The following is a 115,343-nucleotide window of genomic DNA, read 5'->3' as shown; positions in this document are numbered from 1 at the left end:
GCCTCACGGTCCATCAGGGCGGTAAGCCAGGTACCCAGGCAGTCCACCAGGACGGGACACCGCGTCTGGCTCAAAGCGGTTGCGATGTCGGCTGTTTCCCATGTCGCCCAGGTCGGCGAGCGACGCGCCTGATGCCGCGCGACCCGGGAATCCCAGTCGGGATCGTTACCATCTGCGGGGCGGCCAGGGGCAATGTAGACGACTTCCGCGGCATCAGCCAACAGAGCCTCGGCATGGGTGGACTTCCCGGAGCGGGCGCCGCCAGTGACCAGTATCCGCACCGCGTCATCGTATGCCGGCCGCGGCGATGTCAGCTCGTCGCATCGTGGGTTCTCGCCGGGTCGGTGCCGGCTTCCCGCATCACTTGGCGGCATGTCGGCACTGGCGAGTCGGGATCGCGGTCCAAAGATCCTGGGCGTCGGACCGCCGTGGCGCACGTCGCTGCGCGGGAAGGTGGGTTCGTGCATCGAGACGAGTCCTTAGCGATTCATCGCGAAGTAGTCAGGCAGCTCGGCCAGGACCTCTGCCCGCGGAGCGAAGATCTCCAGCAGCAGCTTGTCCGGCCCCTGTGCCATCAGGTAGTCCGCCAACGGGTCGGAGCGAATCTCGGTGACCGATGCGCCTATGTCCTGCAGTCTTTTTCGCGCTGTCTCGAGGTCGTCCGACTGTATCCCGAGATGATGGACGGTGCCCTGACCGGGGTGTTTGGGCGCCTGATCGTAGAGATGCACATGTCCGCTGCCGAGCTGGAGCAGCACATTGCGGGCTCCCGCGAAGTCCACGTCACGGATGACGTCAGCCCCCAACCCGCGTACCAGGAAATCCAATGTGGCGTCGATGTCGGAGCACATGAGGTGTGCGTGATGAAGCGACAGCATGACTTTGGCGCGTCCGCTTAGGCGTCGAGGACGAAGATCGGCTTGTGCCCAGGCCGCCCGGAGGTGAGGATGTCGGGGATCTCGTGCCATTCGTAGATTCCGCTGGTGACCAGTTCGGGGTGCAGCACCCCCGCGGCGACCGCATCCAGCGTGGGGGTCATGCTCGCCCGGGCGTGGCCCTTGCCGTTATGGAAGTGGACTCCGCGCATGTAGAGCTGCAGCATCGGCAATGCCACGTCCTGGAAGTAGATGCCCACGCTGTTGACGTATCCCTCCGGAACCACCGACCGCAGCGCCTTGCGGAGCTTCTTCGGGTCGCAGGAAGCGTCCACCGCCAGATCGAAGTTCTTCTCCGGCTTGCCGCCGATGTCGGCGACTTCGGCGCCGAGCTTCTCGGCAACCGCCATCCGCACCGGGTCGTCGTCGTAGTACACCGTGCGGGCTCCCGCACAGTGCACGGCTGCGTCGACACAGTACAACCCGATCGACCCGGTGCCGCCGAAGATCGCTACCTGTGGGTCGGTGATCTGAGAAACGGTGGGCACCACCGTTTCCCAGCCGAGGGCCAGGTTGTCGCCGATAGAGGCGAGGTGGACCGGATCGACGTTGCCAGGTAGGCGCGCCAGGTTGAAGTCGGCAAATGGCACCCGGATCAGCTCGGAGAAGCTGCCACCCCACGCCCCGTTGACCGGCAGTCCGTACTGTGCGTCGCCGTAACGCAAGCACCGGGCCGGATGGCCCTTGCCGCATTGGTCGCACGTTCCACACGCGATGTGCCAGGCCACGCCGACGGTATCGCCGACAGCGAAGCCGGCGCAATCAGAACCGACCTCGACAACCGTGCCGACGCATTCGTGGCCGAGCGCGAACGGTGCCGCACAAGTGAACGGGGTCTTGTCGGCGATGACGTGATGGTCCAGGTCGCAGGTGGTCGCCGCGAGTGGTCGGACCAGCGCATCGGTCGAATCGACGACGGTCGGGGCATCCATCTCGTCGAAACGCAACTTGCCGGGTTCGACGAAGGTCAGGCTTTTCATGGCTTCTCCTTTGGTGCAACACACGTTTGGGCATGAAGTGGGTGCCGACATTGACGACAGAGGTCAATCCCGCCCTCGCCGGAACCTGTGCCATGGCGGCATTGGTGCGGGCCGTCGACATCCTGGTGATGAGGTTGCCGCGCGGCGACCGACATCCCTCGTCCTCCTTATAACGATCGTCATAGCCTGACGTCGACGCTAGGCTATAACGGTTGTCATAGCAAGGGAGGGTGTCGTGGCCGAAGATCGAACTGGGCGTGAGCGCATGGTCGCCGGCGCCGCGGATATGATCAGCCGCCGTGGGCTCAACGCGACGAGCGTGCGCGAACTGGCCAAGCACACTGACGCCCCGCTGGGCTCGACCTACCACTATTTCCCCGGTGGTAAGTACGATCTGGCGACCGAAGCGGTGCGGTGGGCCGACGACCTCGCCGTGAGCGTGTTGGCCGAGGCACTCGCGGCCGGTCCGCGGGCCGGGTTGTCGGCGTTTCTGGCGCTATGGCGAAAAGTTGTCCTAGACAGTAATTTTCATGCGGGGTGCCCGGTACTGGCGGTATCGGTGGAAGACCTGCCTGACGAACACGACGCGCCCCGCGACGCCGCCGCGGCAGCGTTTCGGCACTGGACCTCGTTGTTGGCCGATTCTCTATGCGACGCCGGAGCGCCACGACCGGATGCCGAGCAAGTCGCCACACTGATCGTCGCCGCCGTCGAAGGCACCGTGGCGATATGCCGCGCCCAACGCAGCATCGCCCCCCTCGACCACGTCACCGCTCAACTCACCCAGGTGATCGAGAACATGCTGCCCGAACCGCCGCCGGCAACCCGTACTGCTGGTGCGCGAGGTGTGAAGAAGGCTCCTCGGCAATGACACGGCAGCATCACCGGACGACACGCAAAGTGCAAGGCTCGCTGCAGGTGCGTTGGCCAACGGCGAAAGGGTTTGGTAGACCGGTTGATTCGGCTAAGTGACTGCGGCCAGAAGCGTCACTGTGACAAATTTCCGAGACTAGCGGGGGAGAGAGAGGGAGGGGGATCCGAGTGAACGTTGAAGCGCGGGTGCCAGGCAAGATCGGACGGGGCCGCGCGGGTGCGGGCGGGGTAATAGGCCACCGCACGTACATGCAATCCTGTCGCCATGGATGACATGCAGGAAACCCCGGTCGACGCGGATTGGCGCAACCTGAATCTGGCGAATTGGGAGTCGCGCGTGCCGCTGCACACCGGGCCCGACGGGTACGACCTTGCCAGCTTCGACGATCCCGGATACTTGTCTCCAGAAGTGCGCTACGACCTGCCGCGCCTCGGTCGGCTCAATGGGCTCGACGTCGCTCACCTGCAGTGTCATATCGGCACCGACACGGTATCGCTGTCCCGGCTGGGTTCACGATCGACGGCAGGTCTGGATTTTTCCCCCGCCGCGCTGCGAGCCGCTCGGGGACTGGCGACGCGCGCTGGGGCTAATGTCGAATTCGTCGAGGGCGATGTCTACGATGCGGCGCAAGCATTGGGCGCTGGTCGTTTCGACCTTGTCTACACCGGTATTGGGGCGCTGTGCTGGATCCCCAGCATCAGCCGTTGGGCCGGTGTGGTCGCAAGCCTGCTTCGGCCGGGCGGGCGCCTATTCATGCGGGAAGGCCATCCGGTGTTGTGGTCGCTGAGCGATCCACGGCCCGACGGGCTTTTCGTCGTTGAATACCCGTACTTTGAAACAGAGGGCATACCGTTCATCGAACATGACACCTATGCCGGGACCGGGGCTGTCACCTCACCGCGCATCATCCATTTCAACCACGGGCTCGGCGAGATTTTCACTGCTCTCACCGATGTCGGGCTTGTCGTCACTGCGCTTCAGGAGCATCGCGAAGTCCCATGGAATCCGTTGGGGGATGCGATGATGCCTAGTCCGGACTTCGCCGGCGAGTTCATCCTGGCCAATGGTCGAGACCGGATTCCGATGACCTACACCATGCAAGCAGTCAAGCGTTAAACCACCGTAGTTTCGCGTCGTCAGCGGGCCACCTCAGCGTCCGCCGAGGTGGCGGGTGCTGTTCCCGCCGTGCCCTCGTCGACCGGCCGCCAGGATCTCGAAACCGGGCGTTTGGCAAGACTTGCCACCGAAATCTCCTTGATCGCGACGCCATCGACGCGGGACCTGCGCCCCGCCGCCCGATGATCAATTCGTCACAGTGACGTAATGTCGGCGGCGTGGCCCCGGGGAAAGGGGTAGGTAGCTGGGCGCCGCCCCGGTGGGTCCGACCAGTCCAGTCCACCACGGGTCCGGCGACCTTCGGGTACGGCCCAAGGAATTTCGTCTGCCGAGACATCGTCCGTGGCGCTGGGGCAATCGTCGGGCGTGAGAAGCCGGGCAGGCGCACCTTTCGCCTACGCCAACTCGCTCGCATTGGTTAAGTACCGATAAGCGACATTATGTCAGGTAATCATACGTTTTGAATGTCCCTCGCTCGCTTTGCATCATCAGCGGTTGCTGCTCCCAAACGGCAGGAACACGGGTTTGGGCGCGACGGCGCACCTGCCCGGCGAAGTTTGGCAGTAAGGTTGTCAACGACGCACGGTAAGACCCAACCCGAAGTCCGAGCGGTTGGTCTTCTTCACCTTGGCAAGAATCCGGGACGCCCACGCCTCAACCAGCCGGCCTTGCCAACCCTTGGCTTTTATTGCGTCGGCATGGATCGATATCCCCTCGAGCACTTCGATAATTTTCCAGCCTTTTGTGGTCTTGGCGCGCGGTCTCGACCAAGAGAGGCGGATGTTCCCTGTTACGGCGTCGCACAAATAGGCACAGACAGCCTGTTCGATCTCGAGACCGAAGCCATCGGTTTTGCTCATCGCGAGGTGGCGTCTAGCAAAATCGACCGAGAAAAGACGAAACCCCGACACAAGGTCGCGCAGTTTCAGGCCGCCCAGTCGGCAGGCAAGCGTGCTAGCCAGCAGCAGTTCTGCCCGGTAGGGGTCCGAACGAAATGTTTTGGCGTAGCTTGGATACCTATCTCCCACCAGCAAGACCGGGCCGGTCGCCCGATTGGGGTCGATACGACGGTACGCGTCGACGAGTAGCCAGGCGTCGGACGGACGCTGATCAAGGTCGCAATCACATTGCACGATGTAGTGGATGCCCTCTTTGTCCACCAGTTCCCGCAAACCAACACGGATGGCTTCGGTCTTGCCGACATTGCGCTCCAGTCTGACAAGCTGATCGCACCCGGGGATATCCGCCGCCGTAAAGGTCAGCCCGCTTCCGTCGTCTACCACCACCACATGGCCGACGACTCGGCTGAGTTGGAGAGTCGTCTCGCTTAGGCGCTGAATCAGTTGGTCGTCGGTGCCCCCCGATGAACCCCAGGAGAACGGGACGAGGGCTGAGCCGGCACGATCCGGAGTTCTGCGGGGTTCGTTGTTCCTTTTCTCCGGCGCGGAGAAGACGCCCATCGTCGCTTCCTTTCCTCTAATATTCTGTATTCGTGCTGGTGTGGCAGCGCGAAGTGAGGCTAGGCCGCGTTGGCCATGACCTAGTTACTACCGAGTTCCGTGCCCATCGTCTCTCGGCGAAGCTAGCACCCAATGCGGCGTTTGCGGCGGGACTTCGACACAATGCGATCGAATGCGACGGGTCGCGGTCACCACGATTGGTACCGGCATGATGTTTGTTTTGCCGCCGGCATAAAACATCACCCCGGTCATGAAGCTGCGCGTTGACGACACGTGTAGGTGTTGTGAGCTGACGCGGCTGATCGATGCCGGTGGGTGGGATCGGAAACACTAGGAATTGGTTAGGCCGGTCCGGACGCTCCGGATTTTCCGAATATCCGCCCGCCGTTCCCCCCGATACCGCCCACTGCGCCACCGCCACCGGCCCCACCGTTGCCGCCGTCCCCGATCCACGTGGCGTCGCCGCCGTTTCCGCCGGTGCCGCCGGCGCCATCGGCGCCATGGTTGCCATCGACGCTCTTGCCGGGGCCGCCGGCCCCGCCGGTGCCGCCGGTGCCGCCGGCCCCGCCGGCCCCGCCGTTGCCGATCATCCCGCCCGCCCCACCTGTTGCGCCTGCGCCTCCGGCCCCGCCGTCCCCACCGTCGCCGCCGGTGCCGCCAGCTACTGTGCTGGTGCCGCCACCGCCGCCCGCGCCACCGTTGCCCGAGGCCCCGCCGGCTCCGCCGTTGCCGTACACCCGCCCGCCGGCACCACCACCTCCGCCGAATCCGCCAGCGCCGCCAGCCCCACCAGCTCCACCGTCGCCGTCACCTGTGCTGGAAGCGCCGCTGCCTCCCGCGCCGCCGTTGCCGGCGGCCCCGCCGTTGCCGCCGTTGCCGTACAGCCACCCGGCGGCACCACCACCTCCGCCGAGCCCGCCAGCGCCGCCAGCCCCACCGGCCCCACCGTCGTCAATGCCGAAGCTCGTGGCGCCGTTGCCTCCCGCGCCGCCGTTGCCGGCGGCACCGCCGGCACCGCCGCTACCGAACACCCACCCGCCGGCACCGCCGGTGCCTCCGACGCCTCCGAACCCGCCGACCCCGCCGACGCCTCCGTCGCCTTTGTTGCCGAAGCTGCGGCCGCCATCGCCGCCGGTTCCGCCGTTGCCGGCCGCTCCGCCGGTTCCGCCGTCGCCGTAGAGCAACCCGCAGGCACCACCGCCACCACCAAAGCCGCCGGTGCCGCCGGCCCCGCCGGCCCCGCCGTCGCCAGTCGCGTTGTTACCGGTGCCGCCGATGCCGCCGGTGCCACCGCCGCTGCCGTTGCCGGCCGCACCGCCGTTGCCGCCGTTGCCGAGCACCCACCCGCCGGCACCGCCACCTCCACCGAAGCCGCCGGCGCCGCCGGCCCCACCGGCGCCGCCATTGCGGTATGAGCTATTTCCGCCGATGCCACCGCTACCGCCGTTGCCGGCCGCTCCGCCGGTTCCACCGTCGCCGGACAGCCACCCACCGGCACCACCCCAGCCACCAACGCCACCTGTACCGCCGGTGCCACCGGCGCCTCCGTCGTTGCCGAGGCCTAAAGTGTCGCCGCCGTTGCCGCCGCTCCCCCCGTTGCCCGCGGTCCCGCCGCTCCCGCCGTTGCCGGACAGCAAGCCGCCGCCACCACCACCGCCACCGACACCGCCTGCCCCGCCGCTACCGCCGGCACCGGGGCCTTCTCCGGTGCCGCCGGTGCCTCCCATCCCGCCGTCGCCTGCGGCCCCGCCGGTGCCCCCGTTGCCGAACAGCCAGCCACCGCCGCCGCCACCACCGACCCCGCCTGCACCTCCTGTCCCGCCGGCCGCGCCGACATCACCAGCGTTGGTGCCGGCACCGCCGGTGCCGCCCGTTCCGCCGTTGCCGGCGGCCCCGCCGGCCCCGCCGGCCCCGAATAGCCACGCACCGGCACCTCCGTTACCCCCCGCGCCGCCGACTCCGCCTTCTCCGCCGGGACGGGCGGTCTCACCGGCACCGGAGGTGTTGCCGCCGGAACCACCGTCGCCCCCGTTGCCAGCGGCCCCGCCGGCTCCACCGGTCCCGATCAGCCCGGTGCCCCCGCCGGCAGCACCGGCCCCGCCGGCGCCGCCGGCCCCACCCACAGCGCCGGCCGCGGTAGCCGCGCCGCCGTGGCCGCCGGTCCCGCCGTTCCCGCCGGCGCCACCCTGGCCGTACAACCAACCCCCGCTTCCCCCTACTCCACCGGCCCCGCCGGCCCCGCCGAGCCCGCTGGCGGCACCCGGCGCCCCGGACCCACCATGGCCGCCGGCCCCGCCGGAACCGATCAGCCCGGCCGGTCCCCCGGCCCCGCCAGCAGCTCCGTTGGCGCCTGCGGTGGCGCCTGCCCCGCCGGCGCCACCCGTCCCGCCGTTGCCATACAGCCACCCGCCGTTACCGCCGGCACCGCCGACAAGACCGAGACCGACCCCGCTGCCACCGGCCCCACCATTGCCGACCAACCCGGCATCACCACCGGCCGCACCGGGACCACCGTTACCGCCATTGCCGTACAACAACCCGCCGGGCCCGCCAGCTTGACCGGGGACTGTCCCATCTGCCCCGTCGCCGATCAACGGGCGCCCCAATAACCCTTGGGTGGAGGCGTTGACTGTGTCCATCAAATTTTTCTGTGCATTGGCGACTTCGGCGGTAACGTACATGCCCGCACCGGAGGCCAAGGCGTCCAAAAACTGGGTATGAAAGCCCGAGATCTGCGCGGCGAGCGCTTGATAGGCCCGTGCATGTTCGCCGAACAACGCCGCGATCGCCGCCGATACCTCATCGGCGCCCGCTGCCATCATCACCGTCGTCGACCCCGCCGCGGCCGCGTTGGCCGCACCGATGGCCGACCCTAGATGCGCCAATTCTGACGCCGCGGCGGCGACCAGTTCCGGCGACACACTCACAAACGACATCGCGGCACCTCCCCGTGTCTAGTACGCCGCCAAACCGGCCGGTCGCATCGCACCCAATTAGGCACGCCTAGGCGCAGCGAAGCACTGTCAAAATCGCCGGACTCGTACAAAACACCATGCAAAACGCACTGGCGTCGGCAGATGGCCTGGTCTTATTCGAAAACCGGTGTGCGCGAGCGCTTCTCGACCCCGGTGCACACGTGATTACGCGGTGCTCTTCGGTGGGCGCTCACCTGACAACTCATGGAAGGTCCTCTTATCGAGATGCTATCCCTCAGTCGACGCCGACGGTATCGGCTGTCAATTGGTCTGTCCGACAGGTGGATCGTGCCTCCACGCTCAAAGTGTCCCCGATTGCTCCAAAGTGGATGCGAGCCTCACCTATTGCGGCGGGATATGACCACGGGAACGCATGTGTGGCAGCGGATTTGTTGCCGGCTCAGCGAGCAACCGCGCGGAGCGCAACGCTCGCTAGTGTCCGTCTAGTAATGATTTGAGCCGATCGCCGTAGGTACTGAGCGGCTTGGCGTTCAGCATTTCCTGATGTTTGCAGTCGATCGAGTGTTCGATGATGTTGCCGGTCACATACGGTCGCCAGCTGTGCCACAAGGATGGGCTGTCAGCAATTTGAGATGTCGTCTCGGTTTGGGTGGCGGGAAGCATATTCTGCGTCGCGGAGAATATGACGATGTCACCGTCATAGACATCGGGTGTGTGTTCCAAAGCGAATAAAATGTTCGTCTGGAGGCTCTGAAAGATAAAGTGCAGGACATCGCCGGTCACGGCGAATTCGGCCAACGCTGACTCATCGCTTGGTTTTTGTGCTACCAACTTCTCTGCCTGCTCGTAGCTCAGCGGGGCTGATTGTTCGGGAATATCGATATCAAACAAAAAACGCAAGGCATTTGCCCTGATTTGACCTTCCAAAATCGAGTTGTCGCTTGGAATGTCGCCGCTGCTGATAGCCCTCGGAAAGGAATCCAGGAGGATCAGGTGTTGGACAACGCATCCGCGCCGAGTAAGCTCAATGGCGACCTGGTGGGCTATGACCCCGCCAGCGGACCAGCCGAGAAGACTGTAGGGTCCGGTGGGATGAATCGCTTGCAGTCGATCGGCATAGTTCTTAGCCATGTCGCGAGTTGAAACTGGCTCAATTTCACCAATTTGCCGCACTTGTTGGATACCGATAATCGGGCAATTCAGATACCTACCCAGCGCCCGATATGGCCAGCTAATTCCCACACCCGGATGAATGCAGAACAAGGGTTCCCCATGGCCCTGCGCTAAAAACTCAACGGGAACCAATTCTTCTGTTGGACAGGCTGGATTGTCCAACTGTTCACTCAAGCTGCTAACAGAGGGCGCGCCGAACAAGGCGCGAACAGGAAGGTGCGCATCAAACGCTTTGTTTATCTCGGCGACGACGCGTATCGCCAGCAATGAGTCTCCGCCCACATCGAAAAACGATTCGTCTACTCCCACCCGTTCCACGCCTAGTACCTGGGCGTAGATGCGGGCGACGATCTCCTCGGTGCGGGTGCCGGGGAGTCGCCCACCGGCGTCGTGGTAGTCCGGTGCTGGAAGGGCACGGATGTCGAGTTTGCCGTTGACTGTCAACGGCAGCGTCTCCAACGTCACGACCACGGTCGGGACCATGTACGGCGGTAGCCGGTCGGCCAGCGCGGCGCGGGCCTTCGCCGGATCGGCGGTTCCGATTACATAGCCCACGAGACGTTTGACACCAGCACGGTCCTCACGAGCGATCACCACCGCCTGCTCGACCCCATCGAGTGCAGCCAGGGCCGCACGCACCTCGCCGAGCTCGATGCGAAAACCACGCACCTTGACTTGCTCGTCCCCGCGTCCCAAATAATCCAGCTGTCCATCGGGACGCCAGCGCACCAGGTCTCCGGTGCGATACATCCGGGACCCAGCCGGCCCGAATGGGCAGGCCACAAACCGCGATGCGGTCAAACCCGCCCGGCCCAAATACCCGACTCCAACGCCCGTGCCGGCCACGTACAACTCACCGACTACACCGGCCGGGACCCGGCGCAACCACTGATCCAGGACAAACAAGGCAGCCCCCGGCACTGGCGAACCAATCGGCGGCGGACCCGAACCAGGCTGCAATGGCGCGGATATCGTTGCATACACCGTCGTTTCGGTGGGGCCGTAGCCGTTCACCATCACCCGCCCCGGCGCCCAGCGGTCCACCACCTCGGCCGGGCACGGTTCGGCGGCGACCACCAATGCTGCCGACTCTAGCCACTCGGGAGCGAGCACCCCTACCGCCGACGGAGTCTGACTCAGAACAGTGACCTGTTCAGCAACCAACAACGCGCGGAAGTCTTCCGGCGAGCGAGTCACCGATTCGGGCACGATCACCAGTCGGCCGCCGTGCAGCAGCGCACCCCAGATCTCCCACACGGAGTAGTCGAAGGCATAGGAATGAGACTGGGTCCACACTTGTGCCGCCGAAAGGTCAAACCCGACGTCCAATGAGTCGAACAGCTCGGTGACACTCCGCTGGGCCACCGCGACCCCCTTAGGCGCACCGGTGGTGCCTGAGGTGTAGATGATGTGGCCGATGTCGTCAGGGGCAGGTGCCGGCAATGCGGTACGGGGCTGGGCAGCAACTGCCGGGTCATTGACATCGAGGACCCGCACGGCGAGCCCGTCGAGTCGATCAGCCAGATCGGCGGTGGTGATCACTGTGACCGGGGCCGCATCGGCGAGCATGAACTGGATCCGCGCTGCCGGCAACGCCGGGTCGATCGGAAGGTAGGCCGCCGCGCTCTTGAGCACGGCCAAGATCGCCACGATCGCTTCGGCTGAACGTGACAACAGCAGCGCCACACACTTTCCCGGACCTGCACCGCGTTCGCATAACGAATGCGCCAACCGGTTGGCCGCCTCATCAAGCTCACGATAGGTCATGGACCGGCCATCGCAGGTCAGGGCCACCGCGTCTGGCGTTCGCTCCACCTGCGCAGCGAACACCACCGGAATCGATGTCGGGGTTGGTGGTTGGGTCAAAACCGCGCGGTTGCCGAACGCGTCCAAACGCGCGTGCTCACTCTCATCGAGCAGATCTATCGAGGACAACGACCGAGTCGCATTGGCGCTCAACGCCACCAAGGCCCGCCGCATCCGTGCGGACAGGTCTGCGACGTCCAAATCCGTGGTTGCTGTGACAGCTGCGCTAGCATCTAGCGTCAGCGTCAGCCGGCCGTCGGTCAGGTTGGCCATGATGGTGATCGGGAAGTGCGTCCTTGGGGCAAGCCCAACCGCGGGGCGGAGATTCAGTTCCTGGGAGCCAGGTTCTTCGCTGCCCAACCCGATGATCGGGAAGTTCTCGAATGAGATCATGGTGTCGAACAGGTCGCCGACTCCTGCCAGCTGACGCAGCCGCGCGCTACTGAAATAGCAGTGCTCACGCAGCCGTGCCGAATCTCGCTGTACGATCGAACATTGCTCAGCTACAGTCGCTTTCGGGTTAAGTCGGACTCTCAATGGCACCGTGTTGATAAACAGGCCGACCATCGACTCGACGCCGGACAGGTCGGCGGGCCGGCCCGATACCGTGACCCCGAAGACGACGTCATCGCGGCCGGTCAGCGATGACAACACCAGCGCCCACCCGACCTGCGCGAGTGTGTTCACGGTAACGCCGCAACTTCGGGCGACGTCGACCAGGCGAGTGGTCGCGTCCTTGTCTAAACTCAATGCCGAGTGCTTGGGTTGATCGCTCGGGCACGCACCTGTGCTGCCGCTCAACGCCCTCACCAACAGGGTTGGTGCAATCGGACCGGCGAGGTGTTCCCGCCAAAGCTGTTCGCCTGGCGCCGGGTCGCGTCGAGCCAGCCAGCCAATGTAGTCACGGTAGGGCCGTGCAGGACCCAGTGAGTCGACATTGCCGCCTAGCAGATACAGAGTGAACAGCTCCCTGACCAAGATCGGTACTGACCACCCGTCGATCACGATGTGGTGGATAGTGATGAGGAGTCGCCAATGGGCGTCCGGCAATTCGATGAGCAGGAAACGGATAGCGGGGCCCTGTTCGAGGTTGAATCCGCCGCGGCGTTCCTCGTCCTCCAGTACGGTGACCATCTCCTGCGTGGCGGTGACGTGCCGCCATGGCAGATCGAAGTCAGATGGCACCACCTGTACTGGGTTGGGCAGGCCGTGGCTGACAAATCGGGCCCGTAGGTTCGGGTAGCGGTTCAGCATCGCTAGCGCGCAGGTACGCAACAGGTCGGGATCCAGTGGCCCACACACGTCGATCGTCAGGCCGAGCAGGTACGGGTCGCTGGACCCACCGCCGTTGAGCATCGCAAACGCAAACAGACCCTGCTGAAGCGGGCTGAGCATCATCACGTCGTCGATGCCTGCCGCATGATGACGCTCTCGTAGAGCGGCCAGGTCGGAGGGCGACAGTCCAGATGTGCTCATCGGCGGGTGCCGCACGTCGGTTTCGGCAAGAGCGATAGCGCTTGTGCTTTCCCCCCTTTCGGTGTCCTCGCGAATGGTGTCGTCTAATGCGGCGGCCAGTTGCATGACGGAGGGGTGCTCGAAGACCATCTGGGGGGTAAGTGGCAGACCTTCTTCACGCACTCGGGCGGCCAGTTGTAACGTGCCGACACTGTCGCCACCGAGGGCCAAGAACACATCGGTCCGCCCGACCTGGGTGACGCCAAGAAGCTGCTCGATGGCGATTGCCAGGGTTCGTTCGGTATCGGTACGGACCGGATCGAACGACGCCCTGCCGCCCGCCTTCGGTCTATGCTCTCGAACAACAGCCGAATCCCCCACCCATGCTTCGACATTGAGGGCCGGGTTGAGCCATAGCCTCTTCCGCTGGAATGCGTAGGTAGGTAAATCAACTCGTCGTGCACCCCAGCTCGCGTGTGCGGCAGTCCAGTCGATCGGCGTACCGGCGACATACAACCTGGCCAGCCCGGTCACGAACGAGATGACTTCGTCGGTGTCGGGTCGCAGCAGCGGTGCGATTGTCACCGCTCCGGTGCCGCCTTGGGCGTCCGGCACAGCATCGGGTGCGACCCTATCTGGAATCACGGTGGTGAGTTCACGGGTCGGACCAAACTCCAGAAAGTTGGCGATGCCCTCTTTGGCGCGTGCGCGACGGATCGCATCGTCAAGACGAGCCGGCCCCTGCGACTGCCTGATCCAATACTCTTGGGAGCGAAACAGAGACGGATCAACCACATCGCCCGATTGGCCCGCGATGATTGCCATCGTCGGGACTCGGAAAGTCAGCCGATGACAAATCGCTGAAAGCTCCGTCGAGGGCCTGGCGTGGCTTGCAACGAGCATGCAGGCATCCGCCAGCGACCAGACGCCAGCAAGGTATGTAGCGGTGATGACGTCAGCAGTGGAGTTCGCAAGTATGAGATCCGGCCGAAACCCCCACGATTCCGCGAGCCGAAATTGCGCAACCTGGACGGCAAACAACGCAGGCTTGGCATATGCGGATTGGTCCAGCAACCTGGCAGTGTCTGATTCGCCATCGGCGAATATCACGTCATGCAGCGGGACTTCCATCTGTTCATCAAAGATGGAACACACCTCATCAAATGCATTGGCGTACATTCGAAAACTCGAGTACAGCTGGCTTCCCACACCTGTGAGTCGCGCGCCTTCGCCCGGAAACACTGCCGCAGTTCTCGCGGACACGTTGGCCAGTCCACGTAGGATCGCCGATGACGCCTCGCCCGCTGCCAGCGATCGCAGGCCGTCGAGCAGCTCATCGCGACCACGGCCTACTACAACTGCTCGATGGTCGAACTGTGTTCGGGAACTGGCAAGCGAATACGCGATGTCGACTGGACGAAAGTCACCATTCTGCTTGAGTTGCGCTAACATGCGTGCGGCCTGCATCGGCAGCGCCTCAGCGGATTTCGCGGTCACCACCCATGACACGATCGGTTCCAGACTTTCGCCTGGGGCGTCAGCTATGTCATCCATCGCAGTAGGCGACCGGGGAGCTTCTTCGACGATCAAGTGCGCGTTGGTGCCACTCATGCTGAATGCTGACACTCCCGCCAGACGCGCACCGTCCTTCTGCGGCCACGGGTGGGGCTCAGTAGCTAGCAGAACGCCTGTCGTTGACCAATTGGCATACTGAGCAGGTTCGTCCGCGTGCAGAGTCGGCGGAATGATTCCATGGCGCATGGCCTCGACGATCTTGATGACCCCGGCGACACCGGCCGCTGCCGAAGTGTGGCCGATGTTCGATTTGACGGACCCCAGCCACAACGGACGACCCTGTTGCCGGTTTCGGCCGTATGTCGCCGCCAGGGCATCTGCTTCGATCAGGTCACCGAGCATCGTCCCCGTGCCATGTCCCTCGACCACGTCCACCGCTGCCGCATCCAGGCGGGCATTGGCTAACGCCTGCTTGATAACCCGCTGCTGAGCTAAACCGTTCGGTGCTGTAAGGCCGTTGGTGGCCCCGTCCTGATTGACTGCAGAACCCCGCACCAGCGCCAGCACGGGATGCCGGTTCTTGCGCGCATCCGATAGCCGTTCCAACAGCAGCATCCCAACACCCTCGCCCCATCCTATGCCGTCCGCTGCTGCCGCGAATGACTTGCACCGCCCGTCAGGAGCAAGTCCAAGGCCTCCCCCGAATCCGGCAAAGGCTAGTGGTGTTGACATTGCTGTCACGCCTCCGGCCAGTGCCAACGAGCATTCCCCCATCCGCAGCGATTTCACGGCTTCATGTATCGCCACGGATGAAGATGAACACCCGGTGTCGATGACCATGGCCGGTCCCTCGAAGCCGAAGAAATACGAGATCCGGCGAACGGCCATGCTCAGCGATTGGCCGGTCATCAGGAAGGGACGAACTCCATGCGGGTCTTCAGTCAGGATCTCCACGTTCGAGTGAGAGTTGGGCGGCATGCCGACAAAAACCCCGGTGCCGCTTGCGCGAATAGTCGACGGATCAATACCGGCTCGCTCCAACACTTCCCAAGTCGATTCGAGCAGCAATCGGTGCTGCGGGTCCATGGCCAAAGCCTCTGCATGGCCGATCCCGAAGAAGTCTGCATCGAACTCGGTGACGTGGGATACGAAGCCGCCGAACCGCACGTACGATTTCCAGGCGAGGTCGGCATCACAGTCGGGCGAACCGTTGATTTCCCAACCGCGGTCGGTCGGCCACTCCGATATCAGATCGCGACCTTCGACCACGGCAGACCACAAGTCCTCAGGCGAGTCCAACCCGCCGGGATAACTACACGCCATACCGACGATGGCTACCGGCTCATGCGTTTTCGCCTTGACGTCCCGCAATCGCCGACGCGTCTCCTCTAACTCCACCACGACGCGCTTGAGGTAGTCGTGGAGTTCTTCCTGACTCGCCACCGCAGATCCTCCGCTTATAGATTCCGACAACGATCAACGAACGACGACACTTGACGAAGCCAGGTCCGAAGCGCGCCAAACGATCCAAGGCTTGGCCCGCGGTCCAGATTGCCCGCCGTGTCCCTCGCGTCGGCTCCGTGTCAGCATTATTGCCTATCCTGGACGTTCGAGAGGGCCATTCTCGCTGCTGGGCCAGTTGTCCTAGGGAGCCACCCGGCCCGGCCGGTCGGCCGTAGCCACCTAGACACTGTGACGCGAAAGCGATTGTAAACATTCACATCTGCGATTTGGACCCCCCGCCGCACACCAAGGGGATGGCGTGTGCTGGCGCCAGCTATCGATAATGCACCCTCGACCGCCACGGGCACAAAGTACACCTTGCGCGACGATGCTGAGGCCGCAACGCGATTGGGTCACGACCGCTCGCCGATACGCTGCGGCACGTCAACTGGGGCTAGGGCGGGTCTGAGGAACCGGCAGAGCCCGCTGACTGAGCCCATCGCCGCGAACCGCGATCGAAATGAACGGTATTGAAGTCGTAGTTCCAACCGAACAGACCACCACATCACATGTATGAAAGTTCCGGGCTCTAGCATCCTCACAACACCCATCTAAATGCCGGCGGTCACAGAATTCTTGTGTCACCGGCAACTGCAACTGTGTATGCTCTCATCAAACGACATCCTCCCGGGGCCGAAAGCTCGGCACGCACTATCCACGTTCGTAATTTGGATCCCAGTGCTGCCTCGGGATGGAGTCATGACAACGTGATAGCACGCCACCTCGAATAACACAATACCAAGATTGGTAGTGCGAAACTCGTTAAGGAGAGTTGTAGTGTGAAAACGTCAACACTATTCAAACGAACGGAACAGCGAGCGGGCGACGATTATATCGTTGTGATCGGCGCGGGTGTCATGGGCACATGTATTACCACGATGGCACTGGGCCATGGTGCACCTGTGCTATTGATTGACACGGACATGAATAAGATTGACCGATCTTGCACTGAGATACGGACGCAGCTTCGGCATGGTCGTCTATTGTCAAAGTTCCCGCCTGGCGTGGCCGCCGGGCAGTTAGCTGTTGGTAACAAGATCGAACTGGCTGGGCGCGCTGTTGCAGTGGTAGAGGCGATAACAGAGAACCGCAAACTTAAACAGATGGTGCTTCAAGAGGTGCAGGCTCAGGTCGAGCCTACCACCCCGCTTATTACCAATACTTCGGGAATTCCCATCGATGAGCTGGCCACCTCCTTGCGGCGCCCCGAGGACCTCGTTGGGGCGCATTTCATGAATCCCGCCTATCTGATCGGTATGGTCGAAGTCATACGCGGGCCGCGTACGGCTGAAGTCACTTTGGACGCAGTTGGCAACCTGCTGAAAAGTCTCAATCGGCAAATGATAGTTGTCCGGGACAGCCCGGGATTTGTAACCAGTCGACTGCTGCATCCGATGATTAATGACGCGGCTCGACTAGTTGAAGAGGGGGTCGCCACCGTCGAAACAGTTGATTCGTTGATGGTGGGCTGCCTGGGCCATGCAGTTGGTCCGCTTCGCACGGCGGACCTTATCGGCATCGACAACCTAATCGACTCACTCGATGCCTTGCATGAACGGACCGCAGAAGAACGTTATAAACCATGTAGCTTGCTATTGGACAAAAAGGCAAATGGACATCTAGGGCGTAAGACTGATCAGGGATTCTACAAGTACAGTGCAGGTGTGATGTGAACGCAGAGAACTACTTACAAACGAATTCATCAGAGGACCACGTTACCAATGAGTTGGTTGCATTGCTAAGCAAGCGCTTGAAGACCACCGTCCAGCCCGAACAAGAGCTGTTCACCGAAGGTCTGATCAACTCCATGTTCGCGCTGGAACTGGTTGTCCAGATTGAAACGCAATTCGATATTGAGGTCGAAGGTCGAGACCTGGACATGGAGAACTTTCGGTCAGTCAATGCGATGGCCAGTCTGGTTAACCGGCTCATCGAAAAATGAAGATCTCAGAGGTGCTTGCCGAGGAGTGCAACTTCTTCGACGACCTCATCGGATGTCGAGCTTCGGAATGGGACGAGCAGGCAAGAATCCCGACTGAAGTCGTTCGCCGTGCAGCGGAATCTGGATTGCTTTGCCCACAGGTTCCAGTAGCTGTTGGAGGTCGCGGGTTCGACAGTTTGCATACTGGCGAACTGGCCGCACACGTGGGAAGCCGCTGTAGTTCGTTGCGCAGCGTGATGACGTCACAGGGGATGGCCGCGTGGGCTATTCAAAGGCTTGGTAACAAGAATCAACGTAACGTGTTTTTGCCCCAACTGAGCGGCGGTAAAGTAGCCGCAGTCGGTTTCACGGAGCCTAATGCTGGTAGCAACCTCTCCGGTATATCTACCAGCATTAGCTGCGACGGAGATGTCGCAACCGTCAATGGGCACAAGAAATGGGTCACCGGATCGGTATATGCAGACTTCATCGTTGTGTTCGGCCGTATCGGAGATGGGGCGGCGGCGATAATAGTGCCGACGTCCGCTCCCGGCGTGCGGCTAGAAGCGATCACCGATGGACTTGGCTGCCGCGCGGCCGGACACGCAGACATCTACTTGAATGACGTTCGACTTCCGGCCGAGAACATTCTGGGGCGCGAACCGCAGTCCCTTCCGCTGATCACAACGATCGCGCTGCAGTACGGGCGGATATCCGTTGCCTGGGGTTGCGTAGGAATACTGCGGGCTTGTCTCGACCAAGCCGCAGGACACGCGCGTGCACGCCGGCAATCCGAAAAAGCCCTGGTAGAGCATCAGTTGATCAAGCGCTATCTGGCGGAGATCTTCGTACTTGAGCAGACCGCGGCGCACCTATGCGAAGAGGCCAGCCGAGCATGGGATTCGGCAATGCCAGATCTAGCGATGAAGGTCGTCCTTGCCAAGCACGTAAGTTCCCAAAACGCCACAAAGGGAGCAGCGATGGCGGTACAGATACTCGCTTCGGCAGGCGCGCACAGTGGCGATTTGGTGGCGCGTGCCTATCGGGATTCGAAGCTCATGGAGATCATCGAGGGCAGCACTGAAATATCCCAGTTGATCCTGTCGGACTACGTAATGTCACTTTATTAATGAGGACTGGGAGGCGGTGCCATGGCTGAACACACGGGTTTCGTAAAGTGTCTCGTTTGGGATCTTGATAACACTCTTTGGAACGGCACATTGCTCGAGGGCGACAACGTATTGATCGCCGATGAAACCCGGCAAGTGATCGAGGTACTAGACTCGCGTGGGATAATTCAATCGATTGCAAGTAAGAACGACCGCGACTTGGCGTGGGCGCGCGTTTGCGAACTTGGAATTTCAGACTACTTTGTTTTCCCTCAGATAGCTTGGGCGCCGAAGTCGAGCTCGATCAAGCATATTGCGGAAAAGCTTAATTTTGCATTCAACGCGATTGCGTTTATTGACGACCTCGCAACGGAGCGCGCGGAGGTGAGTTATCACCTTCCGGACGTCCGCTGTTATCGGAATGACGATATCCTTACCTTGCCGACACTACCTGAATTTTCTCCAATCGTAACGGCCGATGCTAGCCGTCGCCGGAATATGTACAGAGCAGCGGAACAAAGAGAAGAATTCCGTAGCACGTTCGAAGACAATGATGAAGATTTCTTGCGTTCACTGAATCTCAGGCTGCGCATCGAGAGCGCGGCGGAGGAAGATATCCCTCGAGCGGAGGAGCTGACGCTGCGTACCAGCCAGATGAATGCGACCGGGGTTCATTATTCGGAGAAAACGCTGCGAAAGCTATGTGCTGAACCGGGCTACGAGCTGATGTTGGCAAGCCTGGACGACCGCTTCGGCTCCCACGGAATAATCGGTCTCATCCTGCTGGAGAAGAACTGTGCCTATTGGCACCTCAGGCTATTAGCGACTTCCTGTCGCGTTGTCATGTTTGGCGTGGGTGCGACCATACTGACATGGTTAATCAACCACGCTTCGAATGCGGGTGTCCATTTGGTTGCTGATTTTCGCAAGACCGACCGCAATCGAGTAATGGAAGTCACATACCGGTTCAATGGATTTGGAGACTCCGCTTGTGCTTGTTACAGTTCGCTGCCCCATCTGGAAGGGGTCAAACGGATGCACCTCGTGCCGGAGTCCCGAGCGTGGCCGACCACGATGCGTTTAGAGGCACCAGACCTGACAGCTACTTCTTCCGGGCGAGCGTAATGCCGTCCGCCATTGGCAACATAGACAAGTCGACCCGGTCATCGGTCAATAAGAATGAGTTGAGTTCTCTAATCGCGACCGTTTCAGGGCTGTTGTCTCCATTGTTGATGACCCGCCCGAACAGCAGAGTGTTGTCGATAATGATCAGCCCGCCCGGACGGGTCAGCAGCAGCGCGCTCTCGTAGTAAGTCCGATAGCTGGCCTTATCAGCATCAATAAAGACCATGTCGATCGAGCCCGGTCCCCGTTCCCTGAGCAGGTTTGCTAGCGTGTCAACAGCATCGCCAATTCTTAGGTCGATTCGATCATCGACGCCTGCTTGCTGCCAATATCTTCGTCCGGTCGCCGGCCAACGCCTAGTGATGTCACACGTTATGAGCTGGCCGTTTTGCGGCAGGGCTTGCGCCATGCAAAGTGTGCTGTAGCCAGTGAAGGTACCGACTTCAACTATGACTTGTGCATTGGTTATTTTCACCAAAAGCGCAAGAAATTGTCCCTCTTCCGCCATGATTTGCATCGCTTGCCCCATGGGATAGGTGGATGTTTCTTCACGAAGTTCCCGGAGAAGCTCGCATTCACGTAGCGACTCATTGCGAAGGTAGTCGAGGAGTGCGGACGAAAGGGCGGTTTGGTCGGCCATTTGTCTCCAATAGCTGTTCTCGTGTAATCAAGGACCGATTTCTACTGGCAGCGCTCATGTTTTGTCATGGGCCGCGGACCGCCAACGTCATTCGTCCTCATCTTCGGGTGTTTTTCCGAGCGCCATCGCGACTAGATCTTCGGGGCTTAAGACGTCGACAACGTCGAGAATATCTTGCCGATGAGCTGGCCGGTTCTCACCGCGAAGATCTTTCTGATCGATTCGTGGCCTCACGCTTTGAGTGGCTAGGCCAAGCAGCTGGTCTAGAAGACCCGTCTCCCGAAGGTCTTTGATGGGAATCGTTCGTAGCACGGACCACACCTCTTCGTCATCGGACGCCAAGGGCTTTCCATCCCCGGCATGACTCTTTCCGATGACTTGCTGGCGCAAATATCCTGCCAGTGTGGTTGGGGTGGGGTAGTCGAAGATCACGGCGGGTGAAAGGGTCAGTCCGGTAGTGGTTTTGAGGCGGTTGCGTAGTTCGACTGCGGTTAGGGAGTCAAATCCTAGGTCTTGAAACGCTCGTTCGGGTGTGATGTCTTGGGGGTTGGGATGGCCTAACACCGCGGCTATTTCTGCACACACCAACTCCACCAGTAGGCGGTGTTGCTCGTCAGGTGAAAGTCCGTCGAGGCGCTGCGTTAGCTTTGAAATCGATTGGGCTGCAGCGTCGGTGCTAGTGATGAGGCGTCGTCGGGGGTGGTTGAGTAGGTTGTCGAACAGTGGTGGTAGCCCTTGGCTGGTGGCCGGGTTGGCCAGTGCGGCCCGGTCTAGCTGGGCGGCCACCACCACGGGGTGGTCCAATACCAGTGCGGTATCGAAGAGTTCGACGGCCTGTTGGGCGGTCATCGCGGCCATCCCGGCGCGACCTATCGCGCCGGCTTGTTCCCATAGGCCCCACGCCAGCGATATAGCGGGCAGTCCGGTCGCGCGTCGGGAGGTGGCTAACGCATCCAGAAACGTGTTAGCTGCTGCATAGTTGGCTTGTCCTGGGTTACCCAGTATTCCAGCCATTGAGGAACACAGCACAAACATCGACAACCCTAGATCACGGGTTGCTTGATGCAGATTCCACGCCGCATCCACCTTGGCGGCTAACACGGTGTTCACCCGTTGCGGTGTCAATGAGGTAACCACTGCATCATCGAGAGCACCCGCGGCATGAATCACCCCAGTCAACGGCGGCCAGTGCTGATCTAACTGAGCCATCAACTGATCCAGCGCATCGGAATTAGCCACATCACAAGCCAACACCTCGACCCGGGTAGCCCCAGCCTCGTGCAACGATGCCACCAACCCGGCCGCCCCCGCCGCCGCATCCCCCGACCGACTGACCAACACCACATGACCCACCCCATAAGCAGTGATGACATGACTAGCCAACACCGCACCCACCATCCCAGTCCCCCCGGTCACCAACACTGTGCCCCCTGGATCCAACGCAGTTGACTTGCCGTGTCGATCAGCACTATCCACCGGGGTAAGTCGTGGGGCATAGGTTGTGTTGTCGCGGACTAGTAGTTGGGGTTCTGTGATGTTGATCAGGTTGACCCAGTCGGTGTTGGTGTGATCGGTGGTGGTGTCGGTATCGATCAACACGATCTGGCCGGGATGTTCGCTTTGTGCCGAGCGGATCAAACCCCATACTGCGGCCGCACCCAGATCAGTGATGTCTTCACCGGGCAGTCCCACCGCGCCGTGGGTCACTATCACCAACGTGGCTGTGGATGTGGCGGCTGTTGAGTTGAGCCACTGCTGTACTACGTCTAACGCGGTGTGGGTAGCGTGATACACCGATTCCACCACCGCGGTATCGGTTGACCGGTATTCCCAAATGACCACGTAGCGGCGGTTGTTATCGGTGGTGGTGGTGTCAAAGGTGTTCCAGGACAACACCACGGGTCGTTCAGCGGTTTCAGCGGTTTCAGCGGTGGTAATGGGTGTCCAGACCACGTCCAGTAGATCCTGACCGGACCCGCCTAGCGCGGTGTTGACCGCGGTGTTGAGTTGCTCGGTGCTGATCGGGCGAGTGATGAGCCCTTCCACGTTTAGTACCGCTAATCCACTGGTATCGGTGAGTTGCAGCGAGATCTCTTTATCGGGCCCGTCGCTATCTGGCAGGTTGAGGTGTGCTCGTATCCGTGAAGCGCCCGTGGCGTGCAGCGTTACTCCGGTCCAGCAAAACGGTAAAAAGATCTGGTCGGTGTCGGTGTCGGTGTTGGTGGTTAATGCTGCGGTGTGCAACACCGCATCCAGGAGCACGGGATGAATCCCGAACCCGTCCACGGTGATGCCGGTGTTGTCGGGGATGGTGATTTCGGCGAATATTTCCTGGTCGCGCCGCCACAACGCGGTCAATCCTCGAAACGCTGGCCCGTAGTCATAACCGCGTTGGGCCAGCCGCGGGTAGGCATCACCGATATCGACCGGCAGTGCGCCTGCGGGGGGCCACACCGATAAATCGGTATCGATTGTCGTGGTTAATGTTTGGGGTCCTACAGTGGCCTCGGCGTGCAGGATCCACTGGGCATGGGGTTGTTCACCGCGCGAATACACCGATACCCTGTGTCGGTCCACCTCCTCAGCGGCGCTGATCACCACCTGAATCTGCACTGCGGTTTCGGTAGGCAACACTAACGGTGCGGTCAGCACCAACTCGTCAATGACTGCAGCACCGACCTCATCAGCAGCACGGATAGCCAACTCCACAAATCCAGTACCCGGGAACAGCACCACCCCCGAGACGACATGATCGGTTAGCCAGGGCTGGGCTGACTGGGACAGTCGCCCGGTCAAAACCACGTCGCCGGTCTCAGGGTGGTGAATTACCGCACCCAACAAACCATGCCCGGCCCCACCTAGGCCCAGCCCGGCCGGATCAAAAGCCCCCACCAGGTTGGGGAGTAGCCAGTAACGGCGCCGCTCAAAGGCATAGGTGGGCAACTGCACCCGATGTCCACCGGCAAGCGCTAAGCGCCAGTTGATTGGTACCCCGGCGACAAAGGCCTGGCCCACCGACAACCAGAACCGATCCAACCCGCCCTCATCGCGACCCAAAGTGGGTACTACCACTGCGTCGTGGTACTGCTCATCGGCGAGGGTTTCTGCAATGGCGGCCAGTAGTACCGGGTGTGGACTGGCCTCGATGAATACTCGATATCCCCGCTGTGCAGCCCCGCGCACCGCTTGCTCGAGCTCTACGGTTTGGCGCAGGTTGGCAAACCAATACCGTGCATCGAGCTCGGCGGTATCTAGTGGCTGACCGGTTACGGTGGAGATCAACTCGATCTCGCCGGATCGCGGCGCGATGCCATCCAACGCCGCTATTAGCGACTCTTCGAGCGTGTCGACCTGCGGTGAGTGTGAGGCGTAATCGACTTCGATGTGACGTGCCCGCACCCCCGCGGCCTCAGCGGCTTGGACCAGTTGCGTGATCGCTTTGGGTTCACCGGAGATGACCACCGCGCTCACACCATTGACCGCGGCCACCGCGAGGTGATCTTCCAAGCCGGCCATCAACTGTTGGGCTCGGTCGACACCACAGGCCAGGGAGGCCATCGCGCCTGAGCCGGCTAAGGCCACCAACAACCGACTACGAGTGGCCACCACCGCCGCGGCATCCTCAAGTGACAATGCCCCGGCCACATAGGCCGCAGCGATCTCGCCCTGGGAATGGCCCATCACCGCATCCGGTGTGACTCCCACCGAGGCCCATAGCTGCGCAAGCGAAACCATCAACGCCCACAACACTGGCTGGATCACATCGACGCGATCTAGCTGGTGGAGAGCATCGCCGCCACGGATCACCTCCAACAACGACCAGTCCACCCACGGCGTTAACGCCCGCTCACAGCGGGCCATCGCATCGGCGAAAACCGGTGAAGAATCCAGCAATTGAACACCCATGCCTAGCCATTGCGAACCTTGGCCGGGGAAGACCATTACGGTTTTGGTGGTCGGTAGGGCTTGTCCTACAGCCAGATTGGTGACGGGTTGATCGTTGGCTAGCCCGGTCAATCCGGTCAGTAAGGTGTGCTGGTCTGCACCAAGGATCACAGCGCGATGATCAAACACCGACCGCTGTGTCAGTGACCAACCCACATCACGGGGGTGAAGCTGGGGGTTTGACGTCAAAAAGTCCAATAGCCGTTGAGCTTGACTGGTTAACGCTGCCGCTGATTTCGCCGAAAGTACCCACGCCAACACAGATGACCCGTCGGGCACAGAATCTTCGGCCGCCTCCGCAGATTCGGACTTGGCGGGCTCTTCTAAGATCACGTGTGCATTGGTGCCGCTAATCCCAAACGAGGACACCGCGGCTCGACGGGGACGAGCATCGACCTGCCAAGGGCGAGGCTCGGTCAACAACTGCACGTGACCGCTTGACCAATCCACATGCGGGGACGGTTGATCAATATGCAGGCTGGCCGGTAACACCCCATGACGCATCGCCAGGACCATTTTGATCACCCCGGCCACCCCGGCCGCGGCCTGAGTGTGCCCCATATTGGATTTAACCGATCCCAACCACAACGGACACTGCGGATCACGGTCCTGGCCGTAAGTCGCCAGGATTGCCTGGGCTTCAATGGGATCGCCCAACACCGTGCCAGTCCCATGCGCCTCCACCACATCCACCTCGGCCGCACTCAACCCGGCATTAGTCAACGCCGCCCGGATCACCCGCTGCTGAGAAGGACCATTAGGCGCAGTCAAGCCATTACTAGCGCCATCCTGATTGACCGCACTACCACGCACCACCGCCAACACCTCATGACCCAACCGGCGCGCATCCGATAGCCGCTCCACCACCACCACCCCAACACCCTCAGAAAAACCCGTCCCATCAGCACCCGAAGCAAACGCTTTGCACCGCCCATCCACCGATAGCCCCCGCTGCCGGGAAAACCCCACAAACACTGACGGGGTGGCCATCACCGTCACTCCACCGGCTAACGCCAAATCGCACTCCCCCGAACGCAATGACTGGATCGCCCAATGCAGCGCCACCAACGACGAGGAACACGCGGTATCCACCGACACCGCAGGACCTTCCAACCCCAACACATACGCCACCCGCCCCGAGGCCACACTCGGCAGCGAACCGGTCAACCCGTAGACCTCGACCTCGTCGGTTATGCCGCTCCGGAAGCCGTGGGCATAAGCAGAGCCGGCGAGCCCGGTGAACACCCCGGTGGATGAGCCTCGCAGAGTCATGGGGTCAATGCCGGCGTTTTCTAGGGCTTCCCAGGAGCATTCCAGTAGCAGTCGTTGCTGGGGATCCATCGCTATTGCCTCACCAGCAGTGATCCCGAAGAACCCGGCATCAAAACCGGCCACATCCGTTAAGAACCCGCCCAAGCGGGTGTAGGTCTTACCCTCCGCGTCTGGGTCAGGGTCAAACAACCCATCCACATCCCAGCCCCGATCGGTGGGGAACTGTGAGATTACATCGCGGCCGTTGGCCAGCATGTCCCATAGGCCCGCGGGTGAGTGGACCCCACCGGGGAACCGGCATCCCATCCCCACGATCGCTATCGGCTCGTCGTCGATACGCACCCGCGCCGGCGCTACCGGCGTGGCGATCGGCTCGGTTGCACCCAGTTGTTTTCCGAGGTACTCCGCTACCGCGGTTGGGGTGGGGTAGTCGAAGGTCAGGGTGGGTGAAAGGGTTAGTCCGGTAGTGGTTTTGAGGCGGTTGCGCAGTTCGACTGCGGTTAGGGAGTCAAATCCCTGGTCTTGAAACGCTCGTTCGGGTGTGATGTTTTGGGGGTCGGGGTGGCCTAACACCGCGGCTACTTGTGCACACACCAACTCCACCAACACCTGATGGCGTTCGGTAGTGGCTAGTCCATGTAGGCGCTGCGCTAAGGCGGAGCTAGCTGTGGTGGTGTCGTGGTGGATGAGCCGTCGTCGGGGGTGGTGGATCAGGTTGGTGAACAGTGGGGGTAGTTGTTGGTTGGACACCGGGTTGGCCAGTGCGCTTCGGTCTAGCCGTGCGGCCATGACCACGGGGTGGTCGGTTAGGAGTGCGGTGTCGAAGAGTTCGACGGCTTGGTGGGCGGTCATGGCGGTGATTCCGCCGCGACTGATTCGTGAGACCTCGTGTGCACCCAGATGAGCGCTCATGGTGCTGGTTTGTTCCCATAGTCCCCATGCCAGTGATAGTGCGGGGAGTCCGGTTGCTCGGCGTGAGGTGGCTAGTGCGTCGAGAAAGGTGTTGGCTGCTGCGTAGTTGGCTTGTCCTGGGTTGCCGAGTATTCCGGCCATTGAGGAACACAGCACAAACAGTGATAGTGCTGAATTACGGGTTGCTTGATGCAGATTCCATGCGGCGTCGACTTTGGCGGCTAACACTGTGTTGAGGCGTTGGGGGGTCAGTGAGGTGATCACTGCGTCATCGAGAGTGCCCGCGGCATGGATCACTCCGGTCAGTGGTGGCCAGTGCTGGTCTAGCTGAGTCATCAACTGAGTTAGCGCGTCGGGGTCGGCCACGTCACAGGCCAATACCTCGACCCGGGTGGCTCCGGCCTGGTGCAGTGATGCCACCAACGCGGTTGACCCCGGTGCACTATCTCCAGAGCGGCTGACCAACACCACATGACCCACCCCGTAGGCGCTAACGACATGGCGGGCCAACACCGCACCGACCATCCCGGTCCCCCCGGTGACCAACACCGTGCCTTGAGCCAGGGTGTCGGTCCACGTTGCGGGCATGGTCAACACCACCTTGCCGACATGACGCGCCTGGCTGACAAACCGGTAAGCCTCTGGCGCACAGCGCACATCCCAGCTACGCATCGGCAACAACTGCAGTGCCCCAGCCTCAAACAACTCGATCACCTCGACCAACATCTGGCGGATGCGCGCCGGGTGGACGTCGGGCAGATTAATCACGTGGTAGGTGACGCCGGGGTGTTCGGTGGCGATCAGTTGTGGATCACGGATATCGGTCTTGCCCATTTCGATAAACCGTCCCCCACTGGCTAGTAGGCGCAGTGAGGCATCGTTGAACTCCCCGGCCAGCGCGTTGAGCACCACGTCGACGCCGCGCCCGCCGGTGGTCTCCATGAACTTTTGCTCGAATTCCAGGGTGCGTGAATCACCGATGTGGTCATCATCAAACCCCATGGCGCGCAGCGTGTCCCACTTACCGCGGCTGGCGGTGACAAACACCTGCGCCCCCCAATGGCGGGCCAGCTGCACCGCGGCCATACCCACCCCGCCGGTACCGGCATGAATCAGCACCGACTCCCCCGGCTGCAGCGCAGCCAGATCGGCTAACCCGTACCAAGCCGTCAAGAACGCCGACGGCACCGTCGCGGCCTGGGCAAACGACCACTCCGACGGCATCGTGACCACCACCCGCTGATCGACGACCGCCAACGGACCCACCCCAGTGATCAACCCGAGCACCCGATCACCAACGGCTACATCGGTCACCTCGGGCCCAACCTCCACCACCACCCCGGCGCCCTCTGCACCCAGTCCACCAAGCACCGCGGCCGGATCGGACACCACCGCCAGGGCCACCAACACATCCCGGAAATTGACCCCGACCGCGCTGACCGCCACCCGTAGTTGGCCCGCCTGCAGCGGCGCCTGGGCCGGCGGGTACGGCCGTATCGTCAGATCCTGCAGTGTGCCGCTACCCCCGGCGGTCAGCGCCCAGCCTGACTCCCCCGCTGGCAACGCCAGCAGCGGAGAAACCGGGGTTAGTCGTGGGGCGTATGTGGTGTGGTTGCGGATGAGTAGTTGTGGTTCTGTGGTGTTGATTAGGTTGGCCCAGTCGGTGTTGGTGTGGTCGGTGGTGTCGGTGTCGATCAACACGATTTGGCCGGGGTGTTCGTTTTGGGCGGAGCGGATGAGGCCCCATAGTGCGGCTGCGGCGAGGTCGGTGGTGTCCTCGTCGGGTAGTCCCACTGCGTGGTGGGTCACTATTACCAGTGTGGTGGTGGGGTGGGATTGTGTTGAGTTAAGCCATTGTTGGACGGTGTTTAGTGCGGTGTGGGTGGCGTGGTAGACCGATTCCACTGGTGGTGTGGTGGTGGGTGGGTATTCCCAGATGACGATGTGGTGGTTGTCGGTGGTGGGGGTGGTGGTGTGGAAGGTGTTCCAGGACATCACCACGGGTTGTTCGGTGGTGTGAGTGATGGTGTCTTTTATGTTGATCGGCGTCCACGTCACGTCTAACAGCTCTCGATCGGACCCTATGTCGGCCGTCGCGTTCAACGCTGCGTTCAGCTGCTCAGCGCTAATCGGGCGGGTTGCCACCGCGCGGACCGTCAACACGGGCAATCCGGCCGCATCGGCGAGTTCGACCGACACCGCCTCACCCGGTTGGTCGCCATCTAGCAGGGTCAGGCGTGCCCGTACCCGCGAGGCACCCCCGGCATGCAGCGTCACTCCGCTCCAGGAGAACGGCAACAGCGTCTGATCGGGGTCGGTGTTGTTGGCAACGGCCGCGGCGTGCAGCACGGCATCGAGCACCGCGGGATGAATCCCGAATTCGTCGACCTCGACATCAACATCCTCGGGGACGGCGACCTCGGCAAATATTTCTTGGTCGCGCCGCCACACCGCGGTCAAACCTCGAAACGCCGGCCCGTAGTCATACCCTCGCTCCGCCAGCCTCGGGTAGGCATCGGTGACATCGAGGGCCACCGCATCCGTGGGAGGCCACACCGACAGATCCGCGCCAGCCGGTATCGCCTCCACCACTACCGTGGCCTCGGCGTGCAACACCCATTCGGCATCAGGTTGCTCGCTGCGCGAGTACACCGACACCGCGCGCCGGCCCAACTGGCCGGCGGCGCCTACCACTACCTGCACCTGCACTCCCCCACCGGCAGGAAGCAGCAAGGGTGCGGCCAACACTAATTCGTCGATGCCCGCGCAACCGACCTCGTCACCGGCGCGGATGACGAGCTCCACAAATCCGGTGCCCGGGAATAACACCACCCCCGACACGGCGTGATCGGCCAGCCACGGCTGGGCAGACTGCGACAACCGCCCGGTCAGAACGACTCCACCCGACTCGGCCTGGTGTATCACGGCGCCCAACAACGCATGGTGGGCCTTCGACTGTCCCAAACCGGCAGCGTCCCCGCTACCGGCCGCTGCCGTTGACAGCCAAAACCTATGCCGCTCAAAGGCATACGTGGGCAACTCAACCGGGTGGGCAGAAGGACCGGCAAACACAGACCGCCAATCGACGGCGAGACCGGCCAGGAAAGCCTGGCCCACCGATAGCCAGAAACGGCGCAGGTCACCGTCGTCACGACCGAGCGTCGGAATGACGGTCACGCCGCTGGAGGACGCCCCCGAGCCAGCGGCGGCACATTCTTCAATATCGGCCAGCAACACCGGATGCGGGCTGGCCTCAACGAACACGTCATAGCCGTTTGCCAGCAACCGGCTGACCGCCGGCTCGAATTGAACGGTGTCTCTGAGATTCCGATACCAGTAGTTGCTATCCAGGCGTGCCGTGTCGAGCAAGCCGCCAGTGACCGTCGAATAGAACTCGGTGTCAGTCGACCTCATCGGTTGCACGGCATCTAGCTCGCCGAGCAATTCATCCCTGGACTGCTCGACTACCGGCGAATGGCCGGAAACGCTCGAGGGAATCCGAAATGCTCGAATCCCAGCTGATTCACACTCGATGACAATCTTCCTGAGGTTCTTCATCTCGCCCGAAACAACAGTCGCTTGAGGGCTATTGAGTGCGGAAATTTCCACCGGCCAACGGTCCAAGCGCTTCATGACCTCAGTGGCGGGTAGGTGTATAACAGCCATCCCACCACTCGCGCCGGCCAACGGTGCCAATAGCCGGCTCCGGCACGCCACCACCGCCGCTCCATCCTCCAACGACAACGCGCCCGCGGCACACGCCGCGGCGATCTCGCCCTGCGAATGGCCGATGACCGCATCCGGCACCACTCCCACCGAACGCCACAACGCCGCCAGCGACACCATCAACGACCACAACGCTGGCTGCATCACATCAACCCGATCCAGCCCCGGCGCCCCCTCCACGCCACGCACCACATTCAGCAGCGACCACTCCACCCACGCGTCCAACGCCTCCGCGCATCGGGCCATCTCTTCGGCGAAAACGGGCGATGATTCGAGCAATTCGACGCCCATCCCCACCCATTGTGAGCCCTGGCCGGGAAACACCATCACTGTCTTGCCCACCTGCCGGGCCTGGCCTACTACCACACCGGTACTCGGCTGCCCGCCAGCTACGGCGGCTAATCCCGCTAACAACACGTCGCGATCCGCCCCCACCACCACCGCACGGTGCTCAAACACCGACCGCCCCGCCAACGAGCGGCCCACATCAACGGCCGCCAAGCCGTGATCAGCGTGCACAAAGTCCAGCAGCCGTCGCGCTTGCCCTGCTAACGCCGATTCCGATTTGGCCGACACCACCCACGGCACCACCGACAACCCGATATCTCTGAAGTTCGTTATTACGGTTTGGCTTTCCCCCAGCGACGGCTCCTCCAGGATGACGTGTGCGTTGGTGCCGCTGATTCCAAATGAGGACACGCCGGCTCGGCGTGGATGATTGTTGGTGTGCCAGGGGCGGGGTTCGGTCAGTAATTGCACGTGGCCGCTTGACCAGTCCACGTGTGGGGAGGGTTGGTCGATGTGCAGGCTGGCCGGTAGCGTCGTGTGGCGCATGGCTTGGATCATTTTGATCACTCCGGCGATCCCGGCTGCGGCTTGGGTGTGGCCCATGTTGGATTTGATTGATCCCAACCACAGTGGTCGTTGGGGGTCGCGGTCTTGGCCGTAAGTCGCCAGGATTGCTTGGGCTTCAATGGGATCGCCTAACACCGTGCCGGTGCCATGAGCTTCTAACGCATCTACCTCGGCTGGGGATAACCCGGCATTGGCTAACGCGGCCCGGATCACCCGCTGCTGAGAGGGGCCGTTAGGTGCAGTCAAGCCATTGCTAGCGCCGTCTTGATTGACCGCACTACCACGCACCACCGCTAACACTTCATGACCAAGACGGAGAGCGTCAGAAAGCCGTTCTACCACCAAGACCCCGACGCCCTCGGAAAACCCGGTCCCATCAGCTGCCCCGGCGAACGCTTTGCAGCGCCCATCCGGTGATATTGCCCGCTGGCGCGCAAATCCCACAAAGCCCGCCGGAGACGCCATCACCGCGACCCCACTGGCCAACGCCAAATCGCACTCCCCCGAACGCAACGACTGGATTGCCCAGTGCAGTGTCACCAATGACGACGAGCACGCCGTGTCCACCGATACCGCAGGACCTTCCAGACCCAAAACGTACGCGACCCGTCCCGATGCCACACTCAGGACTTGCCCGGTCACTCCGTAAATCTCCACCTCCTCGGGCGCCCCACTCCCGTAGCTTTGTGCGTAACCAGAGCCTGCGAGCCCAGTGAATACTCCGGTTGCTGACCCTCGCAGCGATACGGGGTCAATCCCTGCGCGTTCCAGGGCTTCCCAGGAGCACTCCAACAACAGCCTTTGTTGGGGATCCATCACCAACGCCTCGCGCGCAGTGATACCGAAGAACGCGGCGTCGAAATCACCAGCGTCATGTAAGAACCCGCCCCAGCGTGTGTACGTCTTACCCACCGCGTCCGGATCCGGGTCATACAACCCATCGACATCCCAGCCCCGATCAGCGGGGAACTCAGAGATCACATCGCGGCCGTTGGCCACCATCTCCCATAGGCCCGCGGGCGAGTCCACCCCACCCGGAAACCGACACCCCATCCCCACAATCGCCACCGGCTCGCCCAGACCCACCCGCGCCCGCGCCATCGACAAGTGCACAGGCGACGAACCTATGAGCTGTTCGCCCAGATATGTCGCCAACGCAAAGGGGGTGGGGTAATCGAAGACTAGTGTTGGTGAAAGATTAAGCCCAGTAACAGTTTTCAGACGATTACGTAGGTCAACTGCGCTTAGTGAGTTAAATCCCAAGTCCTGGAATGTGGTGTCAGGATTGATGGCGGCGGCGTCGTGCCCCAACACGACTCCGGCCTCGCTGCGCGCCAAATCGACAAGAATCTGTTTTTGTTCAGCTTCGGATAACCCTTGCAACCGCCTGCGCAGCTTCCTTAGTGCTGGACCTTGGCCTGGCGAGCGCATCCCAGCCACCAACCCTCGCAACATCGGCTGAAGTTGTCCGTCCGCGGCCTCCCGTCGCAATGCGGAAAGATCCAGTCGTGCCGCTACCACAGAGATTTGACTTGACGCGGCTATTTCGTCAAACCACTGCAGCCACAGCTTCGTTGATATCGGGGCCAGCCCGGTCCGGTCGAGACGGGCCAGCTCGACCCCACCGATGAACTCTCTGCTCTGAGCCCATATGCCCCACGCGATCGCTTGCCCGGCCAGTCCACGCGACCGCCGATAAGCGGCTAGGCCGTCGAGAAAGCAGTTGGCGGCCGCATAGTTACCTTGTCCTGCGCCTCCAAGGACACCGGCTTCCGATGAATACATGATGAAAACCGAGAGGTCGAGATTCTCGGTGGCTTCATGCAAATACCACGCAGAATCGGCCTTGGCGGCCAGCACCGTGTCGATCCGGTCCGCTGTCAACGATGGGACTAAGCCATTATCGAACACTGCGGCGGTATGTATGACGCCGGTCAATCCGGGAATGGAGGCCACCAACTCGTGCACAGCGGCTCGGTCGGACACGTCGCATGCCTCAGTCCGCACGTCGGCACCTAATTCCGACAGCTCGGCTTGCAGGTGAGCCGCACCGGGCGCATCTGGCCCACGCCGACTGACTAGTACCAGCCGTTGCACTCCCCGTTTGGTCACCAGGTGCCGGGCGAGCTCTGCGCCTAAACCTCCTGTGCCCCCGGTGATTAGAACCACATCAGGGAACGACGTCGAGCGATCCCGCTGGGCGTCGACTTGAATACGGGCCAGACGTGCGGCGTGCACGACCCCGCCCCGCACCACGACTTGCGGCTCTTGCGCTGCTACCACCGCCGTGACGTCGACGTCCGATTGGTCGGCATCGACGATGATCACGCGGCCGGGATCTTCTGACTGCGACGACCGCACCAAGCCCCACACCGCCGAACCAGCCGGATCCGAGACCGTCTCGTCAGGCAGGGCGACGGCGCCCCGGGTAACTATCAGCAATGTGCCTAAGCCAAATCGTTGTTGGCCCAGCCAGGTCTGCAAAACGCCCAGCACCTGATGCGTTAGCCGATGGGTTCGCTGGACCGTATCGGTGTCGCCGCTGGACGGGCCGCAGTCCAGGAGCACTACGTCTGCGATGAGAGGCTCGTGGTCAGAGGCGACGTCTCCCCACGAGGCAACCGAGAGCGGCGGTAGCTGATCCGGTGGCGTTAGCGGTGACCACACCACCTCCATCAACCCATCTGAGACCGCAGAACCACCAGCCTCAGCTAGCTGCTCCGCCGACGTCGGTCGAGTCTGCAACGATGCCACCGAGAACACGGGCCGTCCGTCCGGGTCGGCCGCCCATAACGAGACCCGGCCATCGCCGCGGGGAGCAATATGCACCCGCAAGGTCGACGCTCCCGCCGCCCACAGAGAAACCCCTTCCCACGAGAACGGCAACGGAGTTGTATCTGCGCCATCTGTCAGAGTCTTGGGCTGCAACGCAGCATCAAGGAGGGCCGGATGGATCTCGAAGTGACCAAGTTCTTTCGATACGTCCCGTGGCGCCGCAACCTCAGCGAATACTTCCTGACCTCGCTGCCAGAGTGCGGTCAAGCCTTGAAACGCTGGTCCGTACTCATAGCCGCGCTCCGCCAGCGTCTCGTACGCGCCAGCGCTATCGACCCGTTCAGCACCTATCGGTGGCCAGTGCCCAGCGATTTCGCTCGCGCTCGGGCTCGTATTCCGCGGCGCTACGACTCCTCGAGCGTGTAGGGTCCACGTCTGGTCCGAGTCGAGCTCGGCGCGCGAATAAATGCAAAAGTTCCGCTTTTCATCCTCACCCGCCGCGTTCAGCACCACCTCAATCTGTCGTGCCCCCTCAGGGGTTAGGACCAGCGGCGCCTCCATCGTGAGGTCCCACACCATCGGACATGCGACCTCATTACCGGCGCGAAGTGCTAGTTCGACATATCCGGTGCCGGGGAAGAGCACCACTCCTGCTACGGCGTAGTCGGTGAGCCAGGGGTGGGTTGTGTGGGATAGTCGCCCGGTCAGGATGACTTCGCCGGTTTCGGGGTGGTGGATTACCGCGCCTAAGAGGGGGTGTTGGGCTGCTCGCAGGCCCAGTCCGGTCGGGTCAGACGTGGTTGTTGTGTTGGGTTGTAGCCAGTAGCGGCGTCGTTGGAAGGCGTAGGTGGGCAAGGGTATTTGGTGTCCACTGGTGAGCAGGGAGCGCCAGTTGATTTCTACCCCGCTGGTGAAGGCTTGGCTTGCTGTGGTGAGCAGTGAGGTGAGTTCGGGGTGGTTTTTGGTTAGTCCGGTGGTGATTACCGGTTGTGTTGGTGTTGATGATTGTTCTATTGCCGTGGTTAGTCCGCTTGCTGGGCCGGTCTCTAGGAAGTGTGTTACTCCGTGGTTTTGTAGGTAGTGGATGCTTTGGCTGAAGCGGACGGGTTGGCGGATGTGCTCGACCCAGTATTGGGCTGAGGCGAACTGGGGTCCGGCTGGTTGTGCGGTGATGTTGGAAATCACGGGGATTTGTGGTGGGTTGATTGTGGTGTGGGTGGCTAGGCGTTCGAATTCGTCGAGTATCGGTTCCATCAACGGGGAGTGAAACGCGTGGGAGACGGCCAGTCGTCGTGTTCGGCGTCCTTGGGTTGTCATCTGTTCTGCGATGGCGTGTACTGCTGCTTGGTGGCCGGAAATGACGATCGAGTCGGGGGCATTGATTGCCGCGATCGCTACCCCGGTTGGGAGTAAGGGCTCGATCTCTTCGGTGGTGGCGTTGATTGCGATCATGGCTCCACCGGTGGGCAGGGTCTGCATCAATCGGCCTCGGGCAGCGACTAGCATCGCGGCGTCGTTGAGTGATAACACGCCGGCGGCGTAGGCGGCGCTGAACTCCCCCACCGAATGACCCATCACGAAATCGGCGGTTAGGCCCCAGTGTTGTAACACCGTAAACAGGGCTGTTTCCACCGCGAACAGTGCTGGTTGGGAAAATTCGGTGCTATCTAACAACCCCGTATCGGTCCCCCAGAGCACTTCACGTAACGGCAACCGTAAATGCGTGTCGAGGGCCTCAGTGATCTCATCGAAGGCCTGTGTGAACACCGGCAACTGGTCATAGAGCTGCGTGCCCATGCCTAGCCATTGTGAGCCTTGGCCGGGGAAGACCATTACGGTTTTGGTGGTCGGTAGGGCTTGTCCGACGGTCAGGTTGGTGGTGGGTTGGTTGTTGGCTAGTGCGGTTAATCCGGTCAGTAGGGTGTGCTGGTCTGTGCCCAGGATTACTGCGCGGTGGTCAAAGGTTGATCGTTGGGTCAGTGTCCAGCCCACGTCGTGGGGGTGGGGTTGGGGGTTGGTGGTCAAAAAGTTTACGAGTCGTTGGGCTTGGTGGGTTAGTGCTGCCGCTGATTTGGCGGATAGTACCCATGGCAGTAGCGCTGACTTGTTGGGTGTGGGTTGTTCTGTTGTGGGTGGGGTTTGGGTGGTGGTGGTGGGTTCTTCGAGGATGATGTGTGCGTTGGTGCCGCTGATTCCAAATGAGGACACGCCGGCTCGGCGTGGATGATTGTTGGTGTGCCAGGGGCGGGGTTCGGTCAGTAATTGCACGTGGCCGCTTGACCAGTCCACGTGTGGGGAGGGTTGGTCGATGTGCAGGCTGGCCGGTAGCGTCGTGTGGCGCATGGCTTGGATCATTTTGATCACTCCGGCGATCCCGGCTGCGGCTTGGGTGTGGCCCATGTTGGATTTGATTGATCCCAACCACAGTGGTCGTTGGGGGTCGCGGTCTTGGCCGTAAGTCGCCAGGATTGCTTGGGCTTCAATGGGATCGCCTAACACCGTGCCGGTGCCATGAGCTTCTAACGCATCTACCTCGGCTGGGGATAACCCGGCATTGGCTAACGCGGCCCGGATCACCCGCTGCTGAGAGGGGCCGTTAGGTGCAGTCAAGCCATTGCTAGCGCCGTCTTGATTGACCGCACTACCACGCACCACCGCTAACACTTCATGACCAAGACGGTGAGCATCCGATAACCGCTCCAGCACCACCATGCCGGCGCCTTCAGAAAAACCGGTCCCATCAGCACCCGCGGCAAAGGGTTTGCACCGCCCATCCACCGATAGCCCCCGCTGCCGGGAAAACCCCACAAACACTGACGGGGTGGCCATCACCGTCACTCCACCGGCCAACGCCAAATCGCACTCCCCCGAACGCAACGACTGGATCGCCCAATGTAGCGCCACCAACGACGAGGAACACGCGGTATCCACCGACACCGCAGGACCTTCCAACCCCAACACATACGCCACCCGCCCCGATGCCACACTCGACAGCGAACCGGTCAACATGTAGGCGCTTGCCTCGGTGGCCCCACTTCCGTAGACCTGTCCGATAGTTCCGGCGAACACCCCGGTGGATGAGCCTCGCAGAGTCATGGGGTCAATGCCGGTGTTTTCTAGGGCTTCCCAGGAGCATTCCAGTAGCAGTCGTTGTTGGGGATCCATTGCTAATGCTTCTCCGGGTGTGATCCCGAAGAACCCGGCGTCGAAATCGCCGGCGTCATGCAAGAATCCGCCGTAGCGGGTGTAGGTCTTACCCTCCGTGTCTGGGTCAGGGTCAAACAACCCCTCCACATCCCAGCCCCGATCAGTGGGGAACTCCGACACCACATCACGGGCGCCGGCCACCAGATTCCACAACCGTTCCGGCGAGTCTGCCCCACCCGGGAACCGGCACCCCATCCCCACGATCGCCACAGGTTCAGAGGACCGCGCGATTAGTGCACGATTCTGCTGTGTTAGGCGCTCGACCTGCTTTACAGCCCTATGAAGGGCTTCGGTGGCCTTGGCAAGTTGCGCGTCCATCGATTTTCCTATCAATTCTCGTATGTTGCGGTTACGTTCACGAGGTCATCAAGTGTCATGTCTGAACCGGTTGGTTCGTCGTCTTGCTGGGGTTGGTCCTGATCACCAACCATTCCAAGAAGGATCTCGAGGACCCCTTCTGCTCTTAATCGTCTGACCGGAATGGATGCAACGAGGCGCTGGATCTCGGCATCCCGCGCGTCCTCATCTGAGCGAGTGTTCGGACTGCTACTTCCAAAGTGTTGGCCAAGGTGGTCGGCTACCGCGGTTGGGGTGGGGTAGTCGAAGATTAGGGTGGGTGAAAGGGTTAGTCCGGTAGTGGTTTTGAGGCGGTTGCGCAGTTCGACTGCGGTTAGGGAGTCAAATCCTAGGTCTTGAAACGCTCGTTCGGGTGTGATGTTTTGGGGGTCGGGGTGGCCTAACACCGCCGCTATTTCTGCACACACCAACTCCACCAGTAGGCGGTGTTGCTCGTCAGGTGAAAGTCCGTCGAGGCGCTGCGTTAGCTTCGAAATCGATTGGGTTGCAGCGTCGGTGTTTGTGATGAGGCGTCGTCGGGGGTGGTGGATCAGGTTGGTGAACAGTGGGGGTAGTTGTTGGTTGGTCACCGGGTTGGCCAGTGCGCTTCGGTCTAGCCGTGCGGCCATGACCACGGGGTGGTCGGTTAGGAGTGCGGTGTCGAAGAGTTCGACGGCTTGGTGGGCGGTCATGGCGGTGATTCCGCCGCGGTTGATTCGTGAGACCTCGTGTCCGCTTAGATGGGCGGTCATGGTGCTGGTTTGTTCCCATAGTCCCCATGCCAGTGATAGTGCGGGGAGTCCGGTTGCTCGGCGTGAGGTGGCTAGTGCGTCGAGAAAGGTGTTGGCTGCTGCGTAGTTGGCTTGTCCTGGGTTGCCGAGTATTCCGGCCATTGAGGAACACAGCACAAACAGTGATAGTGCTGAATTACGGGTTGCTTGATGCAGATTCCATGCGGCGTCGACTTTGGCGGCTAACACTGTGTTGAGGCGTTGGGGGGTCAGTGAGGTGATCACTGCGTCATCGAGAGTGCCCGCGGCATGGATCACTCCGGTCAGTGGTGGCCAGTGCTGGTCTAGCTGAGTCATCAACTGAGTTAGCGCGTCGGGGTCGGCCACGTCACAGGCCAATACCTCGACCCGGGTGGCTCCGGCCTGGTGCAGTGATGCCACCAACGCGGTTGACCCCGGTGCACTATCTCCAGAGCGGCTGACCAACACCACATGACCCACCCCGTAGGCGCTAACGACATGGCGGGCCAACACCGCACCGACCATCCCGGTCCCCCCGGTGACCAACACCGTGCCTTGAGCCAGGGTGTCGGTCCACGTTGCGGGCATGGTCAACACCACCTTGCCGACATGACGCGCCTGGCTGACAAACCGGTAAGCCTCTGGCGCACAGCGCACATCCCAGCTACGCATCGGCAACAACTGCAGTGCCCCAGCCTCAAACAACTCGATCACCTCGACCAACATCTGGCGGATGCGCGCCGGGTGGACGTCGGGCAGATTCAGCACCCGATAGACCACGCCGGGGTGCTCGGTGGCGATCAGTTGTGGATCACGGATATCGGTCCTGCCCATTTCGATAAACCGTCCCCCACTGGCTAGTAGGCGCAGTGAGGCATCGTTGAACTCCCCGGCCAGCGCGTTGAGCACCACGTCGACGCCGCGCCCGCCGGTGGTCTCCATGAACTTTTGCTCGAATTCCAGGGTGCGTGAATCACCGATGTGGTCATCATCAAACCCCATGGCGCGCAGCGTGTCCCACTTACCGCGGCTGGCGGTGACAAACACCTGCGCCCCCCAATGGCGGGCCAGCTGCACCGCGGCCATACCCACCCCGCCGGTACCGGCATGAATCAGCACCGACTCCCCCGGCTGCAGCGCAGCCAGATCGGCTAACCCGTACCAAGCCGTCAAGAACGCCACGGGCACCGTCGCGGCCTGGGCAAACGACCACTCCGACGGCATCGTGACCACCACCCGCTGATCGACGACCGCCAACGGACCCACCCCAGTGATCAACCCGAGCACCCGATCACCAACGGCTACATCGGTCACCTCGGGCCCAACCTCCACCACCACCCCGGCACCCTCCCCACCCAGCGCCAGAGCCGGATCGGACACCACCGCCAGGGCCATCAACACATCCCGGAAATTGACCCCGACCGCGCTGACCGCCACCCGTAGTTGGCCCGCCTGCAGCGGCGCCTGGGCCGGCGGGTACGGCCGTATCGTCAGATCCTGCAGTGTGCCGCTACCCCCGGCGGTCAGCGCCCAGCCTGACTCCCCCGCTGGCAACGCCAGCAGCGGAGAAACCGGGGTTAGTCGTGGGGCGTATGTGGTGTGGTTGCGGATGAGTAGTTGTGGTTCTGTGGTGTTGATTAGGTTGGCCCAGTCGGTGTTGGTGTGGTCGGTGGTGTCGGTGTCGATCAACACGATTTGGCCGGGGTGTTCGTTTTGGGCGGAGCGGATGAGGCCCCATAGTGCGGCTGCGGCGAGGTCGGTGGTGTCCTCGTCGGGTAGTCCCACTGCGTGGTGGGTCACTATTACCAGTGTGGTGGTGGGGTGGGATTGTGTTGAGTTAAGCCATTGTTGGACGGTGTTTAGTGCGGTGTGGGTGGCGTGGTAGACCGATTCCACTGGTGGTGTGGTGGTGGTGGGTGGGTATTCCCAGATGACGATGTGGTGGTTGTCGGTGGTGGGGGTGGTGGTGTGGAAGGTGTTCCAGGACATCACCACGGGTTGTTCGGCATTGTCAGTGTTGTCAGCACTGTGGGTGGTGGTGATGGGTGTCCAGATTAGGTGTAGGAGGTCTTGAGCGGATCGGGCTGTTGGTGTGGTGGTGAGTTGTTCGGTGTTGATTGGGCGGGTGATGAGTTTGTCGACGGTGAGGACCGTTGTTCCGTTGGTGTCGCTGAGGTGTAGTGAGATCGTTTGATCGGGTTGGTTGTTTTTTGGCAGGTTCAGGTGTGCTCGGAGTTGGGATGCGCCTGTGGCGTGCAGTGTTACTCCGGTCCAGGAGAACGGTAAAAGGATGGGGCTGATACCGGCGTCGGCGTCGGCGTCGGTGTCGGTGTCGGTGTCGGTGTCGGTGTCGGTGGTGGTGGTGTCGGTGTCGGTGGTGGTGGTGGTGGTGAGTGCTGCGGTGTGTAGTACGGCGTCGAGGAGTGCGGGGTGGATCCCGTATCCGTGGGTGTCGATGTCGGTGTTGTCGGGGATGGTGATTTCGGCGAATATTTCTTGGTCGCGTTGCCAGAGTGCGCTGAGTCCTTGAAACGCTGGCCCGTAGTGGTAGCCGTGTTGGGCTAGTTGTGGGTAGGCGTCGTTGATGTTGATGGGTCGTGCGTTGGTGGGGGGCCATACCGATAGGTCGGTATGGGTTGTTGTGGTGGGTCTTTGGGGTCCTACGGTGGCTTGGGCGTGCAGGGTCCATGGGGTTTGGGGTTGTTCGGTGCGCGAATACACCGTTACCGTGTGTTGGCTGGTTTCGTCGGCGGTGTTGATGAGTACTTGGATCTGTGTTGCGGTGTCGGGGGGAAGTACTAACGGTGTGGTGAGTATTAATTCCTCGATGACGGTGGCGCCGACTTCGTCGGCGGCGCGGATGACCAGGTCGAGGAATCCGGTGCCGGGGAAGAGCACCACTCCTGCTACGGCGTGATCGGTGAGCCAGGGGTGGGTTGTGTGGGATAGTCGCCCGGTCAGGATGACTTCGTCGGTTTCGGGGTGGTGGATTACCGCGCCTAAGAGGGGGTGTTGGGCTGCTCGCAGGCCCAGTCCGGTCGGGTCAGACGTGGTTGTTGTGTTGGGTTGTAGCCAGTAGCGGCGTCGTTGGAAGGCGTAGGTGGGCAAGGGTATTTGGTGTCCACTGGTGAGCAGGGAGCGCCAGTTGATTTCTACCCCGCTGGTGAAGGCTTGGCTTGCTGATAGCCAGAACCGATCCAGTCCGCCCTCGTCTCGGCCTAGGGTGGGTAGTACTGCGGTGTCGTGGTGTTCTTTGTTGGTGAGGGTTTCTGCGATGGCGGCCAGTAGTACCGGGTGTGGGCTGGTTTCGATGAATACTCGATAACCCTGTTGTGCGGCTGTGTGTATGGCTTGTTCGAGTTGTACGGTTTGGCGCAGGTTGGCAAACCAATACCGGGCGTCGAGTTTGGTGGTGTCGAGTGGTTGGCCGGTTACGGTGGAGATCAGTTCGATCTGGCTAGATTGTGGTGTGATGCCATCTAGGGCGGCTATTAGCGGCTTTTTGAGTGTGTCGACCTGTGCTGAGTGTGAGGCGTAGTCGACTTCGATGTGACGGGCTCGTATTCCAGCGGTCTCGGCGGTTTGGATCAGTTGTGTGATGGCCTGGGGGTGACCGGAGATGACTACGGTGTTGGTGCCGTTGACCGCGGCGAGGGCGAGGTGATCTGTCGAGTCGGTCAACAATTGTTGTGCTTGGTCGGGGCCGCAGGCCAGGGAGGCCATCGCGCCTGTGCCGGCTAGGGTCATTAACAGTCGACTGCGAGTGGCGATTACCGCTGCGGCGTCTTCGAGTGAGAGTGCGCCGGCGATATAGGCTGCTGCGATTTCGCCTTGGGAATGGCCGATCACGGCATCGGGTGTGACTCCTACCGAGGCCCATAGCTGGGCCAGTGAGACCATCAGTGCCCATAACACGGGTTGGATCACATCGACGCGGTCTAGCTGGTGGGTATCATCGACGCCGCGGATGACGTCCAACAATGACCAGTCCACCCAGGGTGTTAACGCGTGTTCGCAGCGGGTCATCGCGTCGGCGAAAACTGGTGATGTTTCCAGTAATTGAACGCCCATGCCTAGCCATTGTGAGCCTTGGCCGGGGAAGACCATTACGGTTTTGGTGGTCGGTAGGGCTTGTCCGACGGTCAGGTTGGTGGTGGGTTGGTTGTTGGCTAGTGCGGTTAATCCGGTCAGTAGGGTGTGCTGGTCTGTGCCCAGGATTACTGCGCGGTGGTCAAAGGTTGATCGTTGGGTCAGTGTCCAGCCCACGTCGTGGGGGTGGGGTTGGGGGTTGGTGGTCAAAAAGTTTACGAGTCGTTGGGCTTGGTGGGTTAGTGCTGCCGCTGATTTGGCGGATAGTACCCATGGCAGTAGCGCTGACTTGTTGGGTGTGGGTTGTTCTGTTGTGGGTGGGGTTTGGGTGGTGGTGGTGGGTTCTTCGAGGATGATGTGTGCGTTGGTGCCGCTGATTCCAAATGAGGACACGCCGGCTCGGCGTGGATGATTGTTGGTGTGCCAGGGGCGGGGTTCGGTCAGTAATTGCACGTGGCCGCTTGACCAGTCCACGTGTGGGGAGGGTTGGTCGATGTGCAGGCTGGCCGGTAGCGTCGTGTGGCGCATGGCTTGGATCATTTTGATCACTCCGGCGATCCCGGCTGCGGCTTGGGTGTGGCCCATGTTGGATTTGATTGATCCCAACCACAGTGGTCGTTGGGGGTCGCGGTCTTGGCCGTAAGTCGCCAGGATTGCTTGGGCTTCAATGGGATCGCCTAACACCGTGCCGGTGCCATGAGCTTCTAACGCATCTACCTCGGCTGGGGATAACCCGGCATTGGCTAACGCGGCCCGGATCACCCGCTGCTGAGAGGGGCCGTTCGGTGCAGTCAAGCCATTGCTAGCGCCGTCTTGATTGACCGCACTACCACGCACCACCGCTAACACTTCATGACCAAGACGGTGAGCATCCGATAACCGCTCCACCACCACTACCCCGACGCCCTCACCCCAGCCGGTCCCATCAGCACCCGCGGCAAAGGGTTTGCAGCGCCCATCGGCGGCCATCACCCGCTGCCGGGCGAACCCGACAAAGCCTGCTGGGGTGGCCATTACCGTCACTCCACCGGCTAACGCTAAATCGCACTCCCCCGAACGCAACGACTGGATCGCCCAATGCAGCGCCACCAACGACGAGGAACACGCGGTATCCACCGACACCGCAGGACCTTCCAACCCCAACACATACGCCACCCGCCCCGAGGCCACACTCAAGGCCTGGCCGGTCACCCAATACCCTTCTGCCTCCTCGGTAACCGCGTTCCCATACCCCGGCTGCCCGACGATGCCGGTGAACACCCCGGTCGATGAGCCTCGCAGAGTCATGGGGTTAATGCCGGTGTTTTCTAGGGCTTCCCAGGAGCATTCCAGTAGTAGTCGTTGTTGGGGATCCATTGCTAATGCTTCTGCGGGTGTGATCCCGAAGAACCCGGCGTCGAAATCTCCGGCGTCATGTATGAATCCGCCGTAGCGGGTGTAGGTTTTGCCCACCTGGTCGGGGTCGGGGTCATAGAGGTGTTCGAGGTCCCAGCCCCGGTCGGTGGGGAACTGTGAGATTACATCGCGGCTGTTGGCCAGCATGTCCCATAGGCCCGTGGGTGAGTGGACTCCACCGGGGAATCGGCATCCCATGCCGACGATCGCTATTGGCTCGTCGATGCTGGGCTGTGTTCGTGTTGGCGTGGTGATCGGTTCGGTTAGCCCCGTTAGTTGTTGGTCGAGGTGGTCGGCTACCGCGGTTGGGGTGGGGTAGTCGAAGATTAGGGTGGGTGAAAGGGTTAGTCCGGTAGTGGTTTTGAGGCGGTTGCGTAGTTCGACTGCGGTTAGGGAGTCAAATCCTAGGTCTTGGAATGCTTGTTGGGGTGTGATGTTTTGGGGGTCGGGGTGGCCTAACACCGCGGCTATTTGTGCACACACCAACTCCACCAACACCTGATGGCGTTCGGTAGTGGTTAGTCCATGTAGGCGCTGCGTTAGCTTCGAAATCGATTGGTTTGCAGCGTCGGTGTTTGTGATGAGGCGTCGTCGGGGGTGGTGGATCAGGTTGGTGAACAGTGGGGGTAGTTGTTGGTTGGTCACCGGGTTGGCCAGTGCGCTTCGGTCTAGCCGTGCGGCCATGACCACGGGGTGGTCGGTTAGGAGTGCGGTGTCGAAGAGTTCGACGGCTTGGTGGGCGGTCATGGCGGTGATTCCGCCGCGGTTGATTCGTGAGACCTCGTGTCCGCTTAGATGGGCGGTCATGGTGCTGGTTTGTTCCCATAGTCCCCATGCCAGTGATAGTGCGGGGAGTCCGGTTGCTCGGCGTGAGGTGGCTAGTGCGTCGAGAAAGGTGTTGGCTGCTGCGTAGTTGGCTTGTCCTGGGTTGCCGAGTATTCCGGCCATTGAGGAACACAGCACAAACAGTGATAGTGCTGAATTACGGGTTGCTTGATGCAGATTCCATGCGGCGTCGACTTTGGCGGCTAACACTGTGTTGAGGCGTTGGGGGGTCAGTGAGGTGATCACTGCGTCATCGAGAGTGCCCGCGGCATGGATCACTCCGGTCAGTGGTGGCCAGTGCTGGTCTAGCTGAGTCATCAACTGAGTTAGCGCGTCGGGGTCGGCCACGTCACAGGCCAATACCTCGACCCGGGTGGCTCCGGCCTGGTGCAGTGATGCCACCAACGCGGTTGACCCCGGTGCACTATCTCCAGAGCGGCTGACCAACACCACATGACCCACCCCGTAGGCGCTAACGACATGGCGGGCCAACACCGCACCGACCATCCCGGTCCCCCCGGTGACCAACACCGTGCCTTGAGCCAGGGTGTCGGTCCACGTTGCGGGCATGGTCAACACCACCTTGCCGACATGACGCGCCTGGCTGACAAACCGGTAAGCCTCTGGCGCACAGCGCACATCCCAGCTACGCATCGGCAACAACTGCAGTGCCCCAGCCTCAAACAACTCGATCACCTCGACCAACATCTGGCGGATGCGCGCCAAGCCAGCCTCGGGCAGATCAAACGCCTGGTAGGTGACGCCGGGGTGTTCGGTGGCGATCAGTTGTGGATCACGGATATCGGTCTTGCCCATTTCGATAAACCGTCCCCCACTGGCTAGTAGGCGCAGTGAGGCATCGTTGAACTCCCCGGCCAGCGCGTTGAGCACCACGTCGACGCCGCGCCCGCCGGTGGTCTCCATGAACTTTTGCTCGAATTCCAGGGTGCGTGAATCACCGATGTGGTCATCATCAAACCCCATGGCGCGCAGCGTGTCCCACTTACCGCGGCTGGCGGTGACAAACACCTGCGCCCCCCAATGGCGGGCCAGCTGCACCGCGGCCATACCCACCCCGCCGGTACCGGCATGAATCAGCACCGACTCCCCCGGCTGCAGCGCAGCCAGATCGGCTAACCCGTACCAAGCCGTCAAGAACGCCACGGGCACCGTCGCGGCCTGGGCAAACGACCACTCCGACGGCATCGTGACCACCACCCGCTGATCGACGACCGCCAACGGACCCACCCCAGTGATCAACCCGAGCACCCGATCACCAACGGCTACATCGGTCACCTCGGGCCCAACCTCCACCACCACCCCGGCACCCTCCCCACCCAGCGCCAGAGCCGGATCGGACACCACCGCCAGGGCCATCAACACATCCCGGAAATTGACCCCGACCGCGCTGACCGCCACCCGTAGTTGGCCCGCCTGCAGCGGCGCCTGGGCCGGCGGGTACGGCCGTATCGTCAGATCCTGCAGTGTGCCGCTACCCCCGGCGGTCAGCGCCCAGCCTGACTCCCCCGCTGGCAACGCCAGCAGCGGAGAAACCGGGGTTAGTCGTGGGGCGTATGTGGTGTGGTTGCGGATGAGTAGTTGTGGTTCTGTGGTGTTGATTAGGTTGGCCCAGTCGGTGTTGGTGTGGTCGGTGGTGTCGGTGTCGATCAACACGATTTGGCCGGGGTGTTCGTTTTGGGCGGAGCGGATGAGGCCCCATAGTGCGGCTGCGGCGAGGTCGGTGGTGTCCTCGTCGGGTAGTCCCACTGCGTGGTGGGTCACTATTACCAGTGTGGTGGTGGGGTGGGATTGTGTTGAGTTAAGCCATTGTTGGACGGTGTTTAGTGCGGTGTGGGTGGCGTGGTAGACCGATTCCACTGGTGGTGTGGTGGTGGTGGGTGGGTATTCCCAGATGACGATGTGGTGGTTGTCGGTGGTGGGGGTGGTGGTGTGGAAGGTGTTCCAGGACATCACCACGGGTTGTTCGGCATTGTCAGTGTTGTCAGCACTGTGGGTGGTGGTGATGGGTGTCCAGATTAGGTGTAGGAGGTCTTGAGCGGATCGGGCTGTTGGTGTGGTGGTGAGTTGTTCGGTGTTGATTGGGCGGGTGATGAGTTTGTCGACGGTGAGGACCGTTGTTCCGTTGGTGTCGCTGAGGTGTAGTGAGATCGTTTGATCGGGTTGGTTGTTTTTTGGCAGGTTCAGGTGTGCTCGGAGTTGGGATGCGCCTGTGGCGTGCAGTGTTACTCCGGTCCAGGAGAACGGTAAAAGGATGGGGCTGATACCGGCGTCGGCGTCGGCGTCGGTGTCGGTGTCGGTGTCGGTGTCGGTGTCGGTGGTGGTGGTGTCGGTGTCGGTGGTGGTGGTGGTGGTGAGTGCTGCGGTGTGTAGTACGGCGTCGAGGAGTGCGGGGTGGATCCCGTATCCGTGGGTGTCGATGTCGGTGTTGTCGGGGATGGTGATTTCGGCGAATATTTCTTGGTCGCGTTGCCAGAGTGCGCTGAGTCCTTGAAACGCTGGCCCGTAGTGGTAGCCGTGTTGGGCTAGTTGTGGGTAGGCGTCGTTGATGTTGATGGGTCGTGCGTTGGTGGGGGGCCATACCGATAGGTCGGTATGGGTTGTTGTGGTGGGTCTTTGGGGTCCTACGGTGGCTTGGGCGTGCAGGGTCCATGGGGTTTGGGGTTGTTCGGTGCGCGAATACACCGTTACCGTGTGTTGGCTGGTTTCGTCGGCGGTGTTGATGAGTACTTGGATCTGTGTTGCGGTGTCGGGGGGAAGTACTAACGGTGTGGTGAGTATTAATTCCTCGATGACGGTGGCGCCGACTTCGTCGGCGGCGCGGATGACCAGGTCGAGGAATCCGGTGCCGGGGAAGAGCACCACTCCTGCTACGGCGTGATCGGTGAGCCAGGGGTGGGTTGTGTGGGATAGTCGCCCGGTCAGGATGACTTCGTCGGTTTCGGGGTGGTGGATTACCGCGCCTAAGAGGGGGTGTTGGGCTGCTCGCAGGCCCAGTCCGGTCGGGTCAGACGTGGTTGTTGTGTTGGGTTGTAGCCAGTAGCGGCGTCGTTGGAAGGCGTAGGTGGGCAAGGGTATTTGGTGTCCACTGGTGAGCAGGGAGCGCCAGTTGATTTCTACCCCGCTGGTGAAGGCTTGGCTTGCTGTGGTGAGCAGTGAGGTGAGTTCGGGGTGGTTTTTGGTTAGTCCGGTGGTGATTACCGGTTGTGTTGGTGTTGATGATTGTTCTATTGCCGTGGTTAGTCCGCTTGCTGGGCCGGTCTCTAGGAAGTGTGTTACTCCGTGGTTTTGTAGGTAGTGGATGCTTTGGCTGAAGCGGACGGGTTGGCGGATGTGCTCGACCCAGTATTGGGCTGAGGCGAACTGGGGTCCGGCTGGTTGTGCGGTGATGTTGGAAATCACGGGGATTTGTGGTGGGTTGATTGTGGTGTGGGTGGCTAGGCGTTCGAATTCGTCGAGTATCGGTTCCATCAACGGGGAGTGAAACGCGTGGGAGACGGCCAGTCGTCGTGTTCGGCGTCCTTGGGTTGTCATCTGTTCTGCGATGGCGTGTACTGCTGCTTGGTGGCCGGAAATGACGATCGAGTCGGGGGCATTGATTGCCGCGATCGCTACCCCGGTTGGGAGTAAGGGCTCGATCTCTTCGGTGGTGGCGTTGATTGCGATCATGGCTCCACCGGTGGGCAGGGTCTGCATCAATCGGCCTCGGGCAGCGACTAGCATCGCGGCGTCGTTGAGTGATAACACGCCGGCGGCGTAGGCGGCGCTGAACTCCCCCACCGAATGACCCATCACGAAATCGGCGGTTAGGCCCCAGTGTTGTAACACCGTAAACAGGGCTGTTTCCACCGCGAACAGTGCTGGTTGGGAAAATTCGGTGCTATCTAACAACCCCGTATCGGTCCCCCAGAGCACTTCACGTAACGGCAACCGTAAATGCGTGTCGAGGGCCTCAGTGATCTCATCGAAGGCCTGTGTGAACACCGGCAACTGGTCATAGAGCTGCGTGCCCATGCCTAGCCATTGTGAGCCTTGGCCGGGGAAGACCATTACGGTTTTGGTGGTCGGTAGGGCTTGTCCGACGGTCAGGTTGGTGGTGGGTTGGTTGTTGGCTAGTGCGGTTAATCCGGTCAGTAGGGTGTGCTGGTCTGTGCCCAGGATTACTGCGCGGTGGTCAAAGGTTGATCGTTGGGTCAGTGTCCAGCCCACGTCGTGGGGGTGGGGTTGGGGGTTGGTGGTCAAAAAGTTTACGAGTCGTTGGGCTTGGTGGGTTAGTGCTGCCGCTGATTTGGCGGATAGTACCCATGGCAGTAGCGCTGACTTGTTGGGTGTGGGTTGTTCTGTTGTGGGTGGGGTTTGGGTGGTGGTGGTGGGTTCTTCGAGGATGATGTGTGCGTTGGTGCCGCTGATTCCAAATGAGGACACGCCGGCTCGGCGTGGATGATTGTTGGTGTGCCAGGGGCGGGGTTCGGTCAGTAATTGCACGTGGCCGCTTGACCAGTCCACGTGTGGGGAGGGTTGGTCGATGTGCAGGCTGGCCGGTAGCGTCGTGTGGCGCATGGCTTGGATCATTTTGATCACTCCGGCGATCCCGGCTGCGGCTTGGGTGTGGCCCATGTTGGATTTGATTGATCCCAACCACAGTGGTCGTTGGGGGTCGCGGTCTTGGCCGTAAGTCGCCAGGATTGCTTGGGCTTCAATGGGATCGCCTAACACCGTGCCGGTGCCATGAGCTTCTAACGCATCTACCTCGGCTGGGGATAACCCGGCATTGGCTAACGCGGCCCGGATCACCCGCTGCTGAGAGGGGCCGTTAGGTGCAGTCAAGCCATTGCTAGCGCCGTCTTGATTGACCGCACTACCACGCACCACCGCTAACACTTCATGACCAAGACGGTGAGCATCCGATAACCGCTCCAGCACCACCATGCCAACACCCTCGGCAAGCCCTACGCCGTTAGCGGCGTCGGCGAAGGGTTTGCAGCGCCCATCGGCGGCTAGTCCGCGTTGCCGGGAAAACCCGACAAAGCCTGCTGGGGTGGCCATTACCGTCACTCCACCGGCCAACGCCATCGAACATTCGCCACCACGCAACGCTTTGCAGGCTTCATGTAGCGCCACCAACGACGAGGAACACGCGGTATCCACCGACAGCGCAGGGCCGACGAAACCGAATACATATGCGAGCCGGCCCGATAACACACTGCCTTCAGTGCTGGTCAGCCAGTAGTTTTCTACCGATTGGTCAAAGGCTTCATAGCGGGAGTTCATCGCGCCGACAAAAATTCCGGTTTGGCTGCCGTGCAACGAGTGTGGGTTAATGCCGGTGTTTTCTAGGGCTTCCCAGGAGCATTCCAGTAGTAGTCGTTGTTGGGGATCCATTGCTAATGCTTCTGCGGGTGTGATCCCGAAGAACCCGGCGTCGAAATCGCCGGCGTCATATACGAATCCGCCGTAGCGGGTGTAGGTTTTGCCCACCTGGTCGGGGTCAGGGTCAAACAACCCCTCCACATCCCAGCCCCGATCAGTGGGGAACTCCGACACCACATCACGGGCGCCGGCCACCAGATTCCACAACCGTTCCGGCGAGTCTGCCCCACCCGGGAACCGGCACCCCATCCCCACGATCGCCACAGGTTCAGAGGACCGCGACATCAAAGCGCGATTCTGCTGTTTCAGAAAGTCTATCTGTGCAAGGGCTTTTTGAAGGGCTTTCGTGGCCCTGACAAGTTGTGGGTCCATTTGTTGGGTCTGCCTTATCAATTGTCGTCGTCCAACGCCATGTTCACGAGGTCGTCAAGGCTCATGGATGAAACAGGAACTCGACCTTCTTCTTGCTGGAAGGGGACCTGATCACCAACCATTTGAAGAAGGACGTCGAGGACCCCTGCTTCTCGAAGTCGCTCGATAGGAATGGATGCAAGCAGGCGCTTCACCTTGTCGTCCTCATCATCGCTAGCTTGGCCGTTCTTGTGGCCGACGTCGCCAAAGTGTTGGCCGAGGTGGTCGGCTACCGCGGTTGGGGTGGGGTAGTCGAAGATTAGGGTGGGTGAAAGGGTTAGTCCGGTAGTGGTTTTGAGGCGGTTGCGTAGTTCGACTGCGGTTAGGGAGTCAAATCCTAGGTCTTGGAATGCTTGTTGGGGTGTGATGTTTTGGGGGTCGGGGTGGCCTAACACCGCGGCTATTTGTGCGCACACCAACTCCACCAACACCTGATGGCGTTCGGTAGTGGTTAGTCCATGTAGGCGCTGCGTTAGCTTCGAAATCGATTGGGTTGCAGCGTCGGTGTTTGTGATGAGGCGTCGTCGGGGGTGGTGGATCAGGTTGGTGAACAGTGGGGGTAGTTGTTGGTTGGTCACCGGGTTGGCCAGTGCGCTTCGGTCTAGCCGTGCGGCCATGACCACGGGGTGGTCGGTTAGGAGTGCGGTGTCGAAGAGTTCGACGGCTTGGTGGGCGGTCATGGCGGTGATTCCGCCGCGGTTGATTCGTGAGACCTCGTGTCCGCTTAGATGGGCGGTCATGGTGCTGGTTTGTTCCCATAGTCCCCATGCCAGTGATAGTGCGGGGAGTCCGGTTGCTCGGCGTGAGGTGGCTAGTGCGTCGAGAAAGGTGTTGGCTGCTGCGTAGTTGGCTTGTCCTGGGTTGCCGAGTATTCCGGCCATTGAGGAACACAGCACAAACAGTGATAGTGCTGAATTACGGGTTGCTTGATGCAGATTCCATGCGGCGTCGACTTTGGCGGCTAACACTGTGTTGAGGCGTTGGGGGGTCAGTGAGGTGATCACTGCGTCATCGAGAGTGCCCGCGGCATGGATCACTCCGGTCAGTGGTGGCCAGTGCTGGTCTAGCTGAGTCATCAACTGAGTTAGCGCGTCGGGGTCGGCCACGTCACAGGCCAATACCTCGACCCGGGTGGCTCCGGCCTGGTGCAGTGATGCCACCAACGCGGTTGACCCCGGTGCACTATCTCCAGAGCGGCTGACCAACACCACATGACCCACCCCGTACGTGGTGATGAGATGACGGGCTAACACCGTACCGACCATCCCGGTCCCCCCGGTGATCAAGACCGTGCCGGCTGGATCTAACGCGGTTGATGTGTTGGGTCTTTCGGTGCTTTGTACCGGGGTTAGTCGTGGGGCGTATGTGGTGTGGTTGCGGATGAGTAGTTGTGGTTCTGTGGTGTTGATTAGGTTGGCCCAGTCGGTGTTGGTGTGGTCGGTGGTGTCGGTGTCGATCAACACGATTTGGCCGGGGTGTTCGTTTTGGGCGGAGCGGATGAGGCCCCATAGTGCGGCTGCGGCGAGGTCGGTGGTGTCCTCGTCGGGTAGTCCCACTGCGTGGTGGGTCACTATTACCAGTGTGGTGGTGGGGTGGGATTGTGTTGAGTTAAGCCATTGTTGGACGGTGTTTAGTGCGGTGTGGGTGGCGTGGTAGACCGATTCCACTGGTGGTGTGGTGGTGGGTGGGTATTCCCAGATGACGATGTGGTGGTTGTCGGTGGTGGGGGTGGTGGTGTGGAAGGTGTTCCAGGACATCACCACGGGTTGTTCGGCATTGTCAGTGTTGTCAGCACTGTGGGTGGTGGTGATGGGTGTCCAGATTAGGTGTAGGAGGTCTTGAGCGGATCGGGCTGTTGGTGTGGTGGTGAGTTGTTCGGTGTTGATTGGGCGGGTGATGAGTTTGTCGACGGTGAGGACCGTTGTTCCGTTGGTGTCGCTGAGGTGTAGTGAGATCGTTTGATCGGGTTGGTTGTTTTTTGGCAGGTTCAGGTGTGCTCGGAGTTGGGATGCGCCTGTGGCGTGCAGTGTTACTCCGGTCCAGGAGAACGGTAAAAGGATGGGGCTGATACCGGTGTCGGTGTCGGTGGTGGTGGTGTCGGTGGTGGTGTCGGTGTCGGTGGTGGTGGTGGTGGTGTTGGTGGTGGTGGTGAGTGCTGCGGTGTGTAGTACGGCGTCGAGGAGTGCGGGGTGGATCCCGTATCCGTGGGTGTCGATGTCGGTGTTGTCGGGGATGGTGATTTCGGCGAATATTTCTTGGTCGCGTTGCCAGAGTGCGCTGAGTCCTTGAAACGCTGGCCCGTAGTGGTAGCCGTGTTGGGCTAGTTGTGGGTAGGCGTCGTTGATGTTGATGGGTCGTGCGTTGGTGGGGGGCCATACCGATAGGTCGGTATGGGTTGTTGTGGTGGGTCTTTGGGGTCCTACGGTGGCTTGGGCGTGCAGGGTCCATGGGGTTTGGGGTTGTTCGGTGCGCGAATACACCGTTACCGTGTGTTGGCTGGTTTCGTCGGCGGTGTTGATGAGTACTTGGATCTGTGTTGCGGTGTCGGGGGGAAGTACTAACGGTGTGGTGAGTATTAATTCCTCGATGACGGTGGCGCCGACTTCGTCGGCGGCGCGGATGACCAGGTCGAGGAATCCGGTGCCGGGGAAGAGCACCACTCCTGCTACGGCGTGATCGGTGAGCCAGGGGTGGGTTGTGTGGGATAGTCGCCCGGTCAGGATGACTTCGTCGGTTTCGGGGTGGTGGATTACCGCGCCTAAGAGGGGGTGTTGGGCTGCTCGCAGGCCCAGTCCGGTCGGGTCAGACGTGGTTGTTGTGTTGGGTTGTAGCCAGTAGCGGCGTCGTTGGAAGGCGTAGGTGGGCAAGGGTATTTGGTGTCCACTGGTGAGCAGGGAGCGCCAGTTGATTTCTACCCCGCTGGTGAAGGCTTGGCTTGCTGATAGCCAGAACCGATCCAGTCCGCCCTCGTCTCGGCCTAGGGTGGGTAGTACTGCGGTGTCGTGGTGTTCTTTGTTGGTGAGGGTTTCTGCGATGGCGGCCAGTAGTACCGGGTGTGGGCTGGTTTCGATGAATACTCGATAACCCTGTTGTGCGGCTGTGTGTATGGCTTGTTCGAGTTGTACGGTTTGGCGCAGGTTGGCAAACCAATACCGGGCGTCGAGTTTGGTGGTGTCGAGTGGTTGGCCGGTTACGGTGGAGATCAGTTCGATCTGGCTAGATTGTGGTGTGATGCCATCTAGGGCGGCTATTAGCGGCTTTTTGAGTGTGTCGACCTGTGCTGAGTGTGAGGCGTAGTCGACTTCGATGTGACGGGCTCGTATTCCAGCGGTCTCGGCGGTTTGGATCAGTTGTGTGATGGCCTGGGGGTGACCGGAGATGACTACGGTGTTGGTGCCGTTGACCGCGGCGAGGGCGAGGTGATCTGTCGAGTCGGTCAACAATTGTTGTGCTTGGTCGGGGCCGCAGGCCAGGGAGGCCATCGCGCCTGTGCCGGCTAGGGTCATTAACAGTCGACTGCGAGTGGCGATTACCGCTGCGGCGTCTTCGAGTGAGAGTGCGCCGGCGATATAGGCTGCTGCGATTTCGCCTTGGGAATGGCCGATCACGGCATCGGGTGTGACTCCTACCGAGGCCCATAGCTGGGCCAGTGAGACCATCAGTGCCCATAACACGGGTTGGATCACATCGACGCGGTCTAGCTGGTGGGTATCATCGACGCCGCGGATGACGTCCAACAATGACCAGTCCACCCAGGGTGTTAACGCGTGTTCGCAGCGGGTCATCGCGTCGGCGAAAACTGGTGATGTTTCCAGTAATTGAACGCCCATGCCTAGCCATTGTGAGCCTTGGCCGGGGAAGACCATTACGGTTTTGGTGGTCGGTAGGGCTTGTCCGACGGTCAGGTTGGTGGTGGGTTGGTTGTTGGCTAGTGCGGTTAATCCGGTCAGTAGGGTGTGCTGGTCTGTGCCCAGGATTACTGCGCGGTGGTCAAAGGTTGATCGTTGGGTCAGTGTCCAGCCCACGTCGTGGGGGTGGGGTTGGGGGTTGGTGGTCAAAAAGTTTACGAGTCGTTGGGCTTGGTGGGTTAGTGCTGCCGCTGATTTGGCGGATAGTACCCATGGCAGTAGCGCTGACTTGTTGGGTGTGGGTTGTTCTGTTGTGGGTGGGGTTTGGGTGGTGGTGGTGGGTTCTTCGAGGATGATGTGTGCGTTGGTGCCGCTGATTCCAAATGAGGACACGCCGGCTCGGCGTGGATGATTGTTGGTGTGCCAGGGGCGGGGTTCGGTCAGTAATTGCACGTGGCCGCTTGACCAGTCCACGTGTGGGGAGGGTTGGTCGATGTGCAGGCTGGCCGGTAGCGTCGTGTGGCGCATGGCTTGGATCATTTTGATCACTCCGGCGATCCCGGCTGCGGCTTGGGTGTGGCCCATGTTGGATTTGATTGATCCCAACCACAGTGGTCGTTGGGGGTCGCGGTCTTGGCCGTAAGTCGCCAGGATTGCTTGGGCTTCAATGGGATCGCCTAACACCGTGCCGGTGCCATGAGCTTCTAACGCATCTACCTCGGCTGGGGATAACCCGGCATTGGCTAACGCGGCCCGGATCACCCGCTGCTGAGAGGGGCCGTTCGGTGCAGTCAAGCCATTGCTAGCGCCGTCTTGATTGACCGCACTACCACGCACCACCGCTAACACTTCATGACCAAGACGGTGAGCATCCGATAACCGCTCCAGCACCACCATGCCAACACCCTCGGCAAGCCCTACGCCGTTAGCGGCGTCGGCGAAGGGTTTGCAGCGCCCATCGGCGGCTAGTCCGCGTTGCCGGGAAAACCCGACAAAGCCTGCTGGGGTGGCCATTACCGTCACTCCACCGGCCAACGCCATCGAACATTCGCCACCACGCAACGCTTTGCAGGCTTCATGTAGCGCCACCAACGACGAGGAACACGCGGTATCCACCGACAGCGCAGGGCCGACGAAACCGAATACATATGCGAGCCGGCCCGATAACACACTGCCTTCAGTGCTGGTCAGCCAGTAGTTTTCTACCGATTGGTCAAAGGCTTCATAGCGGGAGTTCATCGCGCCGACAAAAATTCCGGTTTGGCTGCCGTGCAACGAGTGTGGGTTAATGCCGGTGTTTTCTAGGGCTTCCCAGGAGCATTCCAGTAGTAGTCGTTGTTGGGGATCCATTGCTAATGCTTCTGCGGGTGTGATCCCGAAGAACCCGGCGTCGAAATCGCCGGCGTCATGTATGAATCCGCCGTAGCGGGTGTAGGTTTTGCCCACCTGGTCGGGGTCGGGGTCATAGAGGTGTTCGAGGTCCCAGCCCCGGTCGGTGGGGAACTGTGAGATTACATCGCGGCTGTTGGCCAGCATGTCCCATAGGCCCGTGGGTGAGTGGACTCCACCGGGGAATCGGCATCCCATGCCGACGATCGCTATTGGCTCGTCGATGCTGGGCTGTGTTCGTGTTGGCGTGGTGATCGGTTCGGTTAGCCCCGTTAGTTGTTGGTCGAGGTGGTCGGCTACCGCGGTTGGGGTGGGGTAGTCGAAGATTAGGGTGGGTGAAAGGGTTAGTCCGGTAGTGGTTTTGAGGCGGTTGCGTAGTTCGACTGCGGTTAGGGAGTCAAATCCTAGGTCTTGGAATGCTTGTTGGGGTGTGATGTTTTGGGGGTCGGGGTGGCCTAACACCGCGGCTATTTGTGCGCACACCAACTCCACCAACACCTGATGGCGTTCGGTAGTGGTTAGTCCATGTAGGCGCTGCGTTAGCTTCGAAATCGATTGGTTTGCAGCGTCGGTGTTTGTGATGAGGCGTCGTCGGGGGTGGTGGATCAGGTTGGTGAACAGTGGGGGTAGTTGTTGGTTGGTCACCGGGTTGGCCAGTGCGCTTCGGTCTAGCCGTGCGGCCATGACCACGGGGTGGTCGGTTAGGAGTGCGGTGTCGAAGAGTTCGACGGCTTGGTGGGCGGTCATGGCGGTGATTCCGCCGCGGTTGATTCGTGAGACCTCGTGTCCGCTTAGATGGGCGGTCATGGTGCTGGTTTGTTCCCATAGTCCCCATGCCAGTGATAGTGCGGGGAGTCCGGTTGCTCGGCGTGAGGTGGCTAGTGCGTCGAGAAAGGTGTTGGCTGCTGCGTAGTTGGCTTGTCCTGGGTTGCCGAGTATTCCGGCCATTGAGGAACACAGCACAAACAGTGATAGTGCTGAATTACGGGTTGCTTGATGCAGATTCCATGCGGCGTCGACTTTGGCGGCTAACACTGTGTTGAGGCGTTGGGGGGTCAGTGAGGTGATCACTGCGTCATCGAGAGTGCCCGCGGCATGGATCACTCCGGTCAGTGGTGGCCAGTGCTGGTCTAGCTGAGTCATCAACTGAGTTAGCGCGTCGGGGTCGGCCACGTCACAGGCCAATACCTCGACCCGGGTGGCTCCGGCCTGGTGCAGTGATGCCACCAACGCGGTTGACCCCGGTGCACTATCTCCAGAGCGGCTGACCAACACCACATGACCCACCCCGTACGTGGTGATGAGATGACGGGCTAACACCGTACCGACCATCCCGGTCCCCCCGGTGATCAAGACCGTGCCGGCTGGATCTAACGCGGTTGATGTGTTGGGTCTTTCGGTGCTTTGTACCGGGGTTAGTCGTGGGGCGTATGTGGTGTGGTTGCGGATGAGTAGTTGTGGTTCTGTGGTGTTGATTAGGTTGGCCCAGTCGGTGTTGGTGTGGTCGGTGGTGTCGGTGTCGATCAACACGATTTGGCCGGGGTGTTCGTTTTGGGCGGAGCGGATGAGGCCCCATAGTGCGGCTGCGGCGAGGTCGGTGGTGTCCTCGTCGGGTAGTCCCACTGCGTGGTGGGTCACTATTACCAGTGTGGTGGTGGGGTGGGATTGTGTTGAGTTAAGCCATTGTTGGACGGTGTTTAGTGCGGTGTGGGTGGCGTGGTAGACCGATTCCACTGGTGGTGTGGTGGTGGTGGGTGGGTATTCCCAGATGACGATGTGGTGGTTGTCGGTGGTGGGGGTGGTGGTGTGGAAGGTGTTCCAGGACATCACCACGGGTTGTTCGGCATTGTCAGTGTTGTCAGCACTGTGGGTGGTGGTGATGGGTGTCCAGATTAGGTGTAGGAGGTCTTGAGCGGATCGGGCTGTTGGTGTGGTGGTGAGTTGTTCGGTGTTGATTGGGCGGGTGATGAGTTTGTCGACGGTGAGGACCGTTGTTCCGTTGGTGTCGCTGAGGTGTAGTGAGATCGTTTGATCGGGTTGGTTGTTTTTTGGCAGGTTCAGGTGTGCTCGGAGTTGGGATGCGCCTGTGGCGTGCAGTGTTACTCCGGTCCAGGAGAACGGTAAAAGGATGGGGCTGATACCGGCGTCGGCGTCGGCGTCGGCGTCGGCGTCGGTGGTGGTGTCGGTGGTGGTGTCGGTGGTGGTGGTGGTGGTGTCGGTGGTGGTGTCGGTGGTGGTGGTGTTGGTGGTGGTGGTGGTGGTGGTGGTGGTGAGTGCTGCGGTGTGTAGTACGGCGTCGAGGAGTGCGGGGTGGATCCCGTATCCGTGGGTGTCGATGTCGGTGTTGTCGGGGATGGTGATTTCGGCGAATATTTCTTGGTCGCGTTGCCAGAGTGCGCTGAGTCCTTGAAACGCTGGCCCGTAGTGGTAGCCGTGTTGGGCTAGTTGTGGGTAGGCGTCGTTGATGTTGATGGGTCGTGCGTTGGTGGGGGGCCATACCGATAGGTCGGTATGGGTTGTTGTGGTGGGTCTTTGGGGTCCTACGGTGGCTTGGGCGTGCAGGGTCCATGGGGTTTGGGGTTGTTCGGTGCGCGAATACACCGTTACCGTGTGTTGGCTGGTTTCGTCGGCGGTGTTGATGAGTACTTGGATCTGTGTTGCGGTGTCGGGGGGAAGTACTAACGGTGTGGTGAGTATTAATTCCTCGATGACGGTGGCGCCGACTTCGTCGGCGGCGCGGATGACCAGGTCGAGGAATCCGGTGCCGGGGAAGAGCACCACTCCTGCTACGGCGTGATCGGTGAGCCAGGGGTGGGTTGTGTGGGATAGTCGCCCGGTCAGGATGACTTCGTCGGTTTCGGGGTGGTGGATTACCGCGCCTAAGAGGGGGTGTTGGGCTGCTCGCAGGCCCAGTCCGGTCGGGTCAGACGTGGTTGTTGTGTTGGGTTGTAGCCAGTAGCGGCGTCGTTGGAAGGCGTAGGTGGGCAAGGGTATTTGGTGTCCACTGGTGAGCAGGGAGCGCCAGTTGATTTCTACCCCGCTGGTGAAGGCTTGGCTTGCTGATAGCCAGAACCGATCCAGTCCGCCCTCGTCTCGGCCTAGGGTGGGTAGTACTGCGGTGTCGTGGTGTTCTTTGTTGGTGAGGGTTTCTGCGATGGCGGCCAGTAGTACCGGGTGTGGGCTGGTTTCGATGAATACTCGATAACCCTGTTGTGCGGCTGTGTGTATGGCTTGTTCGAGTTGTACGGTTTGGCGCAGGTTGGCAAACCAATACCGGGCGTCGAGTTTGGTGGTGTCGAGTGGTTGGCCGGTTACGGTGGAGATCAGTTCGATCTGGCTAGATTGTGGTGTGATGCCATCTAGGGCGGCTATTAGCGGCTTTTTGAGTGTGTCGACCTGTGCTGAGTGTGAGGCGTAGTCGACTTCGATGTGACGGGCTCGTATTCCAGCGGTCTCGGCGGTTTGGATCAGTTGTGTGATGGCCTGGGGGTGACCGGAGATGACTACGGTGTTGGTGCCGTTGACCGCGGCGAGGGCGAGGTGATCTGTCGAGTCGGTCAACAATTGTTGTGCTTGGTCGGGGCCGCAGGCCAGGGAGGCCATCGCGCCTGTGCCGGCTAGGGTCATTAACAGTCGACTGCGAGTGGCGATTACCGCTGCGGCGTCTTCGAGTGAGAGTGCGCCGGCGATATAGGCTGCTGCGATTTCGCCTTGGGAATGGCCGATCACGGCATCGGGTGTGACTCCTACCGAGGCCCATAGCTGGGCCAGTGAGACCATCAGTGCCCATAACACGGGTTGGATCACATCGACGCGGTCTAGCTGGTGGGTATCATCGACGCCGCGGATGACGTCCAACAATGACCAGTCCACCCAGGGTGTTAACGCGTGTTCGCAGCGGGTCATCGCGTCGGCGAAAACTGGTGATGTTTCCAGTAATTGAACGCCCATGCCTAGCCATTGTGAGCCTTGGCCGGGGAAGACCATTACGGTTTTGGTGGTCGGTAGGGCTTGTCCGACGGTCAGGTTGGTGGTGGGTTGGTTGTTGGCTAGTGCGGTTAATCCGGTCAGTAGGGTGTGCTGGTCTGTGCCCAGGATTACTGCGCGGTGGTCAAAGGTTGATCGTTGGGTCAGTGTCCAGCCCACGTCGTGGGGGTGGGGTTGGGGGTTGGTGGTCAAAAAGTTTACGAGTCGTTGGGCTTGGTGGGTTAGTGCTGCCGCTGATTTGGCGGATAGTACCCATGGCAGTAGCGCTGACTTGTTGGGTGTGGGTTGTTCTGTTGTGGGTGGGGTTTGGGTGGTGGTGGTGGGTTCTTCGAGGATGATGTGTGCGTTGGTGCCGCTGATTCCAAATGAGGACACGCCGGCTCGGCGTGGATGATTGTTGGTGTGCCAGGGGCGGGGTTCGGTCAGTAATTGCACGTGGCCGCTTGACCAGTCCACGTGTGGGGAGGGTTGGTCGATGTGCAGGCTGGCCGGTAGCGTCGTGTGGCGCATGGCTTGGATCATTTTGATCACTCCGGCGATCCCGGCTGCGGCTTGGGTGTGGCCCATGTTGGATTTGATTGATCCCAACCACAGTGGTCGTTGGGGGTCGCGGTCTTGGCCGTAAGTCGCCAGGATTGCTTGGGCTTCAATGGGATCGCCTAACACCGTGCCGGTGCCATGAGCTTCTAACGCATCTACCTCGGCTGGGGATAACCCGGCATTGGCTAACGCGGCCCGGATCACCCGCTGCTGAGAGGGGCCGTTCGGTGCAGTCAAGCCATTGCTAGCGCCGTCTTGATTGACCGCACTACCACGCACCACCGCTAACACTTCATGACCAAGACGGTGAGCATCCGATAACCGCTCCACCACCACTACCCCGACGCCCTCACCCCAGCCGGTCCCATCAGCACCCGCGGCAAAGGGTTTGCAGCGCCCATCGGCGGCCATCACCCGCTGCCGGGCGAACCCGACAAAGCCTGCTGGGGTGGCCATTACCGTCACTCCACCGGCTAACGCTAAATCGCACTCCCCCGAACGCAACGACTGGATCGCCCAATGCAGCGCCACCAACGACGAGGAACACGCGGTATCCACCGACACCGCAGGACCTTCCAACCCCAACACATACGCCACCCGCCCCGAGGCCACACTCAAGGCCTGGCCGGTCACCCAATACCCTTCTGCCTCCTCGGTAACCGCGTTCCCATACCCCGGCTGCCCGACGATGCCGGTGAACACCCCGGTCGATGAGCCTCGCAGAGTCATGGGGTTAATGCCGGTGTTTCTAGGGCTTCCCAGGAGCATTCCAGTAGTAGTCGTTGTTGGGGATCCATTGCTAATGCTTCTGCGGGTGTGATCCCGAAGAACCCGGCGTCGAAATCTCCGGCGTCATGTATGAATCCGCCGTAGCGGGTGTAGGTTTTGCCCACCTGGTCGGGGTCGGGGTCATAGAGGTGTTCGAGGTCCCAGCCCCGGTCGGTGGGGAACTGTGAGATTACATCGCGGCTGTTGGCCAGCATGTCCCATAGGCCCGTGGGTGAGTGGACTCCACCGGGGAATCGGCATCCCATGCCGACGATCGCTATTGGCTCGTCGATGCTGGGCTGTGTTCGTGTTGGCGTGGTGATCGGTTCGGTTAGCCCCGTTAGTTGTTGGTCGAGGTGGTCGGCTACCGCGGTTGGGGTGGGGTAGTCGAAGATTAGGGTGGGTGAAAGGGTTAGTCCGGTAGTGGTTTTGAGGCGGTTGCGTAGTTCGACTGCGGTTAGGGAGTCAAATCCTAGGTCTTGGAATGCTTGTTGGGGTGTGATGTTTTGGGGGTCGGGGTGGCCTAACACCGCGGCTATTTGTGCGCACACCAACTCCACCAACACCTGATGGCGTTCGGTAGTGGTTAGTCCATGTAGGCGCTGCGTTAGCTTCGAAATCGATTGGTTTGCAGCGTCGGTGTTTGTGATGAGGCGTCGTCGGGGGTGGTGGATCAGGTTGGTGAACAGTGGGGGTAGTTGTTGGTTGGTCACCGGGTTGGCCAGTGCGCTTCGGTCTAGCCGTGCGGCCATGACCACGGGGTGGTCGGTTAAGAGTGCGGTGTCGAAGAGTTCGACGGCTTGGTGGGCGGTCATGGCGGTGATTCCGCCGCGGTTGATTCGTGAGACCTCGTGTCCGCTTAGATGGGCGGTCATGGTGCTGGTTTGTTCCCATAGTCCCCATGCCAGTGATAGTGCGGGGAGTCCGGTTGCTCGGCGTGAGGTGGCTAGTGCGTCGAGAAAGGTGTTGGCTGCTGCGTAGTTGGCTTGTCCTGGGTTGCCGAGTATTCCGGCCATTGAGGAACACAGCACAAACAGTGATAGTGCTGAATTACGGGTTGCTTGATGCAGATTCCATGCGGCGTCGACTTTGGCGGCTAACACTGTGTTGAGGCGTTGGGGGGTCAGTGAGGTGATCACTGCGTCATCGAGAGTGCCCGCGGCATGGATCACTCCGGTCAGTGGTGGCCAGTGCTGGTCTAGCTGAGTCATCAACTGAGTTAGCGCGTCGGGGTCGGCCACGTCACAGGCCAATACCTCGACCCGGGTGGCTCCGGCCTGGTGCAGTGATGCCACCAACGCGGTTGACCCCGGTGCACTATCTCCAGAGCGGCTGACCAACACCACATGACCCACCCCGTACGTGGTGATGAGATGACGGGCTAACACCGTACCGACCATCCCGGTCCCCCCGGTGATCAAGACCGTGCCGGCTGGATCTAACGCGGTTGATGTGTTGGGTCTTTCGGTGCTTTGTACCGGGGTTAGTCGTGGGGCGTATGTGGTGTGGTTGCGGATGAGTAGTTGTGGTTCTGTGGTGTTGATTAGGTTGGCCCAGTCGGTGTTGGTGTGGTCGGTGGTGTCGGTGTCGATCAACACGATTTGGCCGGGGTGTTCGTTTTGGGCGGAGCGGATGAGGCCCCATAGTGCGGCTGCGGCGAGGTCGGTGGTGTCCTCGTCGGGTAGTCCCACTGCGTGGTGGGTCACTATTACCAGTGTGGTGGTGGGGTGGGATTGTGTTGAGTTAAGCCATTGTTGGACGGTGTTTAGTGCGGTGTGGGTGGCGTGGTAGACCGATTCCACTGGTGGTGTGGTGGTGGGTGGGTATTCCCAGATGACGATGTGGTGGTTGTCGGTGGTGGGGGTGGTGGTGTGGAAGGTGTTCCAGGACATCACCACGGGTTGTTCGGCATTGTCAGTGTTGTCAGCACTGTGGGTGGTGGTGATGGGTGTCCAGATTAGGTGTAGGAGGTCTTGAGCGGATCGGGCTGTTGGTGTGGTGGTGAGTTGTTCGGTGTTGATTGGGCGGGTGATGAGTTTGTCGACGGTGAGGACCGTTGTTCCGTTGGTGTCGCTGAGGTGTAGTGAGATCGTTTGATCGGGTTGGTTGTTTTTTGGCAGGTTCAGGTGTGCTCGGAGTTGGGATGCGCCTGTGGCGTGCAGTGTTACTCCGGTCCAGGAGAACGGTAAAAGGATGGGGCTGATACCGGCGTCGGCGTCGGCGTCGGCGTCGGCGTCGGTGGTGGTGTCGGTGGTGGTGTCGGTGGTGGTGGTGGTGGTGAGTGCTGCGGTGTGTAGTACGGCGTCGAGGAGTGCGGGGTGGATCCCGTATCCGTGGGTGTCGATGTCGGTGTTGTCGGGGATGGTGATTTCGGCGAATATTTCTTGGTCGCGTTGCCAGAGTGCGCTGAGTCCTTGAAACGCTGGCCCGTAGTGGTAGCCGTGTTGGGCTAGTTGTGGGTAGGCGTCGTTGATGTTGATGGGTCGTGCGTTGGTGGGGGGCCATACCGATAGGTCGGTATGGGTTGTTGTGGTGGGTCTTTGGGGTCCTACGGTGGCTTGGGCGTGCAGGGTCCATGGGGTTTGGGGTTGTTCGGTGCGCGAATACACCGTTACCGTGTGTTGGCTGGTTTCGTCGGCGGTGTTGATGAGTACTTGGATCTGTGTTGCGGTGTCGGGGGGAAGTACTAACGGTGTGGTGAGTATTAATTCCTCGATGACGGTGGCGCCGACTTCGTCGGCGGCGCGGATGACCAGGTCGAGGAATCCGGTGCCGGGGAAGAGCACCACTCCTGCTACGGCGTAGTCGGTGAGCCAGGGGTGGGTTGTGTGGGATAGTCGCCCGGTCAGGATGACTTCGCCGGTTTCGGGGTGGTGGATTACCGCGCCTAAGAGGGGGTGTTGGGCTGCTCGCAGGCCCAGTCCGGTCGGGTCAGACGTGGTTGTTGTGTTGGGTTGTAGCCAGTAGCGGCGTCGTTGGAAGGCGTAGGTGGGCAAGGGTATTTGGTGTCCACTGGTGAGCAGGGAGCGCCAGTTGATTTCTACCCCGCTGGTGAAGGCTTGGCTTGCTGTGGTGAGCAGTGAGGTGAGTTCGGGGTGGTTTTTGGTTAGTCCGGTGGTGATTACCGGTTGTGTTGGTGTTGATGATTGTTCTATTGCCGTGGTTAGTCCGCTTGCTGGGCCGGTCTCTAGGAAGTGTGTTACTCCGTGGTTTTGTAGGTAGTGGATGCTTTGGCTGAAGCGGACGGGTTGGCGGATGTGCTCGACCCAGTATTGGGCTGAGGCGAACTGGGGTCCGGCTGGTTGTGCGGTGATGTTGGAAATCACGGGGATTTGTGGTGGGTTGATTGTGGTGTGGGTGGCTAGGCGTTCGAATTCGTCGAGTATCGGTTCCATCAACGGGGAGTGAAACGCGTGGGAGACGGCCAGTCGTCGTGTTCGGCGTCCTTGGGTTGTCATCTGTTCTGCGATGGCGTGTACTGCTGCTTGGTGGCCGGAAATGACGATCGAGTCGGGGGCATTGATTGCCGCGATCGCTACCCCGGTTGGGAGTAAGGGCTCGATCTCTTCGGTGGTGGCGTTGATTGCGATCATGGCTCCACCGGTGGGCAGGGTCTGCATCAATCGGCCTCGGGCAGCGACTAGCATCGCGGCGTCGTTGAGTGATAACACGCCGGCGGCGTAGGCGGCGCTGAACTCCCCCACCGAATGACCCATCACGAAATCGGCGGTTAGGCCCCAGTGTTGTAACACCGTAAACAGGGCTGTTTCCACCGCGAACAGTGCTGGTTGGGAAAATTCGGTGCTATCTAACAACCCCGTATCGGTCCCCCAGAGCACTTCACGTAACGGCAACCGTAAATGCGTGTCGAGGGCCTCAGTGATCTCATCGAAGGCCTGTGTGAACACCGGCAACTGGTCATAGAGCTGCGTGCCCATGCCTAGCCATTGTGAGCCTTGGCCGGGGAAGACCATTACGGTTTTGGTGGTCGGTAGGGCTTGTCCGACGGTCAGGTTGGTGGTGGGTTGGTTGTTGGCTAGTGCGGTTAATCCGGTCAGTAGGGTGTGCTGGTCTGTGCCCAGGATTACTGCGCGGTGGTCAAAGGTTGATCGTTGGGTCAGTGTCCAGCCCACGTCGTGGGGGTGGGGTTGGGGGTTGGTGGTCAAAAGTTTACGAGTCGTTGGGCTTGGTGGGTTAGTGCTGCCGCTGATTTGGCGGATAGTACCCATGGCAGTAGCGCTGACTTGTTGGGTGTGGGTTGTTCTGTTGTGGGTGGGGTTTGGGTGGTGGTGGTGGGTTCTTCGAGGATGATGTGTGCGTTGGTGCCGCTGATTCCAAATGAGGACACGCCGGCTCGGCGTGGATGATTGTTGGTGTGCCAGGGGCGGGTTCGGTCAGTAATTGCACGTGGCCGCTTGACCAGTCCACGTGTGGGGAGGGTTGGTCGATGTGCAGGCTGGCCGGTAGCGTCGTGTGGCGCATGGCTTGGATCATTTTGATCACTCCGGCGATCCCGGCTGCGGCTTGGGTGTGGCCCATGTTGGATTTGATTGATCCCAACCACAGTGGTCGTTGGGGGTCGCGGTCTTGGCCGTAAGTCGCCAGGATTGCTTGGGCTTCAATGGGATCGCCTAACACCGTGCCGGTGCCATGAGCTTCTAACGCATCTACCTCGGCTGGGGATAACCCGGCATTGGCTAACGCGGCCCGGATCACCCGCTGCTGAGAGGGGCCGTTAGGTGCAGTCAAGCCATTGCTAGCGCCGTCTTGATTGACCGCACTACCACGCACCACCGCTAACACTTCATGACCAAGACGGTGAGCATCCGATAACCGCTCCAGCACCACCATGCCACACCCTCGGCAAGCCCTACGCCGTTAGCGGCGTCGGCGAAGGGTTTGCAGCGCCCATCGGCGGCTAGTCCGCGTTGCCGGGAAAACCCGACAAAGCCTGCTGGGGTGGCCATTACCGTCACTCCACCGGCCAACGCCATCGCATTCGCCACACGCAACGCTTGCAGGCTTCATGTAGCGCCACCAACGACGAGGAACACGCGGTATCCACCGATAGCGCAGGGCCGACGAAACCGAATACATATGCGAGCCGGCCCGATAACACACTGCCTTCAGTGCTGGTCAGCCAGTAGTTTTCTACCGATTGGTCAAAGGCTTCATAGCGGGAGTTCATCGCGCCGACAAAATTCCGGTTGGCTGCCGTGCAACGAGTGTGGGTTAATGCCGGTGTTTCTAGGCTTCCCAGGAGCATTCCAGTAGTAGTCGTGTGGGATCCATTGCTAATGCTTCTGCGGGTGTGATCCCGAGAACCCGGCGTCGAAATCGCCGGCGTCATGTATGAATCCGCCGTAGCGGGTGTAGGTTTTGCCCCACCTGGTCGGGGTCGGGGTCATAGAGGTGTTCGAGGTCCCAGCCCGGTCGGTGGGGAACTGTGAGATTACATCGCGGCTGTTGGCCAGCATGTCCCATAGGCCCGTGGGTGAGTGGACTCCACCGGGGAATCGGCATCCCATGCCGACGATCGCTATTGGCTCGTCGATGCTGGGCTGTGTTCGTGTTGGCGTGGTGATCGGTTCGGTTAGCCCCGTTAGTTGTTGGTCGAGGTGGTCGGCTACCGCGGTTGGGGTGGGGTAGTCGAAGATTAGGGTGGGTGAAAGGGTTAGTCCGGTAGTGGTTTTGAGGCGGTTGCGTAGTTCGACTGCGGTTAGGGAGTCAAATCCTAGGTCTTGGAATGCTTGTTGGGGTGTGATGTTTTGGGGGTCGGGGTGGCCTAACACCGCGGCTATTTGTGCGCACACCAACTCCACCAACACCTGATGGCGTTCGGTAGTGGTTAGTCCATGTAGGCGCTGCGTTAGCTTCGAAATCGATTGGGTTGCAGCGTCGGTGTTTGTGATGAGGCGTCGTCGGGGGTGGTGGATCAGGTTGGTGAACAGTGGGGGTAGTTGTTGGTTGGTCACCGGGTTGGCCAGTGCGCTTCGGTCTAGCCGTGCGGCCATGACCACGGGGTGGTCGGTTAGGAGTGCGGTGTCGAAGAGTTCGACGGCTTGGTGGGCGGTCATGGCGGTGATTCCGCCGCGGTTGATTCGTGAGACCTCGTGTCCGCTTAGATGGGCGGTCATGGTGCTGGTTTGTTCCCATAGTCCCCATGCCAGTGATAGTGCGGGGAGTCCGGTTGCTCGGCGTGAGGGTGGCTAGTGCGTCGAGAAAGGTGTTGGCTGCTGCGTAGTTGGCTTGTCCTGGGTGTGCCGAGTATTCCGGCCATTGAGGAACACAGCACAAACAGTGATAGTGCTGAATTACGGGTTGCTTGATGCAGATTCCATGCGGCGTCGACTTTGGCGGCTAACACTGTGTTGAGGCGTTGGGGGGGTCAGTGAGGTGATCACTGCGTCATCGAGAAGTGCCGCGGCATGGATCACTCCGGTCAGTGGTGGCCAGTGCTGGTCTAGCTGAGTCATCAACTGAGTTAGCGCGTCGGGGTCGGCCACGTCACAGGCCAATACCTCGACCCGGGTGGCTCCGGCCTGGTGCAGTGATGCCACCAACGCGGTTGACCCCGGTGCACTATCTCCAGAGCGGCTGACCAACACCACATGACCCACCCCGTACGTGGTGATGAGATGACGGGCTAACACCGTACCGACCATCCCGGTCCCCCCGGTGATCAAGACCGTGCCGGCTGGATCTAACGCGGTTGATGTGTTGGGTCTTTCGGTGCTTTGTACCGGGGTTAGTCGTGGGGCGTATGTGGTGTGGTTGCGGATGAGTAGTTGTGGTTCTGTGGTGTTGATTAGGTTGGCCCAGTCGGTGTTGGTGTGGTCGGTGGTGTCGGTGTCGATCAACACGATTTGGCCGGGGTGTTCGTTTTGGGCGGAGCGGATGAGGCCCCATAGTGCGGCTGCGGCGAGGTCGGTGGTGTCCTCGTCGGGTAGTCCCACTGCGTGGTGGGTCACTATTACCAGTGTGGTGGTGGGGTGGGATTGTGTTGAGTTAAGCCATTGTTGGACGGTGTTTAGTGCGGTGTGGGTGGCGTGGTAGACCGATTCCACTGGTGGTGTGGTGGTGGTGGGTGGGTATTCCCAGATGACGATGTGGTGGTTGTCGGTGGTGGGGGTGGTGGTGTGGAAGGTGTTCCAGGACATCACCACGGGTTGTTCGGCATTGTCAGTGTTGTCAGCACTGTGGGTGGTGGTGATGGGTGTCCAGATTAGGTGTAGGAGGTCTTGAGCGGATCGGGCTGTTGGTGTGGTGGTGAGTTGTTCGGTGTTGATTGGGCGGGTGATGAGTTTGTCGACGGTGAGGACCGTTGTTCCGTTGGTGTCGCTGAGGTGTAGTGAGATCGTTTGATCGGGTTGGTTGTTTTTTGGCAGGTTCAGGTGTGCTCGGAGTTGGGATGCGCCTGTGGCGTGCAGTGTTACTCCGGTCCAGGAGAACGGTAAAAGGATGGGGCTGATACCGGCGTCGGCGTCGGCGTCGGCGTCGGCGTCGGTGGTGGTGTCGGTGTCGGTGTCGGTGGTGGTGGTGGTGGTGGGTGGGTGGTGGTGGTGGTGGTGAGTGCTGCGGTGTGTAGTACGGCGTCGAGGAGTGCGGGGTGGATCCCGTATCCGTGGGTGTCGATGTCGGTGTTGTCGGGGATGGTGATTTCGGCGAATATTTCTTGGTCGCGTTGCCAGAGTGCGCTGAGTCCTTGAAACGCTGGCCCGTAGTGGTAGCCGTGTTGGGCTAGTTGTGGGTAGGCGTCGTTGATGTTGATGGGTCGTGCGTTGGTGGGGGGCCATACCGATAGGTCGGTATGGGTTGTTGTGGTGGGTCTTTGGGGTCCTACGGTGGCTTGGGCGTGCAGGGTCCATGGGGTTTGGGGTTGTTCGGTGCGCGAATACACCGTTACCGTGTGTTGGCTGGTTTCGTCGGCGGTGTTGATGAGTACTTGGATCTGTGTTGCGGTGTCGGGGGAAGTACTAACGGTGTGGTGAGTATTAATTCCTCGATGACGGTGGCGCCGACTTCGTCGGCGGCGCGGATGACCAGGTCGAGGAATCCGGTGCCGGGGAAGAGCACCACTCCTGCTACGGCGTGATCGGTGAGCCAGGGGTGGGTTGTGTGGGATAGTCGCCCGGTCAGGATGACTTCGCCGGTTTCGGGGTGGTGGATTACCGCGCCTAAGAGGGGGTGTTGGGCTGCTCGCAGGCCCAGTCCGGTCGGGTCAGACGTGGTTGTTGTGTTGGGTTGTAGCCAGTAGCGGCGTCGTTGGAAGGCGTAGGTGGGCAAGGGTATTTGGTGTCCACTGGTGAGCAGGGAGCGCCAGTTGATTTCTACCCCGCTGGTGAAGGCTTGGCTTGCTGTGGTGAGCAGTGAGGTGAGTTCGGGGTGGTTTTTGGTTAGTCGGTGGTGATTACCGGTTGTGTTGGTGTTGATGATTGTTCTATTGCGTGGTTAGTCCGCTTGCTGGGCCGGTCTCTAGGAATGTGTTACCCGTGGTTTGTAGGTAGTGGATGCTTTGCTGAAGCGGACGGTTGGCGGATGTGCTCGACCCAGTATTGGGCTGAGGCGAACTGGGGTCCGGCTGGTTGTGCGGTGATGTTGGAAATCACGGGGATTTGTGGTGGGTTGATTGTGGTGTGGTGGCTAGGCGTTCGAATTCGTCGAGTATCGGTTCCATCAACGGGGAGTGAAACGCGTGGAGACGGCCAGTCGTCGTGTTCGGCGTCCTTGGGTTGTCATCTGTTCTGCGATGGCGTGTACTGCTGCTTGGTGGCCGGAAATGACGATCGAGTCGGGGGCATTGATTGCCGCGATCGCTACCCCGGTTGGGAGTAAGGGCTCGATCTCTTCGGTGGTGGCGTTGATTGCGATCATGGCTCCACCGGTGGGCAGGGTCTGCATCAATCGGCCTCGGGCAGCGACTAGCATCGCGGCGTCGTTGAGTGATAACACGCCGGCGGCGTAGGCGGCGCTGAACTCCCCACGAATGACCATCACGAAATCGGCGGTTAGGCCCCAGTGTTGTAACACCGTAAACAGGGCTGTTTCCACCGCGAACGTGCTGGTTGGAAATTCGGTGCTATCTAACAACCCCGTATCGGTCCCAGAGCACTTCACGTAACGGCAACCGTAAATGCGTGTCGAGGGCCTCAGTGATCTCATCGAAGGCCTGTGTGAACACCGGCAACTGGTCATAGAGTGCGTGCCCATGCCTAGCCATTGTGAGCCTTGGCCGGGGAAGACCATTACGGTTTTGGTGGTCGGTAGGGCTTGTCCGACGGTCAGGTTGGTGGTGGGTTGGTTGTTGGCTAGTGCGGTTAATCCGGTCAGTAGGGTGTGCTGGTCTGTGCCCAGGATTACTGCGCGGTGGTCAAAGGTTGATCGTTGGGTCAGTGTCCAGCCCACGTCGTGGGGGTGGGGTTGGGGGTTGGTGGTCAAAAAGTTTACGAGTCGTTGGGCTTGGTGGGTTAGTGCTGCCGCTGATTTGGCGGATAGTACCCATGGCAGTAGCGCTGACTTGTTGGGTGTGGGTTGTTCTGTTGTGGGTGGGGTTTGGGTGGTGGTGGTGGGTTCTTCGAGGATGATGTGTGCGTTGGTGCCGCTGATTCCAAATGAGGACACGCCGGCTCGGCGTGGATGATTGTTGGTGTGCCAGGGGCGGGGTTCGGTCAGTAATTGCACGTGGCCGCTTGACCAGTCCACGTGTGGGGAGGGTTGGTCGATGTGCAGGCTGGCCGGTAGCGTCGTGTGGCGCATGGCTTGGATCATTTTGATCACTCCGGCGATCCCGGCTGCGGCTTGGGTGTGGCCCATGTTGGATTTGATTGATCCCAACCACAGTGGTCGTTGGGGGTCGCGGTCTTGGCCGTAAGTCGCCAGGATTGCTTGGGCTTCAATGGGATCGCCTAACACCGTGCCGGTGCCATGAGCTTCTAACGCATCTACCTCGGCTGGGGATAACCCGGCATTGGCTAACGCGGCCCGGATCACCCGCTGCTGAGAGGGGCCGTTAGGTGCAGTCAAGCCATTGCTAGCGCCGTCTTGATTGACCGCACTACCACGCACCACCGCTAACACTTCATGACCAAGACGGTGAGCATCCGATAACCGCTCCAGCACCACCATGCCGGCGCCTTCAGAAAAACCGGTCCCATCAGCACCCGCGGCAAAGGGTTTGCACCGCCCATCCACCGATAGCCCCCGCTGCCGGGAAAACTCGATGAGAAGGCTTGGGGTGGCCATTACCGTCACTCCACCGGCTAACGCCAAATCGCACTCCCCCGAACGCAACGACTGACACGCTTCATGTAGCGCCACCAACGACGAGGAACACGCGGTATCCACCGACACCGCAGGACCTTCCAACCCCAACACATACGCCACCCGCCCAGACACCACGCTGGACGAGGACCCAGTGAGTAGATAACCCTCCACCTCGGCATCGGGCCCACCATTGATGCCGTACTGAGAGGACATGACGCCGGCAAACACACCAGTCTGGCTGCCGTGCAACGATTGCGGATCAATCCCGGCCGATTCCAACGTCTCCCAGGAACACTCCAACAACAATCGCTGCTGCGGATCCATCGCCAACGCCTCACGCGCAGAGATCCCGAAGAACCCGGCGTCGAAATCGCCGGCGTCATATACGAACCCGCCGCCGCGGTTGTACACACAACCCACCTGGTCGGGGTCGGGGTCATAGAGGTGTTCGAGGTCCCAGCCCCGGTCGGTGGGGAACTGTGAGATTACATCGCGGCTGTTGGCCAGCATGTCCCATAGGCCCGTGGGTGAGTGGACTCCACCGGGGAATCGGCATCCCATGCCGACGATCGCAATTGGCTCATTGGTCGGATCTGGAACTGTCGGGGTAGAAACCGTGCTGATGGTCCCATCGAGACGGGTGCGCAGGTATCCGGCGAGTGCAGCCGGAGTCGGGTAGTCAAAGATCAGGGTAGAGGGCAACTTTAGACCGGTAGTCTGGGTCAAGCAGTCGCGCAGCTCGACCGCATCCAGCGACTCCAAACCGATCTCGTTGAACGCTCGCGTGGCCTTAATGGTGTCCACTGAACAATGCAACACAGCTGCGGCCTGGGCGCAGACCTCAGCCAATAACACGCGATCCCATTCGGTGTCAGACAGTTCGGCTAGACGTTGCACAAACGAGGCCGTAGGACGTTGACGCCGAGCGGGAATGCGGATCAGTCGGCTGAGTAGCGCCGGTAGCGTACCTAGGCGGGCCTGCGCGTGGAGTGCGCCAATGTCCAATCGCGCCGGCACCAAAGCTGGCTCGGGGCGTTCGCACGCCAAGTCGAATAATTCCATGCCGTCTTCGGTCGACATCATCGCCAACCCCAGCCGCTGCATGTGAGTCCGAAGGCCGACCCCGGACGGGCCGGTTATTCCTTGTGGTCCGCCCCATAGGCCCCCTGCGAGAGACGTGGCAGCCAACCCGCGTTGGCGGCGATCAGCGGCCAGGGCATCCAGGAATGCGCTTTCCGCAGCGAATCTGCCCTCACCAGGGCTGCCAAGCACGCCGGCGGCAGCGGAGCACAGCACAAATGCTGAAAGGTCGATGTCCGCGGTGAGTTCGTGCAGGTACAGGGCGCTATCGAGTTTGGGACCGACTACCTCCGCGATGCCCTCGCGGTCTAGTGCCCCGACGGTTCCGTTGGCCCACACTCCTGCGGCATGAATTACCGCGCCAATTCGATGCTTAGCTCTAATCTCCGCAATCGCCGCCGCAATCTGGTCTCGATCGGTGACATCGCAGCTGACATAGTCCACTCGGCAGCCGAATTCGGCTACTGTATTGCGCAATTCGTCAGCTTCTGCCTCGATCGCATCCTGCGGGCTGAGTAGTATCAAGTGGGTACATCCATGCCTGACTGCCAGATGCGGTCCGACAGTCGTGTGAAGCGCACTAGGCCCACCGACGATCAGCACACTGGCTTCAGGACCGAATACCTTTCCCGTGGTAAGTGGGGGACGTGCCGGCACCCGAAGGAGTCGTGGTGCGAACAACGCACCTTTGCGAGCGGCTAGCCGGGGCTCCTCGGTGAGTGACAGCGCGGCCGCCACCGTCTGCCGGCAGTGGATGATGTCATCGACGTCGAGCACCATGAACCGATTGGGATGGGCAGTGGCGGCGCTGTAGAGCAGACCGTGGGCTGCTGCGCTAGCAAGGTCGGGCACCTCGGAATCGTGGGCGGCCACGGCATTGTGGGTAACTAGCACCAGCTTGCACGGCGTCAACTCCGGCTCGCCGAGCCAGGCTCCCACGAGCTCCAAACTATCGGAGAGTGCAGCGCGGGTCTGCTGCGAAAGCTGGTCGACCCCTTCGAGTCCATCAACAGCGAATGGGGCGGCGGCGAGCACGACTTCGGGGGCCTTCGCGCCTTCGCGGATAGCCTCGGCGAGTGCGGCCGGATTGGGGTAGTGATCCACACCCTCACCGAAGACTGCGCTCAAATCCGCCTGCTGGAGGTTGTCGATCACCGCCATCCGCGGATTCACACCCGCTACGGCACCCTCAACCGGCACCCAGGACACCCGATGCAGCCAACTCAGCCGTAGCGCGTCCCCACGTCCGAGATGGCCTGCGTCGACGGATCGCAAGGTCAAGGAATTTACTCGAACCACCGGGGATCCGAACTCATCGACTGCGTTCAGGCGCAGTCCGAATTTTCCCTTGGGCAGCAGCGCAACTCGCAGCACCGAGGTACCGTTGCTGCTCAGCGATACACCGTTCCAGGCGCACGTCACCGGTACCCGACCGGGCTCCTCATCACCTAGCCAAGCTGGGAAGGGGTGCAGGGCCGCGTCGAACAACGCCGGATGCAGTACAAAGCTGGCGGCCTGGCCGAGTTGTTCACTTCCCAAAGCGATTTCGGCGAACAGCTCGTCGCCAAGTCGCCACACCGCACGCACGCCCTGGAAGGCGGGCCCGTAGCGAAACCCGGTTTCGGCGAAGCGATCGTACAGAGAGTCGATTGGGACAGGCTGTGCCTCGGCCGGCGGCCACTCTGCCGACAACCGCTGAAATTCCGCGTCATCATGATCACCGCCGGTGCCAAGCACCCCGGTGCCATGCCGAATCCACTCAGTGTCTTCGTCAACATCCGGACGAGAGTAAATACTGAATCGACACCGGCCGTGCTCGTCGGGTCCGCCCAACAGGAGTTGCGACTGCATCGCCACGCCTTCGGGTATTACCAAAGGCGCTTCCAGTACCAGTTCCTCTAGCAGATCCAAGCCGGCGTATGCGCCAGCGGCCATGGCCATCTCGACATAGACGGTGCCAGGTACCAAGACCACGTCTAGAACCACGTGATCGGCCAGCCATGGATGGGCTTGGGTCGAAAGCCGACCGCTAAACACCCATCCACGGGCGTCCCCTAGGCCCACCGCGGCACCTAGGAATGGGTGACCCACTCCTGAGAGCCCGACCGACTCCAGGCCGGTGGCACCCGCAGTCCGGACACCCAACCAATACCGTTGCCGCTGAAAGGCGTACGTAGGCAAATCGACTTGCCTCGGCTCATACGGAGTAAACACCGCTGGCCAATCCACTCTCAGACCGGCCACGTACGCATCGGTCAGTGCGGTCAGGAAACGTGGCCAATCGCCTTCATCGCGGCGCAACGAGCCCAGGACCGCCACGGACGCAGAATCCTGACCAAGGGCTTCGGCGGTTGCCCTGATCGGTACCGCCAACACCGGGTGGGGGCTCATCTCGATGAAAGTGCGGCTGCCATCCTCTATGAGCGTGCGGGTGGTGTCCGCGAATTGCACCGGTTCACGCAGGTTGCGATACCAATAGCCGGCATCGAGAACGGCGGTGTCCATTTGTGTGCCGGTGACGGTGGAGTGAAACGGTATATCCCCTACGCGAGGGGTGATCGAAGATAGTTCGGCCAGCAGCCGGTCTCTTACGCTTTCCACGTGGGCCGAGTGCGAGGCATAGTCCACCGGGATTAGCCGTGCGAAGATGTCTTCGCCTTCACAGGTGGTGACAAATTCCTGAAGCGCAGTCGCATCCCCCGAGACCACCGTTGACGTCGGGCTGTTGTGCGCGGCGACCGAAATCCGCCCCGCCCAAGGTTCTAGCCGCGCGGTGACCTGCTCGGCAGGTAATCCCACAGAGGCCATACCGCCCGCACTCCCCAACTCGGCAATAGCCTTACTGCGCAACGCCACAACCCGTGCGGCATCGGCCAAACTCAAACCACCGGCCACGTATGCCGCGGCAATCTCGCCTTGGGAATGGCCGATTACAAAGTCCGGCTGCACACCGTATGAACGCCACAGCGCCGCCAGTGACACCATCACCGCAAACAACACGGGCTGGACCACATCCACTCGGGCGAGGGACGCCTCCTCGGCGCCACCACGTAGTACCTGCTCCAATGACCAATCCACGTGCGGAGCTAGCGCTTCCGCACACGCGGTCATCTGGGCTGCAAAGACCGGCGAGCTATCCCACAAGTCGACCGCCATGTGCTCCCACTGGGCGCCCTGGCCCGGAAACACGAAGACGGTTTTGCCGTCGACGACGTGGCCATAGGCCACGGCAGTGTCGGACCGCCCGGCCGCCAAAGCAGACAACCCCGCCAACAGTTGGTCGCGATCGCTACCGACCACTCGCGCACGGAAATCGCACCAGAAACGCTTGGTGGCCAACGTAAATCCCGCATCGGCCACGGGAATATGCAAATTCGCCGCCAGGTACGCGCGTAACCTTTCTGCCTGCTCCCGTAGCGCCGCCTCGTTTGTCGCCGACAACAGGAGGGGCATCGCCAGCCCCACCGGCGTCGGCACAACCGGTGCCGAGTCAATCTGCCGACAATCCGGCGGCGGCGCCAAAATAACGTGACAATTGCTTCCGCCCATTCCGAATGAACTCACGCCGGCGCATAAAGGACCTCCAGTGGCCGGCCACCGTTCGTATTCTGTGACCACTTTGAGGCGCAATGATTCCAATGGAATTCGTGGATTTTCGGTGACGAAATTGAGGCTGGCTACCAATTCCTGCTTCTGCACACAAAGTGCGGCTTTGATAAGCCCGGCGATTCCGGCCGCGCCCTCAAGATGACCGATATTCGTTTTGATCGATCCAACACGCAATGTGTCGCCAGGCTCACGCGCACTTCCGTAAATCGCACCAAGCGCAGCCGCTTCGACCGGATCGCCCACGGGCGTACCCGATCCATGCAGCTCCACGTAGCCGATCTCGGAAGGGCTCATGCCGGCGGTCGCAAGAGCGATGCTGATGGCCTCCTCTTGGACAGCTTGGACGGGAATCGTGATTCCGCCCCACTCGCCGCCGGTGTTGACCGCACTCCCCCGAATGACGCCGTAGATCCGATCGCCTGAAGCGACCGCATCAGCAAGCGGTTTGAGAACGACAACTCCGCCACCCTCGCCGCGCACGTACCCATTGGCTCGCTCGTCGAAGACATAACAACGTCCGTCTGGCGAGAGGGCGTCGAATTTTGCGGTGCGATAGCTGCTGAACGGCGCGAGCATAAGGTTCACCCCGCCGGCTATTGCAACTTCACATTCCCGGCGTCGCAAACTCTCGCAAGCCAGGTGTACGGCTACCAGAGACGACGACTGGCCACTGTCGACGGTGAAGCTAGGTCCCGACAGGCTAAGAGCAAAAGACACGCGGTTGGCTATCATGCTGCGGCCAATGCCAGTGTGCAGATGATGGGTAATATCCTTTTCCGGAATTGCCGCCATGGCATCCGCAAAGTCGTTCGCCATTACTCCGAGGTAGACGCCCACAGGAAGAGTCGACGCCGAATCGATGACGAGGCCTGCATCCTCGATTCCTTCCCAGCACAATTCCAGGGCCAAACCCTGTTGCGGGTCCATCGATTCCGCTTCGCGCGGAGAAATTCCAAAAAACTCCGCATCGAACTCACCGCAGTCATCGATCAGGCCTGCTCGGTCGATGCCAAGCGGCCGTTGTGGTGGCACGGCGACCGTCGCGTCCATCTCATCGCGCAGCAGGGGCCATAGCCTTGACAGGTGCGGGGCCCCGGGAAGCCGACATGCCATTCCGACGATCGCGATGCCACTTGAGTCCCCGGCTGTTGTCGACTCGGCCAATGCAGCCGCAGAGTCGGCGGGGTGCTTCATCGGTGACCTCACTTAGTCGTTGCGTGGCGTGTAGTTAAGGGAATTCGCGAGGGCGGTCGTTTAGGCTCCGCTCTTCTCCGTTGCGGAGTCCTACCGGGGGTGTCATCGGACGACACGACTTCGTTGCCACCCCTCAACCAGCGCCGTCGTACGGTGACCGCACGACGCACAGGCATAAGACCTCGTTCGCGGATGCTCACCATGCATTCACGCGATGGCGGCAACGGATGCGCACGGGTCTGCGGGTAGTCCGTGGAGTTGCTGGGCAGCGTGCCAGCCGAGGCGCTTGCGGGAACGGGCGTTGGCTCTGGCGGTGACTTGACTACCATGGAATTTGCCCATTCTGGATTGTCGAAGAGGGGGCTTGGCGGATGCGTTCGCAGGGCGGAGGCGTCACGAATTCAGCTGCAAGATAACCATGATTCACATTCACGTTTGGTTGGCGACCGTCGTTTGGACAATCGTGGACAGGATCCGCGGGCTACGTGCCATTTGACCCGGTCGAGTAGCCTGGCTGGTCCGGCCGTACGACCTGGCCACCGGAAAGCTTCCGATAGGCATAGATCAATACCAACGATGCGACGGAGTCCGCCACCAAAAGGCCGACGCCGCAGGCGAACAATCCGACGACGAGCAGGGTCGGAATCGCGAGCCACACCAGCAGCGCGCTAACGAAATTCGCCGCAACCGTCGAGAAGCTCGACGCCAATCCTTTGATGGCCGACTGCGATCTGTCGATGACGAACGAGATGGTGAACTGGGTGAAGATCCCAATGAATACGCCTGGGATGACGAACATAGCCCAGCCGATCATGTTCAGAACACCGATGAGCAGCGCGGCAAGAAACACCATGCCGAAGTTCCGCGGTTTGAAGAAGGAACCAATGCTTACCGCGCGCCCGTCCGCCAAATCTAGGCATCCCGACAGGAACGCGGACTGGGCAAATGCAAACACGGACAAGAAGAGGAGATTGCCGATGAGCATGATGGCCGTTTGTTGACCACTGAGATTCGCCGTGAAGTCGAATGCATTAGCAGACCCTGTCGTTTTTGTGCCCAGGCCTTGGCCGAGTACGAGCACAGTGCCGGCGGCGCCAATCAGCACCAAATAGACGAGGTTGGGAATGAGCAGCGCGACTGCGTTTTTGATGAACGTTTTCCAGGCCCAGCCGAATGCCTCGCGCAGCTTGAACTCAGCCGTGAGCCGACTATGGTCCCGGGACGGCGGTGCGCCGCGGCCCGGCGGGTACTGGCTGCCGCCATGCGGGTTGACGGGGGTGTCCGAATACTGTGGAGGGTGACTCATTGTGTTGTCCTAGCTGGCTAGTTCGCTCTGCTATGCGTGGTCCACTTGAACGCGCACGCCATCCTGTTCAGGCCGTTGGCCCTCAGGCCGCGGTATTGCCACCGATCGGTGAATCCGCTGGAGATCGGCGTGGGCTCGTCCGTGGCGAACGAGGCAGGCAAGGTGCGGTGTTGCCGGCACAGATCGATCTTTGAGCGCATGCATGCCGGCGGCGGAGGCGCCGCTGTCCACGGTCGCGGGCGGCGAAGCGGCGATCTGTGCCGGCAACTGCTGCGGTGGCGACGGCGTCATCATGGAGTGCCGCCGCTACCGCCGATGTCGTCAGGGCGCCCTGGACCGGATCCGGTGGGAGGGGGAATACCGGGCTTGCCAGGCTGGCCAGGGCTACCGTCGGGTCCGGTCATTCCACTGGTGCTGCCTAAGCCACCAGTGCCGCCGGACCCGCCCTTGCCGGCGGTGCCGCCATGCCCGCCAGTTCCCCCGCTGGGCCCGCCGTTACCGCCGCCGCCGCCGTTACCACCTGTCCCGCCGGCCCCGCCGTCGCCCCCGGCGCCTTGGTTGCCGGCGATGCCTGTAGATCCCAACACGGCTCCACCGGCCCCGCCATTGCCGCCGGTCCCGCCGACGCCGCCACGCCCGCCGTTGCCGCCGGACCCGCCGTTGGCGCTCCCTGTGCCGTCGGATCCGTTGGTGCCGTTACCCCCGATGCCGCCGGTACCGCCGGTCCCGCCTGCGCCGCCGTTGCCCCCGTTTCCGTAGAGCGTTCCGCCGCTGCCGCCTGCGCCGCCATCGCCGCCAAGCCCGCCGGATGCACCGTCGCCGCCGTCACTACCGGGGAAGGAGATCGACGTGCCACCTAGCCCGGGGCCGCCGGCGCCGCCGTTGCCGCCGTTGCCGCCGTTGCCGGTGTTGCCGCCGTTGCCGCCGTTGCCGCCATGTCCGCCGGTCCCAAAGAACGTGGTGGGGTCGGCGTCGGCGCCGTTGCCGCCGTTGCCGCCGTTGCCCCCGCCTAAGCCGGAACTGAAAGTGTTCCCTTTCTGGCCTTCGGTGGAGCCGGTTCCGCCGTTGCCGCCGCTTCCGCCGGTGCCGATGTTGCCGCCGTTGCCGCCGTTGCCGCCGTTGCCGTTGTTGGTACCTATGACGCCCTTGGCGCCGTTGCCGCCGTCTCCGCCGATGCCCCAGCTTCCGCCGTTGCCGCCGTTGCCGCCAGTGCCTGTGGTGCCGGCGTGGCCGGTGTTGGCTAGTGCGGTCCCGCCGGCTCCGCCGTTGCCGCCGGTTCCGCCGTTGCCGCCGTTGCCTCCGTTGCCGCCGTCTTGGCCGTTGGTGCCTGCGATGGTGGCGTGGGCGCCGTTGGCGCCGTTGCCGCCGATGCCGCCGTTGCCTCCGGTGCCGCCGGCGCCGCCGGCCCCGCCGTTGCCGGCGTGTAGTCCGCCTTTGCCGCCGGTGCCGCCGTTGCCGCCGGCCCCGCCGTCACCGCCGTTGGTGCCTGATGCGCCTGAGTTGGTGGCTGATTGGCCGGCTGTTCCGGTTGCGCCGTTGCCGCCCTTGCCGCCGGTACCGCCGTTGCCTACTAGTCCGCCGTCGCCGCCGTTGCCGCCGAGGCCACCGGTGCCGCCGGCGATGGTCGCGTTGGCGCCGGTGCCGCCGTTGCCGCCGTTGCCGCCGGTGTTGGGGGTGGCGCCGGACGCGCCGTCTAGGCCCTGTCCGCCGATGACGCCACCGGCGCCGCCGAGCCCGCCGGCTCCGCCGGTGCCGGGGTTACCGCCATGCCCGCCGTCTCCGCCGGCGCCGTTGTTGATGGTCATGGCACCGGGTGCGCCGTCGCCGCCGTTACCGCCGATCCCGCCGACCCCGCCGCTGCCACCAGCGCCGCCGACACCGATCAGTTGTCCTCCGGTACCGCCGTGACCGCCTGCGCCGCCGGCCCCACCGTTTGCTCCGGCGGTGCCCGAGCCGCCTGGGGTGTTCGCCGAGACACCGGCGATACCGGCCCCGCCGGCGCCGCCGGCCCCGCCGGCGCCGCCGGCGCCGAACAGTTGGGCGTTGCCGCCGATCCCGCCGTTGCCGCCGGTTGCGCCGGTGCCGCCGGTGCCGCCGGTGCCACCGCTGCCGCCGTCGCCGTAGAGCCAGCCGCCGGTGCCGCCGTCGCCGCCGTTGGCCCCGGATCCGCTGGTGCCGTTGCTGGCGCCGCTGCCGCTACCGGTTCCCCCGGTCCCGCCGTTGGCTCCGGCGCCGCCGTGACCGCCGGCCCCGCCGGTACCTATCAGCGACCCGCCGGCCCCGCCGTTGCCGCTGACGCCACCTGAGCCGCCCGAGCCGCCGTGGCCGCCGATGCCGTCGCTGCCGATCTTGCCGGTGATGTTGGGGAAGGCTTGACCGCCGTTGCCGCCGTCGCCGCCGGCGCTGCCGTTCGCGCCGTGTCCCCCGGCCCCGCCGGTGCCGTACATCCATCCACCGGTACCGCCCTGGCCGCCGCCACCACCGTTGGCGCCGTTGCCGCCGGTACCGCCGCTCCCGGCATTGGCCCCTAGCAGACCGTCACCGCCGCCGCCGCCGTTGCCGGCACTACCAGCGGTGCCCCCGGCGCCGCCGGCCCCGCCCATGCCCCACAGCCTGGCATTGCCGCCGGCCCCACCGATACCGCCGGCGCCGCCGTGGCCGCCGGCGGCTCCCGCGCCGCTACCGCTGCCGATATTGACCGCGCCGTTGCCGCCGTTGCCGCCGGCCCCAGCGGCAGCACCAGACCCACCGGCGCCGCCATCGCCGAATAACAACCCGCCAGTGCCCCCGGCCCCACCGTTGCCGCCGGTTCCGCCGGCCCCACCCGCTGACCCTTCGAGGCCTACGGTTTGCGAGCTAAAGCCACTGCCCCCATGTCCACCGACACCGCCCTGCCCGCCGGTACCACCAACCCCCCACAACCCGGCATGCCCGCCGACTCCACCAATCCCGCCGGCTCCGCCGTCACCGCCACCAAACAGGACGCCGTTTTGGCTCAACGTGCCGGCGGCGCCGTTGCCGCCGTCGCCGCCCTGCCCGGCGGCCCCGCCATTGCCGAACAGCCCGCCATAACCTCCATCACCACCATTGCCTCCCGCTGCACCGGACGTGCCTGGGATCACTCCCGCCGTGCCAGTCCCACCGACCCCGCCGGCCCCGCCATTGCCGAACAACCATCCGCCAGACCCGCCAGCACCGCCGGCGCCTCCGGCACCGACAACCCCGCCGAATAAGGTGCCCGCCCCGCCCGCTCCGCCGGCGCCACCATCACCGAACAACCAGCCGCCGGCCCCGCCGCGACCACCGGAGGCCCCAGCCCCACCAGCGCCGCCGGCTCCGCCATTGCCGATCAGCCCAGCATCGCCACCACTTCCCCCGGCCACTCCCCGGGTGCTGCTCGCACCGCCGTTGCCGCCATTGCCGTACAGCAAACCCCCCGCACCGCCGTTTTGCCCGGGCCCACCATCGGCGCCATCACCGATCAACCCGCGCCCCCACAACGCCAGGGTCGGTGCATTGATCACCGCGAGTACGTCGTGTTCCACGCTTTGCGCTGCGGCATTGAAAGCCTCAGCAGCCGCATACGAGCTACCCGCGCCGGCCAACGCCTCCATAAACCGGCCATGAAAGACCGCCACTTGGGCACTGATGGCCTGATACTCCTGGGCCTGCGCGCCGAACAGCGCCGCGATCGCCGCCGACACTTCATCGGCACCCGCAGCCACTATCTGCACAGTCGGACCCATCGCGGCCGCATTGGCCGCACCCAGCGCCGACCCCAAAGCCGTCAACTCCGAAACCGCCGACTCCACCAACTGCGGCGACACACTCACAAACGACATCGCGACGCCTCCCCAACGCTCAAGACCAGCCAACACACACCCAGCCCGGCCGAACACCCACGGCCAGCCAGCCGCTCGAACACCGATAATCGCGCCAAAACCACCACCCCCGCATGGCCAAAACCACCACCCCCGCAGAATTAACTGTGCGAATTACACATACGGGCTGCTGCATGATGGTCGACGCGACGCGGCACCCGCGGATCGGCACAGCAGGCGTCCAGTGACGATCGGTCAGTGTGTGCGAGGTCCTCGCACGAATCGTGGCGACAGCCATGTGTCCTTGCCGGCAGCGTTGATGCTTGTCAGCACGTTTGTCGCGCCGTCATCGGCGTCTTCAAAGCCATAGGACCGGCGGGATCAACGTGGCCGCGGAGTGCGGGCAGCCTTCCCTACCGGGCAGCACCAGGTTTCTTCGGTGTGGCAGCGCATCCAGCGGCGATCCCGACTTTGGCGTCCGATATCGGGTGTGATGATCGACCGCGTCTACGCGCTTTGAGCGCCGATGTGCGGAGGTTCGTAAGGTCAGTGTCTCGACTTCGGCGTACTAGGCAGTACCGGTGCTTGGTGCTCACCTGATCCTGCCGCTCTGCCGCCCATCGCCCCGTTGTCAAGCGCAGCGACGGCAGGCAGTTGAGCAAAAACCGGATGACTCCCGGCGCTGGCGGGGTCGTCGAGCCTCGGTGTGCCGTGGCCGCTACGCGCAAAACTGCCCGTTGATCCTGCAATTCAACGGCGGTGAGTAGGTACCGGTCAGCACGCCCCGCATACCGCCGGTTGCTGAACCGCCGGGTCCGATCATGCGATTCCAATTTGCGGGGGTGATCACGTAGTGCGTGCCATACTGCGCGAAGGAACTATTCCACGTGTGCGAGATAGATTCGCCCACCGGCAAGTCGAATTCGAGCTTCCAATCAGATAGCTGCGTCAAGCTCACGTTGGTGATGGTGAAGCGAGCGATGAATCCGGTTTGCCACGTCGATGTTACGGATAGGGTCGCCGTTGCCGCGGCGGCATGGGCTAGTGGTGTGCTGGCGAGTTCGAGGATGGCAACTAGCAATGCCGACAGGGTTGCGTGAAGGGCTGTGCGCCAGTGCTTCACGCAATTGTTCGGTCTGGCCATGGCAGCAACACTAATGCCAAATCGGCGATACCGGCCGCCCTTCGCAGGTGGGCTGCGGTAACTTTGCTCAACCGAAACCAACATGAAATTTTGGCATTCTGGCCTGGCTCAACCGTTTCAGCCACCGCCAGGGCCGCCGGTCCCGCCCGCACCGCCGGCCCCACCCTTGGTGGGATTGGGCGAACCCGTGGGGCCGCCGCCGGGGTGGCCGGCGCCGCCACCGCCGCCGAGCTTGCCAGCGCCACTGGGGCCGCCCGTACCGCCGTAGCCGCCGCTGCCGCCGTTACCGCCCGGCCCACCGAATTCGCCGTCGGAGCCATTCCCGCCGGTCCCGCCAAACCCGCCGGTGCCGCCGCGGCCGGGGGCGCCGGTCGCGCCGGTCGCACCCGGGGTGGAGCCCGCGCCTCCGGGGCCACCGGAGCCGCCCAAGCCGCCGCGGCCGCCGGTGCCGCCGGTGCCGCCCGTTCCGCCATCTTCGTGGCCTTGCCAAAAGTCGCCGTCGGCGCCGGTGCCCCCGGTACCGCCACGGCCACCTTCGCCGCCAGCGCCGCCAGCACCACCGGCACCGCCCGCGCCCTGGACGCCGGGGGTGCCCGCCACTGCGCCTCCACCGGCCCCACCGTTGCCGCCGGCGCCGCCGGACGAGCCATCACCGCCGGTCCCACCTACGCCGCCGGTGCCGCCGACGCCACCTGATCCGTTCCACGTGCCGCTGGAGCCGGTGCTGCCCGTGGCCCCGCTATCGCCGACCCCGCCGACCCCGCCGACCCCACCGGCTCCGCCGTTGCCGCCGTTGCCGCCGTTAATCCCGCCTTGTCCACCAATGCCGCCGTTCCCGCCGGCCGCACCCGGACCCTTGGCGAAGGAGCTGACCGAGCCGCCGTTGCCGCCGACCCCGCCGACGCCTCCATTGCCGACCAAGCCGGCGTCCCCCCCGTTTCCACCGGTCCCGCCGCGACCCGGCGGGTGCAGGCCGTTAGAGCCGCCGCCGCTGCCGCCGTTACCGCCCTTGCCGCCGGCACCGCCGTTGCCGACCAGGCCGCCTTTGCCGCCGTTACCGCCAGCGCCGCCGTCCCCGCCGGCCCGCAAACCGTCGCCGCCGGCGCCGCCGTTGCCGCCGTTGCCGCCGTTGACCGGCGTGGTCCCGGACGCACCGGTAGCACCCTGGGTTGAACCGGCACCACCGGTCCCGCCGGCGCCGCCGATACCGGCATCGCCGCCGTTACCGCCGTTACCGCCGTTACCGCCGTTGGCCGACTCCAGCAACCCTCCGGCGGCACCATTGCCGCCGTTACCGGCTTTGCCGCCGGCCCCGCCGGTACCGCCGGCCCCGCCGGCGCCCTGGCTACCGGCAATGCCCGCGGGCGCGGCCCCGCCCGCCCCGCCGGCGCCGCCGTCACCACCGGCGCCGCCGGCTCCGCCGTTGCCGCCAGCCTTGCCCGCCGCCCCCGCATCGGTGCCAGCGGCACCGTTAACGCCGCTCCCGCCGGCGCCGCCGGTGCCACCGGTCCCGCCGGCACCACCGTTGCCGCCGTGCCCGCCGAGCGTTCCGCCGCTGCCCCCGGTTCCGCCGACCCCACCCGTGCCGCCCTTGTGGCCGCTGTCCCCGTTGTCACCCGGCAGGGTGCTCGTCAAACCGGCTTGGCCCACTCCGCCGGCGCCGCCGGTGCCGCCGTTGCCCCCGTTACCTGTCAGTCCCCCGTTGCCCCCATTACCGCCGGCGCCGCCGGTCCCGCCCCAGAGCGTGGCGTCGGCGCCGTTGCCGCCGTTGCCGCCGTTACCGCTGGCGGCGATAGTGATGGCGCTGGTGCCTTTCTGGCCTTCGGTGGAGCCGGTTCCGCCGTTGCCGCCGCTTCCGCCGGTGCCGATGTTGCCGCCGTTGCCGCCGTTGCCGCCGTTGCCGTTGTTGGTACCTATGACGCCCTTGGCGCCGTTGCCGCCGTCTCCGGCCAAACCGCCGCGCGCACCGTTGCCGCCGTTGCCGCCAGTGCCTGTGGTGCCGGCGTGGCCGGTGTTGGCTAGTGCGGTCCCGCCGGCTCCGCCGTTGCCGCCGGTTCCGCCGTTGCCGCCGTTGCCTCCGTTGCCGCCGTCTTGGCCGTTGGTGCCTGCGATGGTGGCGTGGGCGCCGTTGGCGCCGTTGCCGCCGATGCCGCCGTTGCCTCCGGTGCCGCCGGCGCCGCCGGCCCCGCCGTTGCCGGCGTGTAGTCCGCCTTTGCCGCCGGTGCCGCCGTTGCCGCCGGCCCCGCCGTCACCGCCGTTGGTGCCTGATGCGCCTGAGTTGGTGGCTGATTGGCCGGCTGTTCCGGTTGCGCCGTTGCCGCCCTTGCCGCCGGTACCGCCGTTGCCTACTAGTCCGCCGTCGCCGCCGTTGCCGCCGAGGCCACCGGTGCCGCCGGCGATGGTCGCGTTGGCGCCGGTGCCGCCGTTGCCGCCGTTGCCGCCGGTGTTGGGGGTGGCGCCGGACGCGCCGTCTAGGCCCTGTCCGCCGATGACGCCACCGGCGCCGCCGAGCCCGCCGGCTCCGCCGGTGCCGGGGTTACCGCCATGCCCGCCGTCTCCGCCGGCGCCGTTGTTGATGGTCATGGCACCGGGTGCGCCGTCGCCGCCGTTACCGCCGATCCCGCCGACCCCGCCGCTGCCACCAGCGCCGCCGACACCGATCAGTTGTCCTCCGGTACCGCCGTGACCGCCTGCGCCGCCGGCCCCACCGTTTGCTCCGGCGGTGCCCGAGCCGCCTGGGGTGTTCGCCGAGACACCGGCGATACCGGCCCCGCCGGCGCCGGCCCCGCCGGCGCCGCCGGCGCCGAACAGTTGGGCGTTGCCGCCGATCCCGCCGTTGCCGCCGGTTGCGCCGGTGCCGCCGGTGCCGCCGGTGCCACCGCTGCCGCCGTCGCCGTAGAGCCAGCCGCCGGTGCCGCCGTCGCCGCCGTTGGCCCCGGATCCGCTGGTGCCGTTGCTGGCGCCGCTGCCGCTACCGGTTCCCCCGGTCCCGCCGTTGGCTCCGGCGCCGCCGTGACCGCCGGCCCCGCCGGTACCTATCAGCGACCCGCCGGCCCCGCCGTTGCCGCTGACGCCACCTGAGCCGCCCGAGCCGCCGTGGCCGCCGATGCCGTCGCTGCCGATCTTGCCGGTGATGTTGGGGAAGGCTTGACCGCCGTTGCCGCCGTCGCCGCCGGCGCTGCCGTTCGCGCCGTGTCCCCCGGCCCCGCCGGTGCCGTACATCCATCCACCGGTACCGCCCTGGCCGCCGCCACCACCGTTGGCGCCGTTGCCGCCGGTACCGCCGCTCCCGGCATTGGCCCCTAGCAGACCGTCACCGCCGCCGCCGCCGTTGCCGGCACTACCAGCGGTGCCCCCGGCGCCGCCGGCCCCGCCCATGCCCCACAGCCTGGCATTGCCGCCGGCCCCACCGATACCGCCGGCGCCGCCGTGGCCGCCGGCGGCTCCCGCGCCGCTACCGCTGCCGATATTGACCGCGCCGTTGCCGCCGTTGCCGCCGGCCCCAGCGGCAGCACCAGACCCACCGGCGCCGCCATCGCCGAATAACAACCCGCCAGTGCCCCCGGCCCCACCGTTGCCGCCGGTTCCGCCGGCCCCACCCGCTGACCCTTCGAGGCCTACGGTTTGCGAGCTAAAGCCACTGCCCCCATGTCCACCGACACCGCCCTGCCCGCCGGTACCACCAACCCCCCACAACCCGGCATGCCCGCCGACTCCACCAATCCCGCCGGCTCCGCCGTCACCGCCACCAAACAGGACGCCGTTTTGGCTCAACGTGCCGGCGGCGCCGTTGCCGCCGTCGCCGCCCTGCCCGGCGGCCCCGCCATTGCCGAACAGCCCGCCATAACCTCCATCACCACCATTGCCTCCCGCTGCACCGGACGTGCCTGGGATCACTCCCGCCGCGCCAGTCCCACCGACCCCGCCGGCCCCGCCATTGCCGAACAACCATCCGCCAGACCCGCCAGCACCGCCGGCGCCTCCGGCACCGACAACCCCGCCGAATAAGGTGCCCGCCCCGCCCGCTCCGCCGGCGCCACCATCACCGAACAACCAGCCGCCGGCCCCGCCGCGACCACCGGAGGCCCCAGCCCCACCAGCGCCGCCGGCTCCGCCATTGCCGATCAGCCCAGCATCGCCACCACTTCCCCCGGCCACTCCCCGGGTGCTGCTCGCACCGCCGTTGCCGCCATTGCCGTACAGCAAACCCCCCGCACCGCCGTTTTGCCCGGGCCCACCATCGGCGCCATCACCGATCAACCCGCGCCCCCACAACGCCAGGGTCGGTGCATTGATCACCGCGAGTACGTCGTGTTCCACGCTTTGCGCTGCGGCATTGAAAGCCTCAGCAGCCGCATACGAGCTACCCGCGCCGGCCAACGCCTCCATAAACCGGCCATGAAAGACCGCCACTTGGGCACTGATGGCCTGATACTCCTGGGCCTGCGCGCCGAACAGCGCCGCGATCGCCGCCGACACTTCATCGGCACCCGCAGCCACTATCTGCACAGTCGGACCCATCGCGGCCGCATTGGCCGCACCCAGCGCCGACCCCAAAGCCGTCAACTCCGAAACCGCCGACTCCACCAACTGCGGCGACACACTCACAAACGACATCGCGACGCCTCCCCAACGCTCAAGACCAGCCAACACACACCCAGCCCGGCCGAACACCCACGGCCAGCCAGCCGCTCGAACACCGATAATCGCGCCAAAACCACCACCCCCGCATGGCCAAAACCACCACCCCCGCAAAGCTGCCTGTGCAAAATGCATGTATGCCCACGTGCCGCCAACGCCCTGGTGACAGGGCCGCCAGTGGGCGAAGGCGATGGTGACACCCGTCTCAACCGCATGCGGGTGGTGGTGTTGGCTGCGGCGGGGCGAGTGACCCCGCTCGCGGCGGACTCGGACAGCGGCTGCCGCAGGGATGTCCCGGCTTCACTTGGTCCCGGCTTCACTTGGTAGATGTAGGGACTGCAGGCCCACATCATGAAAGGTGGCTGGTGCGGTGCACGGACACGATGACGACGGCCAACCGTCACGGGATGCCCCATGTTTCGGGCTGGTCCTCGCATTGGTAACCCGTGGACTGGCGATCAGCGAATATCCGGAGATGGTTCGGGTATCCGGCATCGCCGAAAGGTACGGCTTCGGTTCGGTCTGGCTGTGCGATCACTTCCTCACCTTGAGTGCGGACGACCACGTGCAGCAGCGGGGCGCGGTCAGCGCGGAAGTGCACCGCCAAGAAGCCACGCCGCCGGCGTCGATGCCGTTACTCGAGGCATGGACAGCGCTGAGCGCACTCGCCCGGGACACGACAAATCTGCGCCTCGGGACCAGCGTGCTGTGTAACTCCTACCGCCATCCGTCGGTGTTGGCCAAGATGGCCGCCACATTGGATGTCATCTCCGAGGGCCGCCTCGATCTCGGACTGGGTGCGGGGTGGTTCCAGCATGAATTCGAGGCGTACGGAATCCCGTTCCCCCCTGTTGGGGATCGTGTTGCTGCTCTCGGTGAGGCGCTGGAGGTCATCACGGCGATCTGGACGCAGCTCAATCCGGTCTACTCGGGCAGGTTCTACACGCTAGACGGAGCCATCTGTAACCCGCCGCCTCTGCAGCAGCCGCATCCCCCGCTGTGGGTCGGCGGCGAAGGCGACCGGATACATCGCATCGCCGCGCGCTTCGCCCAGGGGATCAACATCCGGTTTTGGCCACCGGAGCAGGTGCAGCGGCGCCGGGCCTTCCTCACGCAGGCCTGCACGGCGGTCGGGCGTGACCCGGATACTTTGCGACTATCGCTGACCGCAGTCCTCGCACCCACGCGGTCGGCCGCGCAGGAAGCCGAGGTCCGCGAACAGTTTTCGTCGATCCCAAATTCGGGTCTGATCGTCGGCCCTGCGGATCGGTGCATCGAGCGGATTGACGAATACTACAAATCCGGAGTGGACACATTCCTGTTCGCGATCCCCGATGTTGGGCGATCGGACTTCATCCATACCGTCGGTCAAAAGGTCATACCGGCATTCCGCTGAGCGGGCCAGCCGACGGCCACGCGATGAGGTGCTAGCCACCGGTGCCGAGGCCGTAAGGATGCCTCGGTCGAGGACCCGTCGGACTTCCCGTCCACCGGGGACCGACGCCTGAGCGTCGAATCGCATGATCGGTGAGTTCTCGACAGCGGCTCCCCGCGGCGTGGGGCGCACCATGTGGCTGTAGCGTGACGGCCGTGAAGTCTTTCCGGGTCTATTCCTCCCTCGTGCTCGCGGCCAGTGTCGCGGCAATGGTTCTGCCGCTCGCCATAGCGGGCACGGCAGCCGCGGCCGGCTCGTGTCCAACCGCAGCGGCGCAGAGCGGTGCAACGCCTGAGTGGACGTTGACTGGAGCCACCGGCAGCGTTGCGGTGACCGGATCCACCGAGACGACGGCTCCACGCGTGAACGTGACGACACCGTTTAGCGTGAGCCAGACTCAGGTGCATACGCTGAGCGCGGGAGATGGCCCGGTGGTCCCGGGCACGGCTAGGGTTTCGGTCTGCTACATGGGCGTCAATGGACGTGACGGATCGGTGTTTGACAGTAGCTACGAGCGCGGCGCTCCGGTTGACTTCCCGCTGGGCGGAGTCGTGCCGGGCTTCCAGAAGGCCATCGCGGGACAGCAGGTGGGGTCCACCGTTGCCGTCGCCATGACCTCCGCTGACGGCTACCCCAATGGACAGCCCAGTGCCGGAATCCGGCCTGGTGACACGCTGATTTTCGCGATCAAGATCCTGAGCGCCTCGAGCTGACGATCGTGAGCGGCTGCTGCCTTCGCGTGGTTCGTCTCGGCTGAGCAGCCCGCGTTGGCCGCCGTCCGGTCAGAGCTGCAGCGCGGCCGCCACGACGGGTTTGGCCCAGTCCGGCGTGCGGGCCAAATCGGGTGGCCCGATGATGCGGCCGGATCGCATGTGCAGGACCAATACCGGTTGTGGCGCCTGCCCGAGCGCCGGATCGGCGGTCGCGGAGTTGTCATACACCCGCAGCTCGGCGAGTACGCGCAGTAATTGCACGAGATTGAGCAGGCTGTGGCGGCAGCGACGCCGGATGTCGGCCTCGGGAATGTCATGCCCCCCGGCGCGGACCCGTTGCCGTACCCGCTCGACGTGAGCCTCGGCGCTGGCCAGCCCCACGTAGAAGATACGGACCTCGATGCCGCGTGCGGCGGCCTCGGCCAGCAGTCGCGGCATGGTGTTGCCGCCGAGCGTGGTCTCGAAGGTGAAAGCGAGGCGTTGATGGATGGCCCGTTCCAACAGCTTTCGGCCCTGCTCCCACGCCGCCCCATTTGCTTCGCGCTGACCTAAAGCGGGGTTGGCCGCGATCAGCGCGCGTGCCGCCTCGTCGGGGTCGTAGTACTGACCGCCAGCCGCGCGGATCGCCGCGCCGCCGATGCTGCTCTTACCGGCACCATTGACGCCGGCCAACACGTACAGCCGCGCGGGCGCCGGCGTTTTGCGAGCCATGCGACGCGCCGGATCACCGCCGCCGCGTGGTGCGCGCCGCTTTCACCGCGGCAGCGCCAAGTTGGTCCGGTGTGGCATCGAAGGCGGCCGCGACGCCGGCTTTGGCTTCCGGTGTCTGCATGGCGGCCAGCAGCGCGTCGAAGCGCTCAGTGAGATCATCGAGTGCCGGTGTGCCTGCGGTCAGGGCCTCGAATTCGGCGTACGACAGCAATACCGCCTTGGGAATGTTGTGTTTGGTGATCACCACTGCTCCTTCCAGTGCGGCCTGCTCAAAGACCGTGCCGAATTCGTTCTTGAGCCGGGTGGCGGTCACGGTGGGTACATCGACCAGCTTGCCGTCGCGGTCGCGAAACGTGACGGTGGACATGGCGCTACCCCTCCTTCGGAAACTGAACCCTCGCCATTTTAGCCGGATTGTCTATTTTGTTCGAATAGTGCGCTTGTGCCGGACTGGTCGCGGGAAGTCGGGGCCCCCGGCCGCCCGTAGGCGGCAACCCAGCCCATCGATCGCACCCGATATTCCCGGCGCCTAAACACCGCCGTATCAGGTTCATTGCCACCCAGGGATCTTCGGGTCGTGCCCAGGGATCGATCGACGTGGTGTCCTGCCCGTGCCGCCAACGCCGAAAACAGGGCCGTGACCATTGCGAACACGCCTGCAAGGTGGTATCGGTGATACCGTAGTGCGCCTGACCGAAGCGGCTCAAAGCAGTCCAGAGCAGTCCAGAGCAGCCCAGAGCAGCCCAGAGCAGCTCCGTGCATGTGCAGCGGCGGCCCCGGTCTAGAGGGGTGCAGGATGTCAAAGCATCTGGTGGTGTGCTGTGATGGCACCTGGAACACCCCGGATCAGCAGAAGCCGACAAATGTCACAAAGGTCGCGCTGGCAGTATCGCAACAGGCGCCCAGTGGCCGCGAGCAGCGAACCTTCTACCACTGCGGGGTCGGCACCCGCCGGTGGGAGCGAATCCGCGGGGGCGGCTTCGGCTTCGGGTTGTCACGCGACCTGCGTGAGACATACCGCGTAATCGTGCAGAATTTCGACCCGGGCGACCAGCTGTATTTCTTCGGCTTTAGTCGGGGCGCATTTACCGCACGCAGCATCGTTGGCTTCATCCGAAACTGCGGCATCCTTCGCCGAGAACACATTGATCGCCTCAACGAGGCCTACCGGCTGTACCGCAGTCGGCGCCCGGACTCAAACCCGCGGGAAATCGAGGCGACCTTGTTTCGGCGCTCCTACTCTCACGAGACCCGGATCCGCTTCATCGGGGTGTGGGACACCGTGGGTTCCCTCGGTATTCCGCTCGACGGGCTGCGCTTGGTCAACCTGTTCAACCGTCGATGGCAGTTTCACGATACGGAGCTGAGCGGCATTGTGGACTCGGCTTTTCATGCGTTGGCGATCGATGAAAAGCGTGGGCCGTTTCGCCCCACACTCTGGGGACCAAGGGCGGACGCCCCGACCGATCAACGCATCGAACAGGTCTGGTTCACCGGAGTGCACTCCGATGTGGGCGGAGGCTATCCAGAACACGAACTGAGCGACATAGCGCTGCTGTGGATGGTCGATCGGGCCCGCAGCTGTGGCTTGGCATTCGATCACGACGCGTTCTTGTGTCTCCCCTCCCGCGATGCCCAAGCGCCCCCCGGCGCCACGTCTGTCACCGCTCGCACCGCCGTCTATCCCGATCCCCTGGGTCCGCTGCACGAATCCCGCACCGGCGTATACCGACTAATCAAACCGTTCGTTCGGCCGCTGGGCACAACCGACGCGTCACACGAGTACGTTGCGTCCAGCGCGGGCGAGCGGCGAGCGCACCTACCGACGTCCGCGCCAGCCAACCTTGTCGCCTATCTCGACAACACCCCGCAAACTATCGAAGTCGAGGAGATTTGCCGCTAGACGAAAGGTCGGTGCCAGCGGTGCCCGCTCCCTGAAGCTGCGAACGACCATTACGTCATCGCCTGCGCACTGTCAGCGGTGATCGATATCCTGCATTGAACAGTCGCCGGTGCCCTATGACGAGCGGATTTGCTTCGAACGACAGCGACGAACCGGGGCTAACGGCGCCGAGGCGGGATGAACCACTAATCTGCTAGCTTGATTCCCGGCGATCACTGGGGTTCGCTGACCCACACCCGTGTCGACCCGAATCTCACGGCAAGTCAAGCCCTGGTCTATGCCGCCGCGCCGCCAATTGCTCCGGAGGAAACGCGACATGCGCAACACGATGTTCGTGCTTATCACGATGGCCGTTCTCGTTGGCAGCACGGGCGTCGCCGCGGCAGCGCCCAAGAGCTACTGCGACGAGCTCAAAGGCGTCACCACCGGCCAGGTATGCCAAATACAGGTGTCAGACCCCGCGTACACCATCGACATCAGCCTGCCGAGCAACTATCCGGACCCAAAGTCGCCGCTGCAGAGCTTTGTCAACGAGACGCGCGACGACTTCCTGGGTGTGGCGAAGTCCTCCACTCCGCGAGACACGCCCTACGCGCTGGACATCACCTCGACCAATTTTGAATCAGCGATACCTCCGCGCGGCACTCAAAGCGTGGTGCTCAAGATCTACCAGAACGTCGGCGGCGCACACCCAGCAACCACCTACAAGGCGTTCAATTGGGACCAGGGCTACCGCAAGCCGATCACCTACGAGACGCTGTGGCAACCGGACACCGATCCGTTGAAGGTCGTTTTCCCGATCGTCCAGAGTGCATTGACCAAGCAGGCGGGCACCGACGTTCCCATCGTGGCCAGCGCCGGCCTGGACCCGACGAATTACCAGAACTTCACGATCACAAATGATGGCGTCATTTTCTTTTTCGGCCAGGGCGAGTTGGTGCCCGACGCCGTCGGCGCCACCCAGGTGTTGGTTCCGCGTGCCGCGATAGACTCCATGTTGGCCTAGAGTTCGCCGCGCCAGTGCTCATCGTTGGCATGGACCGGCGCTAGTGGACCGCTGGCGAACTTGGTCGGTTTCCTTGACCGCACAAACGATTTCGCAGTCGCGTCGTTGAGTCATGCCACGCAGCGATGATGCGGCCGGACGCTGACTGGTCAGCAGCGCAATGCCAAACCGATGCGGTACGCCCTAGTGTCCTATCGCTGCCGGTTGTCGTCGGCCATCCGTATCATCGGCTCTCATGCACAGGTTCTCGTCAACGGCAGGAGCACCGAACCTCCCGCGCTCACGGGATCTGCTCGCGGCATGAAGAGTGCCTTTCTGTTCCTTCCGCTCTACTTCGGGCTCATCATCGGGTTCATCGGTAAAAGCGTCGAGATAGGGCTAGTGGGAGCCGGTTTCGGCATGTTCTTCGCGTTCTTGGTGTCCGGAAAGGCCAATCGGGGCTCGCTGCGGTGGCGGCGGGCCCGAGCAACCATGGCAGAAATCGACGCCATGAACGGGGCAGAGTTTGAGGCCTACGTCGCCGAACGCCTGCGCCGGGCGGGCTGGGAGGTGGAATTCACCCCGGCGGTCGGCGACTACGGCGTCGACGTGATCGCACAAAAAGATGGCCAGTGGGCGGCGATCCAGTGCAAGCGCCACGGTAGACCGGTCGGTGTCGCGGCTGTCCAACAGGTAGTTTCGGGCGCGGCGCACCACGGATGCACGCGGAGCATTGTGATAAGCAACCAAGAATTCACCTCTGCAGCAAAACAATTGGCCGCTACCCACGGTTGTCAGTTGATTGGACGCAGCGCCCTGCAAAACTGGGTGCCGCCGCCCAGGCGACGAGCACCGGCACCGAATAACCGACCACGGCCGGCAGCCTCGAAGCGGTGAGTGCGCGCAGTATCGCGATCGAAGCGACACACACGCGCCCGGCGCTTTCACCGATTGGGTGCTACCGGGGCCCGTTGGTGTGCAGATAGAGCGTGGGTCCGCCCGGCAGCCGGTCGTTGGCCGCGAGATCGAGCAGTGCCGCCATCGTTTTGGCGGTATAGACCGGATCCAGGTCAAGGCCTTCGGTTTCGCGTGCGTGTTGCAGCGCGTGAGTGCCCTGACTGGTCGGGTGGCCGTAGCCGGCGCCCAACCAGTCGCGTAGCAGCATCAGTCGGTTTGCCGGCAAGTCGGTGTGTGGCAGGTTGGCGCCTCGGCTTTCGAGCAGCCGCGCCGCCCGATCGGCAAGCGATGTGATTGAGCGGTGATCCAGGTGGAGCTTGTCGTTGACGACGATGCCTATCACCTGGGTGTCGGTGAGACCGGCAAGCGCCAGTCCGAGGTACAGGCCCGCGACCGTGCCACCGGATCCGACCGCGGTGACGACGGACGATGGTGCCGGCATGGCGCCGGCCTGTACCTGTGCGGCGAGCTCGAGCCCCGCCTCGACGTAGCCGAGGGTCCCCAACGGTGACGACCCACCGACGGGCAGCAGGTAGGGCCGGCGGTGGCGCAGGTAAAGATATGGCGCAACAGCGACCGTGCGGGCTTTGCTGTGCGTGAGATGGATGTCGGCACCCGATGCGCGGAGGCGTTGCAGGTGGGCCTCGACGTGCTCGTCCACCGGTTGATCGACGAGCGCCAGGGCGGTGTGGATGCCGAATTCGTGGGCGTACAGGGTGGCGGCCAGACCCCAGTTGGTACCGAGGCCACCGAAAGTCAAGATCGTGCTACGGCGCTGTCTTTTGATCTCAGGCAGCAGCCATTCCAGCTTGCGGACCTTGTTGCCGCCCCAACCACCGTTGCCGTAGACGCCGTCGTCCTTGATCCACACCGGTTGGGTGCTGATCAGCCGGGACAGCTGACGCACGGGCGTGGGCCCGTCGCCGAGGGGGAAGCGGTCGAGGGTGTCGCGCACCTCGGGAAAGCGCGCATGCAGGTATGCGGTTAACACCTCGGCCATTATCACCGATGCGGCAGCAGCGGTGACCACGGCGAGCACCGACACTCAGCGGCCGCCCAAAGCGTGCGATGTCGGCTGGGCACCGCCTGTGACTTAGTTGTCAACGTTGGGTCGAACGCGTGAGGTCACGTATTCTAGTCCCGCGGCTGGTTTGCTGGCGTCATTCTGAGTGTCGTCGGCATCAAGCGGCGGATGCTATTGCAGATCCGTCGCGAGAGGGAACCCGGTGTGAATCCGGGACTGTCCCGCAGCGGTATGCAGGAACGAACATCGTCATCGGCACTGGACCCATGGCCGTGGGACTGGGAAGCGGCGGTTAGTAGGAGCACCATCGTCGGTGCGAGCCTGTGAGTCCGAAGACCTGCCAGTCGCGCCGGGCACGTTGTGTCCGGAGCGCGTCGCCTCGTGGATTGGGCGGATGGCCGTAGCTATGCCGACGCGGTGCCGGGTGGGCGGCGCCATTTCCGGCGGTAGCGGCTAGCACGTTCCTCAGGCGGCGGGCATCCCGTCGTACCGGAGGACGATTGATGGCCCTACCAGCCCGCACCGCAAGAATGCCGGTCGCGCCCCACATCGGCCGGCCCCCGCGCGCCGGCGGTGATCGATGACCGCGCCGATCTGGCTGGCCTCGCCGCCGGAAGTGCATTCGGCGCTGCTGAGCAGCGGCCCTGGCCCGGGTCCGTTGCTGGCAGCCGCCGGCCAGTGGGGTGCGCTCAGCGCCACCTATGCCGAAGCGGCCGAGGAGTTGACCGCCCTCCTGGGTGCCGTGCAGGCCGGGGGGTGGGAAGGTCCGACCGCCGCGGCCTACCTGGCCGCCCACGGCCCCTATCTAATGTGGCTGATGCAGGAAAGCGCCAACAGCGCCGCAATGGCCATCCAGCAGCAGACCGCAGCTGCGGCTTACACCACTGCCCTGGCCGCCATGCCTACCCTGGGTGAACTGGCCGCCAACCACGCCACTCATGCGGTGCTGGCAGCCACCAACTTCTTCGGCATCAACACCATCCCGATCGCGCTCAACGAGGCCGACTACGTGCGGATGTGGATTCAAGCCGCCGCCGTGATGGGTACCTATCAGGCCGTTTCGACTTCGGCATTGGCCGCCGCACCGCGGTCGACCCCGGCTCCGCCGATCATGAAAGCCGACGCGCAGGCGCTCACGGCAGCACAGGCCGCCGCCCAGCCCCCGGACTGGCAAAACCAAATCCTGCAGTGGCTGCAGGCGATCGGGTACACCGCTTTCTACGACAACGTCCTACAACCGTTCATCAACTGGTTGGCAAGCATCCCGTTCTTGCAGGCGCTGTTTGCCGGAATTGATCCGTATCTGCTCATCCTGGGCAATCCGCTTACTTACCTCAGCCCGCTCAATATCGCCTTTGCCCTCGGCTACCCGATGGATATCGCCACCTATATCACCCTGCTGTCGCAGACCTTCGCCTTTATCGCCGCCGATCTGGCCGCGGCGTTTGCTTCGGGGAATCCCGCGACGATCGGTCTGACCATTCTGTTCACCACCGTCGAAGCCATCGGCACGATCATCACCGATACCGTCGCGCTGCTGAAAACCCTGTTGGAGCAGACCGCCGTACTCCTGGCCGTGGTGCCGTTGCTGACCGCTCCGTTGGTGCCGTTGGCAGCTGGTGCCGTGCTGGCACCTCTCGGTGCCAAGGGCTTGGCGGCCCTGGTTGCCGTGCCGCCGCCGGCGCTCCCCGTCACCGCGCCCGTGACCCCGCCGGTCGCGCTTGCGCCGCACGTCCCGCCCTCTCCGCCAGCGCCGGCGCCCGTGGATACGACCACCGTGACCCTCACACACGCGCCGTCGCCACCGCCGACTACCGCACCGCCGTCGATGACCGGGGCCGGCGTCGGGGTGGGGATGGAGAACCTCGGCTACATGGTTGGTGGTCTGACCGCGGATGCCAAGAGGCCAGCACGCGCGAGTGCCCGCAAGAAAGCGTCGGAGCCGGATAGCGTCGAGGATCCGGCCCTGGCGCCGACGCCGCACGAACCGGCACGGGCGCAGCGGCGCCGACGCGCGAAGGTCGGGCAGCTGGGCCGCGGCTACGAGTACATGGATTTGGACGCAGACTCGGTACCCGATTCTGCGCCCGGCGAGCGGATCACCGCGGCGGTCGCCTCATCCGGTGGCGCGGGTGCTCTCGGGTTTGCCGGTATCGCGGGTAAGGCCGGTGCCCGGCCCGCGGCAGGCTTGCTCACCCTGGCCGATGACGGATTCGACGACGGCCCGCGTGCGCCAGCCATGCCGAGCACCTGGGACGGCGATCCGACAACGCCCGACCGGCCGTCCGGACCGGGGGCCGACTGCGGGTAATCGCCGTGACACCGATCACCGGCCAGCAGGCTAAGGCTTGTGGTTACGTTCGATCCACTGGCTGAGCGCATCCTCGAGCGCGGCCGCGACGCTCATGCCGGCGATAGCGGCGGTCTGTTCGAAGCGTTCTGCCACCTCGGTTGCGACCGCGACGTTGATTTTCGTATGTTGCGGTTTTGGCTTGGGCGGCAAGGTCACCGGTACATGCCGGGCGGCAGTCGCCTCCATGGTGTCGCGTAGTGCGGGTATCTCCTCGAGCAAGCGGTCGAGATCATCGCGCTCGATCCGCAGCACCTCGGCCGGCCCTGTCGTCGTCACGGTCGCGGAACGCAGCTTCCCACGGCGAAGCGCAGATTCGCCGATCACCTCCCCCGGCCCAAGCACGGCAATGCGATCCTGGCCCACATACACCCCCGCCTCCCCGCTGAGGAGGATGAAGCAAGCGTCCGACGGAGTCTGCTCACGAATCAGCGGCCAGGGCACCGACTGCGAAATTCGATGTGCTGCCCCGATAAGACGCTGCAGCTCATCATCGGAGAAGCCGTCGAACGCGGTGAACTCGCGCAGCTGGCGGGCATCTTTCGCGCCTGCCACATCGACATCCATGTGCGCTCCTGACCTGCGATGTGTCTCTGACATCCCGGACAGCTCTGATGGCCCCTAGACATTGAGGAGCCTACGCGGATTTCCTGGTAGACGACCTAAGACGCGCAGGCCGAGGATCAGCGTGCGCGCAACGTGATATCGGAAATGGCCGTGCGGCTCTGTCCGTTTGTTGTGCCCAACTTGCTAATCCACACCAGCACATCGGAAGTTTTCGTCGCGTTGTTCACCCTGATGCGGTTGTGCCCCGGCTTCAACGGCACGTTGGGAGTCAGCTCGGTGGTATCGGACAGGCTGGCCGGAGTTGCGCTGTCGGCGGCGCGGATCTGCACCTCGGTTCCGGTGCTGGGGACGTCGATGGTTACCTCGCTGAGCGCGGTGGGCTGGGACAGCTGCAATACCAAGCCGACGCCCTTCTTGAACGTGGGAAACGGCGCGGCATCGACGTAGACGTCTGTGGGCCAGGCCGTATTCGGATTGCCGTCGATGGCCAGACCCGCATCCCCCGGATGGTCGGGCGCACCACCCGGAGAGAACACGGTGGCGCGCTGCACCTGGACGATCGGCCCCGGACCGTTGGGCGACCACCTCCCGAACCCGTGGGTGAGGAATACCGCGGCGACCGCGATCGCCACTACCGCGAGGAACCCCACGATCACGGCGACGGTTCCCGCCTTGCGGGACTTCGATCCCGGGGCGGCATTGGCTGTCCCTTTTCGCCGGCCGTTTTTGACCTTGACCGACGACCGTCGTCGGCCCCGAGTGGCGACCGAGTAGTTGACCACCGCGTCGGCGAACAGCGTCCCGCCATCCCAGATGCCGCTGACCCCGACGACGTCACCGTTGGCCAGCTGCCCGGTAATGGAGGTGCCGCGAAGTTCGACCGGAATGCTGGTGTGTGGCTCTCCGGTCGACTCGTATCGCTCCAGACAGAACGACCAGACTTCCTCGTTCTGCTCGGGGCCGGCAGGTCGTTTCTGTACCGAGACCGCGGTGCCGTCCACCGTCATCCGGTCCAGCCGCTGGGTGTGGGGTCCCTTGGTTGAGGCGGGTTCGTCGTCAATCACGAACGGAGCCGTGTGCACACCGCTATGTGGGGGACGGCGCCGTGCCCCGGCGGGTGGGGCCGATGGGGAGGGCGTCGGGCGTGCCGATGGTTCGACGGACGGTAGGTCCCCCGAATCGAGCGGCCCGGTGGCAATGGCGGCCCGGTCCGCGTTGCGCTTAGCCGCGATCGGATGCGCGGCAAGCGCCTCGGCGAAATCGAGGCACCGCGGATAGCGATCGTCAGGATTCTTGGCCAGCGCCTTGGCGAACACGTCGTCGAGGTGGGCAAGGTCGGGGCGGCGCTCGGAAAGCCGGGGCGGAGGGGTATTGAGGTGATGGCCCACCACGACGGCACGGTTGGAGTGATCGAACGGCGGCGCGCCGGTCAGCAGGTGAAAAGCCGTACCGGCCAGCGCGTATTGGTCGACGCGGCCGTCCAGCGGCTTGCCGGTGAGCTGTTCGGGCGCCGCGTAGGCGACGGTACCGATCGCCATCTGAGCCTCGGTCAACGCCCTCGTATCGTCGGTCTCGCGGGCGATGCCGAAGTCGGTCAACAGCACGCGGCGCCGTGCGCTCTCGGTGGGGGCCGTGACCAGGATGTTCGCCGGCTTGACGTCTCGATGCAGCAGGCGCCGTTCGTGCGCGACGTCCAAGGCTTCGGCGACCGCCGTCACAATCTCCACGACGTCGGGTAGGGGCATCCCGGCCCCTGAGCGCTGCTCAAGCAGCTGGCGGGCATCACTCCCGTCCACGTAGTCCATCGAGATCCACAACCGACCGTGGAACTCGCCACGGTCGTGCACGCCGACGATGTGCGGATGAAACAGCGTCGCCGCCAGCTCGGCTTCGCGGATGAATCTGGCCCGGAACTCCTCGTCGTCCGTGGCATCCAGCGACAGAATCTTGAGTGCGTTCAGACGCGGCAGGCGGGGATGCTTGGCCAGATAGACCTCACCCATTCCACCGGAGCCGAGCAGCCGCTGAATGGTGTAACCGGCGAAGATGTCACCGTCGCTCAACGGCATAGTCGAAAGCCTAGCCGGTGGATCGCCGCGGCCAGGCATCCCCGGTGTCCACGGGTACCCAGTGACCGGCCGATCCCCCATCATGGTGAATGAGAACGTCGGCACGGTTTTGCACAGCGGAAGGTGTTGCTCGATCGTAGGGTTCGCATCGCGTCCAATCTCGCGGCCGGTCCCGGGGTGACCGACTTCGTCAAGCGCCAGCCGGGGGCGCCCACCGGCTACTTCGCGTGGGAAGCAGCCGGGCTGCGGTGGCTCGCCAGTGTTGACGGCGGTGTGCCCTGTGTGCCGGTGGTTTCTGTCGGCGCGGACAGGTTGACCCTGCGACGGCTTGATGCGGTGTCTCCCAGCCGCGAAGCGGCGCGCCTGTTCGGTGGCCGGCTGGCCGTCACGCACGACTCCGGTGCGGCAGCATTCGGTGCCGGGCCCGACGGATGGGAGGGGGCGGGGTTCTTCGGACCGTTGTCGCAGCCGTTGCCGATGTCGTTGCGGCGGCACCGGCGCTGGGGCGATTTCTACGCCGAGGAACGGCTGGTCCCGATGGCGCAACGTGCGGCGGCGCGGCTGGATGCGGCCACCCGCGCGATGATCGACGACGTGGTGGCGCGATGTCACGCTGGTGATTTCGACGACGATGACGAGCCGGCGCGGCTGCACGGCGACCTGTGGGGCGGCAATGTGATGTGGACCCCCGACGGGGTGGTGCTGATTGACCCGGCCGCCCACGCCGGCCATCGGGAGACCGACCTGGCGATGCTGGCGCTGTTCGGCTGCCCGCAGTACGACGCCGTGCTCGCCGGCTATCAAGGCGTGCGACCGTTGCGGCCCGGCTGGCGCGACCGCGTCGGCCTGCACCAGCTGTTCCCGCTGCTGGCGCACGTGGTGTTGTTCGGCGGCGGGTACGCATCGCAGACACGGGCCGCGGCACGTGCAGCGTTGGCCGCCTAACCACGGACGGCGTCAATCGCCCGGAAAATCCGCTGTTCACTGACCGGACGTGGGGTGCCGAGCTGCTGGGCCCACAGGCTGACGCGCAGCTCGTCGATCTGGCAGCCGATGTCGCGGACGTCGGCGGCGGTCGCCCTTGCCGGCGGTAGCGTCTGCACCAGCTCGTCGTAGGCATGCTGCACCGCGTGCACCCGTTGCATCCGCTCCCGGTCAGCCTCGATCGAGTGGGGCAGCCGGTCGAGACGCCGGCGGATTGCGGTCAGATAGCGGGTCAGATCGGCCAGCCGCCCGCGTCCGGTTGCGGTGACGAACCCGGGCGGCAGCAGTCTGCCCAGTAGAGCGTGGATATCGGTGATTGCGGCGGCCTGCCCATGCGGCGGGTCGGCGGGCAGCGCCAGTTGCACCTCCCGCGCGGCGGACAGCACCTTCTCGACCCGGCGTACCACATCGAACGTCACCGATACGAGGGCCTCCGCCACCCCGTCGCGCAACGTATTGAACTCGGTTCGCGTCCACACCGGCCCGGGCACCAGGGCGTCGATTGCGGCGTCGGCGCAGTCGTCGAGCAACGCGGACAGCGAGCCGTCCGGGTTGGTTCCCATTGCCAAGCGCATCCGCGGGTCCAGCTGCCGGTCAACGGCCTTGATCGGGGATGTCACGCTGAGCCGCAGCAACCGCCGTATCCCGGGTGCCAGCGCATGATTCTGCTCGGTGCCCGTCGCGAATACGCGCAGGTCGACGGTGGTTCCGGCGTCGACGAAGGCGGGGAATCCGCGTACCGCACGCGCACCCACCGTGCGTTCGACCAGCCGCGGTAGTTCGTCGAGATCGTCGGGCCAGCTGTGCAGGCCCGTCCGTTCCAGCTCACCGGCGACGGCGCGTGCCACCGCGTTTCGGACCGGCGTGGCCAGCCGCTCTTGCAGTTCCGCGAGGTCTTTGCCGCGGGCAATCTCGGTACCGTCCGGGGACTCGACGGCGAACGTCACCCGCAGATGCGGCGGCAGTTTGCTTACGTCGAAGGCAGCTATGGGCACCAAAACGCCGGTGCGGCTGCGTAGTTCGCGCTGCAATGCCCCCAGCAGCGGCTCCCCCGACGGGTCGATCCCGGCCAGTACCGCCCGGGCGGTGTCGGGGGCGGGAACGAAGTTGCGACGCAGGTCCTTGGGCAACGACCGGATCAGAGCGGTAACCAGCTCTGCACGCAATGCCGGGACCTGCCAGGCGAACTCGTCGCCACCCAGGCGCGCCAGCACGTCGATCGGGACGTGCACCGTGACGCCGTCGTCGGCGGCTCCCGGCTCGAACCGATATGTCAGCGGCAACTCGACGTCGGCGGTCTCCCAGGCATCGGGCCGATCCGCGCCGGCGGTGGCGGCAATCCTGTCGGCGCGCAGCAGGTCCTCGCGGGTAAACGTGAGCAACTCTGGGGTTTTGTGGCGTTGTTTTCTCCACCACCCGTCGAAGTGTCGCGCGGAGACGACATCCGCCGGGATACGCGCGTCGTAGAACGAGTAGACGTCATCATCGCCGACGAGCAGATCGCGACGGCGGGCCCGCTCCTCCAGCTCCTCGAGCTGGGACCGCAATCGCGCATTGTCGCCGACGAAATGATGATGGGTCTGCCAATCGCCCTCCACGAGCGCATGCCGGATGAACAGTTCGCGGGCAACGGTCGGCTCTACCCGGGCATAACCCACCCGGCGACGTGCGGCTAACGGCAGGCCGTAGAGCGTCACCCGCTCGTAGGCCATTACTTCACCGCGTTTTGCGTCCCAGTGCGGCTCGCTATGGCTGCGCTGCACCAGGTCGCCCGCGATGCGTTCGACGACCTCCGGCTGGATCCGCGCGGCCGTCCGCCCATACAGCCGCGCGGTCTCGACCAGCTCCGCCACCACGACCCAGCGCGGCGGCCGTTTGGTCAGAGCCGAGCCCGGTGCAAGGACGAACTGCGAGTTGCGCGCCCCCAGATACTCGCGGCCATCCTCCCGGCGGAGTCCGACGTGTGACAGCAACCCGGCCAGCAGCGCCGCGTGCACCCGCGCCGGGTCGGCCGGCTCGTCGGCCTGCTTGCCGCCCTCCTTAATGTCGAGGTCGCGAGCGATGCTGCGCAGCTGACCGACCAGGTCCTGCCACTCGCGGATGCGTAGATAGTGCAGGAATTCATCCCGGCACATGCGCCGAAAAGCGTTGCCGGAAAGTCGTTTACGCTGTTCGAGCAGATAGCCCCACAGGTTCAGGTAGGACATGAAGTCGGAGTGTTCGTCGGCGAACCGGGCATGCTTCTGCCGAGCGGCCTCCTCGCGGTCAACCGGCCGCTCCCGCGGGTCGGGGATCGTCAGCGCGGCCGCTAGCACCAGCACTTCCCGCACACAGCCCTCGGCGTCGGCCTGCAAAATCATTCGGCCCAGCCTTGGGTCGACGGGCAGCCGTGCCAGGCGCCGGCCAAGGCCGGTGATTTCGGGGCGCTGGTCGAAGGCGCCAAGTTCCTGCAGCAGCTGCACGCCGTCGCGGATGCTGCGCCGGTCGGGTGGGTCGAGGAACGGGAAGTCTTCGACGTCACCGAGCTGTAGCGCCGCCATCTGCAGGATGACGGCGGCCAGGTTCGTCCGCAGGATCTCCGGTTCGGTGTAGCGCGGGCGGGCGGCGAAGTCGTCCTCGGAATACAGCCGGATGCATACACCGGGCGCAACCCGACCGCACCGGCCGGCGCGCTGTGCGGCCGATGCCTGCGAGATCGGCTCGATCGGCAACCGCTGCACCTTCAGGCGGCGGCTGTAGCGCGAAATGCGGGCGGTGCCCGGGTCGACGACATAGCGGATCCCGGGCACCGTCAGCGACGTCTCGGCGACATTGGTTGCCAGCACGATGCGCCGCCCGGTATGCGGGGCGAACACCTTTTGTTGTTCGGTGCTGCTCAACCGGGCGTAGAGCGGAAGCACCTCAATGTGCTGCAATTCCTGCAAAGCCTCTGCGGTGTCCCGGATTTCGCGCTCACCGGACAAGAACACCAGAATGTCCCCCGGCGGTTCGGCTTGGAGTTCGGCGATCGCATCCATGATCGCCTCCACCTCGTCGCGGGTTTGCGTACGAACGATTTCGTGGTCGGGGTCGTCGGGATCGCTGGAATCCTGCGGGGAACCAGGCTGGACGGGAAGTTCCAGCGGCCGGTACCTGATCTGCACTGGGTAGGTCCGCCCGGACACCTCGATAATCGGTGCCGCGCCGCCGCGCCCACCGTCGGCCGCGCCGAAATGCGCCGCGAAGCGTTGCGGCTCGATGGTCGCCGACGTGATGATCAGCTTGAGGTCGGGGCGGCGGGGCAGCAGCTCGCGCAGGTAACCGAGCAGGAAGTCAATGTTGAGGCTGCGCTCGTGGGCCTCGTCGAGGATCAGCGTGTCGTAGCTCAGCAGCCGGCGGTCGCGTTGGATCTCGGCGAGCAGGATCCCGTCGGTCATCAGCTTGACCAGCGTGCGGTCGCTGACCCGGTCGGTGAACCGGATGGCGTAGCCGACCGCCTCGCCAATCGGACTGCGCAGTTCGTCGGCGACTCGCTGTGCGACGCTGCGCGCAGCGAGCCGGCGCGGCTGGGTGTGCCCAATAGTTCCACGGATGCCGCGCCCAAGCTCGATGCAGATCTTGGGTAGCTGGGTGGTCTTGCCCGACCCGGTTTCACCGGCCACGACGACCACTTGATGCGCTGCTATCGCGTCGGCGATCTCTTGGCGGCGCTCGCTGACCGGCAATGCGGGGTACGTGATCGCCGGGACGCCGGCTTGCCGGGAGGCAATGAGTGACTCGGCCTGTGAAATCTGGTCGGCTAGCGCACGCAGCTTTTCGGGTTTCGCGCCGCGGAGGTGCTTCAGGCGCCGGCCAAGACGCGCGGCATCGCGGATGCTCACACCGTCGAGACGTCGGCGCAATTGCGCCGCAGAGGTTTCGACCGACGGTTCGCACACCCAGGTGACGATAGGCGTCATCGGGGCGGGCCGGACGAGAAGGTTGCCGCTGTCGGACACACGGGCTGTGCTGGAATCGGGATATGACTGAGCAAGAGTTCTTGGCGATGCCGCTCGAAGAGGCGATGAGCACACAACGCGCGATCCGTCGGCTTAAAAGCGACCCGGTTGACGATGCGCTGGTACTGCACTTGTTGGAGCTCGCCATGAAGGCGCCGACCGGTTCAAACGCGCAGAATTGGGAATTCGTCGTCGTCAAGGACCGCAAAGTGGTCGCGAAACTGGGCCGGCTGAATCGCGGGGCCATGAAAGCGGTTGGCCCCTTTTATCGGCGATCCTTTGAACGCAGCGGTGACGAGAAGATGGCCCGACTGCAGAAGGCGGTGCAATGGCAGGCGGATCACTTCGAGGACATCCCCGTCGTGGTGGTGGCTTGCCTCAAGGGGGTCATTGCACCCTGGCCGCCGATTGCGACCAGCAGTGCCTACGGTTCCATCTATCCGGCGGTGCAGAATCTGCTGCTCGGGGCGCGGGCGGCCGGGTTGGGTGCGGCCTTGATCACCGTGCCGCTGTGGAGCAGGGTGCTGGCCCGACGCGTCCTGGGCCTGCCCTGGAATGTCACGCCGTGCGCGGTGATTCCCGTTGGCTGGCCGATCGGCAAGTATGGTCCCACCACGCGTCGCCCCGTCGGTGAGGCCGTCTCACTGGACAGATACGGCAATCGAGCCTTCCTGTCGAGCCCTCGGGGGTAAGCAGATGCGGGGCCTGGACACGTGACGGTCAACCGCGGCTTCGGCGAGGAACCGTTCCTGCCGCAGATTGCACACCAATACCGCGCGACCCGCGCCGAGATCGACCGCCGTGGTGTGCAGTTCGAATCGCGACCTGGGTTTAGTCGTGCAGCGATCGGCCCCGCACCCCGCCGCAGCCGGCGTCGCCGCCGGTGTGTCAGCATTTGGTCATGACAGCACGCGGCGTGGCGCGAATTCTTGGTGTGGTGGGAATGACGGCATGGGCGGTGAGCATGCCTATCGTCCACCCCGTGGCCAGCGCCGATCCGTGTTCGGACGTCGCGGTGGTTTTCGCTCGTGGGACCCATCAGGATCCCGGGCTCGGCGACGTGGGCCAGGCATTTGTGGACGCGCTCAGTTCGCAGGTTGGGGAGCGATCCGTGGGTGCGTACGCGGTCGATTACCCCGCCAACGACGACTACCACAACAGCGCGTCGATCGGTTCCAACGATGCCAGCGCGCACATCCAGGAAACGGTCGCCAGCTGCCCCAAGGCCAAGATCGTCCTCGGCGGGTATTCGCAGGGCGCAACCGTAATCGATTTGTCCAGCTCCGCGATGCCCGCCTCGGTCGCCGATCATGTCGCGGCCGTCGCGCTCTTCGGCGAGCCATCCAGCGGGTTCTCCAGCATGTTGTGGGGCGGACAACCGCTGCCGACCATCAATCCGCTGTACGGCGCCAAGACCATCAGCTTGTGCGCTCCCGACGATCCGATATGCACCGGAGGCGGGAACATCATGGCGCACGTTTCGTACATCCAGTCCGGGATGACCAGCCAGGCAGCGACCTTCGCCGCGGGCAGGCTCAACTAGCGTCCCTCACCATCGGCCGAGCATCGCCGCATCAGGTACGTATCCATGGACGGGAACTCGCGTTTTTGCCCGGCTCGGGCGAAAGCGCGGCGGCTCTAGGGCGTGTTAAAAACCGTTGTGCCCACCCCGCCGGGGCTATTGGAGATGTAAACCGGTTGCTCCCAGAAGGGCAGGAATCCGGTGTTCATCAGCCCCGAGGTAATGACCGTGGGCCGGTAGGTGTTCGTGTTGAAGTGGTACAGCTCCTGGGTGCCGCCGCTATCGGCGTAGACGTAAATGTTGGTGTTGGCCGGCAAGGTCGACCCGACCACCGACGACGGGATGGTGCCCGTTACCCCGCCGGAGTCGATGATCGAGGGAACTGCCTGCAACGGTCCGCCATTCACCGAGACGTACAGGGTGCTGATCGGCGCTCCGGTAACCGTGATGTTAGGGGTGAGCGGGTTGGGACCGAACACCAGCTCGCCGCCCTGCATGTCGATGAGCACACCTTGACTGAGGTCGCCCGGTAACGCGTACGTCGGAATGCTCGGGCCCGGTCCCGTCGCGTTGGGCCCGATGCCCAAAACGCCTTCTACGCCGGCGGATTCGAAATAGGCGTCGAACGGAGTGGTGAACGGATTGCGCCAGAAGGCGTTCAGGTAGGTCGAGATGGCATAGGGCGAAGTCGGGATCGACAGCAGCACAACATCAACGTCGGTGGGTCCGGTTGCAATGCCGTTCCCAAAATCCACCGTGGTGGGATAGGTGGCGAACAGGTAGGTCAGTCCCCCGCTGTACGCGCTGATATTGAATCCGGTGGGCAATCCCATGTTGACCAATCCCAGCAAGCCCCCGACGTCCTTGGGTGACACCACCAGGCCGGCCGATCCGGTGTCAACCAGCACCGGCGTATTCGCGGCCCCGTTGACGGAGGCGTAGACCACCGGCTCGGTGACATTGACCACGTGCAGCGGGACGGTTCTGCCATCCCCGCCTAGGCCACTGACCCCGGAATGGCCGAACAGCAGACCGCCGCCACCTCCGGTGCCTCCGGTGCCGCGTATGCCGCCGTCGCCGAGGCCGCCCATGCCGCCGTTGCCGCCCGTACCGAGCAGGCCCGCAGCACCGCCGATTCCGCCGTTTCCGCCGGTGGGACTCGATGCACCGCCGGCTCCGCCGAGTCCGCCGTTGCCGAACAGCCAGCCCCCGTTGCCACCGGCTCCGCCGGTCGCCCCGGCCCCGCCAGTGCCGCCGGTGCCGCCGTTGCCGATCAACCCCGCCGAACCGCCGGCCCCGCCGGTTACCCCCGCCGCCGTCTGCGAATATCCGTTGCCGCCGTTGCCGTACACCAGCCCACCGGCCCCGCCATTCGGACTTGCGGCCGTCCCGTTGGTGCCGTTGCCGATCAGCGGCCGGCCCAGCAGCGCTTCGCTGGGTGCGTTGACCACACCCAGCAGGTCGGTTTCGAAGGTCTGCAATAGCGATACGCTCTGCGCCTCCGCGGCCGCGTAGGATCCGCTCGCAGAGTTCAGCGACTGCAGAAATTGTTGATAAAACGCGTTGGCCTGCGAGTTGAGGGTTTGATATTCCTTGCCGAACCCGGCAAAGAGCGCCGCCACCGCGGCCGAGACCTCATCGGCGGCAGCGGCCGCCAGCGACGTCGTCGGGGCCGCCGCGGCGGCAGTCGCCGCATTCAGCGCCGATCCGATGCTTTCCAAGTCCGCTGCCGCCGACGCCAACAGCTCGGGAGCCACGACCAGAAGTGACAAGCCGCCCGCCCTCCGCCTCGATCACCGATCCGATTGCGGCTAAGCGTATCGGGATACCGCGGCTGCATCTGGGTTTTAACGCGCCGGTCATACGCGATTCCAAACATCACCTGGTCACAAACGGCGGCGGCAAATCAGATCCGCGGTGGCGAGATCCGCTCACTGCGCATACAGCCGGCTCAAAGAGCCAAAAATCCCACGGAACAAGTAGGGAACAAGTGACGATGGGCGGGCGAGTCACAATGAGTCTCGGCGCGGCCGGACACGCCAACAGATGGAAGGGTCGGGGTATGCGGTTGGTGGTCGATCTCAACAAGTGCCAGGGCTATGCGCAATGCGTGCCGCTGGCGCCCGATGTACTGCGGCTCATCGGCGAGGAAGCACTGGTCTACGATCCCAATCCTGACGAGTCACAGCACCAACGGGTCCTGCGCGCGGCGGCCTCCTGTCCGGTGCAGGCGATTATTCTCGAAGTGGACCCGCCGGCGGATCGGGACGCGCGGTGACGGCCGCATCGCTGGTGAGCCAGTTGGTCGACACGTTCAAAGCCGAAGCCCGGATCGTCATCGTAGGTGCTTCTCTAGCCGGTCTGCGTGCAGCGGAAGCCTTACGGGACAGGGGGTTTCGCGGCCAACTGACGATCATCGGCGACGAACCGCACGAACCCTACGACCGTCCGCCGCTGTCCAAGCAGGTGCTGAAGGGCTGGGTGCCCGCCGACCACACCAAGCTGCCTCGTCTGCGCCCCGTGGACGCGCACTGGCGCCTGGGTGTGGCCGCGGTCGGCCTGGACCGGTCCAACCGTCAGGTGCTGCTGGCCAATGGCGAAAAGGTGGACTACGACCGGCTATTGATTGCGACCGGCACCAGGGCACGGCCGTGGTTCAACCCGCAAGAGGCCGCCCTGCAGGGCCTGTTCACCGTGCGTACCTGCGATGACGCCGCCAAGCTGGCCGCCGCGCTCAAGCAGCGCCCGCGCCGGGTGCTGATCGTCGGTTCGGGTTTCGTGGGCTCGGAGATTGCTTCGGTGTGCCGTGACCTCGACCTTGCGGTGACGGTCGCCGAGCGCGGCAAGGCGCCGCTGGTCGGTGCGCTCGGCGGCGTGATCGGCGACATCGCCGCCCAGATGCAGCTGGACGCCGGTGTCGATTTGCGTACTGGAGTTGCGGTATCGGGCCTCGACGGTGACGCGGCCGGTCACGTCCGGGCGGCCCGGCTGTCCGACGGGACCGTACTCGAAGTGGACGTGGTGGTGGCGTCGCTGGGTTCGATCCGCAATGTGGAGTGGCTCGAGGGCGCGCAGTTGGCGAGTGGCTTCTGGGGCGTGGCCTGTGATGCGGGCTGCCGCGCCTTCGACATCAACGGCGTGGTAACCGACAACATTTTCGTGGCCGGCGACGTGGCACGTGCCCCGCACGTGCTCTACGAATACGAGTTCATGTCCCAAGAGCATTGGGACAACGCCGTTTTCGGTGCCGAGGTAGCGGCCAACAATATGATCAGCCTGGAGCTGGGTCGGCGGCCGCACTTGCCACTGCCGTCCTTTTGGTCGGGTCAGTTCGGCGTCAACATCAAAAGTGTCGGAGTGTGCTCGTTCGGCGATGAGATCGTGTTCACCCAAGGCTCGGTCGAGAAGCGCCGATTTGCCGCCGCGTACGGATACCGGGGCCGCATCGTCGGGGCCGTGACCTTCGACCACGGCAAGTGGTTGCCGTACTACGCCAAGCTCATCGAGCAGTCCGCGCCGTTCCCGCCGCCCGCACCGGGTTACGACCGCCCCGTCATCTTTGAGCCGATGCCGGCCCGGTTCCCCGATCCCAAGGAACCGACCGCCATGCCCGACGTGGTGTTGACCGGACACGACCCGACCTCGCGCGGCGCCGAATTCCGGCCTCCGAGAACCTGACCGGCCGCCGACGGTGCGAGCCCTGAAACCATTTGGCGTCGTTGAGACCATTTGTAGACGTTGAGACCAAATAGGAGAAGGTGATGAAACCCGAGACGGCCTGGGCCGAGGCAATGAAGTTCGAGAATCGGCCCAACCCGTACCCATACTTCGAGGAGCTGCGCAAGACTCCGGTGGCCAAGGTCGCCGACCAGACCTACGTCGTCACCGGCTACCAGGAGCTGCTCGCTTTGGCCCACGACCCCCGGATCAGCTCCGACATCAGCCGTAGCCCTTCGGGTCTCGGCGGTGAACAGCCCGTAGCGGAGCCTGGCAGCGAGCACATGCAGGCCTACGCACGCGACGCCAGCATCATCGTTTCCGACCCGCCCGATCACGACCGGGCCCGTCGGCAGGTCATGCGCCACTTCGGCCCGCCGCACTCCCCCGACCTGATTCCGAGCATGGAAACATTCATCGTGCAGCTGGCCAACGGCCTGCTAGACCGGGTCAAAGCCGGTGGCAACAACCGCCTGGACGTCGTGGAGGACTTCGCCTACCCGATACCCGTCGCGGTCATCTGCAAGATCCTCGGCGTGCCGATCGAAGACGAGCCGATGTTTCACGCCTGGATCTTCGACTTCATGACGGGCACCGATCTGGGCCCAGAGGGCGAGTCCACGCAGGGTCAGGAGCTGGCCGAGAAAGGCCGGGCCAGCACCGCCGCGCTGTTGGGATATTTGGGTGATTTGGTGACGCGCTATGCCGACAACCCCGGCGAGGGCCTGCTATCCAAGCTGTTGCATGACGATGGACCGGACGGGCCGATGTCGGTGCCGGAGACGACGGCCAACGCGATGCTGCTCCTCGTCGCCGGCCATGATTCCACCGTTAACACCATCACCAACTGTGTGATGACGCTGCTGCGCAACCCCGGCTCCTGGGATCTGCTGCGGCAACGTCCCGAGTTGATTCCGCGGACCATCGAGGAGGTGCAGCGATTACAGTCCGCGGTGCAGTTCTTCCCCAGCCGCAGCGCTACTGCGGACGTCGAGATCGGCGGAACCCTGATCCCGGCCGGATCGGCGGTGCACCTGATCTACGCGGCCGCCAATCGAGATCCTCGGCGATTCGACAACCCGGATCGCTTCGACCCGCTACGCGAAGACAACGAACACTTCGGCTGGGGCAGCGGTATTCACACCTGCATGGGCGGTCCGCTGGCGCGTCTGGAGGTCAACCTGGCGGTGGAAACATTCCTGCGCCGGGTGGAAGTTCCCAGGCTGGTGGTGGACCCGCCACCATATCGGCACAGCCAAATATTCCGCGGGCCGCGGCATCTGTGGGTCGACTTCGCCGTGATCGTTGACTGAGCCAGGCCTTCGAGTCGACGGCTTCCCTACCGCGGTCGCAAGAAGAATTGACCGCCGAAAAATACTGACGAAGTCCATGACCCGGGTTGCCAATATAGTGTAGGTAAAGCAAAGCCGATTACTGGCTCATATGTGTCTTATGGGCACTGTTGGCGGCGGGCTGAATTTATTAACCCGGGCAATAGGTCGATTCAGCGGCGCTGACCATGGAGGTAACGTCGGCGAAAGTGATGCCTTTTGCGCCCAAGGTGGTGTGGATGTCCTGAGCAATGGCGTCCGGCGTCTTACCCGCCATGCGGTCGGCGCAGATTTGATGGCCCATTGCCACGATGTCGGAATCATCGCCTGCCGGCCAGGTGAATCCGAGACTGCGCATCTGGGAGAGGAATGTGTCGTCAGTAGCGTCCGCGGCGGCGACGACGGTGCCGGATACGAGGGCGGCGCCAACCGCAACAGGGATTGCGAGGGTGGCCAGCCAGCGACGAGAAGGCATGTGATGCCCGTCCTTTCTTGTTGGGCCTAACGATACGTAAGCGTGTGCAAATATGTGAATTAGATTAAACACAGTTCCTAGTTTGCGCTAGATGTTTGCGCCGTTGCGCCCGCAAACAGAATTACCTCGGCATATATCGGTCACGGAAACACTGGCCATGGGTTATTATATGTGCGATTTCCCGTGGCTCACATCGCTACCCGCATCGCGTTATTACTGACCGAATGGTTTGGTTTCTCGAGCACCCCAAGCGCCGTTAGCGTCGGGTCAGTGTGGCAGCAGGCGTTGTTTCTGCTCGGTGAATTCCTCTTCGGTGAGGATTCCCGAATCGCGCAGGGACGCCAGCTCGCGCAGCTCGGCGGCGATGCTGGTGATAGGTCCGCCGGCCGCACGGGTCGGCGGAGTCGGCTGCTCGTTGGTGGTCGACGGTGTTGGCCGCTCAGATGTGGCCGCCGCGGCCCGCTCGCGACGGGCGGCGCCGCCAGTTCCGGCAATCGCGCGCCCGGCCACACCGGCCAGGGCCATTTGGCTGAACAGGCTGCCTGCCGCACCGGCCGTCATTTCCGCGGCGGGGCCAACCGTGGTGGCCGGCAGGGACACCGCAAGAGGGTGGATCCCAGGGGCCAAATCGGTCCAGGTCGGCGGCACCGACAACCCGCCGATCGTGTTCGCCTCGGCAAGACCCGCCGACACCGCCGACCCACCCAAACTCGTGATCGGCGCTGGGAACGGCTTTGGCGGCACCAGCGCTGTACCCGGCCAGGACTCGAGTCCCGCCCATCCACTGACGATGTCGTCGGTGTGGACACCGATCACATAGCCAATAATGTCGTAGGGCAGAGCCGTTATCCCCACGAACGAGTCGACCCCAAGGCCCGCCGCACCTATCTCCGGGTCAATAAAGAGCCCGCTCAGGTCAGCCAGCAAGTCCAGCAGCTCCAGCGGGGTCAACGATGGGATGGTGGCGGCCGGTGCGGCCAGACTGTTCAACGTGTTGGGTACCGCGGAGAGCGCTTGAGGAACGGTCGACACACTGTTCTGCACATTGCCGGCCATGGCGGCGGTGGTAAGGGCAGTGGCCGCTGCTTGGCTCGAGAGGCCGTTGGGGCTGGTGGTGGCCGGTGGTGAAGCGAACGGCGTCAGCGTAGTCGCCGACGCCGAAGAACCCGCGTAGCCGTACATCGCCGAGGCGTCCTGGGCCCACATCTCGGCATACTGTGCCTCGGTGGCGGCGATGGCCGGCGTGTTCTGTCCGAACAGGTTGGTCGCCACCAGCGCTGCCAGCAGGGCGCGGTTGGCCGTGACCACCGGCGGGGGAACCGTTTCGGCGAACGCTGTCTCGTAGGCGACGGCCGCGGCTATGGCCTGGTTGGCGGCTTGCTCGGCCTGGGTGGCGGTGTTTCTGGTCCACGCCACATACGAGGCGGCCGCCGCGGCCATCGACATCGATGACCGGCCCACCCAGGGTCCGGCCGTCAGCCCACCCACCACCGACTCATACGACCCCGCCAACGAATGCAATTCGGCGGCCAACGCGTCCCAGGCCGCGGCGGCGGCCAGCATCGGCCCCGCGCCGGCACCGGCATACATCCTGGCCGAATTGACCTCCGGTGGTAGCACTGCGAAATCCATGATTCCTCCGATGGTTGTGCGGGTCGCCGGGAGCGGGTGGCCGTGGCCACGACGGCCGGGTGCTCGCGGAGTGCGACTGCCGGGTGGCGCAATCGGCGTGCCCCGGCGGCGCGGTTCGTGATGAGCCAGTGTCGGCGAAGTCGTCGTAGGCCGCGCGGCGGTGCCTGACGGCGGCATGCCGACTCCAGCCAGCGCCGTCGCCGGAAGTGGCGGTGCCCGAGCAAAAACCTGGTGGTCTGAGTTGTGTGGATGTCGCCCAGACCCGGGCCTATCGCCTGATCAGTTGCGCGGGGCAGTAGTACTGCGCGGCGATCGCCACAAATGACATGGCGTGCTCCGAGCTCAGCCCGGGATTGTCGATCTTGAGATTGCTCACCAGCTCCGGTCCTAGCTGGCCGCTACCCATCGAACTGCACACGGCATTGGCAAACGCTATGGCGTGGCCAGCATCGGTGTATCGGATGCCCGCGGCCCGCAGCGCGGACAGGAACCCAGGGTCGTCACTTCGTTGGGTCCTGCCACTGTCCGGGTCGGCCGCTGCCGACGGGGCGAAACCGACCAGGGCGCACACGCCGAACAGCGCTAGCAGCCGTCTCATGGTCGATGATTGTTCCACGCAGCGGGCATCGCAGCCCTCGGTTATTGGTTAAAGCTTTGTTGCCACTCAACCCGGGAATCGAATGCGCCCGGATTCCCGTTGGCAACCACCGGCGCCGACTCCGACGCGTCCGCGCCGCCGGCCCGTGTTCGAGCGACCGAGGTATGCATGTGCACATCGCATCGTGTAGAAGATTCTCGTGGAGGATCCGCCCCCCAGCTCGTTTGATCCTTCGGTCCTGCGCAAAGCGATGGTCCGGCGGCTGCATCGCCGCGCGTTGGCCGATGGCCAGATCGCGTTGCCGGCGGTTCCGGGGATGATCGACGAATACGTCAAAATTTGCGAAAACTTCTGCGCCGGTTTGGGC

The 115,343-nt window shown here is 63.1% G+C and carries 49 protein-coding genes, 5 pseudogenes and 1 riboswitch (2 of these 55 running past the window's edge); of the genes and pseudogenes, 19 read left to right on the top strand and 35 right to left on the bottom strand.

The window, feature by feature from the left end:
* The 3 genes from MB901379_RS13325 to MB901379_RS13315 form a co-directional block, all read right to left on the bottom strand.
* Positions 1–281, bottom strand: partial view of a bifunctional adenosylcobinamide kinase/adenosylcobinamide-phosphate guanylyltransferase gene (locus MB901379_RS13325; RefSeq protein WP_158019147.1) — the 5' portion only. Its footprint begins 244 nt before the window's first position; 281 of the gene's 525 nt are visible here — the first part of the coding sequence; it begins with the start codon at positions 279–281; its stop codon lies beyond the left edge, outside the window.
* Between the two features lie 198 nt (positions 282–479).
* Positions 480–878, bottom strand: a complete 399-nt coding sequence (locus MB901379_RS13320; protein WP_232021840.1) for a VOC family protein — start codon at positions 876–878, stop codon at positions 480–482.
* Positions 879–895: 17 nt separating this feature from the next.
* Positions 896–1,915, bottom strand: a complete 1,020-nt coding sequence (locus tag MB901379_RS13315; protein WP_158017119.1) for a zinc-dependent alcohol dehydrogenase — start codon at positions 1,913–1,915, stop codon at positions 896–898.
* 235 nt (positions 1,916–2,150) lie between these two features.
* Here MB901379_RS13315 and MB901379_RS13310 point away from each other — a divergent pair, with 235 nt between their 5' ends.
* Both MB901379_RS13310 and MB901379_RS13305 read left to right on the top strand, forming a co-directional pair.
* Positions 2,151–2,786 (top strand): TetR/AcrR family transcriptional regulator, encoded by a 636-nt coding sequence (locus MB901379_RS13310; protein ID WP_158017118.1) that lies wholly within the window; start codon positions 2,151–2,153, stop codon positions 2,784–2,786.
* 267 nt (positions 2,787–3,053) lie between these two features.
* Complete coding sequence (locus tag MB901379_RS13305; RefSeq protein ID WP_158017117.1) at positions 3,054–3,905, top strand: class I SAM-dependent methyltransferase; 852 nt, start codon at positions 3,054–3,056, stop codon at positions 3,903–3,905.
* A gap of 572 nt (positions 3,906–4,477) precedes the next feature.
* On the opposite strand, the gene MB901379_RS13300 is transcribed toward MB901379_RS13305, so the two are convergent.
* The 3 genes from MB901379_RS13300 to MB901379_RS13290 all read right to left on the bottom strand — a co-directional run bounded on the left by MB901379_RS13300 (position 4,478) and on the right by MB901379_RS13290 (position 15,693).
* Positions 4,478–5,365 (bottom strand): glycosyltransferase family protein, encoded by an 888-nt coding sequence (locus MB901379_RS13300; protein ID WP_158017116.1) that lies wholly within the window; start codon positions 5,363–5,365, stop codon positions 4,478–4,480.
* A gap of 341 nt (positions 5,366–5,706) precedes the next feature.
* On the bottom strand, positions 5,707–8,301 hold the full coding sequence (locus tag MB901379_RS13295; RefSeq protein ID WP_158017115.1) for a PE family protein: 2,595 nt from the start codon (positions 8,299–8,301) through the stop codon (positions 5,707–5,709).
* A 471-nt stretch (positions 8,302–8,772) separates the two neighbouring features.
* Positions 8,773–15,693: a non-ribosomal peptide synthetase/type I polyketide synthase gene (locus MB901379_RS13290; RefSeq protein WP_162334378.1), complete on the bottom strand. Its 6,921-nt coding sequence runs from the start codon at positions 15,691–15,693 to the stop codon at positions 8,773–8,775.
* An 839-nt stretch (positions 15,694–16,532) separates the two neighbouring features.
* Here MB901379_RS13290 and MB901379_RS13285 point away from each other — a divergent pair.
* From MB901379_RS13285 to MB901379_RS13270, 4 genes are read left to right on the top strand one after another with little or no spacing between them, the layout of a single operon-like run.
* Positions 16,533–17,426 (top strand): 3-hydroxyacyl-CoA dehydrogenase family protein, encoded by an 894-nt coding sequence (locus MB901379_RS13285; protein WP_197717802.1) that lies wholly within the window; start codon positions 16,533–16,535, stop codon positions 17,424–17,426.
* Complete coding sequence (locus tag MB901379_RS13280) at positions 17,423–17,695, top strand: acyl carrier protein (RefSeq protein WP_158017113.1); 273 nt, start codon at positions 17,423–17,425, stop codon at positions 17,693–17,695. The genes MB901379_RS13285 and MB901379_RS13280 overlap by 4 nt, the downstream gene beginning before the upstream one ends.
* Positions 17,692–18,804, top strand: a complete 1,113-nt coding sequence (locus MB901379_RS13275; RefSeq protein WP_158017112.1) for an acyl-CoA dehydrogenase family protein — start codon at positions 17,692–17,694, stop codon at positions 18,802–18,804. Before MB901379_RS13280 ends, MB901379_RS13275 begins: the two co-directional genes overlap by 4 nt.
* A gap of 21 nt (positions 18,805–18,825) precedes the next feature.
* Positions 18,826–19,908, top strand: a complete 1,083-nt coding sequence (locus MB901379_RS13270) for an HAD-IIIC family phosphatase (RefSeq protein WP_158017111.1) — start codon at positions 18,826–18,828, stop codon at positions 19,906–19,908.
* Here the strand turns inward: MB901379_RS13270 and MB901379_RS13265 are convergent.
* The 19 genes and pseudogenes from MB901379_RS13265 to MB901379_RS23995 form a co-directional block, all read right to left on the bottom strand.
* Positions 19,886–20,548: an O-methyltransferase gene (locus tag MB901379_RS13265; protein WP_158017110.1), complete on the bottom strand. Its 663-nt coding sequence runs from the start codon at positions 20,546–20,548 to the stop codon at positions 19,886–19,888. The two genes, MB901379_RS13270 and MB901379_RS13265, sit on opposite strands and share 23 nt — an antisense overlap.
* 87 nt (positions 20,549–20,635) lie before the next feature.
* A complete protein-coding gene (locus MB901379_RS24640; protein ID WP_158017109.1) occupies positions 20,636–37,558 on the bottom strand; it encodes a type I polyketide synthase in 16,923 nt (5,640 codons plus the stop codon).
* An 11-nt stretch (positions 37,559–37,569) separates the two neighbouring features.
* Positions 37,570–50,397 carry a type I polyketide synthase gene (locus tag MB901379_RS24635; RefSeq protein WP_158017108.1) on the bottom strand — a complete coding sequence of 4,276 codons (12,828 nt, stop codon included), beginning with the start codon at positions 50,395–50,397 and terminating at the stop codon, positions 37,570–37,572.
* 17 nt (positions 50,398–50,414) lie between these two features.
* Positions 50,415–60,479 carry a type I polyketide synthase gene (locus MB901379_RS24190; RefSeq protein ID WP_408632380.1) on the bottom strand — a complete coding sequence of 3,355 codons (10,065 nt, stop codon included), beginning with the start codon at positions 60,477–60,479 and terminating at the stop codon, positions 50,415–50,417.
* Positions 60,480–60,569: 90 nt separating this feature from the next.
* A pseudogene (locus tag MB901379_RS24625) lies at positions 60,570–64,906 on the bottom strand (SDR family NAD(P)-dependent oxidoreductase); the annotation flags it as partial.
* Positions 64,907–65,130: 224 nt separating this feature from the next.
* Positions 65,131–65,316: a ketoacyl-synthetase C-terminal extension domain-containing protein gene (locus tag MB901379_RS24620; RefSeq protein WP_232021839.1), complete on the bottom strand. Its 186-nt coding sequence runs from the start codon at positions 65,314–65,316 to the stop codon at positions 65,131–65,133.
* Positions 65,317–65,474: 158 nt separating this feature from the next.
* Positions 65,475–65,819 (bottom strand): annotated as a pseudogene (locus MB901379_RS24615) (type I polyketide synthase); the annotation flags it as partial.
* Positions 65,765–66,156, bottom strand: a pseudogene (locus tag MB901379_RS25025) (beta-ketoacyl synthase N-terminal-like domain-containing protein). The pseudogenes MB901379_RS25025 and MB901379_RS24615, both read right to left, overlap by 55 nt.
* A gap of 106 nt (positions 66,157–66,262) precedes the next feature.
* Positions 66,263–66,760 (bottom strand): acyl carrier protein, encoded by a 498-nt coding sequence (locus tag MB901379_RS25315; protein WP_408632379.1) that lies wholly within the window; start codon positions 66,758–66,760, stop codon positions 66,263–66,265.
* Positions 66,696–67,193: pseudogene (locus tag MB901379_RS25310) on the bottom strand (hypothetical protein); the annotation flags it as partial. The pseudogene MB901379_RS25310 and the gene MB901379_RS25315, both read right to left, overlap by 65 nt.
* Positions 67,102–67,335: a KR domain-containing protein gene (locus tag MB901379_RS25305; RefSeq protein ID WP_197717799.1), complete on the bottom strand. Its 234-nt coding sequence runs from the start codon at positions 67,333–67,335 to the stop codon at positions 67,102–67,104. The pseudogene MB901379_RS25310 and the gene MB901379_RS25305, both read right to left, overlap by 92 nt.
* The gene (locus MB901379_RS13225) at positions 67,283–68,128 is read right to left on the bottom strand and encodes an SDR family NAD(P)-dependent oxidoreductase (RefSeq protein ID WP_232021838.1); all 846 of its coding nucleotides are present in this window, start codon (positions 68,126–68,128) and stop codon (positions 67,283–67,285) included. The genes MB901379_RS25305 and MB901379_RS13225 overlap by 53 nt, the downstream gene beginning before the upstream one ends.
* A gap of 272 nt (positions 68,129–68,400) precedes the next feature.
* A complete protein-coding gene (locus tag MB901379_RS25185; protein WP_158017103.1) occupies positions 68,401–68,868 on the bottom strand; it encodes a polyketide synthase dehydratase domain-containing protein in 468 nt (155 codons plus the stop codon).
* Between the two features lie 2 nt (positions 68,869–68,870).
* Entirely contained in the window at positions 68,871–69,254 is a 384-nt protein-coding gene (locus tag MB901379_RS25180) for a polyketide synthase dehydratase domain-containing protein (protein ID WP_158017102.1), read from the bottom strand.
* Positions 69,255–69,725: 471 nt separating this feature from the next.
* Positions 69,726–77,114 (bottom strand): annotated as a pseudogene (locus MB901379_RS25430) (type I polyketide synthase); the annotation flags it as partial.
* 481 nt (positions 77,115–77,595) lie between these two features.
* Positions 77,596–78,420 carry a DUF2189 domain-containing protein gene (locus tag MB901379_RS13180; protein ID WP_158017101.1) on the bottom strand — a complete coding sequence of 275 codons (825 nt, stop codon included), beginning with the start codon at positions 78,418–78,420 and terminating at the stop codon, positions 77,596–77,598.
* A gap of 290 nt (positions 78,421–78,710) precedes the next feature.
* On the bottom strand, positions 78,711–82,262 hold the full coding sequence (locus MB901379_RS25175; protein ID WP_158017100.1) for a PE family protein: 3,552 nt from the start codon (positions 82,260–82,262) through the stop codon (positions 78,711–78,713).
* Positions 82,263–82,959: 697 nt separating this feature from the next.
* The gene (locus MB901379_RS13170) at positions 82,960–83,385 is read right to left on the bottom strand and encodes a cellulose-binding domain-containing protein (protein ID WP_158019145.1); all 426 of its coding nucleotides are present in this window, start codon (positions 83,383–83,385) and stop codon (positions 82,960–82,962) included.
* Positions 83,386–83,502: 117 nt separating this feature from the next.
* Positions 83,503–88,002 (bottom strand): PE family protein, encoded by a 4,500-nt coding sequence (locus MB901379_RS23995; protein ID WP_174237018.1) that lies wholly within the window; start codon positions 88,000–88,002, stop codon positions 83,503–83,505.
* 394 nt (positions 88,003–88,396) lie between these two features.
* Here MB901379_RS23995 and MB901379_RS13160 point away from each other — a divergent pair, with 394 nt between their 5' ends.
* Together MB901379_RS13160 and MB901379_RS13155 are read left to right on the top strand one after the other, a co-directional pair.
* A complete protein-coding gene (locus tag MB901379_RS13160; protein ID WP_232021836.1) occupies positions 88,397–89,422 on the top strand; it encodes an LLM class flavin-dependent oxidoreductase in 1,026 nt (341 codons plus the stop codon).
* A gap of 248 nt (positions 89,423–89,670) precedes the next feature.
* The gene (locus MB901379_RS13155; protein WP_158019143.1) at positions 89,671–90,174 is read left to right on the top strand and encodes an FKBP-type peptidyl-prolyl cis-trans isomerase; all 504 of its coding nucleotides are present in this window, start codon (positions 89,671–89,673) and stop codon (positions 90,172–90,174) included.
* A gap of 69 nt (positions 90,175–90,243) precedes the next feature.
* Here the strand turns inward: MB901379_RS13155 and MB901379_RS13150 are convergent, their stop codons facing one another.
* The gene (locus tag MB901379_RS13150; protein ID WP_158017099.1) at positions 90,244–90,885 is read right to left on the bottom strand and encodes an AAA family ATPase; all 642 of its coding nucleotides are present in this window, start codon (positions 90,883–90,885) and stop codon (positions 90,244–90,246) included.
* Positions 90,886–90,898: 13 nt separating this feature from the next.
* Positions 90,899–91,252 carry a type II toxin-antitoxin system Phd/YefM family antitoxin gene (locus MB901379_RS13145; RefSeq protein ID WP_158017098.1) on the bottom strand — a complete coding sequence of 118 codons (354 nt, stop codon included), beginning with the start codon at positions 91,250–91,252 and terminating at the stop codon, positions 90,899–90,901.
* 429 nt (positions 91,253–91,681) lie between these two features.
* Between MB901379_RS13145 and MB901379_RS13140 the strand changes: the two genes are divergently transcribed.
* The 3 genes from MB901379_RS13140 to MB901379_RS13130 all read left to right on the top strand — a co-directional run bounded on the left by MB901379_RS13140 (position 91,682) and on the right by MB901379_RS13130 (position 94,670).
* Positions 91,682–92,788: a DUF2235 domain-containing protein gene (locus MB901379_RS13140; protein WP_158017097.1), complete on the top strand. Its 1,107-nt coding sequence runs from the start codon at positions 91,682–91,684 to the stop codon at positions 92,786–92,788.
* Between the two features lie 316 nt (positions 92,789–93,104).
* A complete protein-coding gene (locus MB901379_RS13135) occupies positions 93,105–93,794 on the top strand; it encodes an esterase (RefSeq protein ID WP_158017096.1) in 690 nt (229 codons plus the stop codon).
* Positions 93,795–94,094: 300 nt separating this feature from the next.
* Entirely contained in the window at positions 94,095–94,670 is a 576-nt protein-coding gene (locus MB901379_RS13130; protein ID WP_158017095.1) for a restriction endonuclease, read from the top strand.
* Positions 94,671–94,731: 61 nt separating this feature from the next.
* On the opposite strand, the gene MB901379_RS13125 is transcribed toward MB901379_RS13130, so the two are convergent.
* The gene (locus MB901379_RS13125; RefSeq protein WP_232021835.1) at positions 94,732–95,775 is read right to left on the bottom strand and encodes a 1-aminocyclopropane-1-carboxylate deaminase/D-cysteine desulfhydrase; all 1,044 of its coding nucleotides are present in this window, start codon (positions 95,773–95,775) and stop codon (positions 94,732–94,734) included.
* A gap of 123 nt (positions 95,776–95,898) precedes the next feature.
* Positions 95,899–96,113, top strand: a riboswitch (cobalamin riboswitch).
* Positions 96,114–96,334: 221 nt separating this feature from the next.
* Here MB901379_RS13125 and MB901379_RS13120 point away from each other — a divergent pair.
* The gene (locus MB901379_RS13120; RefSeq protein ID WP_158017094.1) at positions 96,335–98,065 is read left to right on the top strand and encodes a PPE family protein; all 1,731 of its coding nucleotides are present in this window, start codon (positions 96,335–96,337) and stop codon (positions 98,063–98,065) included.
* A gap of 30 nt (positions 98,066–98,095) precedes the next feature.
* Here MB901379_RS13120 and MB901379_RS13115 read toward each other — a convergent pair whose 3' ends face one another.
* Both MB901379_RS13115 and MB901379_RS13110 read right to left on the bottom strand, forming a co-directional pair.
* Positions 98,096–98,671 (bottom strand): Crp/Fnr family transcriptional regulator, encoded by a 576-nt coding sequence (locus MB901379_RS13115; protein ID WP_158017093.1) that lies wholly within the window; start codon positions 98,669–98,671, stop codon positions 98,096–98,098.
* 116 nt (positions 98,672–98,787) lie between these two features.
* The gene (locus tag MB901379_RS13110; protein WP_158017092.1) at positions 98,788–100,740 is read right to left on the bottom strand and encodes a serine/threonine-protein kinase; all 1,953 of its coding nucleotides are present in this window, start codon (positions 100,738–100,740) and stop codon (positions 98,788–98,790) included.
* 177 nt (positions 100,741–100,917) lie between these two features.
* On the opposite strand from MB901379_RS13110, the gene MB901379_RS13105 reads away from it, so the two are divergent.
* Positions 100,918–101,685: a fructosamine kinase family protein gene (locus MB901379_RS13105; RefSeq protein ID WP_158019141.1), complete on the top strand. Its 768-nt coding sequence runs from the start codon at positions 100,918–100,920 to the stop codon at positions 101,683–101,685.
* Here the strand turns inward: MB901379_RS13105 and hrpA are convergent.
* On the bottom strand, positions 101,682–105,662 hold the full coding sequence (hrpA, locus tag MB901379_RS13100) for an ATP-dependent RNA helicase HrpA (protein ID WP_158019140.1): 3,981 nt from the start codon (positions 105,660–105,662) through the stop codon (positions 101,682–101,684). The genes MB901379_RS13105 and hrpA overlap by 4 nt on opposite strands.
* Before the next feature lie 86 nt (positions 105,663–105,748).
* On the opposite strand from hrpA, the gene MB901379_RS13095 reads away from it, so the two are divergent.
* Together MB901379_RS13095 and MB901379_RS13090 are read left to right on the top strand one after the other, a co-directional pair.
* Positions 105,749–106,393: a nitroreductase family protein gene (locus MB901379_RS13095; protein WP_158019139.1), complete on the top strand. Its 645-nt coding sequence runs from the start codon at positions 105,749–105,751 to the stop codon at positions 106,391–106,393.
* A 209-nt stretch (positions 106,394–106,602) separates the two neighbouring features.
* Positions 106,603–107,244, top strand: a complete 642-nt coding sequence (locus MB901379_RS13090) for a cutinase family protein (RefSeq protein ID WP_158017091.1) — start codon at positions 106,603–106,605, stop codon at positions 107,242–107,244.
* 95 nt (positions 107,245–107,339) lie between these two features.
* Here MB901379_RS13090 and MB901379_RS13085 read toward each other — a convergent pair whose 3' ends face one another.
* Complete coding sequence (locus MB901379_RS13085; RefSeq protein WP_158017090.1) at positions 107,340–108,995, bottom strand: PecA family PE domain-processing aspartic protease; 1,656 nt, start codon at positions 108,993–108,995, stop codon at positions 107,340–107,342.
* 290 nt (positions 108,996–109,285) lie between these two features.
* Here MB901379_RS13085 and MB901379_RS13080 point away from each other — a divergent pair, with 290 nt between their 5' ends.
* The 3 genes from MB901379_RS13080 to MB901379_RS13070 all read left to right on the top strand — a co-directional run bounded on the left by MB901379_RS13080 (position 109,286) and on the right by MB901379_RS13070 (position 112,253).
* The gene (locus tag MB901379_RS13080) at positions 109,286–109,501 is read left to right on the top strand and encodes a ferredoxin (protein WP_158017089.1); all 216 of its coding nucleotides are present in this window, start codon (positions 109,286–109,288) and stop codon (positions 109,499–109,501) included.
* Positions 109,498–110,901 (top strand): NAD(P)/FAD-dependent oxidoreductase, encoded by a 1,404-nt coding sequence (locus MB901379_RS13075; protein ID WP_158017088.1) that lies wholly within the window; start codon positions 109,498–109,500, stop codon positions 110,899–110,901. The genes MB901379_RS13080 and MB901379_RS13075 overlap by 4 nt, the downstream gene beginning before the upstream one ends.
* An 83-nt stretch (positions 110,902–110,984) precedes the next feature.
* Positions 110,985–112,253 carry a cytochrome P450 gene (locus MB901379_RS13070; protein ID WP_158017087.1) on the top strand — a complete coding sequence of 423 codons (1,269 nt, stop codon included), beginning with the start codon at positions 110,985–110,987 and terminating at the stop codon, positions 112,251–112,253.
* A 169-nt stretch (positions 112,254–112,422) separates the two neighbouring features.
* Here the strand turns inward: MB901379_RS13070 and MB901379_RS13065 are convergent, their stop codons facing one another.
* From MB901379_RS13065 to MB901379_RS13055, 3 genes are all read right to left on the bottom strand, one after another.
* Positions 112,423–112,746 (bottom strand): DUF732 domain-containing protein, encoded by a 324-nt coding sequence (locus MB901379_RS13065; RefSeq protein ID WP_158017086.1) that lies wholly within the window; start codon positions 112,744–112,746, stop codon positions 112,423–112,425.
* Positions 112,747–113,013: 267 nt separating this feature from the next.
* Positions 113,014–114,378, bottom strand: coding sequence for a PPE family protein, SVP subgroup (locus tag MB901379_RS13060; RefSeq protein WP_158017085.1), 1,365 nt, complete (start codon positions 114,376–114,378; stop codon positions 113,014–113,016).
* Between the two features lie 268 nt (positions 114,379–114,646).
* Entirely contained in the window at positions 114,647–114,976 is a 330-nt protein-coding gene (locus MB901379_RS13055; protein ID WP_158017084.1) for a DUF732 domain-containing protein, read from the bottom strand.
* Between the two features lie 199 nt (positions 114,977–115,175).
* On the opposite strand from MB901379_RS13055, the gene MB901379_RS13050 reads away from it, so the two are divergent.
* On the top strand, positions 115,176–115,343 hold the start of the coding sequence (locus tag MB901379_RS13050; protein ID WP_158017083.1) for a class I SAM-dependent methyltransferase. The gene runs 876 nt beyond the window's last position; 168 of the gene's 1,044 nt are visible here — the first part of the coding sequence; the start codon lies at positions 115,176–115,178; the stop codon falls past the right edge of the window.

Source organism: Mycobacterium basiliense, assembly GCF_900292015.1.
Classification (GTDB): Bacteria; Actinomycetota; Actinomycetes; order Mycobacteriales; family Mycobacteriaceae; genus Mycobacterium; species Mycobacterium basiliense.
Note: the sequence above shows the minus strand (reverse complement) of the source record. Positions and strands in the feature narration are given on the sequence as shown.

Excerpts from the sequence above, each read along its gene's own strand:
- MB901379_RS13090 (WP_158017091.1), top strand. The coding sequence starts at position 106,603 with ATGACAGCACGCGGCGTGGCGCGAATTCTTGGTGTGGTGGGAATGACG.
- MB901379_RS13145 (WP_158017098.1), bottom strand. The coding sequence starts at position 91,252 with ATGTCCACCGTCACGTTTCGCGACCGCGACGGCAAGCTGGTCGATGTA.
- MB901379_RS13130 (WP_158017095.1), top strand. The coding sequence starts at position 94,095 with ATGAAGAGTGCCTTTCTGTTCCTTCCGCTCTACTTCGGGCTCATCATC.
- MB901379_RS13270 (WP_158017111.1), top strand. The coding sequence starts at position 18,826 with ATGGCTGAACACACGGGTTTCGTAAAGTGTCTCGTTTGGGATCTTGAT.
- MB901379_RS13115 (WP_158017093.1), bottom strand. The coding sequence starts at position 98,671 with ATGGATGTCGATGTGGCAGGCGCGAAAGATGCCCGCCAGCTGCGCGAG.
- MB901379_RS13275 (WP_158017112.1), top strand. The coding sequence starts at position 17,692 with ATGAAGATCTCAGAGGTGCTTGCCGAGGAGTGCAACTTCTTCGACGAC.
- MB901379_RS23995 (WP_174237018.1), bottom strand. The coding sequence starts at position 88,002 with ATGTCGTTTGTGAGTGTGTCGCCGCAGTTGGTGGAGTCGGCGGTTTCG.
- MB901379_RS13180 (WP_158017101.1), bottom strand. The coding sequence starts at position 78,420 with ATGAGTCACCCTCCACAGTATTCGGACACCCCCGTCAACCCGCATGGC.
- MB901379_RS13315 (WP_158017119.1), bottom strand. The coding sequence starts at position 1,915 with ATGAAAAGCCTGACCTTCGTCGAACCCGGCAAGTTGCGTTTCGACGAG.
- MB901379_RS24640 (WP_158017109.1), bottom strand. The coding sequence starts at position 37,558 with ATGGACGCGCAACTTGCCAAGGCCACCGAAGCCCTTCATAGGGCTGTA.
- MB901379_RS13055 (WP_158017084.1), bottom strand. The coding sequence starts at position 114,976 with ATGAGACGGCTGCTAGCGCTGTTCGGCGTGTGCGCCCTGGTCGGTTTC.
- MB901379_RS13225 (WP_232021838.1), bottom strand. The coding sequence starts at position 68,128 with ATGTCCTGGAACACCTTCCACACCACCACCCCCACCACCGACAACCAC.
- MB901379_RS13300 (WP_158017116.1), bottom strand. The coding sequence starts at position 5,365 with ATGGGCGTCTTCTCCGCGCCGGAGAAAAGGAACAACGAACCCCGCAGA.
- MB901379_RS13170 (WP_158019145.1), bottom strand. The coding sequence starts at position 83,385 with ATGGCCAGACCGAACAATTGCGTGAAGCACTGGCGCACAGCCCTTCAC.
- MB901379_RS13305 (WP_158017117.1), top strand. The coding sequence starts at position 3,054 with ATGGATGACATGCAGGAAACCCCGGTCGACGCGGATTGGCGCAACCTG.
- MB901379_RS13140 (WP_158017097.1), top strand. The coding sequence starts at position 91,682 with ATGTCAAAGCATCTGGTGGTGTGCTGTGATGGCACCTGGAACACCCCG.
- MB901379_RS13065 (WP_158017086.1), bottom strand. The coding sequence starts at position 112,746 with ATGCCTTCTCGTCGCTGGCTGGCCACCCTCGCAATCCCTGTTGCGGTT.
- hrpA (WP_158019140.1), bottom strand. The coding sequence starts at position 105,662 with ATGACGCCTATCGTCACCTGGGTGTGCGAACCGTCGGTCGAAACCTCT.
- MB901379_RS13095 (WP_158019139.1), top strand. The coding sequence starts at position 105,749 with ATGCCGCTCGAAGAGGCGATGAGCACACAACGCGCGATCCGTCGGCTT.
- MB901379_RS13295 (WP_158017115.1), bottom strand. The coding sequence starts at position 8,301 with ATGTCGTTTGTGAGTGTGTCGCCGGAACTGGTCGCCGCCGCGGCGTCA.
- MB901379_RS13060 (WP_158017085.1), bottom strand. The coding sequence starts at position 114,378 with ATGGATTTCGCAGTGCTACCACCGGAGGTCAATTCGGCCAGGATGTAT.
- MB901379_RS25175 (WP_158017100.1), bottom strand. The coding sequence starts at position 82,262 with ATGTCGTTTGTGAGTGTGTCGCCGCAGTTGGTGGAGTCGGCGGTTTCG.
- MB901379_RS13320 (WP_232021840.1), bottom strand. The coding sequence starts at position 878 with ATGCTGTCGCTTCATCACGCACACCTCATGTGCTCCGACATCGACGCC.
- MB901379_RS13070 (WP_158017087.1), top strand. The coding sequence starts at position 110,985 with ATGAAACCCGAGACGGCCTGGGCCGAGGCAATGAAGTTCGAGAATCGG.
- MB901379_RS13155 (WP_158019143.1), top strand. The coding sequence starts at position 89,671 with ATGGTTCTGCCGCTCGCCATAGCGGGCACGGCAGCCGCGGCCGGCTCG.
- MB901379_RS24635 (WP_158017108.1), bottom strand. The coding sequence starts at position 50,397 with ATGGACCCACAACTTGTCAGGGCCACGAAAGCCCTTCAAAAAGCCCTT.
- MB901379_RS13135 (WP_158017096.1), top strand. The coding sequence starts at position 93,105 with ATGCGCAACACGATGTTCGTGCTTATCACGATGGCCGTTCTCGTTGGC.
- MB901379_RS13120 (WP_158017094.1), top strand. The coding sequence starts at position 96,335 with ATGACCGCGCCGATCTGGCTGGCCTCGCCGCCGGAAGTGCATTCGGCG.
- MB901379_RS13110 (WP_158017092.1), bottom strand. The coding sequence starts at position 100,740 with ATGCCGTTGAGCGACGGTGACATCTTCGCCGGTTACACCATTCAGCGG.
- MB901379_RS13080 (WP_158017089.1), top strand. The coding sequence starts at position 109,286 with ATGCGGTTGGTGGTCGATCTCAACAAGTGCCAGGGCTATGCGCAATGC.
- MB901379_RS13150 (WP_158017099.1), bottom strand. The coding sequence starts at position 90,885 with ATGGCTCGCAAAACGCCGGCGCCCGCGCGGCTGTACGTGTTGGCCGGC.
- MB901379_RS13265 (WP_158017110.1), bottom strand. The coding sequence starts at position 20,548 with ATGGCCGACCAAACCGCCCTTTCGTCCGCACTCCTCGACTACCTTCGC.